The following is a 111,585-nucleotide window of genomic DNA, read 5'->3' as shown; positions in this document are numbered from 1 at the left end:
TGGCGGTCGGCCTCGCTCTCGCCTTCCAGGCCCCGGCCGACTACCAGCAGGGCGAGACCGTGATGATCATGTACATCCATGTGCCCTTCGCCTGGCTCGCCATGTTCGGCTATTCGCTGCTGGCGCTCTCCGCGCTCGGCATCCTGGTCTGGCGCCATCCGCTGGCGGATGTCTCGCACAAGGCACTGGCGCCGATTGGCGCGGTCTTCGCCTTCCTGTGCCTCGTCACCGGCTCGCTATGGGGCCGGCCGATGTGGGGCACCTACTGGGTGTGGGACGCCCGGCTCACCTCCATGCTGGTGCTGCTGCTGCTCTATCTCGGCCTCCTGGCGCTGCGCTCGGCCATCGAGGACCCGAACCAGGCCGGGCGCGCGGCGGCGGTGCTCACCCTCGTCGGCTTCGTCAACGTGCCGATCGTCAAGTTCTCGGTCGACTGGTGGAACACGCTGCACCAGCCGGCCTCGGTGTTCCGCATGGGCGGATCGACCATCGATTCCAGCATGCTCTGGCCGCTGATGATCTGCGCGCTCGGCTTCACCCTGCTGATGCTGGCGCTGCACATGGCGGCGATGCGCAACGAGATCCTGCGCCGACGCCTCCGGGCGCTGGAAGCGCGCGCCGCCGCCGAGGCCGCCTATGCGTGAGGTAAGCCCGGCGATCGTGCTGATCAACGTATTCACGGTTGATCCCGCCAACCAGCAGCGGCTGATCGAGGTCCTGACCGCGGCGACCGAGACCACCGTCAACCGGGCGGACGGCTTCATCTCCGCCACGCTGCACCGGAGCCTCGACGGCACCAAGGTTACGATGTACGCGCAGTGGCGGAGCATGGCCGATTATCAGGCGATGCGGGAGGATCCCGCGCCGCGCCGCTTCTTCGAGGAAGCGCTGTCCATGGCGACCTTCGATCCCGGCATCTACGAGGTCGTGCGCACCTTCGTGCCAGATACCGAGGGCGAGGATTGATGATGTTCGGCGAGCACGCCCCGTTCATCCTCGCCTGCTATGGCGTGAGCGTCGTGGTGCTCGGCGCGCTGGCGTTGTGGATCTTCGCCGACGGGCGCAGCGTGCGCCGCCGGCTGGCGGAGCTGGAATCGCGCGGCGTGCGCCGTCGCTCGGCCGGACAGGACATCTCGTGACGACGGATTCCCCGCCCGAAAAGCCCCGGCGCCGGCGCCTGCTGGTGCTGCTGCCACTGATCGCCTTCCTGGCGCTCGCCGTGCTGTTCTATGGCCGGCTGTTCTCCGGCGATCCCTCGCGCCTGCCTTCCGTGCTGATCGGCCGGGAAGCGCCCGCGCTCGACCTCGCCCCGCTCGACGGCCTCAATGAGAACGGCGCGCCGGTGCCGGGCCTCGCCTCGGCCGAGCTGAAGGGTGGCGTGACGGTGCTCAACGTATTCGCCTCCTGGTGCGTGCCGTGCCGCGATGAGCACCCCTTCCTGGTCCAGCTCTCCAGGATGCCGGGCTTCCGCCTGGTCGGGCTGAACTACAAGGACGACGCGGCCAATGCCCGCCGCTTCCTCGGCCGCTTCGGCAATCCCTATGCCGCCGTCGGCGTCGATCCGAACGGGCGCACCGCCATCGACTGGGGCGTCTATGGCGTGCCCGAGACCTTCGTCATCGGCCGCGACGGGCGCATCGCCTACAAGTTCATCGGCCCGATCGACGCGCAGGGCCTGAAGGAACGGCTGATCCCGGAAATCGAGAAAGCGCTCGCCGCGCCCGCGCCGGGTACGGCGGGGAGCTGAGGGCCGGCGTTTCCGACTCCCTCTCCCCGTCGGGGAGAGGGTTGGGGTGAGGGGGAAAGCCAGAAGGCCCCTACTCCCGCGGCGGTTCCTCAATCAGCACCTTCAGCAGCGCCCGCCGCGTATCGTCATTGGGCGCGCCCAATATCTGCGTGCCCGCCGGGCTGCGGAAGGCCCCATAGGCATGGTGTCCGCCGGGCCCGAAGATCACGGTGATCCGGTTGGCCGCGCACTCATTGACCTTGCACAGGAAGAACACCTTGAAGTGCTGGGCGTCGACCGTGACCATCCGCGCGGGGTGCCATATGCCGCGTGCGCCCTTCAGCCAGCGATTCGCCGCGACCACCGGCGCGGTCAGCCGCTTCCACGCCCCGCGATAGGGCTCGTGGAAGATGACCTCGTAAAGTGCGGTCTTGCCCTCGGTGTTCGCCAGCGCCGGCGCGGAAAGGCCGACAAGAACCAGCGCCAGCAGCACGCCCGGCGCGGCCCGCATGGAAAGACCGTGCCGGGGACCCACCATTCAGTTCCGCTCGTCGGGCAGCACGGGAAGCGGCAGCACCTCGATCTCGTCCTCGATCAGCGCACGCACCTCGTCGGAGGTCGCCTCGCCATGGATGGCCCGCTGCTCCTCGTCGCCCTCATGCATGCGGCGGGCGAGGCGGGCGAAATCGTCGCCGACATAGTCGGAATTCGCCACCACATGCTCGCGCACCGCCTTCAGCATGGCGCGCAGCTGCTGCTCCTTCTCCGCCATCAGCGCCACCGGCTGGGTGGGCGGAGCGGCGGGAACGGCCGGCGCTTCGGCGGTCGTCTCCGTCTCGTTCTTGCGGGTGCCGCGCCCCAGCGAGGGCGCCATGATCGCCTTGTCGACCTCGTCCGAGCCGCACAGCGGGCATGTGACGAGCCCGCGCGCCTTCTGGTCGTCGAAGGCTGCCGAATCGCGGAACCAGCTTTCGAAATCATGGTCCCGCGCGCAGTGCAGGCGATAGAGCATCATGCCGCGTCACCGGGCGGGACGAGATGCAGGCGGCTCTCGTCGGCGGGTATCACCAATTCGAAGCGGCGGCCATTCTCCAGCGAGGGGATGCGCGAGCGCACCGCCTTCACCTTGGCCGGGTCGATCTCGGCGACGATGAAGCCCGGCTCGGTGCCGGCCTCGGCGAGGATGGTGCCCCACGGGTCGATGATCAGGCTGTGGCCGAAGGTCTTGCGACCATTCTCATGCGTGCCGCCCTGCGCCGCCGCCAGCACATAAGTGCCGGTCTCGATGGCGCGGGCGCGCAGCAGGATGTGCCAGTGCGCCTCGCCGGTCGACTGCGTGAACGCGGCCGGCACGGCGATCATCCCCGCACCCGCCTCGGCCAGCGCGCGGAACAGCGCGGGAAAGCGCAGATCGTAGCAGATGGTGAAGCCGAGCCGGATCTCCGGCAGGTCCGCCACGACGGCGAGCTCGCCCGGCCGGTAAGCCTCGGATTCGCGGTAGACATCGCCATTGGGCAGGTCGACGTCGAACATGTGGATCTTGTCGTAGCGCGCCTCGATCGCCCCGTCCGGCCCGAGGAGGAAGGCGCGGTTGGCAGCACGGTGCTCGCTCGCGCGGATCGCCAGCGAGCCGATATGCAGATGCACCTTCAGCTCGGCGGCAAGGTCGCGGAACGCCTTCAGCGCCGGATCGGTCTCTTCCTCGTGCAGCACGGCGAACAGCGCCTGCCGGTTCTCCTCCATCGTGCCGGTCATCTCCGGCGTCTGGATATAGGTCGCGCCGGCCGCCGCCGCCTCGCGGATCAGCGCGGCAGCCGCCTCGACATTCGCCGCCACGCTTTTGCCCGCGCGCATCTGCACCAGCGCCGCGCGGAAGGGGCTGCCGAGATGCAGCTTGCGGGGTGTTGCGGCGGGCTGGGTGTCGGTCATGGCGGTCACTCTGGTCTCGATGCGGCGGAACGGCAAAGATCAGCTGGCGAGCAGGCCGTCCAGCTCGCCGGCTTCCTCCAGCGCGTAAAGGTCGTCGCAGCCGCCGACATGGCGCCCGTCGATGAAGATCTGCGGCACGCTGGTGCGCCCGTTGGCGCGGCTCGACATGGCCGAGCGCGCCTGCGGATCGCCGGTCACGTTGATCTCGGAGAAGGTCACGCCCTTGCGCTTCAGCAGGTCCTTGGCGGCATGGCAATAAGGGCAGGTATAGGTGGTGTAGATCTCGATCTGCGACATCGGCCTCGCCTCGCGCTGCGCCGTCCGGCACTTGTCTATGATATGGGCGTGTGAGGCCCGTCAACAACCCGCGCGAAAACCAGCACGTCGACCCCGCTCGCCCCCGCGCGGGTGAGCGCCTTGACGCAGGCATCGATGGTGGCCCCGGTAGTCAGCACGTCATCGACCAGCACGACGCGCCGGCCCCGCAGCTCGGCCCGCGCCGTCTCGGGCACGATGAAGGCGCCGGCCACGTTGGCGGCACGCGCCGTGCGGTCGAGCCCGACCTGCGGGAGGGTGGCGCGCCCGCGCGCCAGCCAGTCCGTGCGCACCGGCACGCCGCTCGCCGCACTGACGCCGCGCGCCAGCAGCACCGACTGGTTGAAGCGGCGGCGCCAGAGCCTGAGCCCGTGCAAGGGCACCGGAACCAGCGCGCCTGCGCCCTCGAGAATGTCCGCCCCGGCGCGCGCCATCATCCGCGCCATGGGCGGCGCCACGTCGAGCCGGTCGGCATATTTCAGCGCGTGAATGAGATCGCGGGCGACATCGCCGAACGCCGCCACCGCCCGCGCCCGCCCATAGGCCGGCGGATCGGCGAGCGCGGCGGCGCTGACCGTCCCGCCGTCGAGTTCATAGGCGAGCGGAGTGCCGAGGCGGTCGCAGATCGGCCGCTCGATGAAGCCGATGCGGCTCCAGCAGCCGGCACACAGGCAGCCCGGCTCGTCGACGGCGGCCCGGCAGGCCATGCAGACCGGCGGCAGGACGAGATCCACCAGCCCGCGCGCCGCCATCCGCGCCATGCCCGCAAGGCGAACGGTGAAGGAAAGGACGGTGCTTTCCGCTTCCAGGGACTTGTCCATGACAGCGAGCCTACCATGTGTGCGGAACGGGCGCTTCGGGTTGCGCCTCGGTAGCGTCTCGGCTTGAATTCCCCTCGACCTCCTCCCTTGAGCTCGAAACCCGCATGGCCAAGTCCGATCAGAACGTGATCAATATGCGGATCGTCATCGAGCAGCCTGTCGTCGGCGTGCTCCACAGCCTTCAGGCCAAGGACGAATCGCCTCTCGATCCTAAATCCTCGCGCGAGGGCGAGCCGCTCCCGTTCGATTTCCAGATCCGTGTGGGGCCGGGGCCGAAATTCTTCGGCGATCAGGTGCGCCGCGAAGGACCCGAGCGGCGGTTCGTCTATATCCGCATCGGCCAACTCGCCGGCGACGCTTCCTCTCCCTGGTCCCGCCGGATGAAGATCGACATCCACGATATCGGAGCTGACCTGCTGGATCGCGCCGCCGCCAGCGGAGCGGTCATCGAAACGATCATATACGGCACGGGCAAGGACGGCACTCCCGCCTGCGCGACGCTGCGGCCAGGCGAGCGGCGCATCGTCGAGCCTGAAGCCGAATAGCTGTGCGCACCTTTGACCCGGCACGGCACGCGTCCTATGGCTCTGCCCGAGGAGCACTTCATGTCCGGACCCGAGACCTCCAGCATCGTCGACGTGTTCGACCCGCGCGCGCTGGCCGCCCGCCGCCGCCGCGCTCTGGCGCTCGGGCCGGAGACCTTCCTGCTGGACCGCGTGGCCGAGGACCTCGCCGACCGCATCGGCGCGGTGAAGCGGCGTTTCGAGCGCGCGGCCGACCTCGGCACGCCGACCGCCGCCGTGCGCGCGGCGCTCGCCGGCTCGCCGATGGTGGGCAGCCTCATGGCCTTCGGCCCGGCCGAGCGCGCCGATGTCGACGCCGTCATCGACCCGGAAGTGCTGCCTTTCGCGCCGGCCTCGCTTGATCTCATCGTCTCGGCGCTGGCGCTTCAGACCGTCAACGACCTGCCCGGCGTGCTGGCGCAGATTCGCCGCGCGCTGCGGCCGGACGGGCTGCTGCTGGCCGGCTTCTTCGGCGCGGGCACGCTCAATGAGCTGCGCGAGGCTTTCGCCATCGCCGAGAGCGACACGCTGGGCGGCATCTCGCCGCGCGTCGCACCGTTCGCGGAGCTGCGCGACGTTGGCGGCCTGTTGCAGCGCGCCGGCTTCGCGCTCCCCGTCACCGATGTCGACCGCATCACCGTGCGCTATGGCGACCCGCTGTCGCTGATGGCGGACCTGCGCCGCATGGGTGCGGCCAACCCACTGACCGACCGCCGCCGCGCGCCGCTGCTGCGCAAGACGCTGACGCGGCTGTTCGAGGTCTATGCCGAGCGCTTCGCCGACCCCGACGGGCGGCTGCGCGCCACCTTCGAGATCGCCTGGGTCTCCGGCTGGGCGCCGCATGAAAGCCAGCAGAAGCCGCTGCGCCCCGGCTCGGCCAAGGCGCGGCTGGCGGATGCGCTGAAAGTGCCGGAGGGGCGTCTGCCGGGAGAGGGGAACTAGCGCCCCGGCCCGCCGTCATGCTGAGGTGCCGGCCTTCAAGGCCGGCCTCGAAGCACGCAGGCGGTGCCCGGATGAGCATCCTTCGAGGCTCGCCTGCGGCTCGCACCTCAGGATGACGGTGTGTTTGTCGTCGGGCCTCTACCGCCCCGGCCCGAGCAGGTCGAGCAGCATCGGGATCAGCGGCTCGTCGGCCGGCGGCATGGGATATTCGCGCAGCTTGCCGGGTTTCACCCAGGCAAGGCGCTGACCCTCGCGGCCGTGCGGATTGCCTTCCCAGCGCCGGCAGATCCACAAAGGCATCAGCAGCTGGAAGTTCTCATAGGTGTGCGAGGCGAAGGTGAGCGGTGCGAGGCACGCCTCCTTCACCGTGATGCCGAGCTCCTCGGCAAGCTCGCGGATCAGGCACTCCTCCGGCCGCTCGCCGGGCTCGACCTTGCCGCCGGGAAACTCCCACATCCCCGCCAGCGACTTGCCTTCCGGCCGCTCGGCGATCAGCACCCGCCCGTCGGAATCGACGAGCGCGCAGGCGGCGACGAGGACGAGCTTCATGCCGGCTCCCTTACGAGCGGTAGTCGCCGTTGATGGCGACATATTCCTTGGTGAGGTCGCAGGTCATCACCCGGTCGGTGCCGCGGCCGAGGCCGATATCGACGGTGATGTCGATGACGTCGCCCTTCATATAGGCCGAGGTTTCCGCTTCGTCATAGGCCGGGTCGCGCGCGCCCTCATGCGCCACGCGGATCGGCCCGAAGGAGATGGAGAGCCGGTCGCGCTCGGCCGGTTCGCCCGCCTTGCCGACCGCCATGACGATGCGGCCCCAATTGGCATCCTCGCCGGCCACCGCGGTCTTCACCAGCGGCGAATTGGCGATCGACATGGCGATCCTGCGCGCGGAGCGCTTGGAGACGGCGCCGGTGACCTGGATGCGCACCAGCTTGCGCGCGCCCTCCCCGTCCCGCGCCACCTGCTCGGCGAGGTCGGCGAGCACAGTGGTCAGCGCGCGACGGAAGCGGGCGAGGCGCGGGTCCTTCGCATCGGATATGCGCGGCGCGCCCGAAGCGCCGGTGGCGAACAGCAGCAGCGTGTCGGAGGTCGAGGTATCGCCGTCGATGGTGACGGCGTTGAACGAGTCGGTCACGCCCTTCGACAGCAGCGCCTGCAAGGCGGGCGCCTCGATCGCCGCGTCGGTGAAGACGAAGGACAGCATGGTCGCCATGTCGGGCGCGATCATGCCGGCGCCCTTGGCGATGCCGGCCAGCGTCACCTCCACCCCGTCGATCTTCACCTTGGCAGTGGCGAGCTTGGGGAAGGTGTCGGTGGTCATGATCGCCTTGGCCGGGTCGATCCACGGCAGGGAGCCGAGGCGCGTGGCGGTCTCCTCCAGCACGCCGTCATATTTCGTCGCGTCGAGCGGCTCGCCGATCACGCCGGTGGAGGCGAGATAGACCTCGTCCTCGCGGCAGCCCAGGGCCTTGGCGGCGATCTTCGCGGTCAGCGCGGTGGCTTCGCGACCCTTCTGGCCGGTGAAGGCGTTGGCATTGCCGGAATTGACCACCAGCCCGCGCGCCAGCCCCTTGGGCAGGATATCGCGGCACCATTCGACCGGTGCCGAAGGGCATTTCGACTTGGTGAACACGCCCGCCACCGTGGTGCCGGCGTCGAGGGCCAGCAGCAGCACGTCGGTGCGGCCACGATAGCGGATCCCCGCCTCGGCGGTGGCGAAGCGCACCCCGGCGACCGGGCCGACATCCGGTGTGGTCTTGGGCGCGAGCGGGGAGACGGGAGAAGCGTGGGCCATCGGGCAGTCCCTGCGGGCAAGTGAGAGCGCGACGGGTGTGCCCCATGCGCGCGACATCCGCAAGACGCACGTGAAGACGCACATGCGACGACGCGCCTGCGGCGGAAGATCGGGAGAACCACCAAAAGAAAAGGCTCCGGCGTGGGTCCGGAGCCTTTCCGTCTCAGTGATCAGGCAGGCGTCACTGCGCCGGCTTGGGCGCCTCGGCCGGGGCGGCCGGCTTGGTGGTGAGGTCGGCGGGGCTCGGCGCCGCGGCGGTCTTCTCCACCTTGGCGGCCTCGCGGGTCTTCTGCACGGTCTCGGCCTGCGCCTTCTGGGCGAGGTACTGCTGGATCTGCGGCTTCACCTCGTCGAAGGTCGGCACCGGCTTCTGGCGCTTCTCCTCGACCTTGATGACGTGCCAGCCGAACTGCGTCTTGATCGGCTTCGACACTTCGCCCGGCTTCATCGCGAAGGCCACGTCGGCGAATTCCGGCACCATCTGCTCCTTGGTGAAGAAGCCGAGATCGCCGCCATCTTCCTTGCCCGAGGGGTCCTCGGTCAGCTGCTTGGCCAGCGTCGCGAAGTCCTCGCCCTTCTTCAGGCGGGCCTCGACGTCCTGCGCCTTCTTCTCGGCGGCGGCGGACGCGTCCTTGTCGTCGGGCGCGGCGCGGAACAGGATGTGGCGCGCATGCACCTCCTCTTCCGGCTTCTGCTGGCCGATCGCCTCGTCATAGGTCTTCTTCAGGGCCTCGTCGGTCAGCGCGGCCTTGGTCGCCTTCTCCAGCGCCGCCTGCATCAGCACGCGCTTGCGGATGAAGTCGAGCTGCTGCTTGAACTCCGGCGTCTGATCGAGCTTCTGCGCCTCGGCGGCCTGCGCCATGGCAGTGAGGTCGATGAGGAAGCCGAGCACATATTCGTCGCGCGCCGGGCCCTGGATCTGCTGCGGCAGGTTCGGCCCCAGTTCCTCGGCGGCGGCGTTCACTTCGCTGCGGCGGATCTCGGTGCCGTTGACGATGGCCAGCACCGGGTCATCGCCCTGCGCCGTCGAGGCGGCGGGAGCCGCGGTCTGCGCGAGCGCCGGCAGGGCCGGAAGGATCGCGGTACCGATCAGCGCGGCCATCAGGCCGGCGCGGAGAATGCCGGCGCCGTGGCGAGCCGCCTGTGATGCGGTGTGCGGACGATGAAGGGTCATAAAAGACATTCCTTGGGTTGCGGTTTGTCCGCGGTTCGGGCGGCGAAAGCTGGCCCAGCCGGGCGTTGGTTGCAAGCGGGTCGATAAAGCAATCGAAAAGCTGACAGTCTCGCGACGGCCGCAAGGGGTCGCGAGGGGCGAAAGACACCGGCCACCGTTCCCTTTCGTCAGAAAACTGTCGCCCGGCGTGCGATTGACAACCCCCAAACCCGTTCATAAGTGTGGCAAGTCGTGCGGCGCCTCCCCGGTGCTCGCAGTGATGTGACGCAAGAACCGGCAAGCCGTTCGCGGCGGCCTGGCCCGGCAGACCCATTTCAGCCGCAAATGGCGTCTCGATGAGGCAGTCCGCGCATTGGCGCCGGAGTTCGCGTGACACAAGGATCCGGCGGCCCGTCACCGCCGGCGCCGACTTATGCCCTGGCGGACACGGATTGGAAGCTCATGTTCGGCGCTCTCGCGCGAAAGCTCTTCGGATCGGCCAATGACCGCCGCGTGCGCGGTTATCAGCCGAAAGTCGCCGCCATCAACGCGCTGGAACCGGAGCTGCTCAAGCTCAGCGACGACGAGCTGCGCGCCCGTACGGCGCAGTTCAGGGAGCAGCTGGCCAAGGGCGCCAGCCTCGACGACCTCCTCGTGCCCGCCTTCGCCACCGTCCGCGAGGCGGCACGGCGCGCGCTGGGCCAGCGGCATTTCGACGTACAGCTGATCGGCGGCATGGTGCTGCACGAGCGCGGCATCGCCGAGATGCGCACCGGCGAAGGCAAGACGCTGGTCGCCACCTCGCCGGTCTATCTCAACGCGCTGACCGGCAAGGGCGTGCACGTCGTCACCGTGAACGACTACCTCGCCAAGCGCGACGCCGAGTGGATGGGCCGGGTCTACCGCTTCCTCGGCCTTACCGTCGGCATCATCCATCACGGCCTCGACGACAATGAGCGTCGCGCGGCCTATGCCTGCGACGTCACCTACGCGACCAATAACGAGCTCGGCTTCGACTATCTCCGCGACAACATGAAGTACGAGCTGAACCAGATGGTGCAGCGCCCGCACTTCTACGCCGTGGTCGACGAGGTGGACTCGATCCTGATCGACGAGGCGCGCACCCCGCTCATCATCTCCGGCCCGCTCGACGACCGCTCGGACTTCTACAACACCATCGACACCTACATTCCGAAGCTGTCGAAGGAGGATTACGAGGTCGACGAGAAGCAGCGCTCCGTCGCCATGACCGAAGCCGGCATGGAGAAGATGGAACAGATGATGCGCGACGCCGGACTGCTGAAGTCCGACAGTCTCTACGACATCGAGAACGTCTCGGTGGTGCACCACGTCAACCAGGCGCTGCGCGCCCACACGCTGTTCCAGCGCGACAAGGACTACATCGTCCGCAACAACGAAGTCGTCATCATCGACGAGTTCACCGGCCGCATGATGCCGGGCCGCCGCTATTCGGAAGGGCTCCACCAGGCGCTGGAAGCCAAGGAGCGCGTGCAGGTCCAGCCGGAGAACCAGACGCTCGCCTCCATCACCTTCCAGAACTACTTCCGCATGTACGAGAAGCTGGCCGGCATGACCGGCACGGCGAACACCGAGGCGGCCGAGTTCGGCGACATCTACAATCTCGAAGTCATCGAGATCCCGACCAACCTGCCGGTCCAGCGCGTCGACGACGATGACGAGGTCTACCGGACGGCCGGCGAGAAATACAACGCCATCATCGACCTCATCGAGGAGTGCAAGGCCAAGGGCCAGCCCGTGCTGGTCGGCACCACCTCGATCGAAAAGTCGGAATTGCTGGCCGAGCTGCTGAAGAAGCGCGGCTTCAAGCAGAAGGACTTCTCGGACCCCGACGCCTTCCGCCCGCTCTATGACGGCGATGACGGCAAGGCCGAGGACAAGGTGTTCGCGGTGCTGAACGCCCGCCACCACGAGCAGGAATCCTACATCGTCAGCCAGGCGGGCGTGCCCGGCGCCATCACCATCGCCACCAACATGGCCGGCCGCGGCACCGACATCCAGCTCGGCGGCAATGCCGAGATGCGCATCCAGCACGAGCTCGCCAGCCTGCCCGAGGGCGAGGAGCGCACCGCCGCCGAAGCCGCCATCCGCGCCGAGATCGCCGCTCTCAAGGCCCGCGCGCTGGCTGCCGGCGGCCTCTATGTCATCGGCACCGAGCGCCATGAGAGCCGGCGCATCGACAACCAGCTGCGCGGCCGCTCCGGCCGTCAGGGCGATCCCGGCCACTCGCACTTCTTCCTGTCGCTGGAAGACGACCTGATGCGCATCTTCGGATCCGACCGGCTCGACGGCATGCTGCAGAAGCTCGGCCTCAAGGAGGGCGAGGCCATCGTCCATCCCTGGATCAACCGCGCGCTGGAAAAGGCGCAGCAGAAGGTCGAGGCGCGCAACTACGACATCCGCAAGAACCTGCTGAAATACGACGACGTGATGAACGACCAGCGCAAGGTGGTGTTCGAGCAGCGCGTCGAGCTGATGCAGGACGACGACGTCGCCGAGACCGTCGCCGAGATGCGCCACGGCGTCATCGAGGATCTGGTCGTCAAGTTCGTGCCGCCCAATGCCTATCCCGAGCAGTGGGACACCGAGGGCCTCACCGAGGCGCTGCGCCGCGTGCTCGGCCTCGACCTGCCGGTCAAGGAATGGGCCGCCGAGGAAGGCATCGCCGACGAGGAGATGCGCGAGCGCATCCAGAACCGTGCCGACGAGGCCATGGCCGCGAAGGTCGCCCAGTACGGCCCCGAGGTCATGCGCTATGTCGAGAAGTCGATCCTCTTGCAGACGCTCGACCATCTCTGGCGCGAACATCTGGTCACGCTCGACCATCTGCGCCAGGTCGTCGGCCTGCGCGGCTATGCCCAGCGCGACCCGCTGAACGAGTACAAGTCGGAAGCCTTCCAGCTGTTCGAGGCCATGCTCTCCAGCCTGCGCGAGGCGGTGACCGCCCAGTTGCTGCGCGTCGAGGTGATGATGGCCCCGCCGCCCGAGCCGACGCCGGGGATCGCCCACCACATCGACGCCGACACCGGCGAGGATGAGTTCGCGCTCGCGCTCGCCGACGACAGCTTCGCCCAGCAGGCGACGCTGGCGCCGTCGGCCGATGCCGATGCGCAGCCCCGCCGCGACCCGAACGACCCGTCGAGCTGGGGCCGCGTCGGGCGCAACGAGGCTTGCCCGTGCGGATCGGGCCTCAAATACAAGCACTGCCACGGCAAGTTCATATGAGCACGGGCGGCCCGGCCGGCGACGAGATTCGCGAGGTCGAGGCCGCCGAGGGCCGGCTGCGCGACGCCGCCCTGCGCGGCGACGTGGCCGCGCTCGACGCGTTGCTGGCCGATGATCTCGTCTTCATCGACCAGACCGGGCAGTTCCTGTCGAAGGGCGACGACCTCGACCTGCACCGCACCCGCGCGCTGGAACTGACCCGCCTCGCCTTCTCCGACTTCCGTTTCCGGCCCTTCGCACCGGGCCTCGTCCAATCGGTGCTGCGCGCCGATGCGGAGGGGCGCGCGGGCGGATCGCCCTTCGCCGCCAGCCTGCGCTTCAGCCGGATATGGCGGCGCGAGCCGGGCGGCTGGCGCGTCGCCAGCGCGCATTCGACCTTCATCAGCTGACACATCGGCACACACGAAAAAGGCCGGCGATCGCGCGCCGGCCTTTTCGCGTTCAATGCACCTGCGGCGCTACTGCACCGACGAGGAGAAGGTCCCCGGCGTCAGGATCGGTGCGCCGGGCAGCGCACCGGCCTCCTGCTGGCCGGAGGCGGGCATGGAGGGGCGCAGTTGCGCCGCGGCGCCGGAAGCCGCCGCGGCGGCGGTCGGTGTCGGCACGCTGGTATAGGTCGCCTGTCCGGGCGTCGGCACCGGCGCATAACCCGTCTGAGCCGGAGCGGCGGAGGGCTGCACCGCCGCCGGAGCCGGAACGCGGGCCGGCTGGGCCGCAGGAATGGTGGACGGATGCGCGGCCGGGCTCGCGCCGGCCGGCGTGCGCGTCGCCATCTGCTGCGGCACCGGCGGACGCACCGGGGGCACCGGCACATCGGCCACCGGCGCAGCGGCGGCCGGCGCCGGAGCGGCACTGCCGCCGCCGAACAGGCTGCTGAAGGAGAAGCCGGCATTCGCCAGCGCGGAGGCGCCGCTGGAAGCCTGCGGCGCGCTGGCCGCCGCGGGCGCCGCTGCCGGCGTCGTGGAGCCGCCGCCGAACCAGCCCTTGACGCTGTCGAGGAAGCCGCCGCCGCCAGAATCCAGCGCGGCGACCTGCGTTCCCGGTGCCGTGACGGCCGGCGAGCGCGCACTGACGACGCCATTGCCCGGCGCGGCGGCGAGCTGGGTGCCCTGATCGCCGGGAATGTCGGTCGGGCGCGGCGCCGGCATGGGCACGCCGGCGACCGATTGTCCGCCCATCGAGGCGGCCACGTCCGTCGCCGCCGGCACCATGTCGGCCGTGGCGAGCGCGATGGTGTCCTCGGGCGCCGGCGCATTGGTCGCGACGCCGTAATCGCTGCCCGGTGGCTTGACCACGGGCGGCAGCGAGCCGGGGGCGGTGAGCTCCGGATTGGCCAGCTTGGCGAGGAACACCTTGTGCATCCCGCCATCCTTGCCGGTCTTCACCGGTGCAACCGGCGCGGACGCATCGGCGCTGGCGATGCGGGTGGCCAGATCCTGCTGGCGCGCGGCGATGGCGTCGGCGAGACCTTCGGGCTGGGTGTATTCGGGACACGCGGCCGAGGCCTGGAACTTCTGGCCCGCATTGACCGGCGTCGCGTTGAACACGTAGCGCTTGCCGCAATAGTCCACCTTCGGCGGCGCGCGGGTCACCTCGAACGTGTCGCTGCCCTCCTTCAGCATCTTCCAGAAGGCGAGGTTCGGGTTGTTGCGGTGGCGGACCATGTTGTCCGCCGTCATGCGGAACGGATAGGCCTGCACCTGGAAGGAGCGCTGGCCGCCCTTGAAGCTCTCGCGGCCGAGCGTGAACAGCTCCTGGATCTGCTCGTCGGTCATGGCGTAGCAGCCGCGCGAGGAGCAGTCGCCATGCACCATCAGGTTCGAGCCGTAGCGCCCCAGCGCCTTGTCATAGGCATTGGGAAAGCCGAGATCGAAGGCGAGATAGTATTGCGAGTTCGGGTTCATCTGGCCGGGCGTGATGGCGTAGAAGCCTTCCGGCGCCTGCCGGTCGCCTTCCCTGACCTTCGGGCCGAGTTCGCCGGACCAGCGGCAGATCGGGTAGGTCTTCAGCAGCGCGTAGTCGCCGCTGGTGGTTTCCTTCCAGACCTCGAGCTCGGACTCTTCCTTGAAGATGCGCACGACGATGGGGCTGGTCGCCTCCATCTGCTTTTCCTGGATCAGGGCAAGCGTCTTCGGCGACAGCGCCATCGACTTGGACAAGGGCCCCGGACCGTCATCTCCGGTGCAGGCGGCGAGCGCGAGCGCGGCCGCGCCCGACAGCAGCGCCATGCGCCAGCGCGCGGCGGCGCCGCCGCGGACGAGCCGAGTAAGACCGGAAAGGCTCAAGCCCGAATACTCCCCGTGCGTCCCACGATATGTCGGCCGCTTCGAAACCCCTGCCCGAGGCGGATTCTAGCTCAAGCGCGCGTCCCGACCAAGGGCTTCCGGCCAGCAGCGTTAGCGCGTCCGGCCTAGAGCGTCCGGCCGATGGCCAGGAACTTCTCGCGCCGTGCCTTGCGAAGGGCTTGCGGATCGAGCCCTTCGAGGTCGTTCAGCGCCGCCTCGATGGCGTCGCCCGCCGCCTCGATGGCCATTGTCGGGTCGCGGTGGGCGCCGCCCGGCGGCTCGGCGATGATGCCGTCGATCACATGGAAGCGCGCGAGATCCTGCGCGGTGATCTTCATGTTCATCGCTGCTTCCTGCGCCTTGGCGGTGTCGCGCCAGAGGATCGAGGCCGCTCCCTCGGGGGATATCACGCTGTAGATCGAGTGTTCGAGCATGAGCACGCGATTCGCCGTGGCGATGGCGATGGCGCCGCCGGAGCCGCCCTCGCCGATGATCACCGCGACATTGGGCACGCCGAGCGCGAGGCAGGCATCGGTCGAACGGGCGATCGCCTCGGCCTGGCCGCGCTCCTCGGCGTCGAGGCCGGGAAAGGCGCCGGCGGTGTCGACGAGCGAGACGACGGGCAGCGAGAAGCGGTCGGCCAGCTCCATCAGGCGTACCGCCTTGCGGTAGCCCTCGGGACGCGCCATGCCGAAATTGTGCTTGATGCGGGTCTCGGTGGTCGAGCCCTTCTCCTGCCCGATCAGGCAGACCGGACGGCCGCGAAACCGCGCGAAACCGCCGAGAATCGCGTGATCGTCGCCGAATTTGCGGTCGCCGGCGAGCGGGTCGAACTCGCTGAACAGCGTGGTGGCATAATCGGTGAAATGCGGGCGCAGCGGGTGGCGGGCGACCTGCGCCTTCTGCCACGGCGTGAGGTTGGCGTAGAGCTGGACCAGCGCATCGCGGGCCTTGCCTTCGAGGCGGGTGATGTCGTCGCCGATGGCGACGGCGTCGCCCTGCGCGGCAACGGCACGCAACTCTTCCAGCTTGGCCTCGAGCTCGGCCACGGGCTTCTCAAAATCGAGGTAACTACGCATCGGAGGTCGGCAAACCCGGCTCATGAGGATGGCCCGCCCGGACGGGCGGCCGCTAAAGTTGCGCGGAAGCTGCCCCGAGAGGGTGGCGACGTCAAGGCAAGCCGCTCGCAAGGCTTAATCTCCGGCGGTATCGTCCGCCCCCTCGCCCAGCGGATGCAGGTCGCGCACGAGGCTCTTCAGCCGCTCGTCGAGCACATGGGTATAGATCTGCGTGGTCGAGATATCGGTATGGCCGAGCAGCGTCTGCACGATGCGCAGATCCGCGCCATGCGCCAGAAGATGGCTGGCGAAGGCGTGGCGCAGCACATGCGGCGACAGCTTGGCCGGGTCGATCCCGGCGACCAGCGCGAGTTCCTTCAGGTCGAGCGCCACCTGCTGGCGGGTGATGTGACCGCTTGCCGCGCCGGAGGGGAACAGCCAGCGCGCGGCCTCCGCCGGCATCTTCTCCTTCGGCCGGACCGCGCGAACATTCTCCAGCGCGGCGCGATAGGCGCGCATCGCCGCCTTCGCTGCCTCGCCGAGCGGCACCAGCCGCTCCTTGGCGCCCTTGCCGCGCACGATGATGGCATCGCCCTTGGCGGTGGCCGCCGAGGCCGGCAGCGCGGCGAGTTCGGACACGCGCAGGCCCGTGGCGTAGAGCAACTCCACGAAGCAGGCGACCCGCGCCCGGCGCGCGCTCTCGCCGACGCTCGGCACCGCCTCGCCGGCGCGGGCATGGGCGGTCTCGATCAGCCGCGTCACCTCCTCCAGCGACAGCACCTTGGGCAGCGGCCGCGTGCGGCGCGGGCCCTCCAGCACGGCGGCGGGGTCGTCACCGCGATGGCTCTCGACATAGAGGAAGCGGTGGAACTGGCGCACGGCGGAGAGCTTGCGCGCCACGCTGGCGCTGGCGAGGCCGCGGGCGGAAAGCTCGGCGAGATAGGCGCGGATGTCGGCGGTCTGCGCGCCCGCCGCGTCGACGCCCTGCGTGCCGAGGAACGCCTCGTAATCCTCGAGATCGCGGCCATAGGCTGCGAGCGTGTTGGCGCTGGCGCCGCGCTCGGCGGCGATCATGTCGAGGAAAAGGGTGGCGGGCCTGCTCACGGCGTCTTTCGATCGAGCGGCACGGGCATGCTCATCTCGCGCGGCTGCGGCTCGACCAGATTGGCCAGCGCCCACATCGCGCCGTAGCCGATGCCGCCGAGAATGGCCAGAATGACGAGAAGGCGGATGAGGCTCGGCATGGCAGGCAGATCGTCCGGAGCGAATCGGGAGAGAGTGATTGGTTCGATCCTAGAACCTTTACCCCGCCGGACGGAAGAAAGCGCGGGCGCCGGCCTGCCGCCTTGCCGAAGGCCACGGTTACATTGCGTCGCCTCGTCGCGGATGATAGTCGCCTCTCGATGAGCGAGCATGAGGCCATCGGGCAAGAGGCCGGAAACGGGGCCATGACAGCGGATTTCGTCCAGGACGAGAAGGCGGCGGCGCTGCGCGACCGGCTGGGCCCGCGCTCCATCGTCCTTGTCGGCATGATGGGGGCGGGAAAATCCTCGGTCGGCAAGCGCCTCGCCCGCCGCCTGGTCCTGCCCTTCGCCGACGCCGACACCGAGATCGAGCAGGCCGCCGGCATGACCATCCCGGAGATTTTCGCCCATCACGGCGAGCCGGCCTTCCGCGACGGCGAAAAGAAGGTCATCGCCCGCCTCCTGGAGAACGGGCCGATGGTGCTCGCCACCGGCGGCGGGGCCTTCATGAATGAGGACACCCGCGAGGCCATCGCCCGCCAGGGGGTCTCGGTGTGGCTGAAGGCCGATCTCGACCTTCTGCTGCGCCGCGTGCGCCGGCGCGACGACCGGCCGCTGCTGAAGAACGAGGATCCGGCCGGCACGCTCGCCCGGCTGATCGACCTTCGCTATCCCATTTATGCGCAGGCGGCGATCACCGTCGTCTCGCACGACGTGCCGCAGGACGCCATGGTCGAGGTGGTGGTGGACGCGCTGACGCGCCATCTTTCCGCCGAGCCGACAGGAGACGCGCCGTGACCGAGGCTGCCGAGCAGTTGCGCCCCGAATTGACCCAGCTTTCCGTCGGGCTGGGCGAGCGGGCCTATGACATCGTCATCGGCCCCGGCCTGTTCGCCGAGGCCGGCGCGCGCATCGCCGCGCTTCGGCCCGGCGCGCGCGTGGGCATCGTCACCGACCGCAATGTTGCCGAGCGCCACCTCGCCACCGTCGAGGCCTCGCTCAAGGCCGCCGGCCTGATCCCGACGCCCGTCATCGTCGAACCCGGCGAGAAGTCGAAGAGTTTCAGCGTTTTCGAGCAGGTGCTCGACGGCCTGCTGGCCGCACGCATCGAGCGGCGTGACCTGGTGCTGGCGCTCGGCGGCGGCGTGGTCGGCGACCTCGCGGGCTTCGCGGCGGCGGCGCTCAGGCGCGGCGTCGATTTCGTGCAGGCACCGACCAGCCTGCTGGCGCAGGTCGATTCCTCGGTCGGCGGCAAGACCGGCATCAATTCGCGCCACGGCAAGAACCTCATCGGCGCCTTCCACCAGCCGATCCTGGTTTTGGCCGACACGCAGGCGCTCGACACGCTGCCCTTGCGCGAATTCCGCTCGGGCTATGCCGAGGTCGCCAAATACGGGCTGATCGACAACGCCCCGTTCTTCGCCTGGCTGGAGCGCAAGTGGCAGGACGTGTTCGGCGGCGGCCCCTCGCGGATCGAGGCGATCGCCACCAGTTGCGCCTCCAAGGCCGCCGTCGTCGCCCGCGACGAGAAGGAGACCGGCGACCGTGCCTTGCTCAATCTCGGCCACACCTTCGGCCACGCGCTGGAAGCCGGTGCGGGCTTCTCCCAGCGCCTGCTGCATGGCGAGGCGGTCGCCATCGGCATGGCGCAGGCGTTCCGCTTCTCTGCCGCGCAGGGCCTGTGCGCAAGCGCCGACGCCGCGCGGGTGGAAGTCCACCTCAAGGCGGTCGGCCTGCCCACCCGCATCAAGGACATTCCCGGCGAGTTGCCCGACACCGACGGGCTGATGGACCTCATCGCCCAGGACAAGAAGGTCTCGCGCGGCGCGCTGACCTTCATCCTCGCCCGCGGCATCGGCCAGAGCTTCATCGCCCGCGACGTCAATCCGGCCGCCGTGCGCAGCTTCCTTGAGGACGAGCGCGCGGCCGGTTAGGAATCGGTCATGACAAGCTATGACTGGCTGGCGCTCGGCGCCGTTGTCGTCTGCCTCCTGCTGTCCTTCTTCTTTTCCGGCAGCGAGACGGCCCTGACCGCATCCTCCAAGGCGCGCATGCACGCGCTGGAGAAGAACGGCGACGGGCGCGCCGCCCTCGTCAACAGCATGATGTCCCGGCGGGAGCGGCTAATCGGCGGCATCCTGCTGGGCAACAACCTCGTCAACATCGCGGCTTCCTCGCTGATGACCGGCATTTTACTCGCCTGGTTCGGCACGGCGGGCATCGCCTATGCCACCATCGGCATGACCGTCGTCGTGGTCATTTTCTCCGAGGTGCTGCCCAAGACCATCGCCATCAACCACCCCGACCAGGTCTCGCTGCGGGTGGTGCGGCCGCTGCGGGTGCTGGTGAGCCTGTTCGGCCCGCTCACCCTCGCCATCGAGGCACTGGTGCGCGGCATGCTGAAGGCACTCGGCGTGCCGCTCGGCAAGACCCAGAGCGTGCTCTCCGCCGCCGAAGAGCTGCGCGGCGCGGTCGACCTGCTGCATCGCGAGGGCAGCGTGGTGAAGGACGAGCGCGACATGCTCGGCGGCCTGCTCGCCCTCAATGAACTGGAGGTCTCCGACATCATGGTCCACCGGACCAAGATGGCGAGCCTCAATGCCGACGAGCCGCCGGAGAAGATCGTTCGCGAAGTGCTGGCCTCGCCCTTCACGCGGCTGCCGCTGTGGCGCGAGCGGCCCGACAACATCGTCGGCGTGCTGCACGCCAAGGATCTGCTGCGCGAGCTTCAGGCGATCGGCAATGACGTCTCCCGGCTCGACATCGAGAAGATCGCGCTGGACGCCTGGTTCGTGCCCGACGTCACCACCCTGTCCGACCAGCTCAAGGCCTTCCGCCGCCGCAAGCAGCACTTCGCCCTCGTCGTCGACGAGTATGGCGAGGTGATGGGGCTGGTGACACTGGAGGACATATTGGAGGAGATCGTCGGCGACATCTCCGACGAGCACGACAGGGCCTTCGCCGGCGCCCGCCGCCATCCCGACGGTTCGGTGAGCGTCGAGGGCTCGGTACCGATCCGCGACCTTAACCGCGCCATGGGCTGGCACCTGCCGGACGAGGAGGCGACCACGGTGGCCGGCCTCGTCATCCACGAGGCGCGCATCATCCCCGAACCCGGACAGGCCTTCCTGTTCCACGGCTTCCGCTTCCAGGTGATGCGCAAGCAGCGCAACCGCATCACCCTGGTGCGCCTGACGCCACTACGGGCGGCGTGAACGAGGCAGCCTTTTCCTCCCGCTCGACGCGCCGTCATCCTGAGGTGCTCGCACAGCGAGCCTCGAAGGATGGTTCTCCGGATGCACGGACGAGCATCCATCGAGGCCGCCTGCGGCGGCACCTCAGGATGACGTTGCTTGATGGACCGGCCACCCCGCCTTCGTCTGGTAATCGGCCCCCGCCATCCCCATATCGGCGAAGCTTCCCGACGGACGGATTACTCCCCCGGCGCCTTGGCCTCGATCGCGAGCGCGTGCAGCCCGCGGGCGATTTCGTCCGCGAGCAGCCCGTTCACGATGCGGTGCCGGGCGACGCGGCTCTCGCCCCGGAAGGCTTCCGCCACGATACGCACGCGCAGATGCGTGAGCTGCCCTGCCCGGTACCCGCCATGCCCTTCATGCCGATGACTTTCGTCCTCCAGCTCCAGCACGGAGGGAGACAATTCCGCCAGCGCCGCGCGCAGGCGGGTCAGCGTCGCGGCAACGGCGTCTTCGGGATCGGGAGGGCTCGCATTCATGGCTGATGCGGTAGCCTTCCGCGTGCTGGGCGTCAATATCGCCGGACAGCACGGTGACCTACGCGTGGTTTCTTGTATACCTGCCCCGGCAGCCGCATAATCGACGGATCATGAAGCTCGACTCCCCCATATTCGATCGCATTCGCATCAAGTCGGACCGGGACCGCCGCCTCAAGGCGGATTGCCCGATGTGCGAATGGGCGGGCTGCGACAAGCCGGCGACCCACCGCGCGCCGAAGGGGCGTGCGCAGGAGGGCCGGTTCTGGCGCTACTGCTTTGACCACGTCCGCGAGTACAACCAGTCGTACAATTATTTCGCCGGCATGGGCGACGATGCCGTGAGCGCCTACCAGAAGGATGCGCTGACCGGCCATCGTCCGACCTGGAAGATGGGCATGCGCGGTGCCAGCGCGCGCAGGAACGCCGCGCGCGAGCACGCGCCGGAAGGCTTCGCCGATCCGTTCGGCATGTTCAGCGAAGTGGGCGGCACCGGCCGCCCCAACCCGGAGCCGCCGCGCGAGAGCCGGATGATCCGCAATGCCGAGCGCCGCGCGCTGGAATCGCTCGGCGTCGAGGCGTCGGCGACCCCGGAGGAAATCAAGGCCCGCTTCAAGCAGCTGGTGAAAAAATATCACCCCGACGCCAATGGCGGCGACATTTCGACCGAGGACCGGCTGCGCGACGTCATCCAGGCGTATAATCACCTCAAGAACGCGGGCTTCTGCTAAGAGCCGCTCCTTTAGAGAAGTCCGCGATTTGATGAGCGCGGCAACGGAGGAAGAATGACTGCCTCGTCCACGCATACCGCCGCGCTGCCGGACATGAAGGTTTCCGTCAGCCAGGTGTTCGGCATCGATGTCGATCTGGAAGTCCCGGCCTATGCCGAACCGGACGAGTATGTGCCGGAGATCGACCCGGACTATCTGTTCGATCGCCCGACCACGCTCGCCATCCTCGCCGGCTTCGCCCACAACCGCCGCGTGATGGTCACCGGCTATCACGGCACCGGCAAGTCGAGCCACATCGAGCAGGTCGCCGCCCGCCTCAACTGGCCCTGCGTGCGCGTCAACCTCGACAGCCACATCAGCCGTATCGACCTGATCGGCAAGGACGCCATCGTGGTGAAGGACGGCCTTCAGGTCACCGAGTTCCGCGACGGCATCCTGCCCTGGGCCTACCAGAACAACGTCGCGCTGGTGTTCGACGAGTACGACGCCGGCCGCCCGGACGTGATGTTCGTGATCCAGCGCGTGCTGGAGAGCGCCGGCCGCCTGACGCTGCTCGACCAGAACCGCGTCATCCGCCCGCACGGCGCCTTCCGGCTGTTCTCCACCGCCAACACCATCGGCCTCGGCGACACCACCGGCCTCTATCACGGCACGCAGCAGATCAACCAGGCGCAGATGGACCGCTGGTCCATCGTCACCACGCTGAACTATCTGGCGCATGACAAGGAGGTCGACATCGTCGCCTCCAAGGCCAAGAACTTCCAGACCACGGAAGGCCGCGACACCGTCTCGCGCATGGTCCGCCTCGCCGATCTCACCCGCCAGGCCTTCATCAATGGCGACCTGTCGACCGTGATGAGCCCGCGCACCGTCATCACCTGGGCCGAGAATGCCGAGATCTTCCAAGACCTCGCCTTCTCGTTCCGCGTGACCTTCCTGAACAAGTGCGACGAGCTGGAGCGCCCGCTGGTCGCCGAGTTCTACCAGCGCTGCTTCGGCAAGGAGCTGACGGAATCGGCGGTCAACGTCGTCCTGTCCTGACGCCGCCTTTCCACTCCCTCTCCCCGTGGGGGAGAGGGTTGGGGTGAGGGGCAGACAGATGGGCACCAAGTGCTCCCCTCACCGACCCGCTACGCGGGCCACCTCTCCCCCACGGGGAGAGGAATGAAACCTCGGCTTCCGGGGATTGCTCTCGATCCAAGGCCATCGTCATGACCACCTCGAACCGCACCACCCGCACGCCGCCCAAGGAAGCCCCGACCGAGCCGCTCAAGCGCGCCGTCACCGGCTGCCTGCGCGCCATTGCGGGCAATCGCGAGATCGAGGTCGCCTTCGGCACGGAGAAGCCGGGCTTTGCCGACGGGCGCGCGCGCCTGCCCGAGCCCGGTCGCCGCATGTCGCGGCAGGACACCGCGATCATGCGCGGCCATGCCGATTCCATGGCGCTGCGCATGGCCTGCCATGACCCGAAGGTGCACCAGCGCCTCTCCCCGGTGGGCCAGCAGGCCCGCGCCGCCTTCGAGGCGGCGGAGCAGACCCGCTGCGAATCGCTCGGCGCGCTGCGCATGGACGGCGTCGCGCTCAACCTCTCGGCCATGCTGGAGGACCGCTACCAGAAGGCGAACTTCGCCAATCTGGCCGACCGTTCCGACGCGCCGCTGGAGCACGCCCTCGCGCTGATGCTGCGCGAGCGCATGACCGGCATGGCCCCGCCCGCCGCGGCGCGCGAGATGGTCAATCTGTGGCGCGGCTTCATCGAGGAGCACGGCGCCGCCGCGCTCGACGAGCTGCAGAACGCCGCCGACAACCAGACCCGCTTCGCCGAGGCGATGCGCGACCTCCTCTCCTCGCTCGGCATGGGCGAGGACATCGCCCCGTTTGACGAGAACAACGATCCCTCGACCGAGGCCGACGACCGCCGCGACGAGGACAGCGGCAAGGGCGCCGACACCGAGGAAGACGAAAACAACGAGGGCACCACCGAGGTCGACACCGACCTGTCCTCCGACCAGAACCCGGAAGACGCCGAGGATCAGCAGGAACAGCCGACCTCCGAGCTGGCCGACGACGCGGAGCTGGGCGAATCCGACGAATCCTCCGAGCCCTGGCAGCCGCAGAACGCGGTGCCGGCCGAGCCGCGCCCGCCGGAATACCATCCCTTCACCCCCCGCTTCGACGAGACGGTGAATGCCGACGAGCTGTGCGACCCCGAGGAACTGGCGCGCCTGCGCGCCTATCTCGACAAGCAGCTCACCCATCTCCAGGGCATCGTCGCGCGCCTCGCCAATCGCCTCCAGCGCAAGCTGCTGGCACAGCAGAACCGCGGCTGGGAGTTCGACCTCGAAGAGGGCATGCTCGATCCGGCGCGCCTGCACCGCATCATCATCGACCCGATGCAGCCGCTCTCCTTCAAGCGCGAGCGCGACACCGACTTCCGCGACACCGTGGTCACGCTGCTCCTCGACAATTCCGGCTCGATGCGCGGCCGGCCGATCACGGTCGCCGCCGCCTGCGCGGATATTCTGGCGCGGACGCTGGAGCGCTGCGGCGTGAAGGTCGAGATCCTCGGCTTCACCACCAAGGCGTGGAAGGGCGGGCAGGCCCGCGAGGCGTGGCTCTCCGCCGGCAAGCCCGGCTCGCCGGGCCGGTTGAACGATCTGCGCCACATCATCTACAAGTCCGCCGACGCGCCGTGGCGCCGGGCCCGGCGCAATCTCGGGCTGATGATGCGCGAGGGGCTGCTCAAGGAGAACATCGACGGCGAAGCGCTGGATTGGGCGCATAACCGCCTGCTGGCGCGCAACGAGTCGCGCCGCATCCTGATGATGATCTCCGACGGCGCGCCGGTCGACGATTCCACCCTGTCGGTGAACCCCGGCAATTATCTCGAACGGCATCTGCGCTGGGTGATCCAGCAGATCGAGGACAAGTCCCCGGTCGAGTTGATCGCCATCGGCATCGGCCATGACGTCACGCGCTACTACAAGCGCGCCGTCACCATCGTCGACGCCGAGGAACTCGGCGGCGCGATGACCGACAAGCTGGCCGAACTGTTCGACGAGCGCGAGACCCAGCGCAGCGCCCGCGCGGCCTCGCAGAAGGACGCGCAGGTCAAGGGCTTCCCGGCCAAGGGGGCGGCGAAGGGGGCTGCGGCCAAGCCCGCCGCTGCCAAGCCGCTGTCGACGCGCCGGGTGCACTGAGCGACGCCGAGCCTCCGCAGCCGGCGCGTCACCCTTTCCTGCCTGTCCTCTCCCCGTCGGGGAGAGGTGGCCCGCGAAGCGGGTCGGTGAGGGGCGATAACATTACGGAGCCGTGGTGCCCCCTCACCCCAACCCTCTCCGTCAAAGTCGGCTGTTGCCGACTTTGAGCTTGCGAACCGAACCCGGCAACAGCCGGGTTCGACGGGGAGAGGGAGGCAGGCGGCCGCTTTCATCGCCGGCGCCCCTTGAAACCGCGCCAGGGCACCCCACATAGGCGTCATCCCAGCCAGGAAAGGGCTGTCGGCAAGTTGGCGCCTCGTCAGCGTCTCGTCGGCAGGAATCAGGGTCAGGACGGATGTACTCCGACCCAGATTCGTCCCCCCGGCCGTTTGACGAACGGCTGGGTCCGGCAGGGAGGTTCTTTCCCAAAGGACGGACTGTCCAACTGATTTGAGAACCGGGCGCGCCGCGAGGCGCGCTTTTTCTTTGCGCGTCTGGCGGCGAAAAATCAGCGCATCACAGCCCGAAGGGGCGGCGCGCGCGGGCGGGCTGCTCTTCCTGAAACGGCTCCGGTCCCGGATCGTCCGGCAGATGCGGCATGGCGAAGACCGGCTTCGGCTTGACCGGGGATCCCTCCGGGCTCGCGACGGGCTTCGCCTCGGCAGGAGCCTCGACGGTGATCTCGGCGGTCTCGCGCGCCTCGTCCGCCTCCGGCGCCAGCGGCGGCGGGGCCGGCTCGACCGCGAGGTCCACCACCATCGTCTCCCGCTCGCTCGCCTCGCGGCTCTCGATGGCGGCGGCGATGGCGAGCTTCACCCGCTCAGCCTCGTTCTCCAGCATCGGCGTCGAGGCAAGGCCCGGCGGCAACCTCCACTCGAAGGCGTCGAGCTTGCCGGTCAGCGGCGAGACCGGCAGCCAGCGCTCGGACACCACGCCGTCGGCCACCCAGACGGGATCGCGCTGCCCCCGGACCGCGCGGGCGGTCCATTCGCGCGCCTTGCCGACATCGCCATGCTCGGCCGCCTCCAGCTCCGCCATGAGCAGGCAGACGCGCCGCGTCGGCTCGCCCAGCAGCGGCGCCAGCGCGGTGCGGGCGACATCGAAATCCTGCGCGTCGATGGCGGCGCGCGCCAGCACCATGGCGCTTTCCGGATGCGCTGGCATGCGCGAGGTGAGCGTGCGGATGCGCTTCAGCCGCTCCAGCGAAGCATCACCGGGGCGCAGATGCAGATAGGCGTCGGCAAGGTCGGGATGCGGCGTCGCCGCATAGGCCGTCTCCAGCACCTTGGCGGCGCGGCGCGCATCCCCTGCCGCGCCGAGCAGGCGGCCGGCGACCTCGGCGGCGGGCACCAGCGTGGGCGCGAGGCGTGTGGCCTCCACCGCCTTCTCGCGCGCCGTGGACGGGTCGGAAAGCTCCAGCGCCTGCGCCTGCGCGGCCAGCAGCACCGCGCGGCGGCGACGGTGCGAGGGGCGATCGAGCCCGCCATGGGCCGCCTCGCGCTCCAACATGGCGAGCGCCCCCGCGAAATCGCCGGCGAGGCAGCGCGCCTCGATCACCGCATCCGCCGCCCAGGCAAGGCCCGGCTCGTGGCGCGCGGCTTCCTCGGCCGCCTGCAGCGCGGCAGCGGCATCGCCGCGCCGGCGCGCCTCCACATGCAGGCCGCGCAGGCCCAGCAGGCGCGTTGAGGGCGTGTCTGCCATGGCGCGGAAGCTGGCCTCGGCGCCTTCCACATCACCGGAAAGCTGCGCGGCCTGCGCCGCCAGCAGGCGGGTCAGCGGCTCCTGGCCGATGAGGCGCTCGGCATCATTGGCGGCGCGGCGCGCGCCCATCACATCGCCCGAACCCACCGCGACGAGGCCGCGCGAGATCGCCGCCCAGCCCTTGGCGCGGCGCCGGTTGCGCCAGCTTGAACCGATGAGATCGGGCGAGCGCACGATGAGGCGCAGCAGCGTCCACAGCAGGATGGTCGCCGCCAGCAACGCCAGCAGCGCGCTGGCCGCGACCAGGATGCTGGTCTCGATGTGCCAGCCCTGCCAGTCGATGGCGACGGCGCCCGGACGATCGGCAAGCCAGGCGACACCGAAGGCGACGGCGGCGAGGATCAGCAGGTAAAGGACGATGCGGATCACTGGGCTCCTCCCGCGAACGTGGCCAGAACATGCTGGCTGAGACCGGCAACGGTGGCGAGCGCGGCGTGACGCGCCTCGATGGCCGAAACGACCGGCGCGGCCGCGGCCTGCTCGGCCGCCGGCAGCGCGTTCAGCGCCGCCAGCGCCGCCGCATAGTCGCCGCGCATCAGCGCCGCCTCGGCTGTGGCCAGTTCCTCGGCACCGGCACCTATGGACGCCTGCGTGCTGCGGCGGATGCTGACGAGGCCCTTGGCGCTCTCATACAGCTTGTCGAGCACGCCCTGCTCGCCTGTCGAAGCGCCAGCGGCCGGGCTCGCGGCCGGTTCGGGTGCCGGCGCGGTGGCGGCCTTCAGACGAGCCGCGAGCGCCGGCCCGCCGGCAAAGCCTTCGCCGGCCACCGGCTCCAGCGCCGCCAGCGTATCCCCCCCGGCGCCGAGCAAAGTGCGGCTCGCCCTCAGCTCGGTGGCGAAGGGGCGCCCCTGCGCGATGGCGTCATGCAAGGCGTCGAGCGCGATCAGCTGCGCCGCACCCTGCCCACTGGTCTGCTGGCGCGCGGACACCTCGGCAAGACGCTGTTCCAGCGCAGCGATGCGCGCATTGGCGCTGGCGACGTCCTGCGGCGAGGCGGCCGGCACCGGGGCGGGAATCGCTCCCACGCGCTGCTCCAGCGCACCGACGCGCGAGCCGAGTGCGGCGACCTCGTCCGGCGTGGCGGTGGCGGCGGGCGCGGGCAGCGAGCCCACCTTCTCCTCCAGCGCCCCCAGCCGGGTGCCGAGCGCGGCGGTCGCCTCGTCCGGCGCGGCGGAGGTCGTCTCGCTCTGGTTCACCTTGCCGCCGAGCTCGGTCAGGCCCGCTTCCAGCGCATCGAGCCTTGTGGCGAGTTCCTGCGGCGCGAGCGTGCCGGCAGCGGGCGCGGAAACCGGGGCGCCGGAGCGCGATTCGAGCGCGTCGACGCGCTGGCGCAGATCGAGCGCGCGCGCCTCCAGTTCGGTGATGGAATCGATGTTCTGCTCGGCGCTGTAGAAGGTCGAGACCAGGCCCAGTGCCACCGCGCCGCCCAGCAGGCCGGAAATCAGCGCCACCACCAGCCCGCCGAACAGGCCGAGATGGCGCACCGGCTTGCCGGCCTTCGGGGCACCGGGAATCGCGGTCGGGTGCACCGGCGCGGGCGGCTCGTCCGGCGCGGCCGGGCTCTCGGCATCGAACACCGGCACCTCGTCCGCGACCGGCTCGGCAGCGGCGGGCGTCTCCGGCGTCACATCGGTCGCGGCGAGATCGAGCGTCGGCGGCGGACGGCGGCGCGACTTGCCCTTCGCGCCGGTGCCCGCTGCATCGTCGGTCGGATCGAGTTTGGGATCGTCATTCGCCACGTGCGTACCTCTGACATCATAAACCGCCGATCCGGCTCAGGTTCCCGGATAGACCGCGCCCGCCCCCGCCGCAACCTCGGGAGAGCCCCATGGTTTACCCTCGCAGCAGCGCAAACAACCCCTCTTCTGTCGGCGCCTCCGCGATCCGCGTCGGCCAGCCGACCGCCTCCAGCGGCGCCGCGACATTGCGCGAGAAGCACAAATGCGCGATCCGCGCGGCGTCTTCCACGATGCCCGCCGCCTTTGCGCATTCAACCAGCGTCGCCGCCGTGCGCGGGGAAAAATGGAACGCCGCGTCGATCCGCCCCGCCCGGATCGCGGCAACCGTCTCCGCCGCCAGCGCGCGCGCCGGCACCGCCCGGTAGATCACGAACAGCGCGACCTCGATCCCCGCCGGGGCGAGCGCCTCGCCGAGCTCGACCGCGCGGTCCTCGCCCGCCACGTGCAGCACCCGTGCGCCGCGCGGGAGCGTGTCACGCAGCAGCGTCACCAAAGCGGCGGCGTTGCCGCTGGCGATATGCATCTCTGCAAGGTGATCCGGCGCGGCGGCGGCGGTGCGGTGCCCGACCGTGAAGAAGGGCAGCCGGGAAAGCCCGGCAAGCTCGGCCCGCGTCGCCAACAGCCGCGCCCCGTTCACGCTGGTCAGCGCCACCGCGTCGAAGCGCCCGGCTGGCAGGTGAGCCTCGCCCAGCGCCTCGACCACCAGCATGGGATCGACCTGCGCGTGAAAGCCCGCCGCGACGAGGCGCGCCGCCGTCGCATCGGCATCGGGCTGCGGGCGTGTGACCAGCACCCGCATAGCGGTCAGGCCGCGGGAATGATGTCGTGCGGCACCATGGCGCGCATCTCGCGCCCGGCGGCAAGGCCCAGCTCCAGCGCCCGGTTGGGCGGGCCATGGCGGACGATCTCGTAATAGCGCTGCCCGTCCGGCGCCAGCACGGCGCCACGGAAGCGAATCTCGCCGTTCACGATCTCGGCATGACCGGCGATCGGCGTGCGGCAGGAACCGTCCAGCTCGCCGAGGAAGGCGCGCTCGACGCGCAGCGCCAGCCCGGTCGCCGGGCAGGTGATCGGCACCAGCAGCGAATCCACCGCGAGGTCGCGCTGTCGCGATTCGATGGCGACCGCGCCCTGCCCCACGGCGGGCAGGAAATCGGCCATATCAAGGATGACGCTGGCGCGCGCCTCCATGCCCAGCCGGGTCAGCCCGGCGAGCGCCAGCAGCGTGGCGTCGAACTCGCCGCTGTCGAGCTTCTTCAATCGCGTCTGCACATTACCGCGCAGCAGCGAGACCTGAAGGTCCGGGCGTATGCGCCGCAGCTGCGCCTCGCGCCGGAGCGAAGCGGTGCCGACCTTCGCGCCGGGCTTGAGATGCTCCAGCGACCAGCCCTCGCGCAGGATCAGCGCGTCGCGCACATCCGCGCGCGGCAGGTAGCCGACAAGGTGCAGCCCGTCCGGCAGCGTGGTCGCCATGTCCTTGGCGGAATGCACCGCGAGGTCGATGCGCCGCTCCAGCAGCGCCTCCTCGATTTCCTTGGTGAAAAGCCCCTTGCCGCCGGCCTGCGACAGCGCGCGGTCGGTGATGGCATCGCCGGTGGTGCGGATCACCTGGATCTCGACCGCCTCCTCGGTCCAGCCATGCGCCTTCAGCAGCGCGTCGCGCACCGCATGCGCCTGCCACAGCGCCAGCGGGCTGCCGCGCGTGCCGAGCCGGAGTTTGGGAAGCGATTGCGTCATGAGGTCCTGCGATGATAGCGGTTCGGGACAGGGTTCAGAACACCGGCCACCGGTATAAAGTCAATGCGCGATCTTCTCCTCCTCGGCATCGAGACCACCTGCGACGAAACCGCCGCAGCGGTGGTGCGCCGCCGCGCGGACGGCACCGGCACCATTCTTTCCAACATCGTGCGCTCGCAGACCGCCGACCATGCGGCCTATGGCGGCGTGGTGCCGGAGATCGCCGCACGCGCCCATGTCGAGGTGCTGGACGGCATCGTTGAACGGGCGCTGCGCTCCTCCGGCGTCAAGCTGGTGGAGCTCGACGGCATCGCCGCGGCCGGCGGGCCGGGCCTCATCGGCGGCGTCATCGTCGGGCTCACCACCGCCAAGGCGATCGCGCTGGCGGTGAGGAAGCCGCTCATCGCGGTGAACCACCTGGAGGCGCATGCGCTGACCGCCCGGCTCACCGACGCGGTGCCCTTCCCCTTCCTGCTGCTGCTGGTTTCGGGCGGGCATACCCAGCTCGTCGCCGTCACCGGGGTCGGCGAATACACCAAGCTGGGCGGGACCATCGACGATGCCATAGGCGAAGCCTTCGACAAGACGGCGAAGATGCTCGGCCTCCCCTATCCCGGCGGCCCGGCGGTGGAACGCGCCGCGCTGAAGGGCGACGCCAACCGCTTCGCCCTGCCGCGCCCGCTGCACGGCCGGCCGGTGCCGGACTTCTCGCTCTCGGGCCTCAAGACCGCCGTGCGGCTGGAAGCGCTGAAGATCGCGCCATTAAGCGATCAGGACGTCAACGACCTCTGCGCCTCTTTCCAGGCCGCCATCGTCGATATTCTTGCCGACCGCGTGCGCTGCGCGCTGCGGCTGATGCGCGAGCGCGGGCTGAAGCCGAATGCGCTGGTGCTGGCCGGCGGCGTCGGCGCCAACCAGGCGGTGCGCCGCATGCTGCACAAGGTCGCGGCCGATGGCGGCACCCGCCTCGCCGTCCCCCCGCCGGAACTGTGCACCGACAATGGCGCCATGATCGCCTGGGCGGGGGCCGAGCGGCTGGCGCTGGGCCTCACCGACGACCTTTCCGCCTCGCCGCGCGCGCGCTGGCCGCTGGAGGAAGTGACGGGCCATGACATGAGGGACGCGGAGGCCGCCGACTGATGCCGGCTCGCTTTTCGAGGATCGGCGTTGCCGGTGCCGGCGCCTGGGGCACGGCGCTGGCCAATGCCGCCGCCCGCGCCGGACGACAGGTCACGCTGTGGGGCCGCGATGCCGACACCATCGAGGCGATGCGCCGCACCCGCACCAATGCGCCGCATCTGCCCGGCGTCGTGCTGGCGCCCTCGGTCGCGCCCACGGCGTCGCTGGAGGCGCTGAAGGACTGCGATGCCGTGCTGCTGGTCGTGCCGGCGCAGGCCAGCCGCGCGGCGGCCCATGCGCTGGCACCGCACCTGAAGGCGGGCACGCCGCTGGTCGCCTGCTCCAAGGGCATCGAGCGCGGCACCTCGCTGTTCATGACGCAGGTGCTCGCGGAGGCCTGCCCGGAAGCGATACCGGCCATCCTCTCCGGCCCGAGCTTCGCCACCGACGTCGCCGCCGGCCTGCCGACGGCGGTCACGCTCGCCGCCGAGGATCCCGCGCTGGCGGAGGCGCTGGGGGCGGCGCTCGGCTCGGCCTCGTTCCGGCTCTATCACAGCGACGATGTGCGCGGCGTCGAGATCGGCGGCGCGGCCAAGAACGTGCTCGCCATCGCCGCCGGCATCGTCGGCGGGCGCCAGCTCGGCGCCAGCGCGGCGGCGGCGCTCATCGCCCGCGGCTTCGCCGAACTGCTGCGCTTCGGGCGCGCCTATGGCGCGCGGGCGGAGACGCTGACCGGCCTGTCCGGGCTCGGCGACCTCATCCTCACCTGCTCCACCGCGCAGTCGCGCAATTACGCGCTCGGCCTCACTCTCGGCCGGGGCGACCACCAGCTGAGCCCGACCGGCCAGCTCGCCGAGGGCGCGCTGACCGCCAGCGTGCTGGTGGCGATGGCGGATGAGCGCGGCATCGACCTGCCGATCGCCCGCGCCGTCGAGGCCGTGCTGGCGGGGCGCAGCGATATCGAACAGGCGATCGGGTCGCTGCTGGCCCGCCCCCAGAAAGCGGAAGCGTGACATGGCGCACTGGCTCTACAAATCCGAACCGTTCAAGTGGTCGTGGGACCAGCAGGTCGCCGCCGGCGACAAAGGCACGCATTGGGACGGCGTGCGCAACCACCTCGCCAAGCAGCAGCTTCTGGCGATGAAGATCGGCGATCGCGGGTTCTTCTATCACTCCAACGAGGGCAAGGAGATCGTCGGCATCGTCGAGGTGATCAGGGAGGCTTATCCCGACCCCTCCGACCCCACCGGCAAGTTCGTCATGGTCGACATCAAGGCGGTGACGCCGCTCAAGCACCCGGTCTCGCTCGCCGCGGTGAAGGGCGAGCCGCGCCTGTCGGAGATGGCGCTGATGAAGTTCTCCCGCCTCTCGGTGCAGCCGGTGACGGACGCGGAGTGGGACATCGTGCTGGAGATGGCGGGCGGGACGCGGTGACGGCGCCCGCGCCGGTCGATCCTGAACGCTTCATCCGCTCGGAAACACGCCTGCTGCCGGTGCCGCTGGTGCCGGAAATCGCTCTCCACCTCGCCGAGGAATCGCTGCCGATCTGGCAGCGCACCGAGGAGGAGCTGGGCGAGATCGGCCTGCCGCCGCCGTTCTGGGCCTTCGCCTGGGCCGGCGGGCAGGCGCTCGCCCGCCACATCCTCGACCATCCCGAGATCGTGCGCGGCAAGCGTGTGCTCGACTTCGCCTCGGGCTCGGGGCTGGTGGCCATCGCCGCGCTGAAGGCCGGGGCGGCGCATGTCGAGGCGGCCGACATCGACCGCTTCGCGCAGGCGGCGATCGCGCTCAATGCGACGCAAAATGCAGCGGCGGACGTGACCATTCTCGCCGCCGACATCATCGGCACGGACGCCGGCTGGCAGGTCGTGCTCGCCGGCGACATCGCCTATGAGCGCGACCTCAGCGAACGCGTCTTCGCCTGGCTGGAGACGCTGTCCGCGCGCGGCGCGGATGTGTGGATCGGCGATCCCGGCCGCTCCTATCTCCCGCGCGAACGCCTTGAGAAACAAGCCGAATACGGCGTGCCGGTGTCGCGGGACCTCGAGGATGCGGAAATCAAGCACACCAGCGTCTGGCGCCCGCGCCGGGGTCGATGAGGGCGGGCGGGCCGGCTCCCTCCGCATGATTACATACCGACCAAAGTTGCGCGCCCGTGCGCTTGTCCCCCGCCGGGCAGGCTCGCATAATCCCGCCGAATGAAGAATGCTCAAGGGAAGAAACGCCATGTCCGACAAGATCTACGACGTCCCCGCCGCATGGGCCAAGCGCGCCTTCCTAGACGACCACGGCTACAAGGCGAAGTATGAGGCCTCCGTGCGCGACCCGGAAGGCTTCTGGGCGGAGGAAGGCAAGCGCATCGACTGGTTCGAGCCCTACTCCATCGTCAAGAACACGTCCTTCGCGCCCGGCGCGGTGTCGATCAAATGGTTCGAGGACGGCATTACCAACGTCGCCTGGAACTGCATCGACCGGCATCTGGCGACGCGCGGCGACCAGGTCGCCATCATCTGGGAGGGCGACGACCCCTCGCAATCCAAGCACATCACCTATCAGGAGCTGCATGACGAGGTCTGCCGCTTCGCCAACGTATTGCGCAATCGCAATGTCGAGAAGGGCGACCGCGTCACCATCTACCTGCCGATGATCCCCGAGGCGGCCTATGCGATGCTGGCCTGCGCGCGGCTCGGCGCCATCCACTCGGTGGTGTTCGGCGGCTTCTCGCCGGACAGCCTCGCCGGGCGCATCCGCGACTGCGGCTCCAAGGTCATCATCACCGCCGACGAGGGCCTGCGCGGCGGCCGCAAGGTGCCGCTCAAGGCCAATGTGGACGCCGCCATCGCCAAGGCGAGCGACGCCGAGGTCGACCATGTGATCGTGGTGAAGCGCACCGGCGGCGCCGTCGACATGAAGCCCGGCCGCGATGTCTGGTATCACGAGGCCGCCGACCTCGTAACCAGCGAATGCCCGGCGACCCATGTGAACGCCGAGGACCCGCTGTTCATCCTCTACACCTCGGGCTCGACCGGCCTGCCCAAGGGCGTGCTGCACACCACCGGCGGCTATCTCGTCTACGCCTCGATGACCCACCAGTATGTCTTCGACTACCACGAGGGCGACGTCTACTGGTGCACCGCCGACATCGGCTGGGTGACGGGGCACAGCTACATCGTCTACGGCCCGCTCGCCAACGGCGCGACGACGCTGATGTTCGAGGGCGTGCCGAACTATCCCAGCAACTCCCGCTTCTGGGAAGTCATCGACAAGCACAAGGTCAACATCTTCTACACCGCCCCCACCGCCATCCGCTCGCTGATGCAGGCGGGCGACGAGCCGGTGAAGAAGACGTCGCGCGCCTCGCTCCGCCTGCTCGGCTCGGTCGGCGAGCCGATCAACCCGGAAGCGTGGGAGTGGTATCACCGCGTGGTCGGTGACGATCGCTGCCCCATCGTCGATACCTGGTGGCAGACGGAGACCGGCGGCATTCTCATCACCCCGCTGCCGGGCGCCACGCGGCTGAAGCCGGGATCGGCCACCCACCCCTTCTTCGGCGTGGTGCCGCAGGTGGTGGATGCCGAGGGTCAGGTGCTGGAAGGCGCCTGCGAGGGCAATCTGGTCATCGCCGACTCGTGGCCCGGCCAGATGCGCACGGTCTATGGCGACCATGAGCGCTTCATGCAGACCTATTTCTCCACCTACCCGAACAAGTACTTCACCGGCGACGGCTGCCGGCGCGATGCCGACGGCTATTACTGGATCACCGGCCGCGTCGACGACGTGATCAACGTCTCCGGCCACCGCATGGGCACGGCCGAGGTCGAGAGCGCCCTCGTCGCCCACCCCAAAGTGTCCGAGGCCGCCGTGGTCGGCTATCCCCACGACATCAAGGGCCAGGGCATCTACGCCTATGTCACGCTGATGGCCGGCATCGAGCCGACCGAGGAACTGCGCAAGGAACTGGTTGCCTGGGTGCGGATGGAAATCGGCCCGATCGCCTCGCCGGACCTCATCCAGTTCGCCCCCGGCCTGCCCAAGACCCGCTCGGGCAAGATCATGCGCCGCATCCTGCGCAAGATCGCCGAGGACGAGTTCGGCAATCTCGGCGACACCTCGACGCTGGCCGATCCCGGCGTGGTCGACGATCTCATCTCGCAGCGCCAGAACAAGAAGCACGCGGCGGCCTGAACCGAGCGGCGTTACACAAGCAACAAGGGCGGGCCAGTGGCCCGCCCTTTTCGTTCCGGGAGAATCTGCGTCCGCGAGCTACCCCCGCACCAGATCGCCAATCAGGCTTGCCGCCACCGAGAGCTTGGAGACGGAAAGCCCGGATCCCGCGATCTCGTGCACGCCGTTGCGGGCGCGCTCGACCACCTCGCCGCGCGCCAGCGCCCAGGCGGTGACGCCCTGCGCGCCGGTGCCGTGCTCGGTGATGACCTCGGCAGTAAGGCGGCGCACCGCCACCTCGAACGCCGCCAGCGCCCGCTCCAGCGCCAGCCGGTCGTAATAGTCGGACACCGCAAGCCCCTGCGCCGGGCCGAGAATGCGATCGAGCCGGAAATGCAGCCCGACGGCGAAGAAGGTCGCCGCCACGTCGCCGATCGGCGCGCCGGTGCGGTCGGCGATCATCACGATGTCGGTCGAGCTTTCCACCGCCGGCAGCCGGGCGATGCGGCGCGCCAGATTCTCCGGCACGCCGGCCTCGGTCCAGCGAGTGACGCGCGCGTCGTGCAGGTTGCGCGTCTCCTCCGGCAGCAAGTCGCGCACCACGCCGCGCAGCACGTCCTCCACCGGCGCGATGCCGGCGGAATAATGCGCCACCAGTTCGACGAGGCTCTGCCGCAGGTCGACATTGCGCAGGACCCACACGGTGCGGTCGAGCAGCATGTCCTGCACGCCGGCATAGAGCTCCAGCTGGATGCCGCCCGCGACCTTGCCGTCCAGCGCGTCGATCTCGGCGCCCAGCGCATTGACGCCGAAGCTGTCGCGCGTCGCCGCGAACGCCTTGGCGATGGAGCCGGCACCCGCGCCGGTCTCGTCCGTCAGTCGCGCCACGAAGGCGGGGCCGCCATGGTTGATCATGGCGTTGGACAAGCGGGTAGCGATGATGTCGCGCCGCAGCCGGTGCGCCTCGATGCCCTCGGGAAAGCGCGTGCTCAGCTCGTGGGGGAAATAAGCGACGAGTTCGCGGAAGAGATAGGGATCATCCGGCACGTCCGTGTCGAGCAGGTCGGAATGCGCGGTCAGCTTGGCATAGGCCAGCAGGATCGCCAGCTCCGGCCGCGTCAGCCCCTCGCCGCGCCCGCGCCGCTCGTTGAGTTCGCCGTCGGAGGGCAGGAACTCGACCGCGCGGTCCAGCAGGCCCCGCGCCTCCAGTTGCTGCATCAGGCGCTGGTGGAAGCCGAGATCGGCCGCCGCCCGGCGCTCCGCCAGCGAGAGAGCCAAGGTCTGGAGGTAGTTGTTGCGCAGCACGAGACCGGCGACCTCGTCGGTCATGGAGGCGAGGAACGCCTTGCGCGCCGCCTCATCCAGCCGCCCCTCACGCGCCGCCGGCACCAGCGCGATCTTGATGTTCACCTCGACGTCGGAGGTGTTCACGCCGGCGGAATTGTCGATGGCATCGGTGTTGAGGCGCACCCCGCGCCGCGCCGCCTCGATGCGCCCGCGCTGGGTGACACCGAGATTGGCCCCCTCGCCGACCACCTTGGCGCGCACATCCGCGCCGGCGATGCGGATGACGTCATTGGCACGGTCGCCCGCCTGCGCATCGGACTCGGAGGAGGCGCGGATATAGGTGCCGATGCCGCCGAACCAGAGTAGGTCCACCGGCGCCTTGAGGATGGCGCTCATCACCTCCGCCGGTGAGGCCGAGCTTTTGTCGAAGCCCAGCACCTCGCGGATGGCCGGGCTGAGCGGAATGCTCTTGGCCGAACGCGGGAACACGCCGCCGCCGGCCGAGATCAGCGACTTGTCGTAGTCCTGCCAGGACGAGCGCGGCAGGGCGAACAGCCGCTGGCGCTCCTTGAGGGAAGCGACCGGATCCGGGCTCGGATCGAGGAAGATGTCGCGGTGATCGAAGGCGGCGACCAGCTTGATGGTGTTTTCCAGCAGCATGCCGTTGCCGAACACGTCGCCCGACATGTCGCCGACGCCGGCGACGGTGAAGGGCGTCACCCGGATATCGACATCCATCTCGCGGAAATGCCGGCGCACCGCCTCCCAGGCGCCGCGCGCGGTGATGCCCATCGCCTTGTGGTCATAGCCGACCGAGCCGCCCGAGGCGAAAGCGTCGCCGAGCCAGAAGCCGCGCGCCTGCGAGAGCGCATTGGCGGTATCGGAGAAGGTCGCCGTGCCCTTGTCGGCGGCGACGACGAGATAGGGGTCGTCCTCGTCATGGCGCACGGTCAGCGGGGGATGCACGATCGCCCCGGCATCGATGTTGTCGGTCACGTCGAGCAGCGAGGAGACGAACAGCTTGTAGGATTCGGTGCCTTCCGCCTGGATCGCCTCGCGCGGGCCGGAGGGCAGTTGCTTGGGCACGAAGCCGCCCTTGGCGCCCACCGGCACGATGACCGCGTTCTTCACCTGCTGCGCCTTGACGAGGCCCAGCACCTCGGTGCGGAAGTCCTGCGGCCGGTCGGACCAGCGCAGCCCGCCACGCGCCACCCGGCCGAAGCGCAGATGGATGCCCTCCACCCGCGGCGAATGCACGAAGATCTCGAACAGCGGCTGCGGCAGCGGCATGCCCTCGACCCTGTGGCTGAGGAATTTGATGGCAATGGCCGGCTTCAGCCCGCCATCCTCGCCGAGCTGATAGAAATTGGTGCGTACCGCCGCCTCGATGAGGTTGGCGAAGCGGCGCAGGATGCGGTCCTCGTCGAGGCTCTGCACCTCGGCGAGCGCTGCCTCGATCTCGGCGCGGATCGCCTCCTCGCGCGCACCGCGTTCGTCCTGCCGGCCGGCGCCGACCTCGAAGCGCGCATGGAACAGCGCCACCAGCCGGTCGACGATGGCGGGATGGGCGTTCAGCGTCGCCCACAGATAGTCCTGGCTGTAGGGCACGCCGATCTGGCGCAGATAGCGCGCAAAGGTGCGCAGCAGCGCGATGTCGCGCCAGCCGAGCCGGGCATTGAGCGCCAGAGCGTTGAAGCCGTCGCTTTCCGCCGCGCCGCGCAGCACCGCCATCAGCGTGGCATGCAGGCGGCCTTCCAGCACATCGAGCTCGATATCGCCGCCGCCATGCCGGCCGAGCACCATGTCGTGCACATAGACCGGCACCGAGGCTTCCGGCTGGACGGTGAAGGTGCGCTCGTCCACCACCACGAAACCCATGGCCTCCAGCATCGGCACGCGCTCGGAAAGCAGGCGCGGAACCTCGTAGCTGAGCACCTTGAGCGCGATGCGCTCGCGTCCCTTGATCAGCGCCGGACGGTGGAAATCAGCCGCCACGGGATGGTGGGGACCGAGCCGCTCGATGAGGCGCAGATCCGCCAGCGCCTCCTCCGGCGAATAGCTGCTCTGGTAGCCGGCGGGGAACGCGGCGGCATAGCGCCGGGCCAGCTCCGCCGCCGGCGCCGAAGCGAAGACCAGTCCGAGCGCGCGGCCGAAGGCGTCGCTCCAGGTGCGGATGATCTGGCTGACGGCGTCTTCCAGTTCGAGGCGGCCGACCTCGCGCACCGGCATGCCGGCCTGCTCGACGACGAAGTGGACGCGGGTGATCGGCCCTTCCATGAACAGCGGGTGGAACGCCGCCACTTTCCCGCCGAAGCTCGCCTCCAGCAATTCGCCGATGCGCTGGCGCACCTCCGAGCCGTAGCGGTCGCGGGGCACGAAGACGAGCACGGAAACGAAGCGGTCGAAGCGGTCGCGCCAGGCCAGCACGCGCACGCGCGGATGCTCGTCGAGCTGGAGGATGGCGAGCGCAAAGTGATAGAGCGTCGCTGGATCGATCTGGAACAGATCGTCACGCGGAAACGTCTCCAGCACCTTCGCCAGCGCGCGGCCGGAATGGCTCTCCGCCACGAAGCCGGCACGCGCCAGCAGGTTCGCCGCCTTGCGGCGCAGGATCGGGATGGCGGAGACCGATTCGGTATAGGCCGTGCTGGTGAACAGGCCGGCGATGCACAGGCCGCCGATGACGCGGCCCTCGGTGTCGTAGCGCTTGACCACCACGACGTCGATCCACGCGCGCCGGTGCACCACCGAGAGGGTGCGCGACTTGATGATGACCAGCGGCGTCGTCTCGGCGAGCACGTCGGAGAGATCGGCACTCACCGCCTGCGGCTCGCTGGCGCGGCGGAACAGGCGGAACTCCTCATCCGCCAGCACACCGCAGGCATCCGTCATGCGACGGGCGAAGGCGAGCGCGCCTCCCGCGGAGGGACCCGCGTCGTAATGACGGCTGCCGAGGAAGGTGAAATTTCCATCCAGCAGCCATTCGAGGAAAGCCGCGGCCTCATCGACCTCATCGCGCGGCACGCTCGCCGGTGCGTTGGCCAGATCCGCCAGCGCGGCGCGCAGCTGCTCCGTCATCGGCCGCCAGTCGACCACGGCGGAACGCACCTGCGCCAGCACGGCCGCGAGTTCGGCGACCAGTGCCGCGCGCACCGCGTCATCGTCGATACGGGGAATATGGATGTGGATCAGGCTCTCGCGCCGGGCGCGATGGCCGATGGCGGCATCGGGCGGCGTCAGTCCCTCGAGCTGCCCATTGGCGTCGCGCTCCACGACCAGAATCGGATGCACCACGAAGGAGGCGGTGATTCCACGCGCATTCAGCGCCGCCATTACCGAATCGAGCAGGAAGGGCATGTCGTCATTGACGATCTCGACGACGCTGACCTTGCCGAGCCGTTCACCCTCGCCGGCGGGCTGCGGCACCTCGACGCGGATATCCGGAGAATTCGCACGACGGCGGGCGAGATGGCGGTAGGCACCGAGCGCCAGCGCGGCCAGTTCATGCGGCGTATAGAGCCTCACATCCTCCGCCACGGCACGGCCGAACAGGCGGCTGGCGAACAGGCCGGGCACGTCGCCATCGGTCGCCTGCAGAATGAGATCGGCCTGTTCAACCAGTTGCCGCGCCGCGCGTTCGTCCTCCGTGGAGAGGAAGCCTTCAACGCCCATGATCCGTACCTCCCAGTGCCGCCTCGTGCCGTGCGTCTCGTCCGCTCATGGCGGCCGGCCGGGGGCTTTTGTGCATCCTATACCTTTCGGCCGGATGACGGCACAGCCTCATGTTGCATTGCGGTCACACAATGGCGGCGACGGGTCGAAGCCTTGACCTGGATCAAGCGCCGGCGGCGCGGCTGGCATCACCTTGCCCGATATGAACCGGACGACGATCCGGGCTGGGGCTAAAAGGGGTTTGCACATGACGACGCGTCGTTTCGGTTTCAACAAGTTCTCGGCAGCCGCTGCGCTGCTCATGGTGACCGCTTCGCCGCTCGCCATGTCCTCGGCCTACGCGGCCGACATCGCCACGCCGGTCTACAAGGCGCCGGCCGTGCCGGTGGTGGAGGAGCGCAGCCCGTGGCAGATCCGCCTGCGCGGGCTCGCCCTCATCACCGACAGCGGCGGCACGATCGACGGAATTCCGGGTTCGGATCTCGACTACTCCAACACCGTCATTCCCGAACTCGACATCACCTACTACTTCACCGACAACTGGGCGGCGGAACTGGTCCTCGGCGCGGCCTCGGCCAACGTCAACGCGGCGGGCTCGGTCTCTTCGCTCGGCAAGATCGGCGACGCGTGGCTGCTGCCGCCGACCCTCACGCTGCAGTATCACTTCACCAATTTCGGCGCCTTCAAGCCCTATATCGGCGCCGGCGTGAACTACACCTTCTTCTTCGACCAGTCGGGCGACGCGGTCGATACGCTCGACATTGAAAACACCTGGGGCTGGGCGCTGCAGGCCGGTTTCGACTACATGATCGACGAGCACTGGGGCGTGAACTTCGACGTGAAGAAGATCTTCCTGGAACCGGACTTCACCGCGACGGTCGGCTCGACGGTACTGACCGGCAAGGCCGATCTCAATCCGTGGCTGATCGGCGGCGGCGTCACCTATCGCTTCTGAGCGTGGGGCCTGCGGGAGGGTCTTGGGGAAGACCTTCCCGTGTTGGGGGAAACGAAAAAGGCCGGCGCAAGCCGGCCTTTTTTGTCACGTCGTCATCCCGGAACGGCCGCGAGGCCATGTCCGGGATCGCAGCCGAGGCGGAAAGCGATTCCCGCTCAGTGGCGGAAGTGCCGCACGCCGGTGAACACCATGGCGATGCCCGCCTCGTCGGCGGCGGCGATCACGTCCGCATCGCGGATCGAGCCGCCCGGCTGGATCACCGCCGTCGCCCCTGCCTCGATTGCCGTCAAGAGACCGTCGGCGAAGGGGAAGAAGGCGTCGGAGGCAACCACCGAGCCCTTGGTCAGCGTCTCGGCAAGCCCGGCGGCACTCGCCGCATCGCGCGCCTTCTGCGCGGCAATGCGCGCCGAATCGACCCGGCTCATCTGCCCGGCGCCGATACCCACCGTGGCGAGATCGCGGGCGTAGACGATGGCGTTCGACTTCACATGCTTGGCGACGCGGAAGGCGAAGGCGAGGTCCGCCAGTTCCTTGGCGGTCGGCGCGCGCCTGGTGACGACCTTGAGCTCCATGTCGTCCACCACCGCATTGTCGCGCGACTGCACCAATAGGCCGCCGGCGAGCGACTTCACCGCGATGCCCGCCCCGCGCGGGTCCGGCAGCGCGCCGGTCACCAGGAGGCGAAGATTCTTCTTGGCGCCGACGATGGCGATCGCCTCCTCGGTGGCGCCGGGGGCGACGATCACCTCGGTGAAGATGTCGACGATGGCGCGCGCCGCCTCGGCATCGAGCGGGCGGTTCAGCGCCACGATGCCGCCGAAGGCCGAGGTCGGGTCGCAGGCCAGCGCCTTGCGATAGGCTTCCTCCAGGCTCGCCCCTTCGGCGACGCCGCAGGGGTTGGCATGCTTGACGATGACTACCGCCGGCGCGCGGGCGGGATTGAATTCGGCGACCGCCTCGAAGGCGGCATCGGTGTCGTTCAGGTTGTTGTAGGACAGCGCCTTGCCCTGCAACTGGCGGGCGGTGGCGACGCCGGGGCGCGGCGCGCCGCCGGTATAGAACGCCGCGCTCTGGTGCGGGTTCTCGCCATAGCGCAGCGCCTCGGTCAGCGTGCCGTCGAAGATGCGGGTGCGCGGCGCCTCTTCGCCTTCCACGGTCGCGAACCAGCGGGTGATCGCCGCGTCATAGGTGGCGGTGCGGGCATAGGCCAGTTGGGCAAGCTTGCGACGGGTTTTGAAGCTGGTGCCGCCCTGCGCGGCGAGGTCCGCGAGCACCAGCTCATAGCCGGCGGGATCGACCACCACCGCCACATCGGCATGGTTTTTGGCGGCGGCGCGGATCATCGCCGGCCCGCCAATGTCGATATTCTCGACGCACTCGTCATAATCGGCGCCGCGCGCCACCGTCGCCTCGAACGGATAGAGGTTCACCACCACGAGGTCGATCGGCTTGATGGCGTGCGCGGCCATCGCCGCCTGATGCTCTGCATTGTCGCGGATGGCGAGGATGCCCCCATGCACGCCGGGATGCAGCGTCTTCACCCGCCCGTCCATCATCTCGGGAAAACCGGTGAGGTCGGACACGTCGAGCACGTTCAGCCCGGCATCGGCAAGCGCCTTGCGCGTGCCGCCGGTCGAGACCAGCTCGATGCCGCGCGCGGCAAGCTTTTCGGCGAAGGCGACGAGCCCGGTCTTGTCCGAAACGGACAGGAGCGCACGGGCGATGGGGCGGACATCGGTCGACATGAGCGGGCCATTGCATTTGCTGAGTGACAGGGCGCCGCCCTATCACGTCTGCGCCGCCGCGTGAACCTTTGCCCGCCGCAGCCCTGCCGTGCAGGCACGCGCGTTCAGGGGCGCAGCGCCCGCATCCGCAGGAACGCCCAGGCGACGTGCGGCACCAGATGCGCCCGGCCGGTGATGACCAGCTGCTCGGTGCGGCGTGGTCCGCCGCCGCCAGCGAAGATGATGCTTTCCTCGATCGTCACCGTCGCCTCGGGCGCGGTGAAGGCCCAGTCGTCGCCGTCCGGCATGCGCAGGATCACCGTATGCCCGTCCGCCGCGCGCGAGGGCTGCACCGCCGGATGCAGGTGAAAGCGGATCGCATAGCGGTCGCGCCCGTCGGCGGCGAACTCCTCGCCATGGGCGACACGGAACAGGTCCTCGCCGTCGAGCCGCGCGCCATCGGGGGAGAGCCGCCAGGAACGCTGGTGGATGAGGTCGAAACGACGGGCATAACCGTCATGACTGGCACGCAGCACGTCGGCACCCCCGCGCTCCCCCCGGTCGACATGCATCGAGGCCGGACCGTCGATAACCGGCGTGCCGCACACCCGCCGCAGCAGGCCACTGGAAATGAACCGGCAGGAGGAGGTGTCCTCCACGGTGACGGTCGAGTGGGCAGCGGTCTGCCGTGCCACCGCACGCCACTCCTCCCGCCCGGTCGCCGGCATGCCGCAATTGATCACGACCCGGTTGCGGCCGGACGACAGCTCGAAGGACAGGCAACCGGCATGCGCCTCGTCGGAGAGCGCGAGCGGCGGCGGCAGGCCGGTATCGGCGATGAGCACCGTGCCGCCCGCCTCCATGCGCTGATAGCCGGAATAGGGCGCGTTGGAGAGCGGCCGGCCGCGCGCATCGTCATAGGCGAGCACGGTGGCCAGCCAGTCGGCCGGCGTCGGCCCCATGCCGTTGAAATGGGCGAACACGCCGTCGCCATGCCGGAAGAAGCGCAGCATCGGCATCATGCGGTCTATGGCGTTGAGCAGCGCCGCCGGCGGCTGCAAATGGCGTGCGCCGAAGCACTGGCGCAGCGGCAGCAGGTCGAGCAGCACCTCGATTAGCATGCCGGGATTGCGGCTGGCAGGACCGCCATCGGCGAGAATCTGCCGGTCGAGCTCCTCCACCAGCCGCCTCTGCGCGAACCGCAGCAGGCGCGGCTGGTCGGCCATGCACAGGCCGGCGAAGCACAGCGCCACCGCGCAGATGAGGCGCGGGCGACCGTCGCGCACATGCGGGCTCACCCGCTTGAGGTAGCGTACCTGCGAGGTGAGGCTGCGGATATAGCGGCGGTGGAAGCTCGAATCGGCGTCCTGCAGGATGAGTGGCGACTGGGTGAGCCAGCTGATGACGCGCCGCGCGGCGATCTCCGGCGCCAGCGCCACCGCCAGGCGATGCCCGCGCATGGCGATCCAGTCGCCGACCAGGGCGCGCGCATTGGCCCGCGCGATCGCAGTCCCGGCGGCCTGCATGTGGCGCAGCCAGCCGAAGGCCATCAACTCCTCGGCCCATTCGCGCGAGGGCGGCTCGACCTCGAAGGGCGAGGCGCCGTCGGTCAGCACCACCTTGCCGGCGAAGGCGAAGCGCCCCGAATAGAATTCGGTGGCACGGGTCGGATCGCCGGTGCGCAGGTCATGCGGCGCGAACAGCAGCCGCGAGGGCACCGATACCGAGCGCGAGCGCCAGGGAAACCAGCGATGGGCGATGGCGAAGACGCACACGCGCCGCCAGCCGGAATCCGCCACGAACCGCGCCATGCGGGCGCGGTCCGCGTAGACGTCGCGGGCCATTAGCGCCTCATCCCCTGTCGATTTCCGTCGATCTTCTCGGGCACGCAGCCGCCCTCCCCAGTGTGGCAGCTTACCCAAGCCACAGCGAAGGTCCAGCAGCGCGCCCGGCGCGCGTGCGGCCTCACCGCCGCCGCAGCCGCGCCGCGAAGAATCCGTCGAGCCCGGCCAGACGCGGATCGGCATCCGGCAGATGAACGGGCAGGGTGCGCACCTCGCCGGCCGCGTTGATCCACGCGGCATCGATGCCGCATTCGCCGGGCCGAACGGGATCGCGCTCGAAGTCCTCGCGCGCCGCGAGCAGCGCCTCGATCTGGCGCTCGCCCTCCTCCGGCTCCAACGAGCAGGTGGAATAGACCAGCACGCCGCCCGACTTCACCAGATCCGCCGCGTTGCGCAGGATGCGCGCCTGAAGCCCCGCAAGGCTGGCGATGTCGCCCGGCGATTTGGTCCAGGCGACATCGGGATGGCGGCGGATGGTGCCGGTCGCCGAGCACGGCGCGTCGATCAGCACGCCGTCGAACGGCCCGCCTTTCCACGACGCCGCATCCCCCTCCACCACCTCGGCCTCCAGCGTGAGGCGGGCGAGGTTCTGCGTCAGCCGGCGCAGGCGCTGGCCGGAACGGTCCACCGCCGTCACCCGCGCGCCGCTGGCCGCGAGCTGGGCGGTCTTGCCACCCGGCGCGGCGCAGAGATCGGCGATGGTCTGTCCGGGCGCGGCGTGCAGCAGCAGCGCCGGCAGCGCCGCCGCCGCATCCTGCACCCACCAGGCGCCCTCCTCGAATCCCGCCAGCGCCGGGACATTGCCGGCCTCGACGAGCCGGATCGAGCCGGTTGGCAAGAGATGCCCACCGAGCTTCTCGGCCCATTCGGCGGCGTCAGCCTTCGCGGTGAGGTCGAGGGCGGCCTCCTGCGCCAGCGCATGGGAAATGGCATGCGCGGCTTGCGGGCCATAGGCCGCCGTCCAGCCATCGATCATCCATTGCGGCTGCTCGGGCACGTCCGGCAGGCTCGAAGCCCCCTCGCGTGCGATCCGCCGCAGCACGGCATTGACCAGCCCCTTAAAGCCGGCGCTGGCCTGATCCTCGCTGGCCAGCGCGACGCCGGTGGACACCGCCGCATGGTCGGGAACGTCCATGAACAGGATCTGCGCGGCGCCGACCTGCAGGATCGTCTGCACCCGGCGCGCGCTCGCAGGCAGGCCGCGCTCCAGCATGGAGCGGATCAGCGCGCTCAGGCTGCCGAGACGGCGCAGCGTGGTCGCCGCGATCATGCGGGCGAGCGCCCGGTCGCGGTCGTCGAGTTCGCGGGTGAGCCGTTCCAGCGCCTCTTCGAGCGGGCGCCCTTTTTCCAGCACGGCCTCGATCGCCTCGACGGCGGCGCGGCGCACGCCAACGCCCGGCACATCGGGCGCCCGGCCGCGGGCGGCGGGTGCGGGACGGGAGGGCTGGCGCGTGCGGGGCGTTTTCTCGTTCATCCCCGAGGGACTAGGCCGGCTGGCACGCGAACGCAACATGCGAGGCCCATGCGGGAACCGGGAGCGCACCCGAGTGAACCAGAACCACTTCTGCCGACTTGTCCCGACGCTCCTGTCCGGCAACCCTTGTGAAAGGCCGTGAGATCGTCTCCTATCCCTTGCATCCGCCCGCCGTCCCTCGCAGCGTTTGATTCATGCCCCATCTGATCCTGATCGCCGACATCGGCGGAACCTCCTCGCGCCTTGCCCTCGTCGGCAAGGACGGCGTCCCGGCAGATATCCAGATCCACCGCAACGATTCGTTCGCGGGCTTCGAGGCGATGATCGAGGCCGACCTCGCCCAGCGCGAGCCGGCGGTGGTGCGCACGGTCGGCGGCGCGGTGCTGGCGGTGGCGGGCCCGGCCGACGGCGAGCTCGTGAAGCTCACCAATCGCGACTGGGCCTTCTCCAAGCGCGCGATCCGGCGGCATTTCGGCTGGCAGAAATTCGCCGCCGTCAACGATTTCGAGGCGCTCGCCTATGGCGTGCCCGCGCTGGGTCCGAGCGACCTCGTGCCGGTCGGCCAGGGCGTGGCGGAGGCGGACAAGCCGATCCTCGTCTGCGGGCCCGGCACCGGCTTCGGCTCGGCCGGCCTGCTGCGTATCGGCCGGCAGTTCCACGCCCTCACCGGCGAAGGCGGGCGGGTGCGGCTCGGCGCCGCCAATGCCGAGGAGGTCCATATCCTCGCCCACATGCTGCGCGAATTGGGGCCTGTCGCGGTCGAGCACGCGCTGTCGGGCTCGGGCCTCGCGCGCATCCACGCCATTCTCACCGGGCAGACCATCGCGCCCGAGGCGGTGATCGCCGCGGCCGGCCGTGGCGAGGGCGACGCCCTCGCCACCTGCCACACCTTCCTGCGGCTGTTCGGGCGCATCGCCGGCGACCTCGCACTGATCCTCGGCGCGCGCGGCGGCGTCTATCTCGCCGGTGGCGTCTCGGCCGGTCTGGCACCGTTCTTCGAAGGCTCGCCGTTCCGCGAGGCCTTCGAGGAGCATCCGCCCTTCGAGGCGCGGCTGGCGGCGACGCCGGTCAACATCATCACCCACCCGACGCCGGGCCTCATCGGCTGCGGCCAGCTCGGCGGGCGCCTGGCGAAAACGTTGAAGCCTAACCTGCGCGTGGTGTGAACACAGCCGCGTCCGCCGCGGCCTCCAGTGCGGCGGGGTCAAACCCCGCCCGCTCCAGCGTTGCCCGCATATGGGCGGGAAGCGGCGCGCGCGCATCGATCGCCTCGCGCCCCTTCTTCTGCGGAAGCACCACCCGGCGCGAATGCAGGTGCAGGATCGGCCCGCCCGGCAGCCGCGAGGCGCCACCATAGATGCTGTCGCCGAGGATCGGGTGGCCAATGGCGTCGAGATGTACGCGCAGCTGATGCGTACGGCCTGTGAGCGGAGATAGCGCCAGCACGGCGAAGCCCTCGCCGGTCGCGATCCGCTCCCATTCGGTGATCGCCTCCTGCCCCTTCGGATCGACCGCCATCCACCAGCCGCGCGTCGGCGAGCGCTTGGAAAGTCGCAGCTCGATGCGCCCGCGCGGCTCCTTCGGAACGCCGCGCACCACCGCCACATAGGTCTTGCCGACCGTGCCGTCGGCGAACGCCTTGCCGAGTTCCGCCAGCGCCTTGCGATGACGGCCCAGCACGAGGCAGCCGGAGGTGTCCTTGTCGAGCCGGTGCGCCAGCTCCGGCGCGCCGGGCAGGCCGAAGCGTAGCGCGTCGAGATGGTCGGCCAGCGTCTCGCCGCCCTTCGGCCCCTTATGGACCGCCAGACCCGCCGGCTTGTCGATGACGAGCATCATGCCGTCGCGGTGCAGCACGCGGGCGGCGATGTCGAAGGACGGTTCGGAAGGTGACGCGGACAGGTGTTCCATGCCGCGTGTCACATCATAAAGCGGAAGCCACGTCGAGTAGTCCCGCCAGCGGAGAGAAGAGATGAGCAACGAAGATACCCGGCGTTTTCACATCGTGACCGGCGGGCCGGGAGCGGGCAAAAGCAGCCTGATCGCGGCACTGGCCAGCGAGGGACTGGCCACCATGCCGGAAGCGGGACGCGCCATCATCCGACATCAGAGCGCCATTGACGGGCTCGCCTTGCCCTGGCGCGCCCCCGCCGCCTTCGCCGAGCAGATGCTGGGCTGGGAGATGCGCTCGCATGAGCAAGCGCGGGAGGTCGCGGGCCCGGTCCTGTTCGATCGCGGGGTGCCCGACATCATCGGCTATCTGGAGCTGACCGGCCTGGAGGTGCCTGCCCATGTGGAAGAGGCGGCCCGGCGCTTTCGCTACAACGAAACGGTCTTCATCGCCCCGCCCTGGGAAGCGATCTACCGTCGGGACAGCGAGCGGCGCCAGGATTTCGCCGAAGCCGAAGCCACCTTCCGGGCGCTGGCCACCGCCTATACCCGGCTCGGCTACCGGCTACTCCAACTTCCCTGTCTTCCCGTCGACGAGCGGGTCCGCTTTGTGCGCGCACGACTCGGCTGAGCCGGCGCCGCCCCGCGTCGAGAGCTAGCCCCGCCGCAGCTCCTCGCCCACATCGAGCGTCGAGCGCACGCCGATGTCGTCGAAGTGCTGCTCCAGGAAGGCTTCCGCCGCCTCGCGGCCGATGGCCTTGAGAAACAGCAGGAACTCCCATTCCGCGTTCATCTTGGTGGAAGCATCGAGCGCGATCAGCTTCTCCGCCCCGTCGATGCGGTGCAGGCGCAGGTCGCGATAGCCGTCGATACCGCTGCCCTTCTTCTTGAGGTTGCCGTGCTTGAGCAGCCGCGTGACGAATTCCGCCGCGCGCAGCTGCGCCAGCAGCGAGGCGTTGAAGGTGATCTCGTTCATCCGGTTGTTGATGTCGCGCGCCGTCTTCGGCGTCTCGCGGCGGATGATCGGGTTGATCTGCACCAGCAGAATGTCGTCGGTCTTCACGGCGTTGTAGAAGGGGAACAGCGCCGGATTGCCCATATAGCCGCCGTCCCAATAGGGCACGCCGTCGATCTCCACCGCCTGGAACATGAAGGGCAGGCAGGCCGAGGCCATGATCGCCTGGGCGGTGAGCTCATGCTTGGCGAAGACCCGCACCTTGCCGGTGTGCACATTGGTGGCGCTGACAAAGACGTGGACATGGCGGCACGACTGCACCGCCCCGAAGTCGACATGCTCGTTGATGAGGTCCATCAGCGGGTTGATGTTGAGCGGGTTGAAGTCGTAGGGCGACAGGAACCGGCTCATCATGTCGAAGGCGATGTAGCTGGGATTGGCGTTCAGCGACCAGTTGCCCATCAGCCGGTCGAGCAGCGTGCGCTGCAACGGGCTGGTGCGCCCGTCCTTGGAGACGGCGCGCCAATAGCGGTCGAGCGCCTCGCGCCCTCCCTGGTTGCCGCCGCGCGCCAGGCCGGTGGCCAGCACGGCCGCGTTCATCGCCCCGGCGCTGGTGCCGGAAATCCCTTCGATGGCGATGCGGCCATCTTCCAGCAGCCGGTCGAGCACGCCCCAGGTGAAGGCGCCGTGTGCGCCGCCGCCCTGAAGCGCCAGATTGATCGGCTTGAGCGCAGGTCCGTCGGCGCCGGACGCGGCCTTGGCCGCCGCGGCCGGGCCGGGCTTGCGCTTGACCTCCGCCTTGCCGGTCGGCGTCGCCAGCGCTCCCGCAACCGCCTCGGCCTGTGCCTGGCCAGCCGGTGTCGGTTCAGCCGGAGCCGATGCGGCAACGGGTTCATCCTTCACCGGAGCGACGGCGACGGGGGCCGGCGCCGTCGTCCTGCTGGCAGACGGCTTGGCCGAAGGTTGCTTGCTTGCGGGCTTCTTGACCACGGGCTGCCCGGCGGCCGCCTTCTCTGCCACCGGCGGCGACACATCCGGCGTGGCCGGCGCCGCTGACACAGCCGCCGGCAGTTCGCTGGGCTTGGCCGCAGCCTTCCTGACCGGCGCGCGACGGGCGGGCTTGGCCGCAGGTTCAGCCGGCGCAGAAGGCACCGCCTGAGCGACCGCGACCTCGGCCACCGGCTTGGCCGGAGTGATGGCGGCTTTGGCGCGGCCGCGCCGCGCCGGCATCTTGGGGGTCTGGGCCACGCCGTGTCTCCGCTTGACTTACTCGGCGACCCAGCCACCGTCGATCTGCTGCATCGAGCCGGTGATCGAACGGGCGCTGTCGCCGGCCAGGAATACGGCGAGCGCCGCGACCTGGTCGACGGTGACGAATTCCTTGGTCGGCTGTTCGGCCAGCAGGAACTCCTTCACCTGCTGCTCGGTGATGCCGCGCGCCTTGGCGGTGTCGGGAATCTGCTTCTCGACGAGAGGCGTCCAGACATAGCCGGGGCAGATCGCGTTCACGGTGATGCCGAAGGTCGCGGTCTCCAGCGCCACGGTCTTGGTCAGGCCGGCGATGCCGTGCTTGGCCGAGACATAGGCCGACTTGAAGGGCGAGGCGACCAGCGCATGGGCCGAGGCGGTGTTGATGATGCGGCCCCATTTGCGCGCCTTCATGCCCGGCACGGCGGCCTTGATGGCATGGAAGGCGGCGGAAAGGTTCAGCGCGATGATGAGATCCCACTTGTCGTCGGGGAACTCCTCGACCGGCGACACGTGCTGCACGCCGGCATTGTTGACGAGGATGTCGACCGAGCCGAGCGTGTCCTCGGCGAACTTCACCAGGGCGGCGCATTCCGAGCCCTTGGTGAGGTCGGCGCCGGAATAGATCGCCTTGACGCCGAACTCGCTCTCGATGCCCGAGCGCTCCTTCTCGATCGCCGCCGCGTCGCCGAAGCCGTTCAGCGTGACGTTCACGCCTTCCGCTGCCAGCCCGCGGGCGATGGCGAGGCCGATCCCGCTGGTGGAGCCGGTGATGACGGCGTTCTTTCCCTTAAGCATCGAAGGCGCTCCTGAAAATTGAAATGGGGGCCGGCATCGGCCCGCGACCGGGCCTCGCGCCGCGCCGTTGGAATTCCCACATGGGCTACGCTAGCACGCTCGCATGTCGTGCAAAGCACTTATCGCTGCGGCGCACGCAAATGCGCCACAGCAGTTTCCGCATCCCTACCGTCGGGTTAAGATGGCGACATGACAGCCAGCGACCGTTCGCATGATCACGATCACAGCGCCTGCGTCTCCGACGCGCTGGCGCGCGCGGAGACGTCATGCGGCGAGCGCGGCGCGCGCTTGACGCCGCTGCGGCGGCGCGTGCTGGAAGGTCTCGCCGACAGCCACGTCCCGCTCGGCGCCTATGAGCTTGTCGAGCGGCTCGGTGCCAGCGGCGACCGGCCGCCGCCCATGTCGGTCTATCGCGCGCTTGATTTCCTGGTGTCGGAGGGGCTCGCCCACCGCATCGAGAGCCTCAACGCCTACATTGCCTGCGGCCGCGACCACGCCCGCGATGACGTGATCGTGTTCCTGATCTGCGAGGCCTGCGGGCTCACCTCGGAAGTCGCCTCGCACGCCATCGGGCGCGATGTTTCCTGGGCCGCGCGCGCCGCCGGCTTCACCCCGCGCGCCTCGGTGATCGAGATTCCCGGCACCTGCGCCCGCTGCAAGGCGGCGACTTCCAAGGCGGAACTCATCGCGGAAGCGGCCCGTTGACCGTGACGGCGCGGAGGCTTAACCCGGATCGACCGCAATGCGGTTGATGACCGCCCGGAAGAGATCGCCATGGACGCCGTGACCGACGCGCTCGCCCCCATCGTCGCGCCCGATCTGGAAGCCGCCGGCCCCGCGCCGCGCCGGCAGACCATTGCCGTGCGCGTCGGCAACGTCACCGTCGGCGGCGGCGCGCCGGTGGTGGTGCAGTCCATGACCAATACCGACACGGCGGACGCCGAGGGCACCGCCCGGCAGATCGCCCAGCTGGCCCGCGCCGGCTCGGAGATCGTGCGCATCACGGTGGATCGCGAGGAAGCCGCCATGGCGGTGCCCGCGATCAAGGAGCGCCTGCTGAAAATGGGGCTCGACACCCCTATCGTCGGCGACTTCCACTATAACGGCCACCTGCTGCTGTCGAAGTACCCGGACTGCGCGAGCGCGCTCGACAAGTACCGGATCAATCCCGGCAATGTCGGCTTCGGCGAGAAGCGCGACCGCCACTTCGCCACCATCGTCGAATTGGCGATCAAGCACGACAAGCCGGTGCGCATCGGCGCCAATTGGGGCTCGCTGGACAACGATCTGCTGACCGCGCTGATGGACGCCAACGCGAAGCTGCCGCGCCCGGCGGAAGCGCGCGCCGTCACCCGCGAGGCGCTGGTGCGCTCGGCGCTGCTGTCCGCCGCGCTGGCCGAGGAGATCGGCCTGCCGCGCGACAAGATCATCCTCTCCGCCAAGGTCTCGGCGGTTCAGGACCTGATCACCGTCTATGCCGAGCTCGCCCGCCGCGCCGACTATGCGCTGCATCTCGGCCTGACCGAGGCGGGCATGGGCTCGAAGGGCATCGTCGCCTCCTCCACCGCCATGGGCGTGCTGCTGCAACAGGGCATCGGCGACACCATTCGCGTCTCCCTCACGCCGGAACCCAATGGCGACCGCACCCGCGAGGTGACGGTGGCGCAGGAAATGCTGCAAACCATGGGCCTGCGCACCTTTGTGCCGCTGGTCGCCGCCTGCCCCGGCTGCGGGCGCACCACCTCCACCACCTTCCAGGAACTCGCCTTCGAGGTGCAGGACTTCATCCGCACCTCCATGCCGGAATGGAAGAAGCACTATCCGGGCGTCGAGACGCTCAACGTCGCGGTGATGGGCTGCATCGTCAACGGGCCCGGCGAGAGCAAGCACGCCGACATCGGCATCTCGCTGCCCGGCACCGGCGAATTCCCCACCGCGCCGGTCTATCTCGACGGCAAGAAGGCGATGACCCTGCGCGGCCCGAGCCTGCGCGACGACTTCAAGAAGATCGTCGAGGACTATGTGGCGCGCCGCTTCGGGATAACGGGACGCACAGGGGAAGTGGACGCGGCGGAGTGAGCCTGCGCAAAGCGGCCAATGCGCGGGCGCCCGTTGCCCTCTGGCGCCTTATCGCGTAAAAGCCCGCGCTCGCCCGAGCCTGTGAATGGCAGGGCCTTCAGGAGATGGATCATGGGCTACAAGGTCGCCATCGTCGGTGCCACGGGTAATGTGGGCCGCGAAATGCTCGACATCCTTGCCGAGCGGGGTTTTCCCGCGGACGAGGTTATCGCGCTTGCCTCCCGCCGTTCGGTCGGGACGGAAGTCTCTTTCGGCGACAAGACGCTCAAGGTCAAAGCCCTGGAGCACCACGATTTCTCCGACACCGACATTTGCCTGATGTCGGCCGGCGGCGAGGTGTCCAAGGAGTGGTCGCCCAAGATCGGCCGCCAGGGCTGCGTGGTGATCGATAATTCCTCGGCCTTCCGTTACGACAGCGACGTTCCGCTGGTGGTGCCGGAAGTGAACGCCGATGCGGTGAAGGGCTTCGCCAAGAAGAACATCATCGCCAACCCGAACTGCTCGACCGCCCAGCTCGTCGTGGCCCTCAAGCCGCTGCACGATCTGGCGACGATCAAGCGCGTGGTGGTGGCGACCTATCAGTCCGTCTCCGGCGCCGGCAAGGACGCCATGGACGAACTGTTCGCGCAGACCCGCGCCGTGTTCGTCTCGGATCCGGTCGAAGCCAAGAAGTTCCCCAAGCGCATCGCCTTCAACGTCATCCCTCACATCGACGTCTTCATGGAAGACGGCTACACGAAGGAAGAGTGGAAGGTGATGGCGGAGACCAAGAAGATCTTGGATCCGAAGATCAAGCTGACCTGCACCGCCGTGCGCGTGCCGGTGTTCATCTCGCACTCGGAAGCCGTCAACGTCGAGTTCGAGAAGCCGATCACCGTCGAGGAGGCTACCGAGGCCCTGCGCAACGCGCCGGGCGTGCTGGTGGTCGATAAGCGCGAGCCGGGCGGCTACATCACGCCCTACGAGGCGGCCGGCGAGGACGCCACCTATGTCTCGCGCATCCGCGAGGATGCGACGGTGGAGAACGGCCTCTCCTTCTGGTGCGTGTCGGACAATCTGCGCAAGGGCGCGGCGCTGAACGCGGTGCAGATCGCCGAAGTGCTGGTGAACCGCAAGCTGCTGCTGCCGAAGTCGCAGAAGGCGGCGTGAGCCTCTTCGATCGATCGTGAAACGTGCAACGGCCGCCCTCGGGCGGCCGTTGTCGTTTCGGGGCTGCCGCCCTCACACTCATGATTGCGCGCTCTGCGCGAAGAAGCGATGCTGCGAAGGTTTCGGCGGGCGGCACCATGAACGAGCTTGAAATCTCCAATCGGGAATTGTCGCGGCTGGCCGACGAGGCGATGGGTCTTGCCAAGACCTATTGGGCCTCGCTTGATGCGCGTGCGGCCTATCCCTCGACCAGCGGCCGGCAGACCACGGAGCTTTTCGCGCGGCCCTGGGCCGAGGAGGGGCGCGGCGGGCAGGTCCTGCAGGACTTCACCCTCATCGCCGAGCATGTGCGCCCCGCCACCGGGCGGTTCTTCGGCTATGTCCTCGGTTCGGGCGAGCCGGTGGGCGCGCTGGGCGAGCTGCTCGCCGCCGTGCTCAATCAGAACGTGACCTCCTGGCGGTCCGCGCCAGCGGCGGCAACGATCGAGCGCGCCGTGGTCGGCTGGCTGGCGGAAGCCGTCGGCTGCGCCGGCTTCACCGGCAGCCTGTGCGGCGGCGGCTCGGCGGCGAACCTGATGGGACTGGCCATGGCGCGCGAAGCCATACTGCCCGCCAACGAGACCGGGGTTCGCGGCGGCGTCATCTATGCGTCCGAGCAGGTGCATATGTCGATCCCGAAGGCGGTCGCGCTACTGGGGATCGGCCGCAACAACCTGCGCCTGATCCCCGTCGACGATGAGTTCCGCATGCGGCCGGAGGCGCTGGAAGCCGCGATCGCGGCCGACCGCGCGGCCGGACATACGCCCATCGCCATCGTCGCAACCGCCGGCACCATCGTCTCCGGCGCCATCGACCCGCTGCCCGAATTGACGCAGATCGCCCGGCGTGAGGGGCTCTGGCTGCATGTCGACGGGGCCTATGGCGCGCTGGCGGCGCTGGCGGCGCCGGCGAAATTCGAAGGCCTGGCGGGCGCGGACTCCCTGTCGCTCGACGCGCATAAATGGCTGTACCAGCCGCTCGACTGCGGCTGCCTGCTGTACCGCCATCCCGACATCGCGCGCCGGACGTTCGCGCACAGCGACGACTATGTCAGCATCACCAATGAGGACCCCGTTGAGGCGTTTGCCTTCTTCGAGGAATCCATGGAACTCTCCCGGCGGTTCCGGGCGCTGAAGCTGTGGATGTCGCTGCAATATCATGGGCGCCGGGCGTTTCGCGCGGCGATAGGGCAGGATTTGCGCCACGCCCGGCTTCTGGCGGAAGCCGTCCGCGCGAACCCGGCCCTGGAGCTGCTGGCGCCGGTTTCGCTGAGCGCCGTGTGCTTCCGCCACCGCACCAAGGACAATCCGGCAATCCTGAAGCGCGTGATCGCGCGCGGCCGCGTCTATCTGTCGAATGCCACAGTGCACGGCCGGTTCGCGCTGCGGGCCTGCTTCGTCAATCATCGAACGACGGATGACGATGTAAGCGCCATCGTGTCCGAAGTGATTGCGGCCGCTGACGAACTGAACGCCTGACACGGGGCTTGCCGGCTTTGTCACGGGGCGGTGGTGAAGGTGCGCCACCATTCCGCCGAACTCGGCTCGCACCACTGGCGCGCTACCTCCAAGAGGAACCAGGCTTTGCTCAGACGCGCCATCGCGACCGTTATGCTGCTCGCAAGCTTCGTCGCACCCGCCCTCGCCCATCCCCACGTGTGGGTGACGGTGAATTCCGAGCTCGACTACGCCCCGGACGGCAAGCTGACCGGCGTCCGCCACGCCTGGACCTTCGACGAGGGCTTTTCCAGCTACGCGCTGCAGGGGCTGGAGACCACGGCGGACGGCAAGCCGAGCGAGAAGACGCTGAAGGAACTCGCCCAGGTGAACATCGATTCCCTCAAGGAATTCGACTATTTCACCTATGCCAAGCGCGGCAAGGAGGCGATCGCGTTCGCGCCGCCGAAGGACTACTCCCTCACCTATGACGGTACATCGCTGACGCTGCACTTCACCCTTCCCTTCGCGCAGGCGCAGGCAAAGAAGGGCGCGATGACGCTCGACGTGTTCGATCCCACCTATTTCGTCGCCTTCCAGCTTGCCGACGACGATCCGATCAAGCTCGCCGGCGCCTCCGACGGCTGCAGCCTGACCCTGCACCGCCCGGACCCGGCGGCCGTGGGCACCACCAACCTGTCGGAAGGTTTCTTCAACGCCCTGACATCGGCGAGCAGCTTCGGCTCGCAGTTCGCCAACCGCGTGACGGTGAGCTGCTCGTGAGCCGCAAGCTCTTCTGGACACTGCTCGCCGTGCTGGCGGGCATCGTCGCGACCCATCCCGCTCTTGCCCAGAGCCCGTTCGGCGTCGCGGCGCCACTGCCCGAATCCGGCGGCATCGCCGGCTTCATCCTCGCCAAGCAGGCGGAGTTCTACCGCCTGCTCACCAGCGCGGTGCGCGCCTCCAAGCAGGATGGCAGCGCGCTCGGCCTGCTGGGAGGCATTTCCTTCGCCTACGGCATCTTCCATGCCGCCGGCCCCGGCCATGGCAAGGCGGTGATCTCCTCCTACCTCCTCGCCAATGAGGCGACGCTGAAGCGCGGCATCGGCCTCGCCTTCGCCAGCTCCTTCGCGCAGGCGCTGACCGCCATCCTGGTGGCGAGCGTCTTCGCCGTGGTGATCGGCGCGACCGCGGCGACGATGAGCCGGGCGGTCTACATCATCGAGCTCGCCGCCTATGCGCTGATCGTGCTGATCGGCCTGCGTCTCGCCTATTTCAAGGGCCGCGCGCTCATCGCTGCCTGGCGCGGCGAGCCGGCGCACCTCCATGCCCCCGGCGAAGCCTGCGAGGATGGCCACGGGCATCTGCCCGCACCCGAGGACCTGCCGAAGGGCAATGGCTGGCGCGAATGGTGGGGCGCGGTGCTGTCGGTCGGCCTGCGGCCCTGCACCGGCGCCATCCTCGTCCTAGTGTTCGCGCTGACGCAGGGCATCTTCTGGGTCGGCGCGGTCTCGACGCTGCTGATGGGCATCGGCACGGCGATCACGGTAAGCACGATTGCCGCCCTCGCCGTCTTCGCCAAGCACGCCGCCGTGCGCCTCGCCGCGAACCGTCCGGGCTCGGGCGGCGCGCTGTTGCTGCGCGGCGTGGAATTCCTCGCCGCGCTGGCGCTCATCGCCTTCGGTCTCGCGCTGACCTTCGGCTTCATGGTGAGCGAGCGGCTGAGCCTCGGTTGAGGCCCAGTCCGCCGCCGGTCAGTCCTTCAGATAGTCGTACACGACCTTGCCGAGGCCGAGTGTGAGGTCGGATTTGATGTGAACGGCGGAGACGACCTCGAGCACCGGCAGCTTGGCCACGTCGCAGATGGCGTGCGGGAACAAAGCGAGGGCGGCCGGGCCGGTCCACGCCTCCTTCACGGTGACTTCCTCGAGATAATACTCGACCAGCTCGCAGACGCGCGCCGTGCCGTCGACATGCGGGATGATCTTGATCATCCAGTTCGGCGTCAGCATTGACTTGAGGATCGCCTCCTTGTCGAGCGCCTCATATTTGTAGCCCATGGTGCCGGTGGCGCAGAGCACGCTGCCATAGTTGAGCTTGGCCACCAGCACGTCGCTCTCGACCTCGAAGGACGGCTTGGCGAGCTTCTTCGGGAAGCCCCAGAGCTCACGCCCGCCGGCGATCGGCGCCTCGTCGTCGAGATACATCGAATGGACGTAGCCGCCCTTCTTGCCCTCGAACTCCACCGGGATCACCTGCCCGGTCTCGGTGTAGTCGCCGAAGCCGGTCGAATCCGGCATGCGGATGAACTCGTATTTGACGATCGGGTCAGTGACCTTCAGCGGTTCGGGCACCACCTTCTGGAGCGCGGCGGGATCGGTGCGGTAGGTGATGATGAAATATTCGCGGTTGAAGAAGCGGTACGGCCCCTTCGGATAGGAAGGGCTGGTCAGCGGCATGGAATAGGCGGTGCGGCGGACGTCCTCGATCTTCATGGCAGGCCCTCAAGCTGAACGATGCTTGGAGCCTAGTCGAGTATGCCGCGCTGCAACAGCGCGAACCGCGTCACCTTTTCTTCACAGCACGAGCAAGCCGGCGCCGCCATCCTCCGTGCCGATGGCGACCGCTCCGCCATCCGCCCGCCAGGCAAGCGCGCTCACCGGGCTGCCGGAAGGCGCGCGCAGCAGGATTTCCGCGCCATCGGAGATGCGCACCAGCATCGCCAGCCCGTCCTCATAGCCGATGGCGATGACCTCGTCCTTGGGATGGGCGGCCACCGCCGAGACCCGCACATCGCGCGGCGCCAGCATGGTCGGCTGCTTGCCCATCGGGCCTTCCTTGCTGGCAAAGGGCCAGAGGATCGCCTCGCTCGACCCCGAGGTGGCGAGGAAGCGCCCGCCGCTGGTGAACTCCATGGAGCGCACGCGCGAGGGATAGCCGGACATGCGCATATGCGCGCCATCCGGCAGGCGCCAACCATGCAGCGCCGGCTCCTGCATCGTCGTCACCACGAAGCGCCCCTCCGGGTGCCAGAGCACGCCGCGATGCGAGCCCTTCCATTCCAGCACTTCGGGCTTGGCCTGCGCATTGGGGAACCACAGCGAGGCGCCGCCGTAATGGGCCACGGCAAGGCGCGTGCCCTTCGGCGCGAAGGCGAGGCCGCCGACAGTCGAGGGGAAGTCGAGCGATTTCCGCTCGCCCTTGGCGGGCTGGAAATGCGCGGTCTTGCCGACGGAAAACGCGAAGCTCCCATCCGCGCCCGCGGCCACCTGGTCGATCCAGCGCCCCTTCTGCTCGAACAGGGTCTGCGTCGTGCCGTCCAGCGAGGTCGCCGCTACGCGCCCATCATCGCCGCCGGTCAGCAGGCGGCGGGCATCGGCGGAGAAGGAAAGGATCGCGCCCCTATGCGCGGCGACCCGCGTCTCCTCGTCACCCACCAGCACGACGTCGCCCTCGGCGAGGGCGAACGCCGCAACCTTGCCGAGGAACCGCGCACCGACGACGCCGGTGCCGAAATCCAGCTTGCGGAGTTTGGAGGTGAGCGAGGACGGCGAGGAAGACAGGGCGGCCATGGGCGGATCGGCTCTCGTGAGGACGCAGTCGGGTTAGCCCAAATCGCGCCCGCCGTCACGGGTGGACGTCCGACTCCGCCGTGATCCCGGACTGCCGGAGGCCCTTATCCGCCCTCCCCGTCATCCCGGAACGCCCGTCAGGCCGTATCCGAGATGACGGGTGGTACGTCCCGGGTCAGCGTCCCTCACGCCACGCAGGCGAGGAAACCCTGTTCCAGCTTCGCCCGGTCGAGATGGCGGCCGATGAAGACGATGCGGCTCGTCTTCGCCTCGTCCGCCTTCCAGGGACGCTGGTGGTCGCCATCGAGGATCATGTGCACGCCCTGGAACACGAAGCGGTCCGGGTCATCCTTGAAGGCGAGGATGCCCTTGGAGCGCAGGATGTTGATCCCTTCCGTCTGAGTCAGTTCCTGGATCCACGGGAAGAACTTGTCCGGGTCCAGCGGCTTGTCCGACGCGAAGGAAAAGGACTGCATGTCCTCGTCGTGGAAGTGCTTGTGGCCGCCTTCGAGGAAGTCCGGGTCGAGCGCCTGGATACGGTCGAGGTCGAAAGCGCCCTGCCCCAGCACCTTGTCAATGGCGATGTCGGATTTCTGCGTCCGGTGGATGCGGGCGAAGGGGTTGATGGCGCGGATGCGCAGCTCGACATCCTTCAACTCAGCATCCGAGACGAGGTCGGTCTTGTTGAGCAGGATCACGTCGGCGAAGGCGATCTGGTTCTTGGCTTCAGGCGCGTCCTTCAGCCGGTCCTTCAGCCATTTGGCATCGGCGACGGTGACGACGGCGTCGAGCGTGGTCTTGGCGCCGACCGTCTCGTCGACGAAGAAGGTCTGGGCAACCGGCGCCGGATCGGCAAGGCCCGTGGTCTCGACGATGATGCCGTCGAAATCGCCCTTGCGGCGCAGCAGGCCGTCGATGATGCGGATGAGATCGCCGCGCACGGTGCAGCAGATGCAGCCGTTGTTCATCTCGAACACTTCCTCGTCGGCGCCGACGACGAGGTCATTGTCGATGCCGATCTCGCCGAACTCGTTGACGACGACGGCGAATTTCTTGCCGTGCGGCTCGGAGAGAATGCGGTTGAGCAGCGTCGTCTTGCCGGCGCCGAGATAGCCGGTCAGCACGGTGACGGGGATCTTGTTGGGCTGCACGTCGGACATCTAGGTCGCTCCAAATTTTACGTTCCCTCTCCCCGTTGGCGAGAGGGAGCCCGCGAAGCGGGTCGGTGAGGGGTCGGACGCCGGATGCCGGCGAGCCCCCTCACCCCACTCCTCCCCACTCGGGGGAGAGGGAGCCGTTGCCCTCAGCTCGACAGCGCCGCGGAGAACTGGTGGATGTTGTTCTCGATCATGTCGATGTAGGTGCTCGCCGGGCCTTTGTCATCGGACAGGGCGTCGGAATAGACCTCGCCGCCGATCTTCGCGCCGGTCTCGCTGGCGATGCGCTTGACCAGACGCGGATCGGAGATGTTTTCCATGAACACGGCCGGAATCTTCTCCGCCTTGATTTGGCGGATGATCTTGGCGACGTCCTTGGCGGAAGCCTCCGCCTCGGTGGAGACGCCCTGCGGCGCGACGAACTCGATGCCATAGGCGGCCGAGAAATAGCCGAATGCATCGTGCGAGGTGATGATGCGGCGCTTGTCGGCGGGGATCTTGGCGATCGCGGCCTTTACCTCGGTCTCGAGCGCGTCGAGCTTGGCGGTATAAGCGGCGGCATTGGCCTCATAGGCGGCCTTGCCGTCCGGATCGGTGGCAATCAGCCCGTCGCGGATGTTGGCGACGTAGAGCTTGGCATTGGCCACGGACTGCCAGGCATGCGGATCGGTGCCGCCATGGTCGTGCGCCTCGTGGGCGTGGGCGTCTTTGGCGTGGGCGTCCTTGGCATGCGCGTCGTGACCGGCCTCCTCTTCCTCCTCGGCCATTTCGCGCGGCTCGACGCCCTTGGAGGCAACGAAGATCTTCGCCTTGGTGCCGGAGGATTTCACCAGCCGGTCGATCCAGCCCTCAAAGCCGAGGCCATTGACGAAGACGACCTTCGCGGCGGCGATCTTCTTCGCGTCGGCGGGGGCCGGCTGGAAGACATGCGCGTCGCCATTCGGCCCGACCAGCGTCGAGACGCTCACCCGATCGCCACCAACCTGGCGTACGAAGTCGCCAAGGATGGAGAAGGTGGCGACGACGGGCATCTTCGCGGTGGGCGCCGCGTCCTGTGCAAGGGCCGGGGTGACAAGCGTCGCCGCGACGAGAGCGGCGAGCCAGGTTCTGCGATTGAGCATGGGATATCTCCTCAGGCTTCGAGATGGCGGCGCGGCATGAAGCGGGGAATGAGCCCGCCGACCGGTCCGAACAGCACCGAGAGCGCATAGGCGCCGCCGGCGACGAGAATGATGGCGGGGCCCGAGGGCGCGCCGGAATGGTAGGACACCAGCAGGCCGAGCACGCCCGATGCGCAGGCGATCAGCACTGCGAGCGCCACCAGCGGGGTCAGTTCGCGCGTCCAGAAGCGGGCGGCGGCGGCCGGCAGCATCATCATGCCGACCGCCAGCAGCGTGCCGAGCGCATGGAAGCCGCCGACGAGGTTCAGCACCACCAGCGCTAGGAAGGCGAGATGGGTCGGCGCGCCGGCCCGGCTGACCGAGCGCAGGAAGCCGGGATCGAGGCTCTCCAGCACCAGCGGCCGCCACAGCACGGCGAGAACGACGAGGGTGAGCGTGGTGATCGAGACGATCAGCATGAGCGTCGCGTCGTCGAGCGCCAGCACGGTGCCGAACAGCACGTGCAAGAGATCGACATTGGACCCGCGCAGCGAGACCAGCAGCACGCCGAGCGCCAGCGAGACGAGGTAGAAGGCGGCGAGCGCCGCGTCCTCCTTCATCTGCGTCGCGCGGGCCACGGCCCCGGCGCCGAGCGCCACGGCGAAGCCGGCGACAAGCCCGCCCGCCGTCATCGCCCAGAGATTGAGCCCGGCGGCGAGGAAGCCCACCGCGGCGCCCGGCAGAATGGCATGCGCCATCGCATCACCGGCAAGGCTCATCCGCCGCAGCATCATCAGCACGCCGACCGGACCTGCACCGAGGCCGAGCGCCAGCACGCCGACCAGCGCGCGGCGCATGAAGTCGAATTCGGCAAAGGGCGCAAAGAGATAATCGTAGATCATGCGGCCCTCACCGGTGCGGGCGCGCAGGTTGGAGCATTGTCGTCCCACGCCTCGCACATGCGCCGGGCCTCGCTGAGATTGGTGTGTGTCAGCACTTCACGCGTGGCGCCCCAGCCGACCGTCTCGCGCGCCAGCAGCAGTGTCTGCGGGAAATGCTGGCGCACCAGCTCCATGTCGTGCAGCACGGCGAGCACGGTGCGGCCCTCGCCGTTCCAGCGTTCCACCAGCGCGACGAGATCGGCGACGGTGCCGGAATCCAGCGCGGTGAAGGGTTCGTCGAGCAGGATGAGGCGGGCCTCCTGCAACAGCAGGCGGGCGAACAGCGTACGCTGCATCTGGCCGCCGGACAGCGTGCCGATGGGACGCGCCTCGAAACCGCCGAGGCCGACCGCGGCGATGGCGTCCTCGATGCGGGCCCGGTCGGCACGGCCGACGCCGCCGAACATGCCGGTACGGCGCCACAACCCGGTCGAAACGAGGTCGAACACGTCGATGGGAAAGGAGCGGTCGATCTCCGCCGCCTGCGGCAGATAGGCGATCTCGCGCGCCGGCACGCGGCTCTCTATGCGACCGGCAAGCGGCGCGAGGATTCCGGCTATGCCCTTGAGCAGTGTCGATTTTCCCGCGCCGTTCGGCCCGCACACGGCCAGCAGCGCACCCTCCGGCACGGTGCCGTCGAGATGATGCACGGCAGGGTGCCGATCATAGCCGAGGGTGAGATCGCGAAAGGCGAGCACGTCTCCCATCACGCGTTCCCGCCCCATATGACTGCCAGCGCCAGCGCCCAGATCAACGCCGCCAGCGGCAGGACGAGGGCGAGCCGCTGCCAGACCGCCAGCCGCAGGAGAGACAGGCCGGGACGCGCCGCAGGGTGCCGGCGACCCGGCCCATGGGCGTGATGATGGTGCGGATGCACATGGGCATGGGAATGGGAATGGGAATGGGAATGGGCATGTCCATGCTCATCGGCGTGCCGATGGGCGGGCACGATGGTGGAGATGTCAGTCTCGGCAGGCGCGGTGGGCATCGGCGAACTCCATGGCCGAAATGATACAACATATCAAACGACGACGTCCAGCCCGTATTGATATATTATATCGACGCGCATCTCCCACGCGTCGCAATCTGCCCGGTCATTGCTGGTGAGCGGCGGACGCTCTTCCTCCCTCGCCCGTCGGGGAGAGGGGGCCGCTTCCATCGCCCATCCTTCCCCGCATCCATGCCGCCATCGGTGCGCATGCGACAGTGCGTCGGCCGAATTGATGGGTCCGCCCGTCTCGACGGCACGCCCGCCGCGCCTTATGAGAGGGCGCCTTGCTCGCCGGCGTCGCCGGCCTGTTCGATCTGGAGCCCGTTCATGGACATTTCACGCATTTCGGCCGGACCGAATCCGCCTGACGAGATTCACGTCATCATCGAGATCCCGGCCGGCGGCGCGCCGGTGAAGTACGAGATCGACAAGGAGTCGGGCGCGCTGTTCGTCGACCGCTTCCTGCATACGCCGATGTTCTACCCCGGCAATTACGGCTTCATCCCGCAGACGCTCGGCGACGACGGCGACCCGCTCGACGTCATCGTCATCTCGCCGATCCCGCTGCTGGCCGGCTCGGTGATCGCGGCCCGCCCGGTCGGCGTGCTGATGATGAGCGACGAGAAGGGCGGCGACGAGAAGATCCTCGCCGTGCCGGCGAACTCGGTCTACCCCTACCATGCCAAGGTGGTGAACCACACGGACCTGCCGCCCCTCACCGTCGAGCAGGTCGAGCACTTCTTCACGCACTACAAGGACCTGGAAAAGGGCAAGACCGTCTCCGTCGCTGGCTGGAAGGACGCGGCGGGCGCGCGCGAGGTCATCGTGCGGGGCCTTGCCGCCTTCAAGAAGTAAGCCGAACACGCCGCTCCGGCCGTTGACGGCCTGCCGGCCATCCGGCCCGAGACGAAAGTAGCGAAGGCCGCCGGGCGTTTCCGGCGGCCTTTGGCATTCCGGTTGCTGGTTCGATGCCGATCCAGCCCCGGAGTTCCCATGCCTCTCAATTACCTCGACCGCGGCTCCTATCGCGACCGCATCATCCCCGCCGCCGAACTGCGCGAACTCGGCCCGCCGCCTTACACCGACAGCTATCCGGTGAAGCTGCCCGACGGCGACTGGGCCGACCTGCCCTTCCTAGCCCTGCCGCCCGATTTCGACACGGCCATCGCCTATCTCTGCATCACCGAGAACTCGTTCGAGCTGGAGGACCGGCTGTCCTCCGCCATGGTCGAGGCCGTGCGCGACCTCGCGCCCGAAGTGGTGATCGGCATGCCGACGCTCGGCATGGTGCTCGCCGCCTCGGTGGCGAGGAAGCTCGGCCATCCCCACTACGTGCCGCTGAGCTATTCCAGGAAATTCTGGTTCGAGGACGAACTGTCCATCCCGGTGGTCTCCATCACCTCACCGCTCAAGCCGAAGACTGTGTTCATCGACCCTCGCCTGCTGGAACGGCTGGAGGACAAGCGCGTGCTGCTCGTCGAGGACGTCATCTCCACCGGCGGCACCGTCTCGGCCGAGCTTGAGCTGATGAAGCGCATCGGCGCCAACGTGGTCGGCGTCGCCACGGCGATCAAGGAGACCAATGTCTGGCAGAAGAAGCTCGGCGCGATCGATCCCGCCTGGCCGGGGCTGGTGCGCGCGCCGATCAGCTGTCCGCTGTTCCGCAAGGGAGACGGCGGCTGGTATCCGGACTGGTCGACGCTGCCGGCATGAGCACCCCGCTCAGCCGGAAAAGCCCATGCCGGCCAGTGCCTTCTGCAACGCGGCACCGAGAGTCACGCCCTCGCGCGCCGCGCGGGCGCGGTTGACGAGACGGCGCTTGCCGGGCAGGCGCGCGCCCGGCTCGGTCTCGATGGCGTGCGCGAGCCGCTCCAGATGGTCGAGATAGGCGTCGCCCGCGACAAAGCCGGGATGGATGGCGATGACGACATGGCCCACCGCCGCCGGCGGTCCCTTGCCATCGAAGAAACTCGGCGCATCGAAGGCGAAGGTGGAGGCGGTGAGCGCAGCCGCCATCACCTCGATGATGAAGGCGAGCGCCGTTCCCTTGGCCTCGCCCATGGGAACCATGGTGCCGGCGAGCCCGGCCTTGGCGTCGGTGGTCGGGTTGCCCTCGGGATCGAAGGCCCAGCCCTCGGGAATGGTGGCATCGCCCCGCTGCACCGCCGCGAGGATGTTACCGCGCGCCACCTTGGCGACCGACAGGTCGACCACGGCGGGCGGGCGCCCCTTCAGCGGCGTGGCGAAGGCGATGGGGTTGGTGCCGAACACTGCCCGCTTGCCGCCCCAGGGCGCGATGGAGGCGGAGGCGTTGGAGAAGGCGAGCCCTACCAGACCGTCAACGGCCAGCTTCTCCACCGGCTGGCCGGCGACGCCGAAATGGCTGGAGCGGCGGATCGCCATCAGCGCGATGCCTGTCTCGCGGGCCACCTCGGCCAGCAGCGGCAGGCCAAGTTCGATAGCCGGGTAGGCAAAGCCGTTGCCGGCATCGACTGCCACCACGGACGGCGCGACCCGCCGGCAGGAAGGCACGGCATGGCCGTCGATCTTGCCGGCCGCGACCATGGCGCTGTAGCTCGGCAGGCGGGCGAGGCCGTGCGTGCCGAGCCCGTCCGCCTCCGCACTCACCAGCGCCGCAGCGGTGATGCGCGCGTTTTCCGGCGCGGCGCCGAAATGCGCCAGCACCCGTGCCGCATAGGCGCGCGTCTCATCGAGACTGGCGCGAATATCGTAAAAGGCAGGACCGGCCACGGAACCTTCCATCACTTGGCTCCCCCGCCGAGCGGCCCGGCAGGCAGGCGCGCGAGGTCGAAGCGCTGTACGTCGGCCAGCAGTTCGACGAAGGCGCGCGCGCCATAGGCCGCACAGGCCTCGCCCTTCTCCAGGCTCGCCTCGGTCGCATTGCCCATGGCGCCGAAAGGCTGGATGTCCTGCGCCATCCAGCCGAAACCGGCCGGCGTGCCGGCGCGCAGGAAGGAGAATTCCTGCTCCATGGCCAGCGTGACGGGTGGAAAGTCGCGCACTTCCTCTTCGTGCACCGTGTCGGGCCGGAAGGCCAGCATGAGCGAGGTCTCGACCCCGCCGGCATGGATGCCGTGCTGGCGCTCCTGCGTGGAGAACAGGCCCTCGGGATAGCCGAAGCGGTGCCAGGAGACGGTGACGACCAGCATGCCGAGCCGGGCACGCAGGTCGCGCGCCACGATATCAAGGATCGGCACATTGCCGCCATGCGAATTGACGATGACCAGCTTGCGCACGCCCGCGCGGTACACGCTCTCGCCGATCTCGGTCCAGGCGCGGATCACCGTGTCGGCGGAAAGCGTCAACGTGCCGGGAAAATGGATGTGTTCGTTCGACTTGCCGATGGCCTGGATCGGCAGGAACACGGCCGGCACCTCCGCCGGGAGCAGCCGTGCCACCTCCTTCAGGTAGCCCTCGCCGATGAAGGTATCGACGCCGACCGGCAGATGCGGCCCGTGCTGCTCGACGGCGGCGACGGGAAGCACGGCGATCCAGTTTTCCGTGTCGCCGGCGGAAAAATCGGTCCAGGCGAGTTCGGTCCAGAAGCGTTTGGGGGGCATGGCAGACAGTCCGGTGAAAGGCAGAAGGGCTTTTAGGCTCAATCGCGCCGGGCGGCCAGCGCCTCGACCTCGACCTTGAATTCCGGTCGGGCGAAGCCGGAGACGATCATCAGCGTGGAGGCCGGCGGCGGATCGGCGATGAAGCGGTCGCGCGCCGCCATGTAGTCGGCGAGATGGGCGCGATCCGTCACATAGGCGTTGAGCCGCACGATGTCGCCCACTTCCATGCCGGCTTCGGCAAGGCAGGCGGCGATGGCACGGAAGCAGATCGCCGCCTGCGCCTCGACGCTCTCGGGGATGGCATCATCCACGCCAATGCCGAGCTGGCCGGAAACCAGCAGCAGCCGCGCCCCGGCGGGCACCTCCACGGCATGGCTGTAACGGGCGAAGGGGCGGCGAATGACGGCGGGCAGCAAATGGCGCAGCATCGGCGAATTCCAGAGAAGTGAGATCCAGGCTGGGGGAAACGACGTAGCAGTCACACGTGCATATGTGCATCGAGATTAAGCTCGCCTATCATGACGGCACATTCGCACACCGTTCATCGTATCGCGATGGAGACATCGATGCGCTTCCGCCTTCCCCGCTTCCGTTCCTGCCTGCCGGCGCTCGCCGCCCTCGCCCTTAGCACCATAGGCTTCACACCGGAGGCAAGGGCCGTCGACAAGGTCACCTTCGGCACCAACTGGGTGGCGCAGGCCGAACATGGCGGCTTCTACCAGGCCGTGGTCGACGGCACCTATGCGAAATACGGCCTCGACGTGACCATCCTGCCCGGCGGGCCGCAAGCCAATAACCGGCTGCTGCTGCCGGTTGGCAAGATCGACTTCTATATGGGCGCCAACATGCTGCAGGCCTTCTCCTCGGTGGTGGAAGGCATCCCGACGGTGATCGTCGCGGCCATGTTCCAGAAGGACCCGCAGGTGCTGATCGCGCACCCGGACGTCGCCACTTTCGAGGATCTGAAGACCCGCACCCTGTTCATCTCCAAGGAGGGGCTGGCGAGCTACTATCAGTGGCTGGTGGCCGATTACGGCTTCAGCGAAAGCCAAGTGAAGCCCTACACCTTCAACGCCGCGCCGTTCCTCGCCGACAAGAACAGCGCCATGCAGGGCTACATCACCTCCGAGCCCTATGCGGTGGAGAAGCAGGGCGGCTTCAAGCCGAAGCTGTTCCTGCTGGCGGATGAGGGCTTCGACACCTACGCCACCACGATCGAGACCCGCACCCAGCTGGTACAACAAAACCCGGACCTGGTGCAGCGCTTCGTCGATGCCTCGATCATCGGCTGGTACAATTACCTCTATGGCGACAACACCGCAGCCAACGCGCTGATCAAAAAAGACAATCCGGAAATGACCGACGAGATGATCGCCTTCTCCATCGAGAAGATGAAGGAGTACGGCATCGTCGATTCCGGCGACACCAAGACGCTTGGCGTCGGCGCCATGACCGACGCCAAGGTCAAGAGCTTCTACGACAAGATGGTCGGGGCCAAGGTCGTCGCGCCCAACATCGACTACAAGAAGTCCTACACGCTGCAATTCGTGAACAAGGGCGTCGGCAAGGAACTGGCGAAGTAGCCCGGCAATGACCGCCGCGTACCCCTTTCTCGGCCTGCCCGATCGTCTCGCGGAAGGCCGCACGCCCCGTGCGGTGATCTTCGGCGCCGGCCATGGCAGCAATTACCCCGACCAGGACAGCAGCGGCTATGCTCTGGCCGCCGACGCCATCCGCGCGGCGAGCCAGAGCGAGGCGTCGCTCGTCGAGCACTGGGATTTCGATCTCGGCGGCCCGCTGTTCGATGGCGGGCCGGTGTGTTGCACCGACGCCGGCGACGTGCCCACCATCATGCACGACAATGCGGGCAACCGTGCCCGGATCGAGGCGAAGACGCGCGAGGTGCTGGCGCTGCCCGCCGTGCCGATCCTCATCGGCGGCGACGATTCGGTGCCCATTCCCTTCCTCAGCGCCTTTGCCGGGCACGGACCGATCTGGATCCTGCAAATCGACGCCCATATCGACTGGCGCGACGAGCGCTTCGGCGAGCGTTACGGCTATTCCAACCCGATGCGCCGGGCCAGCGAGATGCCCCATGTCGCCGGCATGGTGCAGGTCGGCATCCGCAGCGTCGGCAGCGCACGCCGCACGGAAATCGAGGCCGCGCGAAGCTTCGGCAGCCACCTCGTGACCGCCCGCGAGGTGCACGCGCAGGGCGTCGACGCCGCTCTCCGGCATATTCCGGACGGTGCGCAAGTCGTCATCACCCTCGACTGCGACGGCCTCGATCCCGGCATCATGCCGGGCGTGGCGGCGCGCACGCCGGGGGGCCTCACCTATACGCAGGTGATCGACCTGATCGCCGGCGTGGGTAAGCGCGCGAGGATCGCCGGGTTCGACCTTGTCGAACTCTATCCCCCGGCCGACATTGACGGCCTGTCGGCGCTGACCGCCGCGCGCCTTGTGGTCAATGCGATCGGCGCCGTCGTCCGGCAGGCATAGACGGGTTCGTCTGAAACGACGTGAGAGAATGACGCTGTCCACAGACGACACCCCACCCGCCACCGCGCCGCTTCTCGCCCTGAAGGGGGTGGGCAAGCGGTTCGCGAACTCCGTAACGGCGCTGGACGGCCTCGACATGCAGGTGCGGCAGGGCGAGTTCCTGTCGCTGCTCGGGCCTTCCGGCTGCGGCAAGTCCACCGCGCTGCGCCTCATCGCCGGCCTCGCCGAGCCGACGGCGGGGCACATCGACTGGAATGGCGAGGAGACCGCGCGGCGCGCCAGCGGCCGGCCCTCGATCAGCTTCGTGTTCCAGGAGCCGACGCTGATGCCGTGGGCCAGCGTGTTCGGCAATGTCCACCTGCCGCTGCGCCTCGCCGGGGTGAGCGCGAGGGCGGCCGAACCCGCCATCATGGAGGCGCTGGAGATGGTGGGGCTGTCGCAGTTCCGTGACGCCTATCCGCGCGAGCTTTCCGGCGGCATGAAGATGCGCGTCTCCATCGCCCGCGCGCTGGTGACGAAGCCGCGCCTGCTGCTGATGGACGAGCCCTTCGCCGCGCTGGACGAGATCACCCGCTTCAAGCTCAACAACGATCTGCTGGAGGTGTGGAAGCGCCTCAGCTGCACCATCGTCTTCGTCACCCATTCGGTGTTCGAATCGGTCTACCTGTCCTCGCGCATCCTGGTGTTCCGCGCCCGGCCGGGCCGGGTCCACGCAGAAGTAGCGATCGACCCGAACCAGCCGCGCGACGAGGCTTTCCGCACCTCGCCCGAATATGTCGGCCTGTGCCGCGAGACATCGACCGCGCTGGCGCGGGCGATGGAAGCGGCATAGGGGGCGCCGCGATGGAGCAATCGCCCTTCCGCTGGCTGCTGCCCCTCGCCGTGCTGGCGCTGGTGGTGATCGGCTGGGAAGCCGTGGTGCGACTGAACAACCTGCCACCCTACATCCTGCCCAGCCCGCTGCTGGTCGCCACCACGCTGTTCAACGACCGGGTGGTGCTGTTCCAGTCCATGCTGGTGACGCTGGAGACCACGCTGATCGCGCTGCTCATCGCGGTGCTTGGCGGCGTCACGCTGGCGCTGGTTTTCGCCTCCTCGCGCATCGTCGAATTCTCGCTGTTCCCCATCGCGGTGATCCTGCAGGTGACGCCGGTCATCGCGGTGGCGCCGCTCATGCTGATCTATCTCTCCACCGACTCGGCGGTGCTGGTCTGTGCCTGGCTGGTCGCCTTCTTCCCGGTGCTGTCGAACACGACGCTCGGGCTGAAGTCGATCGATCCCAATCTGCGCGACCTGTTCCGGCTGTCCGGCGCTTCCGGCTGGCAGACGCTGGTGCAGCTGAAGCTGCCGACCGCCCTGCCCTATTTCCTCGGCGGCCTGCGCATCGCCGGCGGCCTCGCGCTGATCGGCGCCGTAGTCGGCGAGATCGCGGCGGGCTCGGCCGGGGCAGGCTCCGGCCTTGCCTTCCGCATCGTGGAATCGGCCTACCGTCTCAACATTCCCCGGCTGTTCGCGGCGCTGCTGCTGATCTCGCTGGCCGGCATCCTGATCTATGCCGTGCTCAGCCTCATCTCCTGGCTGGTGCTGCGGCGCTGGCACGAGAGCGAAATGGACGCGCGATGACGAAGCCGAGCGTCGATCTTGCCCATCTGCCCTCCGGCTATGTGCTCGGCAATGTCCGGGCACCCGCCTACCTGCTGGATGCGTCGCCGGGCGCGGCGGATGCCGAGGGCCTTACCCGGCTCGACATCACCATCGCGGACGGCCGGGTCGCGGCGCTGACGCCGCCCGGCGCCGCATCCGCCGGGCTGCCCCGGCTCGATCTCGGCGGGCGGCTCATCCTGCCCGGCCTCGTCGATATCCACACCCATCTCGACAAGGGCTTCATCTGGAAGCGGGCGCCGAACCCGGACGGCAGCTTCGCCGGCGCGCTCGCCGCCGCCGATGCGGACCGCCGGGCGAACTGGCATGCGGAGGATGTGCGCCGCCGGATGGACTTCGCCCTACGCTGCGCCTTCGCGCATGGCACGGTCGCCATCCGTACCCATCTCGATTCCATCGGCCCGCAAACGGCGATTTCCTGGCCGGTCTTCGGCGATATGCGCGAACGCTGGCGGGATCGCATCGCGCTTCAGGCGGTCGCGCTCACGCCCATCGATCTCGTACTGGACGATGCCGAGTTCACGCCGCTGGTCGAGGCGGTGCGCACGCATCAGGGCGTGCTCGGCGCCGTCACCTACATGTCGCCCGGACTACAGGATGGGCTGGACCGCATCTTCGCGGCCGCCGAGCACCATGGCCTCGATCTCGACTTCCATGTCGACGAGAGCGCCGATCCCGCCGCCCGTTCGCTCGCCCTCATCGCCGAGACGGCGCTGCGGCGCCGCTTCGGCGGGCGGATTCTTACCGGCCATTGCTGCTCCATCGCTCGGCAGACCGAGACGGAGGTCGACCGCACGCTCGACATGGCGGCACAGGCCGGCATCGGCGTGGTCTCGCTGCCCATGTGCAACCTCTACCTCCAGGACCGGGTCGGCGGCCGCACGCCGCGCTGGCGCGGCGTCACGCTGCTGCACGAGATGAAGGCGCGCGGCATCGAGGTGATGGTGGCGAGCGACAATGCCCGCGACCCGTTCTATGCCTATGGTGACCTCGATCTGGTGGAAACCTGGCGCGAGGCGGCGCGCATTGCCCATCTCGACCATCCCTTTGCCGACTGGCCGTCCATCATCGCGCGAACGCCGGCCGGACGGATGGGGCTACGGGCTGGTACGCTTAGCGTAGGTGCCGCGGCGGATCTCTCGATCTTCAGCGCCCGCAGCCTGAACGAGCTTCTCGCCCGCCCGCAGGCGGATCGGACCGTGCTGCGCCAGGGCAAGGCGATCGACACCACGCCGCCCGACTATGCCGAACTCGACGAGTTGATGGAGCGCCGCAATGGCTGAGAATCCGGCCTATGACCTTGCCGCGCTGAAGGCCCGGCTCGACGGCATCGCGCTGGAGGACAATCCGGCGCTGATGCGGCAGAAAAGCCGGGACTTCTATTGGTACTCGCCGCCGCTCAAGCGCCAGCTCGACGAGGTGAGCGCCGACCTCGTCGTCTCGCCCGCCAGCGAGGAGGAGGTGCGGCGCGTGCTGGAAGCCTGCTTCGCGCTTGCCATCCCGGTCACCCCGCGTGGCGCCGGCACCGGCAATTACGGCCAGGCCATGCCGCTGGCCGGTGGCGTGGTGCTGGATCTCTCCCGCCTCGACAAGGTGCTGGAAATCTCCACCGGCCGGGTGCGGGCGCAGACCGGGGCGATCATCGCCGACATCGACAATGCCTGCCGCTCGTCCGGACAGGAGCTGCGCCTGCACCCTTCCACCTATCGCTCGGCCTCCATTGGCGGCTTCATAGCCGGCGGCTCGGGCGGCGTCGGCTCGATCACCTGGGGAGGCCTGCGTGACCTCGGCAACATCATCGGGTTGCGCATCCTCACCATGGAGGCGAGCCCGCGCATCCTCCAGCTCACCGGCGAGGACGTGCAGAAGGTCGCCCATGCGTATGGCACCAACGGCATCATCCTCGAGGTCGAGATGCCCCTCACGCCGGCCTTCGACTGGATCCAGGTGATCGTCGGCTTCGACAGCTTCGGCGAGGCGGCGGCCTATGCCAATGCGCTGGGGGAGCAGGACGCCATCCTCAAGAAGCTGGTCTCGGTCATCGCCGCGCCGGTGCCGCAGCGCTTTTTCCTGCGCCACCGCCGCTATCTCCCCGAGGGGCAGCACATCGTGCTCGCCATGATCGCCCCCATCGCCGGCGCTGCGTTCGACAGTTTCACCGCGCGCTGGGGCGGCAGGGTGCTGTTCCATTCCGACCGGGTCGGCACGGAGGAAGCCAAGAGCTTGCCGCCGCTCTACGAGCTGGCCTGGAACCACACCACGCTGCGCGCGCTCCGCGTCGAGCCCTCCATCACCTATCTGCAGACGCTCTACCCCTTCCCGAACCAGCTCGCGCTGGTCGAGCGCATCCATGCGGAGTTCGGCGACGAGATGCCCGTTCATCTCGAATTCGTGCGGTTCGACGGCAAGATCACCTGCTTCGGCCTGCCGCTGGTGCGCTTCACCACCGAGGAGCGGCTGGAGGCGATCATCGCCCGTCACGAGGCCATCGGCATTCCCGTGTTCAATCCCCACCGCTACACGCTGGAGGAAGGCGGCATGAAGCAGACCGACGCGGTGCAACTCGCCTTCAAGCGCGAAGCCGACCCGAACGGCCTGCTCAATCCCGGGAAGATGATCGCCTGGGAACATCCCGATTTCGCCTTCGAGAGCGGGAAAACCTATCTCTTCGCCGGGCTCGCCGCCCGGCCCCAGGCCCTCGATCACGGAACCGCGTGAGATGCGCGCGCTGGTCGTCTATTGCCACCCGGTCGCCGAGAGCTTCACCGCCGCCGTGCGAGACGCGACCATCCGTGGGCTGGAGCGCGCCGGGCACGAGGTCGACCTCATCGATCTCTATGCCAGCGGCTTCGACGCCGTGCTGAGCCGCGAGGAGCGGCTCGCCTATCACACGCCCGGCGCGAACACCCGAACCATTGCCGACCATCTGGCGCGGGTGAAGCAGGCGGATGCGCTCATCGTCGTCGCGCCCACCTGGTGGTACGGCCCTCCCGCCCTGCTCAAGGGCTGGCTCGACCGCGTGCTGGTGCCTTTCGAGACCTTCGGCATGCCGCAGCCCTTCCGGCCACTGGAACGCCGGCTCACCAATATCCGCGTGCTGGCGGCGGTGAGCACGCTCGGCTCTCCGTGGTACTGGTGGCTGTGGGTGGGACAGCCGGGCCGGCGCATCCTCATGGAAGGCGTGGGCGGCATCATCCACCCCAGGGCGCGCAAACTCTGGCTGGCGCTGCACAGCATGGACTCCGCCAGCCTCGCCAAGCGCACCGCCTTTCTCGTCAGGGTGGAGGCGAAATTCGCGTCCCTGCAACCCTTACGCGGGTAGTTTCGTATAACTTTGACGGCGAAGCAGATTACAGCCATGCTCCTGTCACGGCATCGCGCTTGAGTTGCATCGTCGCATCTCTCATCGCGATCACAGGACGTGGACGCCCATGAAGGACGGCTTCGAGAAGAGCATCGGCCATCGGCTCCATCACGCGGCCAGGCTGCAGCGTGCCCTCGCGGCGCGCCGGCTGCAGGATCTCGGGCTGTTCCCCGGCCAGGAGACGGCGCTGAAGCTTCTCGCCGAATCAGATGGCCGGACGATGACGGAACTGGCAGCGGCCCTGCGGGTGCGCCCGCCGACCGCCTCCAAGACCGTTGGCCGGCTTTCGGCGCAGGGGCTGCTGGAACGCCGCGCCTCGGACGGCGATGCGCGCCTCGTGCGGGTGCATCTCACCGATGAGGGCCGGTCGCGCGCCGGCGCCATCGACGGGATCTGGGAGTCGCTGGAGGACGTCATCGTCACCGGCCTCGACGGCAAGGACCGCAAACGCCTGCGCAAACTGTTGCGCAAGATCGAGAAGAACCTCTCCAGCCAGCTCGGCACGGTCAGCGAAAGCGAGCCCGACGACGAGGTGGAGGTCGCCGACGAGACCGCCTGAGGTCGCCGACGCCGGGCACCGTATCCCCCGCATCGTTCACCCTGCCGCACGGCATGCCTTGAATCTGCCCGCGCTTTGAGGGCGAATACGCTCCCCCGCGCCGAGGAGCCCATCATGGCCGAACCCTCCCGTCCCGATCTGCTGCAGACCGGCCCGATGATGCCGATGGTCGAAGCCCAGCTGTCGCAACATTTCACCGTTCATCGCCTCGACCAGGGGGATGCCGACCAGTTGCTCGCCGAGGTCGGAGGCCGCATCCGTGCGGTGGCGACGGGCGTCGGCTCCACCGCCGGCGGCAAGCGCCGCGTGACGGGTGAACTGCTCGCGCGCCTGCCGAAGGTGGAGATCGTCGCCAATTTCGGTGTCGGCTACGATGCAGTGGACGTCGAGGCCGCTGCCGCGCGCGGCATCGTCGTCACCAATACGCCCGGCGTGCTCGACGACGAGGTGGCCGACCTCACCATCGGCCTGCTGCTGGCCACCATTCGGCAGATTCCGCAGGCAGAACGCCATCTGCGCGCCGGCTTGTGGCCGCAGGGGGGCTTCCCCCTCACTGCGACGCTGCGCGACCGCACCATCGGCCTTGTCGGCATGGGGCGCATCGGCCAGGCCATCGCTCGTCGCCTTGCCGGCTTCGGGCGCCCGATCGCTTATCATAGCCGGCGTGCGGTCGAGGGCCTGCCCTACGACCACTACCCCGACCTGCTCGCGCTGGCGCGCCATGTCGACGTGCTGATCGCCATCATACCGGGCGGGCCGGAAACGACGCATCTGATCAATGCCGATGTGCTGGCCGCGCTCGGGCCGACCGGCGTATTCATCAACGTCGCGCGCGGCTCCGTGGTGGACGAGCCGGCACTGATCCGTGCCCTGCAGCAAGGCACGATCGCTAGTGCCGGGCTGGACGTGTTCGCCCATGAGCCCAATGTGCCGGCCGAGCTGGTCGCCCTCGACAATGTGGTGCTGCTGCCGCATGTCGCCTCCGCCACCCACGCCACGCGCAATGCCATGGGGCAGCTGGTGGTCGACAATCTGCTCGCCTGGCGGGAAGGCCGCGATCCGCTGACGCCCGTGCCCGAAACGCCGCTGCCCGCGCGCGCGTGAAGAGCATGGCGATGTTCGGCTCGAAGGGCTTGGCTGCATTCGCCGCCGTCGCTGCTCTGGTTGCAGCACCGGCCGCCACGCCGTTCGCGCAGGAAGCGCCCAGGGAGACAGCGCAGGAGCCGGCGGTGCATTCTCCCTCGCCGGAGGAGGCCGCGGCCCAGCTGGCCGGTGCCTATCACCTCACCAATGCGGATGGCGACCGCAACTGCACCCTGACCCTAAGCGGCAAGCCGCTGCGCGAGCGCGGCAAGGACCCGGCGCGCGCGGCCGCCTTCACGGTCGAGTTCGACCGCACCGCCTGCGCAGCCCAGATCCTGTTCAGCGCCGACATCGCCTCCTGGGCTCCCGGCCCCGGCAATGCCATCCGGCTCTACAACGGCGAGGGACGGCTGACGGCGGAGTTCACCGAAGGCGTCGGCGGCACATGGGAAGCGCTGCGCGAGGCTGACGGGGTGTATTTTCTCGTCAATCCCAGGATTGCCGATCCGGCGGCGCAGCCTGCCGACATCGTCGGCCAATGGGAGCTGACCCGCACCGGCGGCAACATGCGCTGCCGCATCGACTTCCTGGAAGCGCCGGCACCGGCAGATGCCTTCCGCCTCGCGCCCGAGCCGGGCTGCGCGCCGCTGCTCGGGCGCACCCTGCCGGAGCGCTGGCGGCTCGATCGCGGCGACCTGGTACTGGAAACGGCGAGCGGCGGCCAGCTGCGCTTCGCTCCCAATGAGGAGGGCGGCTGGATGAAGGTGCCGGAAGAGGCGCGCCCGCTGGTGCTGAACCGGGCGCCCTGAGCGGGGCGCCCTATCGCGAGCGCCGGCTCAGCACGATGGCGATGCTCGCCAGCACCACGCCGAGGCCGGCGAGCGAAACCGGCTCCAGTTCCTCGCCGAGGATGATCCAGCCGAGCAACACGCCGATGATCGGGTTCACATAGGCGAAGGTGGAGGCGATGATCGGGCTGAACGTGCCGATCACCTTGATGTAGGAGGTGAGGCCGATCACCGAGGCGAAGATGGTGAGGAATCCGAAGGCGAGCCATTGCGGCAGATTCGGCGCGCTGGGGATCGGCGCCCCCTCGCCCACCGCCAGCGCGCTCAGCACCACCGCCGCGGACAGCATCTGAAAGGTCGCCGCCCATTCCGGGCGCAGGCGCCGCATCAGCGGGCGCTGGATGATGGTGCCGAACGACCAGCTCAGTCCCGCGCCGATGACCAGCAGCACGGTCAGCTCGGCATAGCCCGGCTCGATGATGACCGCATGCCCGCCGATCAGAGTCGGCGAAACGACGAGGAACAAGCCGAACAGGCCGAGCAGGAGCCCCAGCACCACCCGGCGCGAGGGCACCACTCGCTCGACCACGAGATCGAGCAGGCAGGCCCAGAGCGGGATCGCGCCCATCGCCATGACGATGAAGCTCGACGTCGCATGGCGGGAGGCGAGCGTCGCCAGCCCGTTGCCACCCATCCACATGACCAGGCCGCTGGCGACACAGATGGCGATGTCGCGGCGGGAGGGAAGCGGCGGCAGGCCATGCCGCACCAGGGTGGCGAGCGCGAGCAAGGCCGAAGCGAGCCACAGGCGCGTCGATTGCAGCTGCAGCACGGTCACGGCTGCCGGGCCGCCGGCAAGGCTCACCTTCACCGCCATGTAGGAACCGCCCCAGACGATGTAGATGGCGAGGAGATGGCCATAGGCGGAGAGCGGAATGGCGGGGGAGGCGCCGGACGCCGCCTCTCGGGAAGTCATGACAGCGCGATACCTTCGGCACCCGCAGCGCGCACGGCGCGCGCCTCGGCGAGCCCTGCCATCCCACACCTCTCCCGTCGAAGCAACGGCGCGAAAGCTGCGGATCAGATCAGCCGCAACCCCCGCAGGCTGGCATGCCCGCCCTTGCCGACGATGATGTGGTCGTGCACCTCGATGCCGAGCGGCTTGGCGACATCGATGATGGTCTTGGTCATCTGAATATCGGCCTGCGAGGGCGTCGGGTCGCCGCTCGGGTGGTTGTGCACGAGGATGACGGCGCTTGCCGCCACCTCCAGCGCCCGCTTCACCACCTCGCGCGGATAGACCGGCGTGTGGTCCACCGTGCCGCGCTGCTGCACCTCGTCGAGGATCAGCTGGTTGCGCTTGTCGAGGAACAGCACGCGGAATTCCTCCTGCGCGGCGAAGGCCATGGAGGCCCGGCAATGGGCGATGACCGCACTCCAGGAGGACAGCACGGGGCGCGCCTTCAGCCCCTCGCGCGTCACCCGCTGCACGGCGGCGCCGATCAGCTTGAACTCGGTGATGATCGCCTCGCCCACGCCCTTCACCTCGCGCAGCCGGGCGGGCGTGGCGGTGATCACCTCGGCGAAGGAACCGAAGCGGTCCACCAGCGCCTTGGCCAGCGGCTTCACGTCCGCGCGGGGCACGGCGCGGAACAGCACGAGTTCGAGCAGTTCGTAGTCGGGCAGCGCATCCCCGCCCGACTGGCGGAACCGCTCGCGCAGCCTCGTCCGATGGCCGAGGAAATGCGGTGCGGGCTCGTTGAAGCCGTCGGCGACAGGCGCTGCCGGGGGCAGTTCGCCCTCCGGTTCCGCCTCGCCGCTCAGCCCGCCCCGCCGCCGCGCCATGGAGCCGGGCTCATCCGTTGCTGAAGATCGGCTTGTGATAGCCCTTGGGCGACAAGGTGAAAATCTCGCAGCCGGTTTCGGTGACGCCGACGGCGTGCTCGAACTGGGCCGAGAGCGAGCGGTCGCGCGTGACCGCGGTCCAGCCGTCGGACAGCACCTTCACATGCGGCCGGCCGAGATTGATCATCGGCTCGATGGTGAAGATCATGCCGGGCAGCAGCTCCGGCCCGTCGCCGCGCCGGCCGACATGCACGATGTTCGGCTCGTCGTGGAACAGCTGGCCGACGCCGTGGCCGCAGAAGTCGCGCACCACGCTCATGTGGAAGGGCTCGACGAATTCCTGGATCGCCGCGCCGATGTCGCCGACATGGTGGCCCGGCTTCACCTCGGCGATGCCGCGCAGCAGCGATTCATAGGTGACGTCGAGCAGCCGCTCGGCCCGGCGCGGAATCTCGCCCACCGGGTACATGCGGCTTGAATCGCCGTACCAGCCGTCGACGATCAGCGTGATGTCGACATTGACGATGTCGCCCTCGCGCATCGGCTTGTCGCTGGGGATGCCGTGGCAGACGACATGATTGATCGACGTGCAGGTCGAGTGGCGGTAGCCGCGATACATCAGCGTCGCCGGCAGCGCGTTGTTGTCCATGGCGAATTCGAACACCGCGTCGTCGATCGCCTTGGTCGAGACGCCGGGCGCCACCATCTCGTGCACGAGGTCGAGCGCCTCGGCGGCCAGGTGGCCAGCCTTGCGCATGCCGGCGAAACCTTCCGGCCCGTGCAGCTTGATATGGCCGGTCTTTCGCAGCGGCGCGCCGGCCGCCTCCACGTAACTCATCATCCAACGTCCAGTGATCGGGCTTTGCCCAAATGTAAGCGATCCGCCGCCGCGCGCAAGGAAAGGCTCCGCGCGGTCGCCTCAGTCCAGCGTCTTGGCCATGTGCACCAGCCGGCGGTCGGGCATCTGCTCGACGCGCTCGATGGAGTAGCCCTTGCGGCGATACCAGTGGATATTGGCCGAGAGCGGCTCGCCGGTATAGAGCCGCACGGTGCGCCGGCCGAGCGCCCGGGCGCGCGTTTCACCCGCCGCGAGCAGCAGGTTGCCGACCCCGCCGCCCTGCGCCATCGGCGACACCGCGACGCTGTCGGTGAGCAGATCGTCGGCGCGCAGTTGCAGCACCAGCACGCCGTCGAGACCGGCCGCCCCGTCGAGCACCCACACCTCGCGCTCGCGGAACACGCGGGCATAGTCCCACAGCAGCGGCACCGGCTCGACGCCGAGCAGCGCGCGGTTGCGCGCATAGGCCCCGTGCTGCACAGCCTCCACGGCGGGAAGGTCCTCCAGGCTGGCCCGGCGCAAGGTCCGGCCCTCGACCTCGAGCGCGGCGGCGTTCAGCAGGGAGAGCGGGGCGATCTGCCGGCCCTCGGTGTCGAAATTGGCCGGCGCCAGCCAGCTCTCGAACGCCACGGCGAGCTGCGGCCAGTCCTCTTCCAGCATGGCGAACCAGGCGGTGTCGCGGTTGCGGCCCTTGACGATCATGTGGTGGCGGAAGATGCCCTCGAAGCGGAAGCCATAGCGCAGGGCGGCGCGGCGCGAGGGCGCGTTCAGCGCGTTGCACTTCCACTCATAGCGCCGGTAACCGAGCGTCTCGAAGGCATGGCGGGCCATGAGATACATGGCCTCGGTGCCGCCGGGGGTGCGCATCAGCGCCGGCGTGTAGAGAATGTGGCCAACCTCGATGGTCCGGTTCGCCGGGTCGATCCGCAGATAGGTCGCGTGGCCGACGGCGACCCCGCTCGCCTTGTCGATGATGGCGAACATCAGCGGATCGTCGCGCAGCGCCGCCGCCTGATAATTGGCGTCGAAGGCGGCATAATCCTCATAGGGGCCGTTGGGCAGATAGGCCCAGATCGCTTCCTTCTCCGGCCCGTGCGCCGCCGCATAGAGCGCGGGGCCGTGCGCGGCCGCATCGAACGGCACCAGATCGACATGCGTACCGGGGATCACCACGCGCGTGGGGCGCCGGGCCGGCGCGGTATCGACCACGTCGCCGAGAGGATATTGCGCGTCGTCCAGCGGCATGGCACGTCCCCCTTTCGCCGGCACGAAACTCACATCCGCGCGGCACTTGAACCCCCGCGCTGTCCGTGTGACAGCTTTGCGCAAACTACAAGCGATTTCTCGCTATTCGGCCCGCAGAGCCGAACCGGAGGAACAGATGACGCCAGCAGCCGGCTTCAGGCCCCACCCTATCGCCGCCTTCGAGCGCATCGGCGAGGAGAATGCCTTCGCGGTGCTGGCGCGCGCCGGCGCATTGGCGGCGCAGGGTCGCGACATCATCAATCTCGGCATCGGCCAGCCGGATTTTTCGACCCCCGAGCACATCGTCGAGGCGGCGGTGAAGGCGCTGCGCGACGGCCAGCACGGCTACACCCCGGCCACCGGCATCCAGCCGCTGCGCGAGGCGGTGGCGGGGGACATCCACCGGCGCTTCTCGCTGGAGATCGATCCCGGCCGGGTGGTGATCGTGCCGGGCGGCAAGGTGACGATGTTCAGCGCCATCCTCATGCTCGGCGAGCCGGGCGCGGAGATCCTCTATCCCGACCCCGGCTTTCCCATCTACCGCTCGATGATCGAGTTCACCGGCGCAAAGCCCGTGCCGGTGCCGATCCGCGAGGAGAACGGCTTTGCCTTCTCGGCGGAGGAGACGCTGTCGCTCATCACCCCGCAGACGCGCCTCCTCATCCTGAATTCGCCCGCCAACCCGACCGGCGGCATCACCCCCAAGGCGGAGATCGACAAGCTGGTCGCGGGGCTGGCCGCGCATCCGCAGGTGGTGATCCTGTCCGACGAGATCTACGACCAGTTCCTGTTCGACGGCGAGGCCCACACCACGCTGCTGGCCTATCCCGAGATCCGCGACCGGCTGATCCTGCTCAATGGCTGGTCGAAGACCTATGCCATGACCGGCTGGCGGCTCGGCTGGTCGCTGTGGCCGGAGGGGCTGTTCGAGGCGATGCGCAAGCTCGCGGTCAATGCCTGGTCCTGCGTCAACGCGCCGGCCCAGTTCGCCGCCATCGCCGCCCTCACCGGCCCGCAGGACTGCGTGACCCGCATGCTCGCCGAATTCGACCGCCGCCGCCATCTGGTGGTCGCGGGGCTCAACGCACTGGAGGGCGTCTCCTGCGCCGTGCCGAAGGGCGCCTTCTACGCCTTCCCCAACATCGCGGGCACCGGCTGGACATCGGCCAAGAAGCTCGCCGCGACCCTGCTCGACGAGGCCGGCGTCGCCACCATTGGCGGCCCGGATTTCGGCGTGCATGGCGAAGGCTATATCCGCTTGTCCTATGCCAATTCGGCGGAGAACATCACCCGCGCGCTGGAGCGCATGGGCCGCTTCCTCGATGAGGCACGGGCGGCCTGAGGACCGACTGAACCACCGCCACAGTAAGGAGCCGAGACGTGCCGCACGCCGTCGTCCCGCTACTGAAATGCGCGCTCGCGCTGGCGCCGATCGCCATTCTCGCGCTACCCGCGCGGGCGGAGGAAACGCCCGCCTGCGTGCGCGGCACGGGGGAGCCCCGCGTCTATCTCGACTGCCTCAGCCGGGCGCAACGGGCCAGCGAGCGCCATGTCGAGCACGTCGTCGCGGCGGCGCGGGAGGCGATCGAGGCGCGCGCGGAACTCCAGCCGGCGCAGCGCAGGCGCTGGATCGCGCTGCTCGACGAGGCGCAGAGCCGGTTCGTGAACTGGCGCAACTTCGAATGCCAGAGCATCGCCCCCTATGAGGGCGGCGGCGGCCAGAAGACGATCGGCGGGCGCCTCGGCGGCGTCGGCGTGCTGGAGCAGCGGATGAGCTGTCTCACCGGGCTGAACGAGACACGGGCCGCCGATATCGAGCGGCGCTACGAGCTGCCAGCCTATGTGCCCGCGCCGGAGCCCGAGGCCCCCGCACCGGACGAGGCGGCGGCCGTGCCGCCCGCCCCATCCGAATCGGCACCGGCCGCCCCTCTGGTCAGCAGTCCCGTCCGCATCATCGATATGCCCGCTCAGCCGCAGTGAGCGCGCGCCGGACCCCAATGTTTGCGCGCACGCCGGCCGATGCGCTTGCCCTCGCCGCCGAATGGGGCGAGTCTCCCGCCCCGATGCAGGGCAGGCAATAAACGGCAGTTCGCCGAAGGAGGACACATGTCCAAGGTCATCTCGATCGGCGAGGTCATGGCCGAATTCGCGCGTGGCGCGGATGGGCGCTACGGCGCGGCCTATGGCGGGGATACCTTCAACACCGCCATCTACCTCGCCCGCGCCGGTGTCGAGGTGGCCTACGCCACTGCGCTCGGCGATGACCGCTATTCCGACGCTATCCGCGCCGCCGCCGAGGCCGAGGGCATCGGCACCGGGCAGATGCTGCGCGTGCCGGGCCGCAATGTCGGGCTTTATGTCATCGACACCGACGCGCGCGGCGAGCGCAGCTTCACCTATTGGCGCGATACCTCGCCGGCCCGCGAGCTGTTCGAACTGCCGGGCTGGGAGACCGTCGCCGAGGCGATCATCGAGGCGAGCGTCATCTACCTCTCCGGCATCACCCTGTCGCTCTATTCCAATGTCGGCCTCGGCCGTCTGCTGGCGACGCTGGAGTTCGCCCGCGAGCGGGGCGCGCGCATCGTCTTCGACGGCAATTTCCGTCCGCGCGGCTGGGGCGGCGACCTCGCTCGTGCCCGCACCGTCTATGCCCAGACACTCAAGCGCACCACCATCGCCCTGCCCACCTTCGAGGACGAGGTGATGCTGTGGGGAGACGGCTCGCCCGCCGCCGTTGGCGAGCGGCTGGCAACCTTTGGCGTGCCGGAGGTCGTGGTGAAGAACGGCGGCGAAGGCGCGCTGGTGTTTTTTGGCGGCACGTCGCATCTCGTGCCGGTCCCCCAGCCGGTCGAGCCGGTGGACACCACCGCCGCCGGCGACAGTTTCAACGCCGCCTATCTCGCCGCTCGCCTCAATGGCGCCGCGCCCGCCGCGGCCGCTGAGGCCGGCCATGACCTCGCCGGGCGGGTAATCCGCCATCGCGGCGCGATCATGCCGCGCGCGGTCAATGCGTGAGCGGCACGACGCCACGCGAATGCTTCTGAGAATGACTTGCAAGTATTTGGAGTTACTTGATTTTTTGCCGCTTACGCTCTAAGCGCTGCGACAAGCGGCGCCGGGCGCCGGATACGCACCGGAACGAGCGGCGACGCGGATGACCCTGACCTCACGGATCGCCTTGATCAATGTCGGCATCAGCATCCTCGTGCTGGGGCTGAAATATCTCGCCTTCGTGCTGACGGGCAGCATCGCGCTCTATTCCGACGCGCTGGAGAGCATCGTCAACGTCGCCACTGCGGTGGTGGCGGTGCTGGCGCTGCGGGTCAGCGCCAAGCCGGCCGACGCCGCCCACCCCTATGGCTATGCCAAGGCTGAGTATTTCTCCGCCGTCATCGTCGGTGTGCTCATCGTGGTGGCCGCGCTGTCGATCTTCCGCGAGGTCTATTTCGGCTGGCTCGATCCGCAGCCCTTCGACGCCGCGCCGCGCGGGCTGGCGGTCAATGCGGCGGCCGGCGTCATCAATGCCGTCTGGTGCGCCGTGCTGATGCGCACGGGGCGCCGGGCCCGCTCGCCCGCCCTCATCGCCGACGGCCGGCACCTGCTCACCGACGTCATCTCCTCGGCGGGCGTGCTGCTCGGCGTCATCGTCGCCGCGCTGAGCGGCTGGGAGAGGCTCGACCTGATCCTGGCGGCGCTGGTCGCCCTCAACATCCTGTGGTCGGGCTGGAAGGTGCTGAAGGAGAGTGTCGGCGGGCTGCTCGACCAGGCGGTGCCGAGCGAGACGCTGGCACGCATCCGCCAGCTGATCGCGGCGGAGGCGACCGGTGCGATCGAGGCGCACGACTTGCGCACGCGCCAGGCCGGCCGCATGATCTTCGTCGACTTCCACCTCGTCGTACCCGGCGAGATGCCGGTCAGCGAGGCACACGCCATCTGCGACCGCATCGAGGACGCGCTGGAAGCGGAGGTGGCCGACATCCTCGTCCACATCCATGTCGAGCCGGAAGTGAAGGCCAAGCAGCACGGCATTCCCGTGCTGTGAGCCTCAACGCCCGGCGCGCAGCGCGGCCAGCAGATCGGGCGTCGGGTACGAATCGGCCGGCAGGCCGAGCCGCATCTGCTCGACCTTCACCGCCTGCCGCGTCGCCGAGCCGGTGATGCCGTCGACCCGGCCGACATGGTGGCCGCGCGCGTTGAGCAGGCGCTGCAATTCGATCACCTGCGACTGCGACAATACGGGAATCGCCTTGCCCGCCCCCCGGTTGAACGGCGGCGCGCCGGCGACACGGGCCGCCAGATAGGCCGCCGAGGTCGCATAGGTGAGCGAGTTGTTCCACTCGGTGAAGACGTTGAAATTGGGATAGACGAGGAAGGCCGGCCCGCTGCGGCCCATCGGTAGCAGCACCGAGGCGGGCAGATTGTCCGCCGGCAGCGGCCCGCCGCCGGCCCGCGCCACGCCGAAGCGCGCCCACTGCGCGCGCGGCAGCTTGATCGACAGGTCCGCCTGGTCCCAGGGCAGGTTCGGCGGCACCCGGATTTCCTCCAGCCAGGGCTGGCCGCGCTGCCAGCCCAGCGCCTTGATGTAGTTGGCCGCCGAGGCGAGCGCGTCGGGCGCCGAGCGGATGAGGTCGACGCGGCCGTCGCCGTCGAAGTCGACACCGTAATTCCAGTAATGATCAGGCAGGAACTGGAACTGGCCGAGTTCGCCCGCCCAGGGCCCGCGCATGGTCTGCGGCGTGAGGTCGCCGCGATCGATGATCTTCAGCGCCGCCATGAGCTGGGTGCGGAACATCTCCGCCCGGCGGCAGTCCCAGGCGAGGCTGGCGACGGAGCGCAGCGTGTTCTTGTCGCCCATGAAGGCGCCGAAATCGGTCTCCAGCCCCCAGAACGCCACCAGCACCGCGCCGGGCACGCCGAACTGCTGCTCGATCCGGTCGAACAGCGCCTGATTCTTCTGGATCAGCGCCCGCCCCTGCTGGATGCGGTAATTCGCGACCATTCGGTCGGAAAATTCGAAGAAGCTCTGTGCGAACACCTTCTGCCCACGGTCGGTGCCGACGACGTTGGCGTCGTAGGTGATGCCGTTCAGCGCCGCGGCGACGGTGCGCGGCGACACGCCCTGGGCGATGGCCTGCTGCTTGAAACCGGCGAGCCACTGGTCGAACCCCGCGCCATTATTGCCGCAGGCTTGCGGGGGCTGCTGGGCCGAAACGGCGCCGGCATCGAGGAGTGGCACCATCAGAGCGGCGGCGACGGCGGCGATCTGGCCGGCCGTGCGGAGCGGGAGGGTCGAGCGGCGCATGCATATCCCCGTAGTGCGGTGGAGCGTTTCCCGAATCAGCAATCTACAGGAATGCGGCGGCGGCGCGGTAGAAAGGCTCCGCTCGTGCGTGCGAAGATGGAGCAGCCCCGCGTTCCGTCCTGGCCGGGCTTGCTCGGGAATGACGGCATGATGGATTGCAACCGATGACCCAGACTACCTTCCCCCTCACCCGCCCCGTTCCCGCCGTGCTCGCCGTCGTCGTGCGGGCGGGCGAGGTGCTGCTGGTACGGCGGGCCAATCCGCCGGACCAGGGGCTGTGGGGCTTTCCGGGCGGGCGCATGGAGATGGGCGAGAGCCATCTCGACGCGGCGCTGCGCGAACTCGACGAGGAGACCGGCATCCGCGCCGATGCGCCCCGGCTCATCACCGTGCTGGACTTCATCGAGCATGATTCGGCCGGCCGCCTCGCCCACCATTTCGCGATGATCTCCGTGCTCTGCCGCTGGCGCGCCGGCGAAGGCGAGGCGGCGGACGACGCGCTGGAGGCGCAATGGTTCGACCGCGCCGCTCTCACCGCGCTGGGGCCGGGCGCGAGTGCGAAGGTCGAGTATCTCGCCGATCTGGCACTCGCCATCGCGGATGCCGCCTGACGCCGCAGCCGGCACGGCCCGCCTTTCGTTCCGCCGCTCAAAGAAAAAGGGCCTCCCGACGGAGGCCCTTCTCATATGTCGGTCGGTGAAGGGGACCGCCGCGGTCCCCTTCCCGAGTTCGGTAGCCGGGCTCAGTGGCCGCCGGCCGTGGCGGGCGCCAGGGTGATGCCGTTCTCCTTGGCCCAGACCGCGTTGGCCGCGTGATGCTTCTTCAGCATCGGGCGCAGCACGAGGATGGCGGCGAAGGCGGCCGACAGGTCCATCGCGGCGACGGTGTAGAGCACCGACGACCAGGTGCCGGTCGCTTCCATCAGCAGGTTGCCGAACGGCACCAGCAGTGCCGCGACGCCCTTGGCGCAATAGAGGGTGCCGTAGATCTTGGCGACGTTCTTAGTTCCGAACGTGTCGGCGGCGGTCGCCGAGAACAGCGAGTACACCTCGCCCCAGGCCAGGAACACCATGCCCGAGAGGATGAGGAACGCCCACGGATTATGGCCGAAGGTGCCGAGCGCGACGATGCCGAGGCCTTCCATGGCGAAGGCGACGAACATGGTCTTCTCACGGCCGATATGGTCGGAGATCCAGCCGAACAGCGGACGCGAGATGCCGTTCAGCACGCGGTCGAGCATGAGCGCGAAAGGCAGAGCCGCCATGGTGATGAAGTAGAGGTTCACCTGGAAGTTCTTCACGCCGAGGTCTTCGGCGATCACGCCGAGCTGGGCCACCGCCATCAGACCGCCAGTGACGGTGCCGATGAACATCGCGGCCAGAACCCAGAACACCGGGGTGCGCAGGGCTTCGCCGAGCTCGTAGTCGCGGCGGCTCTGCGCCACGCGGTCGGAGCCCTTGAGGCCCTTCGGGGGAGCCTTGAGGAACAGCGAGGCGACAATGATCACGCCGCCCTGGATGAGGCCGAAGAACCAGAAGGTCTCGGACACGCCGCTCGTGGCCAGCATGTTGGCGATCGGCAGGATGGTGAGGGCCGAGCCCGCGCCATAGCCGCCGGCGGTGAGGCCGACCGCGAGGCCGCGCTTCTCCGGGAACCACTTGATCGCCGCGTTGATGCAGGTCGCGTAGACGCAGCCGACGCCGATGCCGCCGATGATCGCGCCGACATAATACATGGTCAGCGTGTCGGCATAGGAGTTCACCATCCACGACGCGCCGGTGAACAGACCGCCGATCATGACCATGACCCGCGGGCCGTACTTGTCGATGAAGTAGCCCTCGATCGGGGCGAGCCAGGTCTGCACCACGACGAAGATGGTGAAGGTGGTCTGGATCGCCGCGCGCGACCAGCCGAATTCACGGGTGATTTCCGGGACGAACAGCGTCCAGGCATATTGGATGTTGGCGGCGGCCACCATGCAGATGATGCCGCAGATCAGCTGAACCCAGCGCAGATTATTCGCCGGCGCCTGTGCCGACGCGATGGACGTACTCAAGGGCGATCTCCTCTCCCAAATCGAAATTCGCCGCGGATCGGCTTGTTGTTGCGGTCGTTCCTGGCCATGCGGCCGGACGCCGACTTGTCATTGGCCGGGGGCGGCTTCTTCCCTCCCCCAGCGACCGCCGAAGCGGCGCACTCGTCCCAATAGGTTGCGGCTTCCTCACCCTGACGCAGCGGCGCATTCGGCTGAATCGCGCCTGACGCAGGGTCGCGGATCCGACCCGCTGAGGAATGATCATAATCCACAATATTATGTATGCCAATTGGCATTTATGACTCTTCGACAGCTTCGTAAGCATAAAGTCAAAGTGTAATTATCACTTTCGCTTTCGCGGTATGTGAATAGATATCCACATGACGGAGTATCCTTCCCCTGCGATATATGAAGAATAAATGACAAATGAATAGCGATAACGCTGAGGAATATAATCGAACGAATAATCACGCCCTACACTGAATGCCAGCGAGCCCTCGGCGCAGAGAACGGGCGAGCCCCCGCTCGTGGCGTGGCGATTACGATTCTAAATTGGAAAAAAGCCAGAGCGCCCGGCGCCGTCCGAACCACGTCAGACACCCCGCCGACGCGCGCGGAAGGCGCAAGAACCACCGCAAACAAAAAGGGCGCGCCCGAAGGCGCGCCCTGTGAAGCGTCGATGGTGCAGCGGAGGACTACTCGGCGGCGACCACCTTCTTGGCGGAAGCCAGGCTCGCGGCGCGGCGGCCATGAGCGGCGGAGAGCGGCTTGAGCACCACGAGCGCCATGACGGCGGCGATGATGTTGAGCGCCGCGGCCGAGACGAACACCGCGTGCCAGCTGCCGGTCACGGTGGTGAGGATCGAGGTGAACGGCACGATCAGCGCGGCGGTGCCCTTGGCGGTGTAGAGCAGGCCGGCATTGGTGGTGGCGAACTTCGAGCCGAAGGCGTCGCCGCACATCGCCGGGAACAGCGAGTAGATCTCGCCCCAGGCGAAGAAGACGAGGCCGGTCAGGATGACGAACAGCACCGGGTTGGTGCCGAGCACCGAGAGCGCGTAGATGCCGACGCCCTCGATGGCGAAGGCGATGAACATCGTGTTCTCGCGGCCGATCTGGTCCGACACCCAGCCGAAGAACGGACGGGTCAGGCCGTTCAGCACGCGGTCGATCGCGGCGGCGAAGGTGAGCGCCGGCAGGGTGATGCCGATGAGGCTGACCGGAATGTCGGCGATGCCGAAATCCTTGGCGATCGGGCCGAGCTGGGCGGTCGCCATCAGGCCGCCGGCGGCCATCATGACGAACATCGCATACATCACCCAGAACAGCGGGCTGGTCAGCATCTCCTTCGGCGAGAAATCGCGCGCGCTCTGCTTCACGCTGGCGGCGACCTTCGCCGCGACGGCCGCGATCTGCTCCTTCTTCGGCGCCATCAGGAACAGGCCGAAGATGAAGATGACGATGCCCTGGCCGATGCCGAAGTAGAAGAACGCGGCCTCGTAGCCCTGATTCTTGATCATGTTCTGGATCGGGATGACCGTGAGGGCCGAACCCGCGCCGAAGCCGGCGGCGGTGATGCCCGCGGCGAGGCCACGACGATCCGGGAACCACTTCAGCGAATTGCCGACGCAGGTGCCATAGACGGCGCCAGCGCCGATACCGCCGAGCGCGGCCGCAACGTACAGCGTCGTCAGCGAGGTGGCGTAGGAATTCAGCACCCAGGCGAGGCCGCAGAACAGGCCGCCGAACAGCACGACGATGCGCGGGCCGTACTTGTCGACGAACCAGCCCTCGACCGGCACCAGCCAGGTCTCGGTCACGATGAAGATGGAGAAGGCGACCTGGATCGCGGCGCGATCCCAGCCATGCGCTTCCTGCATCGGGTTCACGAAGAAGGTCCAGCCATACTGCATGTTGGCGATCATGCACATGCAGATGACGCCGAACACGAGCTGGAACCAGCGCGTCTTATTCACGGATGACGTTGCGGCAGTTGTCATTGTTTCCTCGAACGTTTCCCAGCGTAATGACAGCACGATACTGATGTTGTTCTTATTGATTGCGCACCGGACGCACAGCACACGCAGGGGCAGCGTCCGGCTATTACGGACGTCATACTACGGTTTTTTGGATTATGCAAAATTTTGCATACCACGTACCCGAAATTTTCACAGCTCCTACATTCCCAATGGGAATATGACGCTAGGGAATACATGCGATTACTTCCGTTGCGGCATGCCGCAACGACGGCACCGGCGACAGTTGCGTCAGGCCGGCGGCGGCAGCGGGAAGCGCGGGAAAATCCGGTGACGCCGGGCAAACGCCGGCAACCCGGTGCGGCCACGTCAGCCGGCCACCGGGGCGTGCGATGGACATTCGGTATATGTTATATGATGTTATTATCCGTCGTGACCGCCGGGAATCACCATGGCGGCACGGCCAGCCCGCGCGGGGCACCCGCTTCGACGCGCGGCCGACACAACAACAACAACAAGAACGACACGAATTGACGAGGAAGCCCGTGGAAAGCGCCGATCCCCAGAACCGGTTGAATATCGCGCCGCTCGCCGCGAACACCAGCCTGCGCACGCTCGCCTATGACGCCATCAAGAAGGCCATCACCGAGATGGACATGTATGGCCAGGAGAGCGAGATCCGCCTGGACGAGCGCCAGCTCTCGCAGGATCTCGGCGTCAGCCGCACGCCGATCCGCGAGGCGCTCACCGTGCTGGAGCAGGAGGGCTTCGTCCGCTCCGTGCCCCGCCGCGGCATCTTCGTGGTGCGCAAGTCCAAGCGCGAGATCATCGACATGATCATCGTCTGGGCCGCACTGGAGAGCATGGCCGCCCGCCTCGCCGCCAGCCGCGCCAGCGACCGCGACCTCGCAAGCCTGCGCGACGTCTTCCACGATTTCGAGGACGAGGCGCTCGCCAACCATATGAACGAGTACTCGGACGCCAATATCCGCTTCCACCAGACCATCATCCGCCTGTCCGGCTGCGAGATGATCGGCGAGATGACCGAGAACCTGTTCATCCATATCCGTGGCATCCGCGCCGTCTCGGTGCGGCAGGAGAATCGCTCCGAGCGCTCGCTGCAGGAGCACCGGGCCATCATCGCCGCCCTGGTGGGACGCGACGCCGACCTCGCCGAGCGGCTCGTGCGCGAGCACACGCTCGGCCTCGCCGCGCATGTGGAAAAGCACGGCAAGTTCCCGTCCTGACACGAGGCGGTGCGGCCGGCGGCGCCTTCGCGGCGCGCCGGCCCGAAATACGCCGGCCCCGCCGCTTCCGAACTTTTGCCTGCCGCTGACTGCAAAGTGTTCAGCCGCCCTCGCCATGCGCACCGAGCCGTGGTATATTGCATACGTAAGTCGGCATACGCCCTCGTAAGGCCTTGAAAAGAAAGGGCTAGGCGGTCACTGACGCTAGGGAATAGGGAGCGCCACCGCCCCGGGAACAGGGGAAATCCGGATTGACTGTTGGTATTTGGTATGCCAACTTCCTCGAAATCCCCGGCGGAACTTCCGCAGAGGAGTGTCCGTGAGCAGCAAGGCAGTCGCAAGCAAGCGCTGGCAAAGCGGTGATCATGGCCTGACCATCGAACGCCTGCCGGCCAAGGAGAGCTTCAAGAGCAAGGCCTACGCCGCTCTCAAGGAAGCCATCACCCACATGAATATCTACGGCTCGACAGAGCCGTTGCTGCTCGATGAGCGGGATATTTCGGAGCGTCTCGGCGCAAGCCGGACGCCCATCCGCGAGGCGGTCGCGATGCTGGAGCAGGAAGGCCTGCTCCGCGCGGTGCCCCGGCGGGGAATTATGGTGGTTCGCCGCAGCAAGGCCGAGATCATCGAGATGATCGAGGCCTGGGCGGCGCTCGAAAGCATGGCGGCCCGCCTCGCGACGCAGCGTGCGAGCGACGAGGCGATCGCCGAGCTGAGGAATTTGTTCAAGGAGTTCGATCTGACCCGGATCGAGCGTGATCGGTGCGACGAATATTCAAGTGCGAATATCGAGTTTCACCAGGCGCTTATCCGGCTGAGCGGCTCCAGCCTGCTCGCGGCGATGACGGAGAACCTGTTCTTTCACGTACGGGCCATCCGCCACCGCACGATCTTCGAACTGGACCGGGCGCAGCGTTCGGCGGCCGACCACAAGGAGATCATTCTTGCACTCGAGGCGCGGGACGCGGACCGCGCCGAGCGTCTGGTTCGCGACCATACGCTCCGGCTCGCGCGGCACGTCGAGAGCCACGTAGACCTAGATTAGGGCGGCAGAACACGCCGAAGGAAAGTTTGGGAGGGAATAACGGATGTCCGCAGTCGCACAGGTTATTGACGTAAACGCAGCCGCCGATGCCGAGCCGGAGCTCACCGACGGCTTCCACCTCGTCATCGATGCGCTGAAACTCAACGGTATCGAGACGATCTACGGAGTGCCCGGCATTCCGATCACCGACCTCGGGCGCATGGCGCAGGCCGAGGGCATCCGGGTCATCTCGTTCCGCCACGAACAGAATGCCGGCAACGCGGCCGCCATCGCCGGCTTCCTCACCAAGAAGCCGGGCATCTGTCTCACCGTCTCCGCGCCGGGCTTCCTCAACGGCCTGACCGCGCTCGCCAACGCGACCACCAACTGCTTCCCCATGATCCTCATCTCGGGCTCCTCGGAGCGCGAGATCGTCGACCTCCAGCAGGGCGACTATGAGGAGATGGACCAGCTCGCCATCGCCAAGCCGCTGTGCAAGGCCGCCTTCCGCGTGCTGCATGCGGCCGATATCGGCATCGGCGTCGCCCGCGCCATCCGCGCGGCGGTTTCGGGCCGTCCGGGCGGCGTCTATCTCGATCTGCCGGCCAAGCTGTTCTCGCAGGTGATGGATGCCGAAGCCGGCGCCAAGTCGTTGGTCAAGGTGATCGACGCGGCTCCCGAGCAGCTCCCCGCCCCGTCCGCCGTGGCCCGTGCGCTCGAGGTGCTGAAGTCGGCGAAGAAGCCGCTCATCATCCTCGGCAAGGGTGCCGCCTATGCGCAGGCCGACGAGGAGATCCGCTCCTTCATCGAGACCACCGGCATTCCGTTCCTGCCGATGTCGATGGCCAAGGGCCTGCTGCCCGACACCCATCCGCTGTCGGCCGGCGCCGCCCGCTCCACCGTCCTCAAGGACTCCGACGTCGTCCTCTTGATCGGCGCGCGCCTCAACTGGCTGCTGTCGCACGGCAAGGGCAAGACCTGGGGCGATGCGCCCAAGAAGTTCATCCAGGTCGACATCGAGCCGAAGGAGATGGACTCCAACGTCGAGATCGTCGCCCCGCTCGTGGGTGATATCGGCTCGGTCGTCGCGGCCCTCAACGCCGGCGTGAAGTCCGGCTGGCAGGCTCCCCCGGCGACCTGGCTCGACGAGATCAAGGCGCGCAAGGAAGTGAACATCTCCAAGATGTCGCAGCGCCTGCTGAAGAACTCCACCCCGATGGACTTCCACTCGGCGCTTGGCGCGCTGAAGCAGGTCATCAAGGAGCGTCCCGACGCGATCCTCGTCAATGAGGGCGCCAACACGCTCGACCTCGCCCGGGGCGTCATCGACATGTACCAGCCGCGCAAGCGCCTGGACGTCGGCACGTGGGGCGTGATGGGCATCGGCATGGGCTTCGCCGTCGCCGCCGCCGTCGAGACCGGCAAGCCGGTGCTGGCGGTCGAGGGCGACAGCGCCTTCGGCTTCTCCGGCATGGAGGTCGAGACGATCTGCCGCTACGACCTGCCGGTCACGATCGTTATCTTCAACAATAACGGCATCTATCGCGGCCTCGACACCGACCCGACCGGCCGCGATCCCGGCACCACCGTCTTCGTCAAGGGTTCGCGCTACGACAAGATGATGGAGGCGTTCGGCGGCGTTGGCTACAACGTCACCACCCCGGACGAGCTGAAGAAGGCCGTCGACGAGGCGATGAACTCGGGCAAGCCGAGCCTCATCAATGCCGTGATCGATCCGGCCGCCGGCAGCGAGAGCGGCAATATCGGCAGCCTCAATCCGCAGAGCGTCGTGAAGAAGAAGTAATTCCAGCCGGGGCAGGCGGGGAGCGGCTCCCCACCTCGCCTGCCCCATTTATCGCACCAAACAAAAACGGCGAAAAACGCCGATAAACTCTTGAGAGGAAATGCCATGGGAAAGGCTTTGGACGGTGTTCGCGTCCTCGATTTCACCCATGTTCAGTCCGGCCCCACCTGCACGCAGCTGCTTGCCTGGTTCGGGGCCGACGTGATCAAGGTTGAGCGTCCGGGCGAGGGGGATGTCACCCGCGCCCAGCTTCGTGATGTCCCGAATGCGGACAGCCTCTATTTCACGATGCTGAACTCCAACAAGCGCTCCATCACGCTCGACACCAAGAACCCCGAGGGCAAGAAGGTGCTCGAGGAACTGGTGAAGGTCTGCGACGTGATGGTCGAGAATTTCGCCCCCGGCGCGCTCGACCGCATGGGCTTCACCTGGGAGCGCATCCAGGAACTCAACCCGCGCATCATCCTCGCCTCGGTGAAGGGCTTCGGTCCCGGCCCGTTCGAAGACTGCAAGGTCTATGAGAACGTCGCCCAGTGCACCGGCGGCTCCGCCTCCACCACCGGTTTCCGCGATGGCCTGCCGCTGGTCACCGCCGCCCAGATCGGCGATTCCGGCACCGGCCTGCACCTCGCCCTCGGCATTGTCACCGCGCTCTACCAGCGCACGCTGACCGGCCGCGGCCAGAAGGTGATGTGCGCCATGCAGGATTCGGTGCTGAACCTGTGCCGCGTCAAGCTGCGCGACCAGCAGCGCCTCGAGCGCGGCCCGTTGCGCGAATACAGCCAGTTCGGCGAGGGCATCCCCTTCGGCGAGGCCGTGCCGCGCGCCGGCAACGATTCGGGCGGTGGCCAGCCGGGCCGCATCCTGAAGTGCAAGGGCTGGGAGACCGACCCCAACGCCTACATCTATTTCATCACCCAGGCTCCGGTCTGGGAGAAGATCTGCGACGTCATCCACGAGCCCGAGTGGAAGACCGACCCCGCCTATGCCACGCCGGCCGCGCGCCTGCCGCACCTCAACGAGATCTTCACCCGTATCGAATCGTGGACCATGGCCCACACCAAGTTCGAGGCGATGGAGATCCTCAACAAGTACGACATCCCGTGCGGCCCGGTGCTCTCCATGAAGGAGATCGCCGAGGACCAGTCGCTCTACGCGACCGGCACCCTGGTCGAGATCGACCACCCCACGCGCGGCAAGTACCTGACGGTCGGCAACCCCATCAAGCTGTCGGACAACGACGTTGAGGTGGAGCGCTCGCCGCTGCTGGGCGAGCACACTGAGGAGATCCTCGCCGGCGTGCTTGGCCTTGGCCATGCGGAGCTGGAGCGCATCAAGGCCTCCGGCGCCGTCGGCCAGGCGGTTCGTCTCGCGGCGGAATGAGTTGGAACCGGCCGACGCCCGGCAGCGTCGGCGGATAAGACGGAGGCCGCGCGAAGCGCTGCGGTCATCCGGAGAAGACAAACCGCCGGGCGGCGAGCGCAAATCGCGCCGACGCCTGGCGGGTTGCGAGGCCAGGGTGAGCGAAAAGAAGTCGTGAAGTTTTCGCGAGTTGAAGCAGCACGTCGACGCACCACCTGGGAGTAGCCTCATGTTCCCTTGGGGAACAGGGGCTTGGGGAGAAGTAAGGCTTTCCATCCAAGAGGGATGGAAAAGCTCAATCCGGCGGCAGGGTGAGCCTCCGTCCGGACTGTTAACGCTGAAAAGGGAAGTCGACCGAGATGTCCAAGCCGCTCGAAGGTATAAAGATCATCGATTTCACGCACGTCCAGGCCGGTCCTGCCTGCACGCAGCTTCTCGCCTGGTTCGGCGCCGACGTGATCAAGGTCGAGCGCCCCGGCGCGGGCGACGTCACGCGCTCGCAGCTGCGCCACGTCAAGGACGCGGACGCGCTCTACTTCACCATGCTGAACTCGAACAAGCGTTCGCTGACGCTCGACACCAAGACCCCGCAGGGCAAGGAAGTCCTGACCAAGCTCATCAAAGAGTCGGACGTCATGGTCGAGAACTTCGGCCCCGGCGCGCTCGACCGCATGGGCTTCACCTGGGAGCACATCCAGGAGCTCAACCCGGGCATGATCCTCGCCTCGGTGAAGGGCTTCTCGGAAGGTCACGCCTATGAGGACCTGAAGGTCTACGAGAACGTCGCGCAGTGCGCCGGCGGCGCCGCCTCCACCACCGGCTTCTGGGATGGCCCGCCGACCGTGTCGGCCGCCGCTCTCGGCGACAGCAACACCGGCATGCACCTCGCCATCGGCATCCTGACCGCGCTCCACCAGAAGGTGAAGACCGGCAAGGGCCAGAAGGTCGCCGTGTCGATGCAGGATTCGGTGCTGAACCTCTGCCGCGTCAAGCTGCGCGACCAGCAGCGCCTCGACGCGCTGGGCTACCTCGAAGAGTATCCGCAGTACCCGCATGGCGAGTTCTCGGACGTCGTTCCGCGCGGCGGTAACGCGGGCGGCGGCGGCCAGCCGGGCTGGGTGCTGAAGTGCAAGGGCTGGGAGACCGACCCGAACGCCTACATCTACTTCACCATTCAGGGCCATGCCTGGGCGCCGATCTGTAAGGCTCTCGGCAAGCCGGAGTGGATCGACGATCCGGCCTACAACACCGCCGAAGCCCGCCAGGACAAGATCTTCGACATCTTCGCCTTCATCGAGTCCTGGCTCGCCGACAAGACGAAGTTCGAGGCCATCGACATCCTGCGCAAGTTCGACATCCCCTGCGCGCCGGTGCTGTCGATGAAGGAAATCGCCAACGACCCGTCGCTGCGCAAGAGCGGCACCGTGGTCGAGGTCGATCACCCCAAGCTCGGCAAGTACCTGACCGTCGGTTCGCCGATCAAGTTCTCGGACGTCGAGGTCGAGATCACCGCCTCGCCGCTGCTCGGCCAGCACACCAACGAAGTGCTCGCCGACCTCGGCTACTCGCAGGAGGAAATCTCCGCCCTGCACGACGCCAAGGCGGTGTGATCTATTGATACGGGGCGGCGCCGGGCGCGCCGCCCTCCCCGCGGGGCGTCCCGCGGCAGGTTTGGCCTACCCGATCCCAATCGTACGGCGTCGCCGGCGACGGGCGGGAACGGCCCTCCGAGCCTCCCGGAGCAGGACGAAGGGATTCCCCGACGTTCGGTTCCTCCTAGGCGACTGATGCCGGCGAACCTGGAGAGCAGGGCGCCGGCATTTTTTTTGATGACCGCTCGCCACCCAAAACAGGTCGTCATCCCGGAAGGGCCGTCGGGCCCTATCCGGGATCGCGTGAAGGTAAAGTGGCCTTATCCTGCGCACGATCCCGGCTCTGCGCTGCGCGTGGCCGGGATGACGGCTATGGGGAAGACGAAGACGGGGGCCAGGAGGTGGCGAACAGGCAGCCCTCACAGCCCCGAATAGCGCGTGGTCAGCCGCCGCGCGGCCTCCCTCACCTGCGCGCCGAGGTCGACGATGCGCTCGGGCGACATGCGCACGGTCGGGGCGGAGATGGAGATCGCCCCCACCGGCTCGCGCCATTCGTCCAGCACCGCCGCCGCCACGCAGCGCATGCCGGGCGTGTGCTCCTCGTCGTCGATGGAATAGCCGCGCTCGGCGATGTCCGCGAGGTCGGCCTGCAAGGCGCGCCGGCTGACATGGGTGTGCTCGGTGAAGCGCTGCAACTGGTCGCCCCCTAACCAGGCGCGACGCGCGTCCGGGTTCATCGCCGCCAGGATCGCCTTGCCACCGCCGGAGGCGTGGATCGGCAGCGCGCCACCGATGCGGAAGAAGGCGCGGACCGCCGCATGGCTTTCCACCTGCGCGACGCAGATCAGCTGCGGCCCCTCGATCAGCGACAGGTTCACCGTCTCGTTCACGCCATGGGACAGCTCGCGCAGCAGCATGCGGGAAATCTCCGGCAGCTTGCGGATGCGCAAATAGGCCGAGCCGACACGGAACAGCCCGAGCCCGACCATCCAGTGGCCGGTCGAGGGGTCATGCCCCACCAGGCCGCGCCGCTCCAGCGTGGTCAGCAGGCGATGCACGGTCGACGTCGGCAGTTCGGCGGAACGTGCCACCTCGCTCAGCGTCAGCCCGTCGGACTGCGCCAGCACCTCCAGCAGCGCGATGGCGCGATCCAGCGACTGCACCTCCCCGCCCGTCTCGGTGCCGCCACCGGAGGACGGGCGGCCACGGCGGCGTGTCGTCGAGACGACGTCGGTCATCGGCATTTCATCCCTAGCGTCTTCCATCCCGCGCCGCTCCGCTCGCCTGCCTTATTGGTTATGCCATCGGCCGGTCCGGAGCTCGCCTTAGCATAAAGGCGCATCTCGTATTTTTTCGCAAACCAGAAATACATCCCATATTGCGGAAATCATCGGGGCGTGGCATGTTTTCCTCGATTTCGGAAATTCATCCCGAACTGCGGGAAGAATGATGCCGCCCTGCAGCATGGCGCCTTGCGCGTCCACACATGCCGGCGGCAACCGGAACCGGAGATTTGTACAGGTTCGAAGGCCGGTGCGGGCACCGCCAGCCCCCAAGCAGGGGTGATGCCCATGCCGGCGACAATGTCGCCAGGAGGAAGTGCCATGGCCAAGATGCGTGCCGTCGATGCCGCGATCCGCATTCTCGAGAAGGAAGGCGTGACCACCGCTTTCGGTGTTCCGGGTGCCGCGATCAATCCGCTCTATTCCGCCATGCGCGCCCACGGCAAGACGCGCCATGTGCTGGCACGCCATGTCGAGGCCGCCTCGCACATGGCCGAGGGCTACACCCGCGCCAAGGCCGGCAATATCGGCGTGTGCATCGGCACCTCCGGCCCGGCCGGCACCGATATGATCACCGGCCTGTATTCGGCCGCCGCCGATTCGATCCCGATCCTGTGCATCACCGGTCAGGCGCCGCGCGCGCGCCTCTACAAGGAAGACTTCCAGGCGGTCGACATCGAATCGATCGCCAAGCCGGTCGCCAAATGGGCCGTCATGGTCCGCGAGCCGGCGCTGGTGCCGATGGTGTTCCAGCAGGCGTTCCACGTCATGCGCTCGGGCCGTCCGGGCCCGGTACTGATCGATCTGCCGATCGACGTTCAGCTCGCCGAGATCGAGTTCGACGAGGACACCTACGCGCCGCTCGAAGTCTACAAGCCGAAGGCGACGCGCAAGCAGGCCGAGAAGGCCATTGCCATGCTGAACGAGGCCGAGCGCCCGCTCATCGTCTCGGGCGGCGGCATCATCAATGCCGATGCGTCGGACAAGCTGGTCGAGTTCGCCGAACTCACCGGCGTGCCGGTCATCCCGACCCTGATGGGCTGGGGCACCATTCCCGACGACCACGACCTGATGGCCGGCATGTGCGGCCTGCAGACCTCGCATCGCTACGGCAATGCCACGATGCTGGCGTCGGACTTCGTGTTCGGCATCGGCAATCGCTGGGCGAACCGCCACACCGGCTCGGTCGACGTCTACACCAAGGGCCGCAAATTCATCCATGTCGACATCGAGCCGACCCAGATCGGCCGCGTCTTCGGCCCCGATCTCGGCATCGTCTCGGATGCCGGCGCCGCGCTCGACCTCTTCATCGAGGTGGCCAGGGAATACAAGGCGGCCGGCAAGCTGAAGGACCGTTCCGAATGGGCGGCGGAATGCCTCGCGCGCAAGCAGACCATGCTGCGCAAGACGCATTTCGACAACGTTCCGCTGAAGCCGCAGCGCGTCTATGAGGAGATGAACGAAGCCTTCGGCCGCGACACCCGCTACGTCTCGACCATCGGCCTCAGCCAGATCGCCGGCGCGCAGATGCTGCACGTCTACAAGCCGCGCAACTGGATCAATTGCGGCCAGGCCGGCCCGCTCGGCTGGACCCTGCCGGCGGCGCTCGGCGTGCGCGCGGCGGATCCGGATGCGGAGATCGTGGCGCTGTCGGGCGACTATGACTTCCAGTTCCTCATCGAGGAGCTGGCGGTCGGCGCCCAGCACAAGCTGCCCTACATCCATGTCGTCGTGAACAACTCCTATCTCGGGCTGATCCGCCAGGCGCAGCGCGGCTTCAACATGGACTTCGAGGTGTCGCTCGCGTTCGACAACATCAACGCGGCCGAGAATGCCGGCTACGGTGTCGACCATGTCGCGGTGGCCGAGGGCCTCGGCTGCAAGGCGGTGCGCGTCTCCTCGCCGAACGAGTTCAAGGACGCCTTCACCCGCGCCAAGGCGCTGATGAAGGAGCACCAGGTGCCGGTGGTGATGGAGTTCATCCTCGAGCGCGTCACCAACATCGCCATGGGCGTGGAGATCGACGCGGTCAACGAGTTCGAGGACGTGCTCGACCTGCCGCTGCCGACCAAGGAAAATGCGTGAGGCGCTAGCAGCGTGACGCGGCGGGGCATGTCCCCGCCGTAACGCTGTCGGAAGCTTTTGCTTCCGTCATCGCGCGCTTTCATGCCAACGACAGGAAAGTGCGCCCATACCGTCGCCGGGACCGCTCGCTCGCGAGCGCGCCCCGCGTCCCATAATCCTGTCCCTGCCTAGGAGCGGTCCATGCCCCGTTTTGCCGCCAATCTCACCATGCTGTTCAACGAGGTGCCCTTCCTCGACCGGTTCGAGAAGGCCGCCGAGGCCGGCTTCGCCGGAGTCGAATACCTCTTCCCCTATGATTTCCCGGCCGAGGAACTGGTCGCCAAGCTCAAGGCCCACGGCCTGAAGCAGGTGCTGCACAATCTGCCGGCCGGCAATTGGGGCGGCGGCGAGCGCGGCATCGCCATCCTGCCCGACCGCGTGGACGAGTTCCGCGCCGGCGTCGACAAGGCGATCGCCTACGCCACCGCGCTGGGCTGCCCGCAGGTCAACATCCTCGCCGGCATCGCCCCGGCCGGGGTCGAGCGCGAGGTGCTGCACAAAACCTTTGTCGAGAACCTGAAATATGCCGCGCCGCGCATCAAGGAAGCCGGCCTGAAGCTGCTGATCGAGCCGATCAACACGCGCGACATCCCCGGCTTCTTCCTGAACTACACGAAGCAGGCCAAGGCGATCATCGAGGAAGTCGGCTCCGACAACCTCTTCATCCAGTACGACATCTACCACATGCAGATCATGGAGGGCGATCTCGCCCGCACCATCGAGGCCAACCTGGCCGCCATCGCGCATATCCAGCTCGCCGACAATCCCGGCCGCAACGAGCCGGGCACCGGCGAGATCAATTACGAGTTCCTGTTCCGCCATCTCGACGCGATCGGCTACGCCGGCTGGGTCGGGTGCGAATACAAGCCCAAGGGCGACACCGTTGCCGGCCTCGGCTGGCTCAAGGCCCTCACCGGCGCGGCGTGACGTCGCGGCGCCCCAAGAAACTCAATCTAGGAAAACGAGGAAAAGACGATGGCAAAGGTTGGATTTGTCGGTCTCGGCATCATGGGCACGCCCATGGCCGGCCACCTCATCGACGCGGGCCACACGCTCTATCTCTATGACATCAAGCCGGTGCCCGCCGAGCTGACGGGCAAGGGCGGCGTCGCCTGCGCGACCGGCACCGAGGTGGCGAAGAATGCCGACATCATCATCACCATGGTGCCGGATACCCCGCATGTGGCCGCCGCGCTGTTCGGCGAGAACGGGATTGCGGCGGGTCTGACGGCGGGCAAGATCGTGGTCGACATGTCGTCGATCGCCCCCGTCGAGACCAAGGAATTCGCGGCGAAGATCAACGCGCTCGGCTGCGACTATCTCGACGCCCCGGTGTCGGGCGGCGAGGTCGGCGCCAAGGCCGCCTCGCTCACCATCATGGTCGGCGGCCCGGAAAAGGCCTTCGAGACGGTCAAGCCGCTGTTCGAGAAGATGGGCAAGAACATCACCCTGGTCGGCGGCAATGGCGACGGCCAGACCACCAAGGTGGCCAACCAGATCATCGTGGCGCTGAACATCCTCGCCGTCGGCGAGGCGCTGCTGTTCGCCTCCAAGGCCGGCGCCGACCCGGCCAAGGTGCGGCAGGCGCTGATGGGCGGCTTCGCCAATTCGCGCATCCTGGAAGTGCATGGCGAGCGCATGGTGAAGCGGACCTTCAATCCCGGCTTCCGCATCGAGCTGCACCAGAAGGACCTGAACCTCGCTCTGACCGGCGCGCGGCAGTTGCAGATGTCGCTGCCGTCCACCGCGCTGGCGCAGCAGCTGTTCTCCTCGGTCGCGGCCCATGGCGGCGCCGCGCTCGACCACTCCGCGCTGGTCAAGGCCCTGGAACTGCTCGCAAACCACACCGTCACGCCCGAGGCGTGAGCCGGCCGTTCCTCCCTCCCGTCCGGGACGGCCGCAGGCCGGCGGATCGGGCCACGGGGAACGATAGACCGATCCAATGATCTGATCGACTTTCGGGGGCGCCAAAAGCGCCCCCGAACTGTTTCCGAAGAACAGTAAGCATTGCTTCCCGATATGAATTGCACTGCCTGTGTAGTCTTTTGCGTCTACGGCGAGACAATTGTTCTGGTCTATACACCGTGGACAAAACACCATTTGTCGACGTAACTTGGCTCATGCGTCGCAAACACGCCCCGCGCCATGCGCGAAGCGGCCAAATATGCGCGACGTATTATCACGCCCAACACATAGCTCTTGACTAGGGCCGCATCGTCCCTGATCATGGCATACAAAATACCAATAAAGCACCGTGGGCCGCGGGGGCCCGCAGGGAAGCAGGAGGGAGTCCAATGAAGGTCTGCATCTATGGTGCCGGCGCCATCGGCGGCTATGTCGGTGTGCAGCTGAAGCGCGCCGGCGTCGACGTCAGCCTTGTCGCGCGCGGCGCCCATCTCGAAGCCATGAAGAAGAACGGCCTGAAGCTGCTCATCGACGGTGAGGAGCGGGTCGAACACATTCCGTGCTCCGACAATCCGGCCGAACTCGGCCCGCAGGACTACGTGATCGTCGCGCTGAAGGGCCATTCGGTGCCCGGCGTGGTCGACGCCATGCAGCCGCTGCTCGGCAACGACACCGCCGTCGTCACCGCCGTCAACGGCGTGCCCTACTGGTACTATTACAAGCACGGCGACCAGCTCGAAGGCCGCACGCTGGAAAGCGTCGATCCGGGCGGCAAGCAGTGGGCCGGCCTGCGCCCCGAGCGCGCCATCGGCTGCATCGTCTATCCCGCGACCGAGGTCGTGGCGCCGGGCGTCATCCAGCACGTCTATGGCGACAAGTTCCCTCTCGGCGAGCCCTCGGGCGAGATCACCGATCGCGTCACCAAGCTGTCCGAGGCGTTCGCCGCCGGCGGCCTGCGCGCGCCGGTGCTGCCGAATATCCGCGACGAGCTGTGGCTGAAGCTGTGGGGCAACCTCTGCTTCAACCCGATCAGCGCGCTCACCCACGCCACCCTCGACACCATCGCCTCCGATCCCGGCACCCGTGCGGTCGCCAAGGCGATGATGCTGGAAGCGCAGGAGATCGCGGTCCAGTCGGGCGTGAACTTCCGCGTCGGCGTCGAACGCCGCATCGATGGCGCAGGCGCGGTCGGCGCGCACAAGACCTCCATGCTGCAGGACCTGGAGCGGTCGCGCGCCATGGAGATCGACCCGCTCGTCACCGTGGTTCAGGAAATGGGCCGCCTCGCCGGCATCCCCACCCCGACCATCGACATCGTGCTCGCCCTGGTGCGTCAACGCGCCCAGATCGCCGGCTGCTACAATTGAGTTCCGGCAAAATGGCACATTGGGTTCGTTTCAGCCGCGCGGGCGCGACCGGTTTCGGCACGCTCGACGGCAACACCATCACCGTCCACACCGGCAACATGTTCAATGGCGCCCAGCCGACCGGAGAGCGCATCGCGCTCTCCGACGTCGCGCTGCTCGCGCCGACCGAACCGACGAAGGTCATCGCCCTGTGGAACAACTTCCATGCGCTGGCGGCCAAGCTCAACTCGCCGGTGCCGGCCGATCCGCTCTACCTGCTCAAGGCCGGCTCCAGCCTGACCAGCCCGGGCGCCACCGTCCGCCGTCCGTCCTCCTATGACGGCAAGGTGGTCTATGAGGGCGAGCTCGGTATCGTCATCGGCAAGACGGCGACCGCCGTTTCCGAGGACGAGGCCGGCGACTACATCTTCGGCTACACCTGCGTGAACGACATCACCGCCGCCGACATCATCAACAAGGACGCCACCTTCGCCCAGTGGGTGCGCGCCAAGAGCTTCGACGGCTTCGGCCCCTTCGGCCCGGTCGTCGCGACCGATGTCGATCCGGCTACGCTCGCCGTGCGCACGGTGCTGAACGGGCAGGAGCGCCAGAACTACCCGATCAGCGACATGGTGTTCTCGGCCCATCAGCTGGTGAGCCGCATCTCGCACGACATGACGCTGAATCCCGGCGACGTGATCTGCTGCGGCACCTCGGTCGGCGTCGGCACCATGAAGGATCCCTCCAACGCGGTGGAAATCGTGATCGAGGGCATCGGGACGCTCAGCAACACTTTCGTGCAGTAGCGCCCCGGCGCGCTAGCGCCTATAGGGAAATAGGATACGCCAATCGACGGGAGTGCCCTGGGCTCTTTGCCCCGTGCGCTCCCGGCCGTCCGGTTGTGGAGGAGCGGGATTAATGAACATCCATGAGTATCAGGCTAAGGGAGTGCTCCGCGAATTCGGGGTCCCGGTGCCCAGTGGCGTTGCGATTCTGAATGCGGCCGACGCGGATGCCGCCGCGGCGCAGGTCGCCGGCCCCGTGTGGGTTGTGAAGAGCCAGATCCACGCTGGCGGACGCGGCAAGGGCAAGTTTAAGGAGGCCGATGCCGGCGAGAAGGGCGGCGTGCGCGTCGTCAAGTCCGCCGCCGAGGCCGCCGCCAACGCCAAGCAGATCCTGGGCAAGACGCTGGTGACCATCCAGACCGGCCCCGCCGGCAAGCAGGTCAACCGCGTCTACATCGAGGAAGGCTCCGACATCGACAAGGAGTTCTACCTCTCCGCCCTGGTCGATCGCGCCACCTCGCGCGTCGCCTTCGTCGTCTCGACCGAAGGCGGCATGGACATCGAGGAAGTCGCCCACTCGACCCCCGAGAAGATCCACACCTTCGCGGTCGATCCCGCGACCGGCGTGATGCCGCATCACGGCCGCACCGTGGCCAAGGCGCTCGGCCTGTCCGGCGACCTCGCCAAGCAGGCGGGCGACCTCGTCACCAAGCTCTATGCCGCCTTCGTCGGCAAGGACATGGCGATGCTGGAGATCAACCCGCTGGTCGTCACCAAGGACGGCAAGCTGAAGTGCCTCGACGCCAAGATCTCCTTCGATTCGAACTCGCTCTACCGGCACCCGGACGTCGTCGCCCTGCGCGACGAGACCGAGGAGGACGCCAAGGAGATCGAGGCCTCGAAGTATGACCTCGCCTATATCGCGCTCGACGGCACGATCGGCTGCATGGTCAACGGCGCCGGCCTTGCCATGGCGACCCTCGACATCATCAAGCTCTACGGCGAGAGCCCGGCGAACTTCCTCGACGTCGGCGGCGGCGCCACGGAAGAGAAGGTGACGGCGGCGTTCAAGATCATCACCTCCGATCCGCAGGTGAAGGGCATCCTCGTCAACATCTTCGGCGGCATCATGAAGTGCGACGTCATCGCGCGCGGCGTCATCGCCGCGGTGAAGACGGTCGGCCTTTCGGTCCCGCTGGTGGTGCGCCTCGAGGGAACAAATGTCGAGGAAGGCAAACAGATCATCCGCGAATCGGGGCTCAACGTCATCCCGGCGGACGATCTCGACGATGCCGCCCAGAAGATCGTCAAGGCCGTGAAGGGAGCCGTCTGATGTCCGTTCTCATCACCAAAGAAACCAAGATCATCACCCAGGGCTTCACCGGCAAGAACGGCACCTTCCACTCCGAGCAGGCGCTGGCCTATGGCTCGAAGGTGGTTGGCGGCACCACGCCGGGCAAGGGTGGCACCACCCATCTCGGCCTGCCGGTGTTCGACACCGTCGCCGAGGCGCGCGAGAAGACCGGGGCCGACGCCTCGGTGATCTACGTGCCGCCTCCGGGCGCGGCCGACGCCATCTGCGAGGCGATCGCGGCGGAAATCCCGCTCATTGTCTGCATCACCGAGGGCATCCCGGTGCTCGACATGGTGAAGGTGCGCCGCGCGCTCGACGGCTCCAAGTCGCGCCTCGTCGGCCCGAACTGCCCCGGCATCGTCACCGCCGGCGAGTGCAAGATCGGCATTATGCCGGCCAACATCTTCAAGAAGGGCTCGGTCGGCGTCGTCTCGCGCTCCGGCACGCTGACCTATGAGGCGGTGTTCCAGACCTCGCAGGAAGGCCTCGGCCAGACCACCGCGGTCGGCATCGGCGGCGATCCGGTGAAGGGCACCGAGTTCATCGACGTGCTCGAACTGTTCCTCGCCGACGACGCCACCGAGTCGATCGTGATGATCGGCGAGATCGGCGGCTCGGCCGAGGAAGAAGCGGCCCAGTTCCTCAAGGACGAGGCCAAGCGCGGCCGCAAGAAGCCGATGGTCGGCTTCATCGCCGGCCGCACCGCCCCTCCCGGCCGCCGCATGGGCCATGCCGGCGCCATCATCTCCGGCGGCAAGGGCGGCGCCGAGGACAAGATCGCGGCGATGGAAGAGGCCGGCATCGTGGTCTCGCCCTCGCCGGCGCGCCTCGGCAAGACGCTGGTCGACGTGCTGAACAAGCGCGTCGCCGCCTGATCGCCTGCTGCACTGCAAAAAGAAAGCCCCGCGCCGGGAGACTGGCGCGGGGCTTTTCTGTTTCAGGCAAGGCGCCGGCACATGGCCGGCAGGCCAGCGTCACGCCGGGTAGCACTCCGGCGGCAGCGCCGCGATCTCTTCATTGCCAAGCGTCTCGGCGATCATGATCGTCATCCACGCATGGCACACGATGAGCAGCGGCAGGATGGGAAACACCGTCTCGAACATGCGCAGTCTCCGATCTCCATCTGTTGCGGTGCAACGTAACGGAGCCATCGGGTACTTGGTATACCTAATACCAGAAACCGGCATTGCATAAAATGCATGGCCGTCCCTCCGCGCGTGCGCGAAGGAGCGGCCGGCCGGTTTCAGCGCGGGCGGAAAGTGCCTGTCAGGTCAGGGCTGGGGCTGCGTCTGCGCGGGAACCGGAAGCCCCCAGGCCATGAACGCCTGGCGGAACGCCTGGTCGCCGGGCAGCCCCTTGTCCAGCACGAGGATGGCACGCCGGCCATTCTCGAAGACGACGGGAATGTCGAGGAAATTGCGGGTGATCAGCAGGCTGAGATTCCGCTGCCGGTCCGTTTCCAGCGAGGAAAGGCCGATCAGGAAATAGCCCGGCGCCACGCGCACCGCCAGTCCGGTCAGCGGCACGCCCTGCGCGCCTTCGGACGACTTCGCCCGCATGCCGGGGACATTCGAGGCCGCGCCGAGATCGAAATTCGGCGGCAGGTCGAACTGCACCTCGACGATGTGCGAGGCGGGAATGCTCGGATCCTGGTTCCGCCGGAGCCGCAGCGTCGCCTTGATGTTGCGGTCGGGAATGGTGACGACGGCGCGGATGCCGATATCCGGCTCCCCGCCCGCGCTGGGACGGAAGGTCTCGGTGCTCCAGAGCACGTTGCCGACATATTGCTGCAGGCCCTGGTCGCCGCCGCCGGCGCTCTCCTCGAACAGCACCGCGCGCTGCGCGACATCGAGGCTCTGCGGCTGGCCTTGCGGCACCGTTGGCTGGGCCGCCGGCGCCTGGGCGCCGTTGGTGGTGCCGTCCGACGGCGCCTGCGCGATGCGATCGGTCGACTTGCTCACCTCGGGCTGCGCCGAAACGGGCGCGCGGGCGGTCTGCGGCGCGGGCGACGACAGGCCGTTCATCCAGCCGATGATGGTGGCGCGCTGGGTGAACCCGACGGCGACGCCGGCCACGAGCAGCAGCCCGACGGCCGCGATACCGATCAGCCGGCCACGACCGCCCGAGCGCGCGGGCTCATCGACGCTCGCCGGGTGATGCTCGCCGGTCTCGCCAATATCGGAGGTCGCCTCGTTCTCCGTGTCCGTCCCACGATGCAGGGCGGCGAACGCATCGGTCGACGAAAGGCGGGTGCCTCCGCCCGACCACTGGTCGCGCTCGGGGCGAGAGATGCTGATCCCGCTGACATAATCGTCGTCATCGTCGCGCACCGGCGCGCGGGACGAGAAGAGTGGCGGCGCGGCAGGCTGCGGCTCGGCCGCCGGCTCGGCAGGCGCCGGCGCATAGGTCGGCGGCGGCTCGGGCGCGGGCTCCTCCGGCTCGCGGGGTGCGAAGTCGAACTCCGCCTCGGCCTCGGAGGCGTCGCCATAGTCGCGCTCGAGCCGCAGGATGGCCTCTTCCAGCGACTGCTGCTCGCGCGCGATATCCTCATCCCTGAGCGGCGGCTCCGCGCCACGCAGCTGTGTCAGCAACGCGCGGCGCGCGCGCTCATAGACGACCTTGCGGCCGGCTTCCGACTTGTCCGGAAGTCCGCCGATGGCGCGTGCGAGAAGCGGATAATAGTCGGCCATGCGCTAGCGGTTCGGTTCGCCGTTCACGATTCGAAGGGATTCTGTACCAGGATGGTATCATCGCGTTCGGGGCTGGTGGACAGCAACGCGACGGGGCACCCGATCAGTTCCTCGATTCGACGGACATATTTCACCGCCTCGGCCGGAAGGTCCGCCCAGGAGCGCCCCCCCGCCGTGGATTGGCTCCAGCCCTCGATGCTCTCATAGATCGGCTCGACCCGCGCCTGCGCATCCTGGCCGGCGGGGAAATAGTCGATCTCCTGCCCGTCGAGCTTGTAGCGCGTGCACACTTTCAGCTCGTCGAAGCCGTCCAGCACGTCGAGCTTGGTCAGCGCGATGCCGTTGATACCGGAGGTACGCACGGTCTGGCGCACCAGCACCGCGTCGAACCAGCCGCAGCGGCGCGGACGCCCGGTCACGGTGCCGAACTCATGGCCGCGCTCGCCGATCTTGCGGCCGATCTCGTCATGCAGCTCCGAGGGGAACGGGCCTTCGCCGACGCGCGTCGTGTAGGCCTTGGTGATGCCGAGCACATAGCCGATCGCGCCCGGGCCGAGGCCCGAACCCGTCGCCGCCTGCGACGCCACCGTGTTGGACGAGGTCACGAAGGGATAGGTGCCGTGGTCCACGTCGAGCAGCGCGCCCTGCGCGCCCTCGAACAAGATCTTGGAGCCGTGCCGGCGCTCGTCGTCGAGCAGCGCCCAGGTGCGGTCCATGAAGGGCAGCACCTTCGGCGCCACCTCGAGCAGCTCGGCGCGCAGCTTGGCGGCATCGACTTCCTCGATGCCCAGACCGCGCCGCAGCGGATTGTGATGGGCCAGCAGCCGGTCGATCTTCTCGGCCAGCGTGTCGGGGTACGAAAGGTCCACGAGGCGGATGGCGCGCCGGCCGACCTTGTCCTCATAAGCGGGGCCGATGCCGCGCTTGGTGGTGCCGATCTTGGTGCCGGTGGCGGCGGCATTCTCGCGGATGGCGTCGAGTTCGCGGTGCAGCGGCAGGATGAGAGAGACGTTCTCGGCGACGCGCAGACGCTCTGGCGACACCTCGACGCCCTGCCCGCGAATGCGGCCGATCTCGTCCATCAGCGCCCACGGGTCCAGCACCACGCCGTTGCCGATCACCGAGAGGCGCGCGCCGCGCACGAGGCCCGACGGCAACAGCGACAGCTTGTAGGTGTTGTTGCCGACGACCAGCGTATGACCGGCATTGTGCCCGCCCTGGAAGCGGACCACGACGTCCGCCTGCTCGCTGAGCCAATCGACGATCTTGCCCTTACCCTCGTCGCCCCACTGGGAACCGACGACGACCACATTCGCCACGAGCCAAGCTCCTGATTGCGTCGTGCAGACACCACCTTGCTGTGCCCGCACAGAGAAAACCCCGGCGAAGCTGTCCGACCGGGGCTGCAACCTCTTAAGGGATCGATCCGGGTCAGGCAAGGAATTGTCCGTCGCAGCCCCGTCACACCGCGCCCGCGTGGGACCGGCGGCGCCGGCGACAGGACGATATTGCAGCGCTGCAACCAGCCGGGCCTTGCCTTTGCGCCGCCCCGGCGGACCTATGTGACACAATATCTGCGCCGCGGAGATGTCCACATGACCGTCACCAGCCCGAATGTCGTCCCCTCCACTGCCGGCCTGCCGGCCGGTCTCGCCATGGGCGCGGTGCGGTTGCGCGTGCGCGATGCCGCCCGCTCGATCGCCTTCTATACCGGCACGGTCGGTCTGGCGCTGCTCGGCACCGATGCGGAGGGCACCGTTCGGCTTGGGGTGGGCAGCGAGGCGCTGATCGAGCTGGAGGAAAAGCCCGATGCCCGCCCGCGCCCGCGCGGCACGACCGGCCTGTTCCATGTCGCCATCCTCGTCCCCGACCGCCCCGCGCTCGCCATTGTGCTGCGCCGGCTGGTCGCGCAGCAGGTGCGCCTCGGCGCCTCCGACCACATCGTCAGCGAAGCGCTCTATCTCGACGATCCCGACGGCAACGGCATCGAGATCTACCGCGACCGCCCTGCGTCGGAATGGCGCTGGCAGGGCGGCACGGTGGAAATGGCGACCGATCACCTCGACGGCCGCGGCCTGCTGACTGAAGCGCCCGCAGGCGTTCCGCTCGACGCCCCGCTGCCGGCCGGCACGCGCGTCGGCCATGTGCATCTGCAGGTCGGCGACCTCGCCGGGGCGCGGCGCTTCTATGTCGAGCATTTCGGCTATGACATCACCACCGACCGTTATCCCGGCGCGCTGTTCGTCAGCGCGGGGCGCTACCATCACCATCTCGGGCTGAACATATGGCAGAGCCGGGGCGGCAACGCCGCGCCGCAGGACAGCGTCGGCCTCGTCCGCTACGAAGTCCTGCTCCCGCAGGCGAGCGACGTGGACGTGCTGCGCGAACGCCTCGCCGCCGCCGGCGAGAGCGTCACCGCCACGGCGAGCGGTTTCGAGGCCGCCGACCCATGGGGCACCAAGGTGCTGGTGCGCGCGGCGGGCTGAGGGGCGGATTCGCCAGCGCCATCCGTCCGGCATGAGCGACGATCAGATTAATTCATCGATCCCCCCGCTTCGCACGGCCGGAAAATGCTCTAGGTGACCGACTCATAACTTCGCAGCCAGATGCGGATTGATGCGAGTTGGATCGAGGCGAGGAAATTGTCGTCTCGCTTGTCGTAGCGGGTGGCGACGGCCCTGAAGTGTTTGAGCTTGTTGAAG

The 111,585-nt window shown here is 68.2% G+C and carries 103 protein-coding genes and 1 pseudogene (1 of these 104 only partly in view); 58 read left to right on the top strand and 46 right to left on the bottom strand.

Going from position 1 to position 111,585, the window contains the following annotated elements; all coding sequences use genetic code 11:
• The 4 genes in view from ACO2RV_RS09670 to ACO2RV_RS09655 are tightly spaced (each overlapping or abutting the next) and all read left to right on the top strand, a layout consistent with a single transcriptional unit that may run on beyond the window.
• On the top strand, positions 1 to 644 hold the 3' portion of the coding sequence (locus tag ACO2RV_RS09670; protein WP_423292281.1) for a heme ABC transporter permease. It extends 91 nt beyond the left edge of the window; only the last 644 of its 735 coding nucleotides appear in the window; its start codon lies beyond the left edge, outside the window; the stop codon is at positions 642 to 644.
• Positions 637 to 966, top strand: coding sequence for an antibiotic biosynthesis monooxygenase family protein (locus ACO2RV_RS09665; RefSeq protein ID WP_423292279.1), 330 nt, complete (start codon positions 637 to 639; stop codon positions 964 to 966). Before ACO2RV_RS09670 ends, ACO2RV_RS09665 begins: the two co-directional genes overlap by 8 nt.
• On the top strand, positions 966 to 1,139 hold the full coding sequence (gene ccmD / locus ACO2RV_RS09660; RefSeq protein ID WP_423292277.1) for a heme exporter protein CcmD: 174 nt from the start codon (positions 966 to 968) through the stop codon (positions 1,137 to 1,139). The genes ACO2RV_RS09665 and ccmD overlap by 1 nt, the downstream gene beginning before the upstream one ends.
• The gene (locus ACO2RV_RS09655) at positions 1,136 to 1,747 is read left to right on the top strand and encodes a DsbE family thiol:disulfide interchange protein (protein WP_423292275.1); all 612 of its coding nucleotides are present in this window, start codon (positions 1,136 to 1,138) and stop codon (positions 1,745 to 1,747) included. Before ccmD ends, ACO2RV_RS09655 begins: the two co-directional genes overlap by 4 nt.
• Before the next feature lie 70 nt (positions 1,748 to 1,817).
• Here the strand turns inward: ACO2RV_RS09655 and ACO2RV_RS09650 are convergent, their stop codons facing one another.
• Genes ACO2RV_RS09650 through ACO2RV_RS09630 form a run of 5 tightly spaced genes read right to left on the bottom strand, consistent with a single transcriptional unit; the run spans position 1,818 to position 4,791 of the window.
• A complete protein-coding gene (locus tag ACO2RV_RS09650; protein ID WP_423292273.1) occupies positions 1,818 to 2,264 on the bottom strand; it encodes an Ivy family c-type lysozyme inhibitor in 447 nt (148 codons plus the stop codon).
• Complete coding sequence (locus tag ACO2RV_RS09645) at positions 2,265 to 2,741, bottom strand: DUF1178 family protein (RefSeq protein ID WP_423292271.1); 477 nt, start codon at positions 2,739 to 2,741, stop codon at positions 2,265 to 2,267.
• Positions 2,738 to 3,655, bottom strand: a complete 918-nt coding sequence (locus ACO2RV_RS09640) for a carbon-nitrogen hydrolase family protein (protein WP_423292553.1) — start codon at positions 3,653 to 3,655, stop codon at positions 2,738 to 2,740. The genes ACO2RV_RS09645 and ACO2RV_RS09640 overlap by 4 nt, the downstream gene beginning before the upstream one ends.
• Before the next feature lie 39 nt (positions 3,656 to 3,694).
• Positions 3,695 to 3,952 (bottom strand): glutaredoxin 3, encoded by a 258-nt coding sequence (gene grxC, locus ACO2RV_RS09635; RefSeq protein WP_423292269.1) that lies wholly within the window; start codon positions 3,950 to 3,952, stop codon positions 3,695 to 3,697.
• A gap of 35 nt (positions 3,953 to 3,987) precedes the next feature.
• On the bottom strand, positions 3,988 to 4,791 hold the full coding sequence (locus ACO2RV_RS09630) for a ComF family protein (protein WP_423292267.1): 804 nt from the start codon (positions 4,789 to 4,791) through the stop codon (positions 3,988 to 3,990).
• A 134-nt stretch (positions 4,792 to 4,925) separates the two neighbouring features.
• Between ACO2RV_RS09630 and ACO2RV_RS09625 the strand changes: the two genes are divergently transcribed.
• Together ACO2RV_RS09625 and ACO2RV_RS09620 are read left to right on the top strand one after the other, a co-directional pair.
• Entirely contained in the window at positions 4,926 to 5,336 is a 411-nt protein-coding gene (locus ACO2RV_RS09625; RefSeq protein ID WP_423292265.1) for a DUF5990 family protein, read from the top strand.
• A gap of 60 nt (positions 5,337 to 5,396) precedes the next feature.
• Positions 5,397 to 6,296, top strand: coding sequence for a methyltransferase domain-containing protein (locus ACO2RV_RS09620; protein ID WP_423292263.1), 900 nt, complete (start codon positions 5,397 to 5,399; stop codon positions 6,294 to 6,296).
• A gap of 138 nt (positions 6,297 to 6,434) precedes the next feature.
• Here ACO2RV_RS09620 and mutT read toward each other — a convergent pair whose 3' ends face one another.
• The 3 genes from mutT to ACO2RV_RS09605 all read right to left on the bottom strand — a co-directional run bounded on the left by mutT (position 6,435) and on the right by ACO2RV_RS09605 (position 9,268).
• The gene (mutT, locus tag ACO2RV_RS09615; RefSeq protein WP_423292261.1) at positions 6,435 to 6,845 is read right to left on the bottom strand and encodes an 8-oxo-dGTP diphosphatase MutT; all 411 of its coding nucleotides are present in this window, start codon (positions 6,843 to 6,845) and stop codon (positions 6,435 to 6,437) included.
• Positions 6,846 to 6,855: 10 nt separating this feature from the next.
• Positions 6,856 to 8,094: a bifunctional glutamate N-acetyltransferase/amino-acid acetyltransferase ArgJ gene (argJ, locus tag ACO2RV_RS09610; RefSeq protein ID WP_423292259.1), complete on the bottom strand. Its 1,239-nt coding sequence runs from the start codon at positions 8,092 to 8,094 to the stop codon at positions 6,856 to 6,858.
• A gap of 181 nt (positions 8,095 to 8,275) precedes the next feature.
• Positions 8,276 to 9,268, bottom strand: a complete 993-nt coding sequence (locus ACO2RV_RS09605) for a peptidylprolyl isomerase (protein ID WP_423292257.1) — start codon at positions 9,266 to 9,268, stop codon at positions 8,276 to 8,278.
• Positions 9,269 to 9,709: 441 nt separating this feature from the next.
• Here ACO2RV_RS09605 and secA point away from each other — a divergent pair, with 441 nt between their 5' ends.
• Together secA and ACO2RV_RS09595 are read left to right on the top strand one after the other, a co-directional pair.
• Entirely contained in the window at positions 9,710 to 12,511 is a 2,802-nt protein-coding gene (gene secA / locus ACO2RV_RS09600; protein WP_423292255.1) for a preprotein translocase subunit SecA, read from the top strand.
• The gene (locus ACO2RV_RS09595; RefSeq protein WP_423292253.1) at positions 12,508 to 12,900 is read left to right on the top strand and encodes a DUF4440 domain-containing protein; all 393 of its coding nucleotides are present in this window, start codon (positions 12,508 to 12,510) and stop codon (positions 12,898 to 12,900) included. Before secA ends, ACO2RV_RS09595 begins: the two co-directional genes overlap by 4 nt.
• Before the next feature lie 69 nt (positions 12,901 to 12,969).
• On the opposite strand, the gene ACO2RV_RS09590 is transcribed toward ACO2RV_RS09595, so the two are convergent.
• The 4 genes from ACO2RV_RS09590 to ACO2RV_RS09575 all read right to left on the bottom strand — a co-directional run bounded on the left by ACO2RV_RS09590 (position 12,970) and on the right by ACO2RV_RS09575 (position 17,098).
• Positions 12,970 to 14,739, bottom strand: a complete 1,770-nt coding sequence (locus tag ACO2RV_RS09590; RefSeq protein ID WP_423292551.1) for a L,D-transpeptidase family protein — start codon at positions 14,737 to 14,739, stop codon at positions 12,970 to 12,972.
• A gap of 182 nt (positions 14,740 to 14,921) precedes the next feature.
• A complete protein-coding gene (locus tag ACO2RV_RS09585; RefSeq protein ID WP_423292251.1) occupies positions 14,922 to 15,875 on the bottom strand; it encodes an acetyl-CoA carboxylase carboxyltransferase subunit alpha in 954 nt (317 codons plus the stop codon).
• Positions 15,876 to 15,989: 114 nt separating this feature from the next.
• Complete coding sequence (locus ACO2RV_RS09580) at positions 15,990 to 16,958, bottom strand: site-specific tyrosine recombinase XerD (protein ID WP_423292249.1); 969 nt, start codon at positions 16,956 to 16,958, stop codon at positions 15,990 to 15,992.
• Positions 16,955 to 17,098, bottom strand: a complete 144-nt coding sequence (locus tag ACO2RV_RS09575; RefSeq protein WP_423292247.1) for a hypothetical protein — start codon at positions 17,096 to 17,098, stop codon at positions 16,955 to 16,957. The genes ACO2RV_RS09580 and ACO2RV_RS09575 overlap by 4 nt, the downstream gene beginning before the upstream one ends.
• A 204-nt stretch (positions 17,099 to 17,302) precedes the next feature.
• Between ACO2RV_RS09575 and ACO2RV_RS09570 the strand changes: the two genes are divergently transcribed.
• Genes ACO2RV_RS09570 through ACO2RV_RS09560 form a run of 3 tightly spaced genes read left to right on the top strand, consistent with a single transcriptional unit; the run spans position 17,303 to position 20,313 of the window.
• A complete protein-coding gene (locus ACO2RV_RS09570) occupies positions 17,303 to 17,896 on the top strand; it encodes a shikimate kinase (RefSeq protein ID WP_423292245.1) in 594 nt (197 codons plus the stop codon).
• Positions 17,893 to 19,032, top strand: a complete 1,140-nt coding sequence (aroB, locus tag ACO2RV_RS09565; RefSeq protein ID WP_423292243.1) for a 3-dehydroquinate synthase — start codon at positions 17,893 to 17,895, stop codon at positions 19,030 to 19,032. Before ACO2RV_RS09570 ends, aroB begins: the two co-directional genes overlap by 4 nt.
• Before the next feature lie 9 nt (positions 19,033 to 19,041).
• Positions 19,042 to 20,313, top strand: coding sequence for an HlyC/CorC family transporter (locus tag ACO2RV_RS09560; protein ID WP_423292241.1), 1,272 nt, complete (start codon positions 19,042 to 19,044; stop codon positions 20,311 to 20,313).
• Positions 20,314 to 20,531: 218 nt separating this feature from the next.
• On the opposite strand, the gene ACO2RV_RS09555 is transcribed toward ACO2RV_RS09560, so the two are convergent.
• Positions 20,532 to 20,831 carry a BolA family protein gene (locus ACO2RV_RS09555; RefSeq protein WP_423292239.1) on the bottom strand — a complete coding sequence of 100 codons (300 nt, stop codon included), beginning with the start codon at positions 20,829 to 20,831 and terminating at the stop codon, positions 20,532 to 20,534.
• Between the two features lie 110 nt (positions 20,832 to 20,941).
• Between ACO2RV_RS09555 and ACO2RV_RS09550 the strand changes: the two genes are divergently transcribed.
• The 3 genes from ACO2RV_RS09550 to cobT all read left to right on the top strand — a co-directional run bounded on the left by ACO2RV_RS09550 (position 20,942) and on the right by cobT (position 24,759).
• A complete protein-coding gene (locus tag ACO2RV_RS09550) occupies positions 20,942 to 21,559 on the top strand; it encodes a J domain-containing protein (RefSeq protein WP_423292237.1) in 618 nt (205 codons plus the stop codon).
• Between the two features lie 54 nt (positions 21,560 to 21,613).
• Positions 21,614 to 22,600, top strand: a complete 987-nt coding sequence (gene cobS / locus ACO2RV_RS09545) for a cobaltochelatase subunit CobS (RefSeq protein WP_423292235.1) — start codon at positions 21,614 to 21,616, stop codon at positions 22,598 to 22,600.
• A gap of 170 nt (positions 22,601 to 22,770) precedes the next feature.
• A complete protein-coding gene (gene cobT / locus ACO2RV_RS09540; protein ID WP_423292233.1) occupies positions 22,771 to 24,759 on the top strand; it encodes a cobaltochelatase subunit CobT in 1,989 nt (662 codons plus the stop codon).
• Positions 24,760 to 25,275: 516 nt separating this feature from the next.
• Here cobT and ACO2RV_RS09535 read toward each other — a convergent pair.
• The 4 genes from ACO2RV_RS09535 to hemC all read right to left on the bottom strand — a co-directional run bounded on the left by ACO2RV_RS09535 (position 25,276) and on the right by hemC (position 29,996).
• Complete coding sequence (locus tag ACO2RV_RS09535) at positions 25,276 to 26,889, bottom strand: heme biosynthesis protein HemY (protein ID WP_423292231.1); 1,614 nt, start codon at positions 26,887 to 26,889, stop codon at positions 25,276 to 25,278.
• Complete coding sequence (locus ACO2RV_RS09530; protein WP_423292229.1) at positions 26,886 to 28,259, bottom strand: COG4223 family protein; 1,374 nt, start codon at positions 28,257 to 28,259, stop codon at positions 26,886 to 26,888. Before ACO2RV_RS09530 ends, ACO2RV_RS09535 begins: the two co-directional genes overlap by 4 nt.
• A gap of 94 nt (positions 28,260 to 28,353) precedes the next feature.
• A complete protein-coding gene (locus ACO2RV_RS09525) occupies positions 28,354 to 29,058 on the bottom strand; it encodes a uroporphyrinogen-III synthase (protein ID WP_423292227.1) in 705 nt (234 codons plus the stop codon).
• Positions 29,059 to 29,063: 5 nt separating this feature from the next.
• Positions 29,064 to 29,996, bottom strand: coding sequence for a hydroxymethylbilane synthase (gene hemC / locus ACO2RV_RS09520; RefSeq protein WP_423292225.1), 933 nt, complete (start codon positions 29,994 to 29,996; stop codon positions 29,064 to 29,066).
• Positions 29,997 to 30,059: 63 nt separating this feature from the next.
• Here hemC and tsaD point away from each other — a divergent pair, with 63 nt between their 5' ends.
• The 5 genes from tsaD to acs all read left to right on the top strand — a co-directional run bounded on the left by tsaD (position 30,060) and on the right by acs (position 35,300).
• Positions 30,060 to 31,136, top strand: a complete 1,077-nt coding sequence (gene tsaD, locus ACO2RV_RS09515) for a tRNA (adenosine(37)-N6)-threonylcarbamoyltransferase complex transferase subunit TsaD (RefSeq protein ID WP_423292223.1) — start codon at positions 30,060 to 30,062, stop codon at positions 31,134 to 31,136.
• Entirely contained in the window at positions 31,136 to 32,128 is a 993-nt protein-coding gene (locus ACO2RV_RS09510; RefSeq protein WP_423292221.1) for an NAD(P)H-dependent glycerol-3-phosphate dehydrogenase, read from the top strand. Before tsaD ends, ACO2RV_RS09510 begins: the two co-directional genes overlap by 1 nt.
• A 1-nt stretch (position 32,129) precedes the next feature.
• Positions 32,130 to 32,549 carry an EVE domain-containing protein gene (locus tag ACO2RV_RS09505; RefSeq protein WP_423292219.1) on the top strand — a complete coding sequence of 140 codons (420 nt, stop codon included), beginning with the start codon at positions 32,130 to 32,132 and terminating at the stop codon, positions 32,547 to 32,549.
• Positions 32,510 to 33,214, top strand: a complete 705-nt coding sequence (locus ACO2RV_RS09500) for a class I SAM-dependent methyltransferase (protein WP_423292217.1) — start codon at positions 32,510 to 32,512, stop codon at positions 33,212 to 33,214. Before ACO2RV_RS09505 ends, ACO2RV_RS09500 begins: the two co-directional genes overlap by 40 nt.
• A 127-nt stretch (positions 33,215 to 33,341) precedes the next feature.
• Positions 33,342 to 35,300 carry an acetate--CoA ligase gene (acs, locus tag ACO2RV_RS09495; RefSeq protein ID WP_423292215.1) on the top strand — a complete coding sequence of 653 codons (1,959 nt, stop codon included), beginning with the start codon at positions 33,342 to 33,344 and terminating at the stop codon, positions 35,298 to 35,300.
• Positions 35,301 to 35,378: 78 nt separating this feature from the next.
• Here acs and ACO2RV_RS09490 read toward each other — a convergent pair whose 3' ends face one another.
• Complete coding sequence (locus ACO2RV_RS09490) at positions 35,379 to 40,238, bottom strand: NAD-glutamate dehydrogenase (protein ID WP_423292213.1); 4,860 nt, start codon at positions 40,236 to 40,238, stop codon at positions 35,379 to 35,381.
• A gap of 247 nt (positions 40,239 to 40,485) precedes the next feature.
• Between ACO2RV_RS09490 and ACO2RV_RS09485 the strand changes: the two genes are divergently transcribed.
• The gene (locus tag ACO2RV_RS09485; protein ID WP_423292211.1) at positions 40,486 to 41,193 is read left to right on the top strand and encodes an OmpW/AlkL family protein; all 708 of its coding nucleotides are present in this window, start codon (positions 40,486 to 40,488) and stop codon (positions 41,191 to 41,193) included.
• 155 nt (positions 41,194 to 41,348) lie between these two features.
• On the opposite strand, the gene purH is transcribed toward ACO2RV_RS09485, so the two are convergent.
• The 3 genes from purH to rsmB form a co-directional block, all read right to left on the bottom strand.
• Complete coding sequence (gene purH, locus ACO2RV_RS09480; protein WP_423292209.1) at positions 41,349 to 42,938, bottom strand: bifunctional phosphoribosylaminoimidazolecarboxamide formyltransferase/IMP cyclohydrolase; 1,590 nt, start codon at positions 42,936 to 42,938, stop codon at positions 41,349 to 41,351.
• 104 nt (positions 42,939 to 43,042) lie between these two features.
• Entirely contained in the window at positions 43,043 to 44,761 is a 1,719-nt protein-coding gene (locus ACO2RV_RS09475) for a heparinase II/III family protein (RefSeq protein ID WP_423292207.1), read from the bottom strand.
• Between the two features lie 121 nt (positions 44,762 to 44,882).
• A complete protein-coding gene (gene rsmB, locus ACO2RV_RS09470) occupies positions 44,883 to 46,235 on the bottom strand; it encodes a 16S rRNA (cytosine(967)-C(5))-methyltransferase RsmB (RefSeq protein WP_423292205.1) in 1,353 nt (450 codons plus the stop codon).
• Between the two features lie 194 nt (positions 46,236 to 46,429).
• Between rsmB and ACO2RV_RS09465 the strand changes: the two genes are divergently transcribed.
• Entirely contained in the window at positions 46,430 to 47,401 is a 972-nt protein-coding gene (locus tag ACO2RV_RS09465) for a glucokinase (RefSeq protein WP_423292203.1), read from the top strand.
• Here the strand turns inward: ACO2RV_RS09465 and ACO2RV_RS09460 are convergent.
• Positions 47,382 to 48,143 carry an RluA family pseudouridine synthase gene (locus tag ACO2RV_RS09460; RefSeq protein ID WP_423292201.1) on the bottom strand — a complete coding sequence of 254 codons (762 nt, stop codon included), beginning with the start codon at positions 48,141 to 48,143 and terminating at the stop codon, positions 47,382 to 47,384. The two genes, ACO2RV_RS09465 and ACO2RV_RS09460, sit on opposite strands and share 20 nt — an antisense overlap.
• Before the next feature lie 61 nt (positions 48,144 to 48,204).
• Between ACO2RV_RS09460 and ACO2RV_RS09455 the strand changes: the two genes are divergently transcribed.
• The gene (locus tag ACO2RV_RS09455) at positions 48,205 to 48,753 is read left to right on the top strand and encodes an AAA family ATPase (RefSeq protein ID WP_423292199.1); all 549 of its coding nucleotides are present in this window, start codon (positions 48,205 to 48,207) and stop codon (positions 48,751 to 48,753) included.
• A gap of 24 nt (positions 48,754 to 48,777) precedes the next feature.
• Here the strand turns inward: ACO2RV_RS09455 and ACO2RV_RS09450 are convergent, their stop codons facing one another.
• Together ACO2RV_RS09450 and ACO2RV_RS09445 are read right to left on the bottom strand one after the other, a co-directional pair.
• Entirely contained in the window at positions 48,778 to 50,325 is a 1,548-nt protein-coding gene (locus tag ACO2RV_RS09450) for a patatin-like phospholipase family protein (RefSeq protein ID WP_423292197.1), read from the bottom strand.
• 18 nt (positions 50,326 to 50,343) lie between these two features.
• A complete protein-coding gene (locus ACO2RV_RS09445; protein ID WP_423292195.1) occupies positions 50,344 to 51,123 on the bottom strand; it encodes a 3-hydroxybutyrate dehydrogenase in 780 nt (259 codons plus the stop codon).
• Positions 51,124 to 51,312: 189 nt separating this feature from the next.
• Here ACO2RV_RS09445 and ACO2RV_RS09440 point away from each other — a divergent pair, with 189 nt between their 5' ends.
• The 6 genes from ACO2RV_RS09440 to ACO2RV_RS09415 all read left to right on the top strand — a co-directional run bounded on the left by ACO2RV_RS09440 (position 51,313) and on the right by ACO2RV_RS09415 (position 57,562).
• Positions 51,313 to 51,828, top strand: coding sequence for a Fur family transcriptional regulator (locus ACO2RV_RS09440; protein ID WP_423292193.1), 516 nt, complete (start codon positions 51,313 to 51,315; stop codon positions 51,826 to 51,828).
• A 69-nt stretch (positions 51,829 to 51,897) separates the two neighbouring features.
• The gene (gene ispG / locus ACO2RV_RS09435) at positions 51,898 to 53,202 is read left to right on the top strand and encodes a flavodoxin-dependent (E)-4-hydroxy-3-methylbut-2-enyl-diphosphate synthase (protein WP_423292191.1); all 1,305 of its coding nucleotides are present in this window, start codon (positions 51,898 to 51,900) and stop codon (positions 53,200 to 53,202) included.
• Between the two features lie 111 nt (positions 53,203 to 53,313).
• Entirely contained in the window at positions 53,314 to 54,351 is a 1,038-nt protein-coding gene (locus ACO2RV_RS09430) for an aspartate-semialdehyde dehydrogenase (protein ID WP_423292189.1), read from the top strand.
• Between the two features lie 137 nt (positions 54,352 to 54,488).
• Entirely contained in the window at positions 54,489 to 55,868 is a 1,380-nt protein-coding gene (locus ACO2RV_RS09425; RefSeq protein WP_423292187.1) for a pyridoxal phosphate-dependent decarboxylase family protein, read from the top strand.
• Between the two features lie 39 nt (positions 55,869 to 55,907).
• The gene (locus ACO2RV_RS09420) at positions 55,908 to 56,609 is read left to right on the top strand and encodes a DUF1007 family protein (protein WP_423292185.1); all 702 of its coding nucleotides are present in this window, start codon (positions 55,908 to 55,910) and stop codon (positions 56,607 to 56,609) included.
• The gene (locus tag ACO2RV_RS09415; RefSeq protein WP_423292183.1) at positions 56,606 to 57,562 is read left to right on the top strand and encodes a nickel/cobalt transporter; all 957 of its coding nucleotides are present in this window, start codon (positions 56,606 to 56,608) and stop codon (positions 57,560 to 57,562) included. Before ACO2RV_RS09420 ends, ACO2RV_RS09415 begins: the two co-directional genes overlap by 4 nt.
• Before the next feature lie 18 nt (positions 57,563 to 57,580).
• On the opposite strand, the gene ACO2RV_RS09410 is transcribed toward ACO2RV_RS09415, so the two are convergent.
• The 7 genes from ACO2RV_RS09410 to ACO2RV_RS09380 all read right to left on the bottom strand — a co-directional run bounded on the left by ACO2RV_RS09410 (position 57,581) and on the right by ACO2RV_RS09380 (position 63,584).
• Complete coding sequence (locus ACO2RV_RS09410) at positions 57,581 to 58,321, bottom strand: acetoacetate decarboxylase (RefSeq protein WP_423292181.1); 741 nt, start codon at positions 58,319 to 58,321, stop codon at positions 57,581 to 57,583.
• 81 nt (positions 58,322 to 58,402) lie between these two features.
• Entirely contained in the window at positions 58,403 to 59,398 is a 996-nt protein-coding gene (locus ACO2RV_RS09405; RefSeq protein WP_423292179.1) for a WD40 repeat domain-containing protein, read from the bottom strand.
• Positions 59,399 to 59,583: 185 nt separating this feature from the next.
• Complete coding sequence (locus ACO2RV_RS09400; protein ID WP_423292177.1) at positions 59,584 to 60,558, bottom strand: CobW family GTP-binding protein; 975 nt, start codon at positions 60,556 to 60,558, stop codon at positions 59,584 to 59,586.
• Between the two features lie 143 nt (positions 60,559 to 60,701).
• Positions 60,702 to 61,676: a metal ABC transporter solute-binding protein, Zn/Mn family gene (locus ACO2RV_RS09395; protein WP_423292175.1), complete on the bottom strand. Its 975-nt coding sequence runs from the start codon at positions 61,674 to 61,676 to the stop codon at positions 60,702 to 60,704.
• Positions 61,677 to 61,687: 11 nt separating this feature from the next.
• On the bottom strand, positions 61,688 to 62,557 hold the full coding sequence (locus tag ACO2RV_RS09390) for a metal ABC transporter permease (protein WP_423292173.1): 870 nt from the start codon (positions 62,555 to 62,557) through the stop codon (positions 61,688 to 61,690).
• Positions 62,554 to 63,303 carry a zinc ABC transporter ATP-binding protein AztA gene (gene aztA / locus ACO2RV_RS09385; RefSeq protein ID WP_423292171.1) on the bottom strand — a complete coding sequence of 250 codons (750 nt, stop codon included), beginning with the start codon at positions 63,301 to 63,303 and terminating at the stop codon, positions 62,554 to 62,556. The genes ACO2RV_RS09390 and aztA overlap by 4 nt, the downstream gene beginning before the upstream one ends.
• The gene (locus ACO2RV_RS09380; protein WP_423292169.1) at positions 63,303 to 63,584 is read right to left on the bottom strand and encodes a hypothetical protein; all 282 of its coding nucleotides are present in this window, start codon (positions 63,582 to 63,584) and stop codon (positions 63,303 to 63,305) included. The genes aztA and ACO2RV_RS09380 overlap by 1 nt, the downstream gene beginning before the upstream one ends.
• A gap of 330 nt (positions 63,585 to 63,914) precedes the next feature.
• On the opposite strand from ACO2RV_RS09380, the gene ppa reads away from it, so the two are divergent.
• Positions 63,915 to 64,442, top strand: a complete 528-nt coding sequence (gene ppa / locus ACO2RV_RS09375; RefSeq protein ID WP_423292167.1) for an inorganic diphosphatase — start codon at positions 63,915 to 63,917, stop codon at positions 64,440 to 64,442.
• A 138-nt stretch (positions 64,443 to 64,580) separates the two neighbouring features.
• A complete protein-coding gene (locus ACO2RV_RS09370) occupies positions 64,581 to 65,300 on the top strand; it encodes a phosphoribosyltransferase (RefSeq protein ID WP_423292165.1) in 720 nt (239 codons plus the stop codon).
• Between the two features lie 9 nt (positions 65,301 to 65,309).
• On the opposite strand, the gene ACO2RV_RS09365 is transcribed toward ACO2RV_RS09370, so the two are convergent.
• The 3 genes from ACO2RV_RS09365 to ACO2RV_RS09355 are packed head-to-tail and all read right to left on the bottom strand — an operon-like array spanning position 65,310 to position 67,596.
• Positions 65,310 to 66,350, bottom strand: a complete 1,041-nt coding sequence (locus ACO2RV_RS09365; RefSeq protein WP_423292163.1) for an Ldh family oxidoreductase — start codon at positions 66,348 to 66,350, stop codon at positions 65,310 to 65,312.
• Positions 66,350 to 67,168 (bottom strand): creatininase family protein, encoded by an 819-nt coding sequence (locus tag ACO2RV_RS09360; protein ID WP_423292161.1) that lies wholly within the window; start codon positions 67,166 to 67,168, stop codon positions 66,350 to 66,352. The genes ACO2RV_RS09365 and ACO2RV_RS09360 overlap by 1 nt, the downstream gene beginning before the upstream one ends.
• Positions 67,169 to 67,206: 38 nt before the next feature.
• Positions 67,207 to 67,596, bottom strand: a complete 390-nt coding sequence (locus ACO2RV_RS09355; protein ID WP_423292159.1) for a RidA family protein — start codon at positions 67,594 to 67,596, stop codon at positions 67,207 to 67,209.
• A gap of 138 nt (positions 67,597 to 67,734) precedes the next feature.
• On the opposite strand from ACO2RV_RS09355, the gene ACO2RV_RS09350 reads away from it, so the two are divergent.
• The 10 genes from ACO2RV_RS09350 (at position 67,735) to ACO2RV_RS09305 (ending at position 77,147) form a co-directional block, all read left to right on the top strand.
• Entirely contained in the window at positions 67,735 to 68,751 is a 1,017-nt protein-coding gene (locus tag ACO2RV_RS09350; protein WP_423292157.1) for an ABC transporter substrate-binding protein, read from the top strand.
• Between the two features lie 7 nt (positions 68,752 to 68,758).
• Positions 68,759 to 69,670 carry an agmatinase gene (locus tag ACO2RV_RS09345; RefSeq protein WP_423292155.1) on the top strand — a complete coding sequence of 304 codons (912 nt, stop codon included), beginning with the start codon at positions 68,759 to 68,761 and terminating at the stop codon, positions 69,668 to 69,670.
• Between the two features lie 28 nt (positions 69,671 to 69,698).
• On the top strand, positions 69,699 to 70,502 hold the full coding sequence (locus ACO2RV_RS09340) for an ABC transporter ATP-binding protein (protein ID WP_423292153.1): 804 nt from the start codon (positions 69,699 to 69,701) through the stop codon (positions 70,500 to 70,502).
• Positions 70,503 to 70,513: 11 nt separating this feature from the next.
• On the top strand, positions 70,514 to 71,293 hold the full coding sequence (locus tag ACO2RV_RS09335; RefSeq protein WP_423292151.1) for an ABC transporter permease: 780 nt from the start codon (positions 70,514 to 70,516) through the stop codon (positions 71,291 to 71,293).
• The gene (locus ACO2RV_RS09330; protein ID WP_423292149.1) at positions 71,290 to 72,615 is read left to right on the top strand and encodes a cytosine deaminase; all 1,326 of its coding nucleotides are present in this window, start codon (positions 71,290 to 71,292) and stop codon (positions 72,613 to 72,615) included. The genes ACO2RV_RS09335 and ACO2RV_RS09330 overlap by 4 nt, the downstream gene beginning before the upstream one ends.
• Entirely contained in the window at positions 72,608 to 74,050 is a 1,443-nt protein-coding gene (locus ACO2RV_RS09325; RefSeq protein WP_423292147.1) for an FAD-binding oxidoreductase, read from the top strand. The genes ACO2RV_RS09330 and ACO2RV_RS09325 overlap by 8 nt, the downstream gene beginning before the upstream one ends.
• A 1-nt stretch (position 74,051) precedes the next feature.
• Entirely contained in the window at positions 74,052 to 74,654 is a 603-nt protein-coding gene (locus ACO2RV_RS09320; RefSeq protein ID WP_423292145.1) for an NAD(P)H-dependent oxidoreductase, read from the top strand.
• 109 nt (positions 74,655 to 74,763) lie between these two features.
• Positions 74,764 to 75,255 carry a MarR family winged helix-turn-helix transcriptional regulator gene (locus tag ACO2RV_RS09315; protein ID WP_423292143.1) on the top strand — a complete coding sequence of 164 codons (492 nt, stop codon included), beginning with the start codon at positions 74,764 to 74,766 and terminating at the stop codon, positions 75,253 to 75,255.
• 114 nt (positions 75,256 to 75,369) lie between these two features.
• Positions 75,370 to 76,359: a 2-hydroxyacid dehydrogenase gene (locus ACO2RV_RS09310; protein ID WP_423292141.1), complete on the top strand. Its 990-nt coding sequence runs from the start codon at positions 75,370 to 75,372 to the stop codon at positions 76,357 to 76,359.
• Between the two features lie 5 nt (positions 76,360 to 76,364).
• On the top strand, positions 76,365 to 77,147 hold the full coding sequence (locus tag ACO2RV_RS09305) for an AprI/Inh family metalloprotease inhibitor (protein ID WP_423292139.1): 783 nt from the start codon (positions 76,365 to 76,367) through the stop codon (positions 77,145 to 77,147).
• Positions 77,148 to 77,157: 10 nt separating this feature from the next.
• Here ACO2RV_RS09305 and ACO2RV_RS09300 read toward each other — a convergent pair whose 3' ends face one another.
• From ACO2RV_RS09300 to ACO2RV_RS09285, 4 genes are all read right to left on the bottom strand, one after another.
• Entirely contained in the window at positions 77,158 to 78,102 is a 945-nt protein-coding gene (locus ACO2RV_RS09300) for a DMT family transporter (RefSeq protein WP_423292137.1), read from the bottom strand.
• Positions 78,103 to 78,206: 104 nt separating this feature from the next.
• Positions 78,207 to 78,971 carry a RadC family protein gene (gene radC, locus ACO2RV_RS09295; RefSeq protein WP_423292135.1) on the bottom strand — a complete coding sequence of 255 codons (765 nt, stop codon included), beginning with the start codon at positions 78,969 to 78,971 and terminating at the stop codon, positions 78,207 to 78,209.
• A 10-nt stretch (positions 78,972 to 78,981) separates the two neighbouring features.
• The gene (map, locus tag ACO2RV_RS09290) at positions 78,982 to 79,809 is read right to left on the bottom strand and encodes a type I methionyl aminopeptidase (RefSeq protein WP_423292133.1); all 828 of its coding nucleotides are present in this window, start codon (positions 79,807 to 79,809) and stop codon (positions 78,982 to 78,984) included.
• A gap of 81 nt (positions 79,810 to 79,890) precedes the next feature.
• The gene (locus ACO2RV_RS09285; RefSeq protein WP_423292131.1) at positions 79,891 to 81,054 is read right to left on the bottom strand and encodes a GNAT family N-acetyltransferase; all 1,164 of its coding nucleotides are present in this window, start codon (positions 81,052 to 81,054) and stop codon (positions 79,891 to 79,893) included.
• Positions 81,055 to 81,190: 136 nt separating this feature from the next.
• On the opposite strand from ACO2RV_RS09285, the gene ACO2RV_RS09280 reads away from it, so the two are divergent.
• The 4 genes from ACO2RV_RS09280 (at position 81,191) to ACO2RV_RS09265 (ending at position 85,096) form a co-directional block, all read left to right on the top strand.
• Positions 81,191 to 82,396, top strand: coding sequence for a pyridoxal phosphate-dependent aminotransferase (locus tag ACO2RV_RS09280; protein WP_423292129.1), 1,206 nt, complete (start codon positions 81,191 to 81,193; stop codon positions 82,394 to 82,396).
• Positions 82,397 to 82,434: 38 nt separating this feature from the next.
• A complete protein-coding gene (locus ACO2RV_RS09275; protein WP_423292127.1) occupies positions 82,435 to 83,034 on the top strand; it encodes a lysozyme inhibitor LprI family protein in 600 nt (199 codons plus the stop codon).
• Positions 83,035 to 83,160: 126 nt separating this feature from the next.
• Positions 83,161 to 84,069 (top strand): sugar kinase, encoded by a 909-nt coding sequence (locus ACO2RV_RS09270; RefSeq protein ID WP_423292125.1) that lies wholly within the window; start codon positions 83,161 to 83,163, stop codon positions 84,067 to 84,069.
• Positions 84,070 to 84,208: 139 nt separating this feature from the next.
• Positions 84,209 to 85,096 carry a cation diffusion facilitator family transporter gene (locus ACO2RV_RS09265; RefSeq protein ID WP_423292123.1) on the top strand — a complete coding sequence of 296 codons (888 nt, stop codon included), beginning with the start codon at positions 84,209 to 84,211 and terminating at the stop codon, positions 85,094 to 85,096.
• A 3-nt stretch (positions 85,097 to 85,099) separates the two neighbouring features.
• Here the strand turns inward: ACO2RV_RS09265 and ACO2RV_RS09260 are convergent, their stop codons facing one another.
• Positions 85,100 to 86,356, bottom strand: coding sequence for a lytic murein transglycosylase (locus tag ACO2RV_RS09260; protein ID WP_423292121.1), 1,257 nt, complete (start codon positions 86,354 to 86,356; stop codon positions 85,100 to 85,102).
• A 164-nt stretch (positions 86,357 to 86,520) separates the two neighbouring features.
• On the opposite strand from ACO2RV_RS09260, the gene ACO2RV_RS09255 reads away from it, so the two are divergent.
• On the top strand, positions 86,521 to 86,967 hold the full coding sequence (locus ACO2RV_RS09255; RefSeq protein ID WP_423292119.1) for an NUDIX hydrolase: 447 nt from the start codon (positions 86,521 to 86,523) through the stop codon (positions 86,965 to 86,967).
• A 131-nt stretch (positions 86,968 to 87,098) separates the two neighbouring features.
• Here ACO2RV_RS09255 and oxlT (ACO2RV_RS09250) read toward each other — a convergent pair whose 3' ends face one another.
• Together oxlT (ACO2RV_RS09250) and oxlT (ACO2RV_RS09245) are read right to left on the bottom strand one after the other, a co-directional pair.
• Positions 87,099 to 88,412, bottom strand: coding sequence for an oxalate/formate MFS antiporter (gene oxlT, locus ACO2RV_RS09250; protein WP_423292117.1), 1,314 nt, complete (start codon positions 88,410 to 88,412; stop codon positions 87,099 to 87,101).
• Between the two features lie 674 nt (positions 88,413 to 89,086).
• Positions 89,087 to 90,391: an oxalate/formate MFS antiporter gene (gene oxlT, locus ACO2RV_RS09245; RefSeq protein WP_423292115.1), complete on the bottom strand. Its 1,305-nt coding sequence runs from the start codon at positions 90,389 to 90,391 to the stop codon at positions 89,087 to 89,089.
• Positions 90,392 to 90,912: 521 nt separating this feature from the next.
• Between oxlT (ACO2RV_RS09245) and ACO2RV_RS09240 the strand changes: the two genes are divergently transcribed.
• From ACO2RV_RS09240 to frc (ACO2RV_RS09220), 5 genes are all read left to right on the top strand, one after another.
• Positions 90,913 to 91,614: a GntR family transcriptional regulator gene (locus ACO2RV_RS09240; RefSeq protein WP_423292113.1), complete on the top strand. Its 702-nt coding sequence runs from the start codon at positions 90,913 to 90,915 to the stop codon at positions 91,612 to 91,614.
• Between the two features lie 319 nt (positions 91,615 to 91,933).
• Complete coding sequence (locus ACO2RV_RS09235; RefSeq protein ID WP_423292111.1) at positions 91,934 to 92,659, top strand: GntR family transcriptional regulator; 726 nt, start codon at positions 91,934 to 91,936, stop codon at positions 92,657 to 92,659.
• Between the two features lie 43 nt (positions 92,660 to 92,702).
• Positions 92,703 to 94,442, top strand: coding sequence for an oxalyl-CoA decarboxylase (gene oxc, locus ACO2RV_RS09230; protein ID WP_423292109.1), 1,740 nt, complete (start codon positions 92,703 to 92,705; stop codon positions 94,440 to 94,442).
• Positions 94,443 to 94,547: 105 nt separating this feature from the next.
• On the top strand, positions 94,548 to 95,825 hold the full coding sequence (frc, locus tag ACO2RV_RS09225; protein WP_423292107.1) for a formyl-CoA transferase: 1,278 nt from the start codon (positions 94,548 to 94,550) through the stop codon (positions 95,823 to 95,825).
• Between the two features lie 338 nt (positions 95,826 to 96,163).
• Positions 96,164 to 97,414, top strand: a complete 1,251-nt coding sequence (gene frc / locus ACO2RV_RS09220; protein WP_423292105.1) for a formyl-CoA transferase — start codon at positions 96,164 to 96,166, stop codon at positions 97,412 to 97,414.
• A 401-nt stretch (positions 97,415 to 97,815) separates the two neighbouring features.
• On the opposite strand, the gene ACO2RV_RS09215 is transcribed toward frc (ACO2RV_RS09220), so the two are convergent.
• Complete coding sequence (locus ACO2RV_RS09215; protein ID WP_423292103.1) at positions 97,816 to 98,634, bottom strand: IclR family transcriptional regulator; 819 nt, start codon at positions 98,632 to 98,634, stop codon at positions 97,816 to 97,818.
• A gap of 366 nt (positions 98,635 to 99,000) precedes the next feature.
• Here ACO2RV_RS09215 and gcl point away from each other — a divergent pair, with 366 nt between their 5' ends.
• The 7 genes from gcl (at position 99,001) to sucD (ending at position 107,068) form a co-directional block, all read left to right on the top strand.
• Positions 99,001 to 100,764: a glyoxylate carboligase gene (gene gcl / locus ACO2RV_RS09210; RefSeq protein WP_423292101.1), complete on the top strand. Its 1,764-nt coding sequence runs from the start codon at positions 99,001 to 99,003 to the stop codon at positions 100,762 to 100,764.
• Positions 100,765 to 100,944: 180 nt separating this feature from the next.
• Positions 100,945 to 101,730, top strand: coding sequence for a hydroxypyruvate isomerase (hyi, locus tag ACO2RV_RS09205; RefSeq protein WP_423292099.1), 786 nt, complete (start codon positions 100,945 to 100,947; stop codon positions 101,728 to 101,730).
• 48 nt (positions 101,731 to 101,778) lie between these two features.
• Positions 101,779 to 102,669, top strand: a complete 891-nt coding sequence (locus ACO2RV_RS09200) for a 2-hydroxy-3-oxopropionate reductase (RefSeq protein WP_423292097.1) — start codon at positions 101,779 to 101,781, stop codon at positions 102,667 to 102,669.
• Positions 102,670 to 103,097: 428 nt separating this feature from the next.
• Positions 103,098 to 104,075 carry a 2-dehydropantoate 2-reductase gene (locus ACO2RV_RS09195; RefSeq protein ID WP_423292095.1) on the top strand — a complete coding sequence of 326 codons (978 nt, stop codon included), beginning with the start codon at positions 103,098 to 103,100 and terminating at the stop codon, positions 104,073 to 104,075.
• A gap of 11 nt (positions 104,076 to 104,086) precedes the next feature.
• On the top strand, positions 104,087 to 104,860 hold the full coding sequence (locus ACO2RV_RS09190) for a fumarylacetoacetate hydrolase family protein (RefSeq protein WP_423292093.1): 774 nt from the start codon (positions 104,087 to 104,089) through the stop codon (positions 104,858 to 104,860).
• A gap of 112 nt (positions 104,861 to 104,972) precedes the next feature.
• Positions 104,973 to 106,172, top strand: a complete 1,200-nt coding sequence (gene sucC / locus ACO2RV_RS09185; RefSeq protein ID WP_423292091.1) for an ADP-forming succinate--CoA ligase subunit beta — start codon at positions 104,973 to 104,975, stop codon at positions 106,170 to 106,172.
• On the top strand, positions 106,172 to 107,068 hold the full coding sequence (gene sucD / locus ACO2RV_RS09180) for a succinate--CoA ligase subunit alpha (RefSeq protein WP_423292089.1): 897 nt from the start codon (positions 106,172 to 106,174) through the stop codon (positions 107,066 to 107,068). The genes sucC and sucD overlap by 1 nt, the downstream gene beginning before the upstream one ends.
• A 99-nt stretch (positions 107,069 to 107,167) precedes the next feature.
• Here sucD and ACO2RV_RS09175 read toward each other — a convergent pair whose 3' ends face one another.
• The 3 genes from ACO2RV_RS09175 to ACO2RV_RS09165 form a co-directional block, all read right to left on the bottom strand.
• Positions 107,168 to 107,296 carry a hypothetical protein gene (locus ACO2RV_RS09175; protein ID WP_423292087.1) on the bottom strand — a complete coding sequence of 43 codons (129 nt, stop codon included), beginning with the start codon at positions 107,294 to 107,296 and terminating at the stop codon, positions 107,168 to 107,170.
• A 168-nt stretch (positions 107,297 to 107,464) separates the two neighbouring features.
• A complete protein-coding gene (locus ACO2RV_RS09170; protein WP_423292085.1) occupies positions 107,465 to 108,883 on the bottom strand; it encodes a hypothetical protein in 1,419 nt (472 codons plus the stop codon).
• Between the two features lie 23 nt (positions 108,884 to 108,906).
• Positions 108,907 to 110,202, bottom strand: a complete 1,296-nt coding sequence (locus tag ACO2RV_RS09165) for an adenylosuccinate synthase (protein ID WP_423292083.1) — start codon at positions 110,200 to 110,202, stop codon at positions 108,907 to 108,909.
• 276 nt (positions 110,203 to 110,478) lie between these two features.
• On the opposite strand from ACO2RV_RS09165, the gene ACO2RV_RS09160 reads away from it, so the two are divergent.
• Entirely contained in the window at positions 110,479 to 111,369 is an 891-nt protein-coding gene (locus ACO2RV_RS09160) for a VOC family protein (protein WP_423292081.1), read from the top strand.
• 89 nt (positions 111,370 to 111,458) lie between these two features.
• Here the strand turns inward: ACO2RV_RS09160 and ACO2RV_RS09155 are convergent.
• Positions 111,459 to 111,585 (bottom strand): annotated as a pseudogene (locus ACO2RV_RS09155) (IS5/IS1182 family transposase); the annotation flags it as partial.

The organism is Ancylobacter sp. VNQ12 (assembly GCF_049445835.1).
In the GTDB taxonomy this organism is placed as follows: Bacteria; Pseudomonadota; Alphaproteobacteria; order Rhizobiales; family Xanthobacteraceae; genus Ancylobacter.
The sequence above is the reverse complement of the archived record's forward strand: the minus strand, read 5'-3'. Positions and strand labels throughout refer to the sequence as shown.

Excerpts from the sequence above, each read along its gene's own strand:
- ACO2RV_RS09665 (WP_423292279.1), top strand. The coding sequence starts at position 637 with ATGCGTGAGGTAAGCCCGGCGATCGTGCTGATCAACGTATTCACGGTT.
- ccmD (WP_423292277.1), top strand. The coding sequence starts at position 966 with ATGATGTTCGGCGAGCACGCCCCGTTCATCCTCGCCTGCTATGGCGTG.
- ACO2RV_RS09650 (WP_423292273.1), bottom strand. The coding sequence starts at position 2,264 with ATGGTGGGTCCCCGGCACGGTCTTTCCATGCGGGCCGCGCCGGGCGTG.
- ACO2RV_RS09645 (WP_423292271.1), bottom strand. The coding sequence starts at position 2,741 with ATGATGCTCTATCGCCTGCACTGCGCGCGGGACCATGATTTCGAAAGC.
- ACO2RV_RS09640 (WP_423292553.1), bottom strand. The coding sequence starts at position 3,655 with ATGACCGACACCCAGCCCGCCGCAACACCCCGCAAGCTGCATCTCGGC.
- grxC (WP_423292269.1), bottom strand. The coding sequence starts at position 3,952 with ATGTCGCAGATCGAGATCTACACCACCTATACCTGCCCTTATTGCCAT.
- ACO2RV_RS09630 (WP_423292267.1), bottom strand. The coding sequence starts at position 4,791 with ATGGACAAGTCCCTGGAAGCGGAAAGCACCGTCCTTTCCTTCACCGTT.
- ACO2RV_RS09625 (WP_423292265.1), top strand. The coding sequence starts at position 4,926 with ATGCGGATCGTCATCGAGCAGCCTGTCGTCGGCGTGCTCCACAGCCTT.
- ACO2RV_RS09620 (WP_423292263.1), top strand. The coding sequence starts at position 5,397 with ATGTCCGGACCCGAGACCTCCAGCATCGTCGACGTGTTCGACCCGCGC.
- mutT (WP_423292261.1), bottom strand. The coding sequence starts at position 6,845 with ATGAAGCTCGTCCTCGTCGCCGCCTGCGCGCTCGTCGATTCCGACGGG.
- argJ (WP_423292259.1), bottom strand. The coding sequence starts at position 8,094 with ATGGCCCACGCTTCTCCCGTCTCCCCGCTCGCGCCCAAGACCACACCG.
- ACO2RV_RS09605 (WP_423292257.1), bottom strand. The coding sequence starts at position 9,268 with ATGACCCTTCATCGTCCGCACACCGCATCACAGGCGGCTCGCCACGGC.
- secA (WP_423292255.1), top strand. The coding sequence starts at position 9,710 with ATGTTCGGCGCTCTCGCGCGAAAGCTCTTCGGATCGGCCAATGACCGC.
- ACO2RV_RS09595 (WP_423292253.1), top strand. The coding sequence starts at position 12,508 with ATGAGCACGGGCGGCCCGGCCGGCGACGAGATTCGCGAGGTCGAGGCC.
- ACO2RV_RS09590 (WP_423292551.1), bottom strand. The coding sequence starts at position 14,739 with ATGGCGCTGCTGTCGGGCGCGGCCGCGCTCGCGCTCGCCGCCTGCACC.
- ACO2RV_RS09585 (WP_423292251.1), bottom strand. The coding sequence starts at position 15,875 with ATGCGTAGTTACCTCGATTTTGAGAAGCCCGTGGCCGAGCTCGAGGCC.
- ACO2RV_RS09575 (WP_423292247.1), bottom strand. The coding sequence starts at position 17,098 with ATGCCGAGCCTCATCCGCCTTCTCGTCATTCTGGCCATTCTCGGCGGC.
- ACO2RV_RS09570 (WP_423292245.1), top strand. The coding sequence starts at position 17,303 with ATGACAGCGGATTTCGTCCAGGACGAGAAGGCGGCGGCGCTGCGCGAC.
- ACO2RV_RS09560 (WP_423292241.1), top strand. The coding sequence starts at position 19,042 with ATGACAAGCTATGACTGGCTGGCGCTCGGCGCCGTTGTCGTCTGCCTC.
- ACO2RV_RS09555 (WP_423292239.1), bottom strand. The coding sequence starts at position 20,831 with ATGAATGCGAGCCCTCCCGATCCCGAAGACGCCGTTGCCGCGACGCTG.
- ACO2RV_RS09550 (WP_423292237.1), top strand. The coding sequence starts at position 20,942 with ATGAAGCTCGACTCCCCCATATTCGATCGCATTCGCATCAAGTCGGAC.
- cobS (WP_423292235.1), top strand. The coding sequence starts at position 21,614 with ATGACTGCCTCGTCCACGCATACCGCCGCGCTGCCGGACATGAAGGTT.
- cobT (WP_423292233.1), top strand. The coding sequence starts at position 22,771 with ATGACCACCTCGAACCGCACCACCCGCACGCCGCCCAAGGAAGCCCCG.
- ACO2RV_RS09525 (WP_423292227.1), bottom strand. The coding sequence starts at position 29,058 with ATGCGGGTGCTGGTCACACGCCCGCAGCCCGATGCCGATGCGACGGCG.
- hemC (WP_423292225.1), bottom strand. The coding sequence starts at position 29,996 with ATGACGCAATCGCTTCCCAAACTCCGGCTCGGCACGCGCGGCAGCCCG.
- tsaD (WP_423292223.1), top strand. The coding sequence starts at position 30,060 with ATGCGCGATCTTCTCCTCCTCGGCATCGAGACCACCTGCGACGAAACC.
- ACO2RV_RS09510 (WP_423292221.1), top strand. The coding sequence starts at position 31,136 with ATGCCGGCTCGCTTTTCGAGGATCGGCGTTGCCGGTGCCGGCGCCTGG.
- ACO2RV_RS09505 (WP_423292219.1), top strand. The coding sequence starts at position 32,130 with ATGGCGCACTGGCTCTACAAATCCGAACCGTTCAAGTGGTCGTGGGAC.
- acs (WP_423292215.1), top strand. The coding sequence starts at position 33,342 with ATGTCCGACAAGATCTACGACGTCCCCGCCGCATGGGCCAAGCGCGCC.
- ACO2RV_RS09490 (WP_423292213.1), bottom strand. The coding sequence starts at position 40,238 with ATGGGCGTTGAAGGCTTCCTCTCCACGGAGGACGAACGCGCGGCGCGG.
- ACO2RV_RS09485 (WP_423292211.1), top strand. The coding sequence starts at position 40,486 with ATGACGACGCGTCGTTTCGGTTTCAACAAGTTCTCGGCAGCCGCTGCG.
- purH (WP_423292209.1), bottom strand. The coding sequence starts at position 42,938 with ATGTCGACCGATGTCCGCCCCATCGCCCGTGCGCTCCTGTCCGTTTCG.
- ACO2RV_RS09475 (WP_423292207.1), bottom strand. The coding sequence starts at position 44,761 with ATGGCCCGCGACGTCTACGCGGACCGCGCCCGCATGGCGCGGTTCGTG.
- rsmB (WP_423292205.1), bottom strand. The coding sequence starts at position 46,235 with ATGAACGAGAAAACGCCCCGCACGCGCCAGCCCTCCCGTCCCGCACCC.
- ACO2RV_RS09465 (WP_423292203.1), top strand. The coding sequence starts at position 46,430 with ATGCCCCATCTGATCCTGATCGCCGACATCGGCGGAACCTCCTCGCGC.
- ACO2RV_RS09460 (WP_423292201.1), bottom strand. The coding sequence starts at position 48,143 with ATGGAACACCTGTCCGCGTCACCTTCCGAACCGTCCTTCGACATCGCC.
- ACO2RV_RS09455 (WP_423292199.1), top strand. The coding sequence starts at position 48,205 with ATGAGCAACGAAGATACCCGGCGTTTTCACATCGTGACCGGCGGGCCG.
- ACO2RV_RS09445 (WP_423292195.1), bottom strand. The coding sequence starts at position 51,123 with ATGCTTAAGGGAAAGAACGCCGTCATCACCGGCTCCACCAGCGGGATC.
- ACO2RV_RS09440 (WP_423292193.1), top strand. The coding sequence starts at position 51,313 with ATGACAGCCAGCGACCGTTCGCATGATCACGATCACAGCGCCTGCGTC.
- ispG (WP_423292191.1), top strand. The coding sequence starts at position 51,898 with ATGGACGCCGTGACCGACGCGCTCGCCCCCATCGTCGCGCCCGATCTG.
- ACO2RV_RS09430 (WP_423292189.1), top strand. The coding sequence starts at position 53,314 with ATGGGCTACAAGGTCGCCATCGTCGGTGCCACGGGTAATGTGGGCCGC.
- ACO2RV_RS09425 (WP_423292187.1), top strand. The coding sequence starts at position 54,489 with ATGAACGAGCTTGAAATCTCCAATCGGGAATTGTCGCGGCTGGCCGAC.
- ACO2RV_RS09410 (WP_423292181.1), bottom strand. The coding sequence starts at position 58,321 with ATGAAGATCGAGGACGTCCGCCGCACCGCCTATTCCATGCCGCTGACC.
- ACO2RV_RS09405 (WP_423292179.1), bottom strand. The coding sequence starts at position 59,398 with ATGGCCGCCCTGTCTTCCTCGCCGTCCTCGCTCACCTCCAAACTCCGC.
- ACO2RV_RS09400 (WP_423292177.1), bottom strand. The coding sequence starts at position 60,558 with ATGTCCGACGTGCAGCCCAACAAGATCCCCGTCACCGTGCTGACCGGC.
- ACO2RV_RS09395 (WP_423292175.1), bottom strand. The coding sequence starts at position 61,676 with ATGCTCAATCGCAGAACCTGGCTCGCCGCTCTCGTCGCGGCGACGCTT.
- ACO2RV_RS09390 (WP_423292173.1), bottom strand. The coding sequence starts at position 62,557 with ATGATCTACGATTATCTCTTTGCGCCCTTTGCCGAATTCGACTTCATG.
- aztA (WP_423292171.1), bottom strand. The coding sequence starts at position 63,303 with ATGGGAGACGTGCTCGCCTTTCGCGATCTCACCCTCGGCTATGATCGG.
- ACO2RV_RS09380 (WP_423292169.1), bottom strand. The coding sequence starts at position 63,584 with ATGCCCACCGCGCCTGCCGAGACTGACATCTCCACCATCGTGCCCGCC.
- ppa (WP_423292167.1), top strand. The coding sequence starts at position 63,915 with ATGGACATTTCACGCATTTCGGCCGGACCGAATCCGCCTGACGAGATT.
- ACO2RV_RS09370 (WP_423292165.1), top strand. The coding sequence starts at position 64,581 with ATGCCTCTCAATTACCTCGACCGCGGCTCCTATCGCGACCGCATCATC.
- ACO2RV_RS09365 (WP_423292163.1), bottom strand. The coding sequence starts at position 66,350 with ATGGAAGGTTCCGTGGCCGGTCCTGCCTTTTACGATATTCGCGCCAGT.
- ACO2RV_RS09360 (WP_423292161.1), bottom strand. The coding sequence starts at position 67,168 with ATGCCCCCCAAACGCTTCTGGACCGAACTCGCCTGGACCGATTTTTCC.
- ACO2RV_RS09355 (WP_423292159.1), bottom strand. The coding sequence starts at position 67,596 with ATGCTGCGCCATTTGCTGCCCGCCGTCATTCGCCGCCCCTTCGCCCGT.
- ACO2RV_RS09350 (WP_423292157.1), top strand. The coding sequence starts at position 67,735 with ATGCGCTTCCGCCTTCCCCGCTTCCGTTCCTGCCTGCCGGCGCTCGCC.
- ACO2RV_RS09345 (WP_423292155.1), top strand. The coding sequence starts at position 68,759 with ATGACCGCCGCGTACCCCTTTCTCGGCCTGCCCGATCGTCTCGCGGAA.
- ACO2RV_RS09340 (WP_423292153.1), top strand. The coding sequence starts at position 69,699 with ATGACGCTGTCCACAGACGACACCCCACCCGCCACCGCGCCGCTTCTC.
- ACO2RV_RS09335 (WP_423292151.1), top strand. The coding sequence starts at position 70,514 with ATGGAGCAATCGCCCTTCCGCTGGCTGCTGCCCCTCGCCGTGCTGGCG.
- ACO2RV_RS09330 (WP_423292149.1), top strand. The coding sequence starts at position 71,290 with ATGACGAAGCCGAGCGTCGATCTTGCCCATCTGCCCTCCGGCTATGTG.
- ACO2RV_RS09325 (WP_423292147.1), top strand. The coding sequence starts at position 72,608 with ATGGCTGAGAATCCGGCCTATGACCTTGCCGCGCTGAAGGCCCGGCTC.
- ACO2RV_RS09320 (WP_423292145.1), top strand. The coding sequence starts at position 74,052 with ATGCGCGCGCTGGTCGTCTATTGCCACCCGGTCGCCGAGAGCTTCACC.
- ACO2RV_RS09315 (WP_423292143.1), top strand. The coding sequence starts at position 74,764 with ATGAAGGACGGCTTCGAGAAGAGCATCGGCCATCGGCTCCATCACGCG.
- ACO2RV_RS09310 (WP_423292141.1), top strand. The coding sequence starts at position 75,370 with ATGGCCGAACCCTCCCGTCCCGATCTGCTGCAGACCGGCCCGATGATG.
- ACO2RV_RS09305 (WP_423292139.1), top strand. The coding sequence starts at position 76,365 with ATGGCGATGTTCGGCTCGAAGGGCTTGGCTGCATTCGCCGCCGTCGCT.
- ACO2RV_RS09300 (WP_423292137.1), bottom strand. The coding sequence starts at position 78,102 with ATGACTTCCCGAGAGGCGGCGTCCGGCGCCTCCCCCGCCATTCCGCTC.
- radC (WP_423292135.1), bottom strand. The coding sequence starts at position 78,971 with ATGGCGCGGCGGCGGGGCGGGCTGAGCGGCGAGGCGGAACCGGAGGGC.
- map (WP_423292133.1), bottom strand. The coding sequence starts at position 79,809 with ATGAGTTACGTGGAGGCGGCCGGCGCGCCGCTGCGAAAGACCGGCCAT.
- ACO2RV_RS09285 (WP_423292131.1), bottom strand. The coding sequence starts at position 81,054 with ATGCCGCTGGACGACGCGCAATATCCTCTCGGCGACGTGGTCGATACC.
- ACO2RV_RS09280 (WP_423292129.1), top strand. The coding sequence starts at position 81,191 with ATGACGCCAGCAGCCGGCTTCAGGCCCCACCCTATCGCCGCCTTCGAG.
- ACO2RV_RS09270 (WP_423292125.1), top strand. The coding sequence starts at position 83,161 with ATGTCCAAGGTCATCTCGATCGGCGAGGTCATGGCCGAATTCGCGCGT.
- ACO2RV_RS09265 (WP_423292123.1), top strand. The coding sequence starts at position 84,209 with ATGACCCTGACCTCACGGATCGCCTTGATCAATGTCGGCATCAGCATC.
- ACO2RV_RS09260 (WP_423292121.1), bottom strand. The coding sequence starts at position 86,356 with ATGCGCCGCTCGACCCTCCCGCTCCGCACGGCCGGCCAGATCGCCGCC.
- ACO2RV_RS09255 (WP_423292119.1), top strand. The coding sequence starts at position 86,521 with ATGACCCAGACTACCTTCCCCCTCACCCGCCCCGTTCCCGCCGTGCTC.
- oxlT (WP_423292115.1), bottom strand. The coding sequence starts at position 90,391 with ATGACAACTGCCGCAACGTCATCCGTGAATAAGACGCGCTGGTTCCAG.
- oxc (WP_423292109.1), top strand. The coding sequence starts at position 92,703 with ATGTCCGCAGTCGCACAGGTTATTGACGTAAACGCAGCCGCCGATGCC.
- frc (WP_423292107.1), top strand. The coding sequence starts at position 94,548 with ATGGGAAAGGCTTTGGACGGTGTTCGCGTCCTCGATTTCACCCATGTT.
- frc (WP_423292105.1), top strand. The coding sequence starts at position 96,164 with ATGTCCAAGCCGCTCGAAGGTATAAAGATCATCGATTTCACGCACGTC.
- ACO2RV_RS09215 (WP_423292103.1), bottom strand. The coding sequence starts at position 98,634 with ATGACCGACGTCGTCTCGACGACACGCCGCCGTGGCCGCCCGTCCTCC.
- gcl (WP_423292101.1), top strand. The coding sequence starts at position 99,001 with ATGGCCAAGATGCGTGCCGTCGATGCCGCGATCCGCATTCTCGAGAAG.
- hyi (WP_423292099.1), top strand. The coding sequence starts at position 100,945 with ATGCCCCGTTTTGCCGCCAATCTCACCATGCTGTTCAACGAGGTGCCC.
- ACO2RV_RS09200 (WP_423292097.1), top strand. The coding sequence starts at position 101,779 with ATGGCAAAGGTTGGATTTGTCGGTCTCGGCATCATGGGCACGCCCATG.
- ACO2RV_RS09195 (WP_423292095.1), top strand. The coding sequence starts at position 103,098 with ATGAAGGTCTGCATCTATGGTGCCGGCGCCATCGGCGGCTATGTCGGT.
- ACO2RV_RS09190 (WP_423292093.1), top strand. The coding sequence starts at position 104,087 with ATGGCACATTGGGTTCGTTTCAGCCGCGCGGGCGCGACCGGTTTCGGC.
- sucC (WP_423292091.1), top strand. The coding sequence starts at position 104,973 with ATGAACATCCATGAGTATCAGGCTAAGGGAGTGCTCCGCGAATTCGGG.
- sucD (WP_423292089.1), top strand. The coding sequence starts at position 106,172 with ATGTCCGTTCTCATCACCAAAGAAACCAAGATCATCACCCAGGGCTTC.
- ACO2RV_RS09175 (WP_423292087.1), bottom strand. The coding sequence starts at position 107,296 with ATGTTCGAGACGGTGTTTCCCATCCTGCCGCTGCTCATCGTGTGCCAT.
- ACO2RV_RS09170 (WP_423292085.1), bottom strand. The coding sequence starts at position 108,883 with ATGGCCGACTATTATCCGCTTCTCGCACGCGCCATCGGCGGACTTCCG.
- ACO2RV_RS09160 (WP_423292081.1), top strand. The coding sequence starts at position 110,479 with ATGACCGTCACCAGCCCGAATGTCGTCCCCTCCACTGCCGGCCTGCCG.